Source organism: Streptomyces sp. NPDC107498 (assembly GCF_055582805.1).
This window is the reverse complement of the sequence record NZ_JBVJPE010000003.1, coordinates 439,736-548,344: the sequence shown is the minus strand read 5'-3', so window position 1 is coordinate 548,344 and position 108,609 is coordinate 439,736. Positions and strand designations below refer to the sequence as shown.

109 protein-coding genes and 2 pseudogenes (1 of these 111 running past the window's edge) are annotated in these 108,609 nt (G+C 73.0%); 50 read left to right on the top strand and 61 right to left on the bottom strand.

All coding sequences use genetic code 11. The annotated features are described in order from the left end of the window. Window positions 1-640, bottom strand: the 5' portion of a protein-coding gene (locus ACZ66Z_RS08250) for a GNAT family N-acetyltransferase (RefSeq protein ID WP_469933169.1). It extends 140 nt beyond the left edge of the window; only the first 640 of its 780 coding nucleotides appear in the window; it begins with the start codon at window positions 638-640; its stop codon lies beyond the left edge, outside the window. A gap of 92 nt (window positions 641-732) precedes the next feature. Between ACZ66Z_RS08250 and ACZ66Z_RS08245 the strand changes: the two genes are divergently transcribed. Both ACZ66Z_RS08245 and ACZ66Z_RS08240 read left to right on the top strand, forming a co-directional pair. After that, window positions 733-1,887, top strand: a complete 1,155-nt coding sequence (locus ACZ66Z_RS08245; RefSeq protein ID WP_469933168.1) for an adenosine deaminase — start codon at window positions 733-735, stop codon at window positions 1,885-1,887. A 171-nt stretch (window positions 1,888-2,058) separates the two neighbouring features. Further along, on the top strand, window positions 2,059-2,424 hold the full coding sequence (locus tag ACZ66Z_RS08240; protein ID WP_389308450.1) for a hypothetical protein: 366 nt from the start codon (window positions 2,059-2,061) through the stop codon (window positions 2,422-2,424). A 77-nt stretch (window positions 2,425-2,501) separates the two neighbouring features. Here ACZ66Z_RS08240 and ACZ66Z_RS08235 read toward each other — a convergent pair whose 3' ends face one another. From ACZ66Z_RS08235 to afsQ1, 5 genes are all read right to left on the bottom strand, one after another. After that, window positions 2,502-2,702, bottom strand: coding sequence for a PspC domain-containing protein (locus ACZ66Z_RS08235; RefSeq protein ID WP_469933167.1), 201 nt, complete (start codon window positions 2,700-2,702; stop codon window positions 2,502-2,504). A 90-nt stretch (window positions 2,703-2,792) separates the two neighbouring features. After that, window positions 2,793-3,374 carry a VanZ family protein gene (locus ACZ66Z_RS08230; RefSeq protein WP_469933166.1) on the bottom strand — a complete coding sequence of 194 codons (582 nt, stop codon included), beginning with the start codon at window positions 3,372-3,374 and terminating at the stop codon, window positions 2,793-2,795. A 131-nt stretch (window positions 3,375-3,505) separates the two neighbouring features. Next, entirely contained in the window at window positions 3,506-4,114 is a 609-nt protein-coding gene (locus ACZ66Z_RS08225; protein ID WP_469933165.1) for a hypothetical protein, read from the bottom strand. Next, the gene (locus ACZ66Z_RS08220; RefSeq protein ID WP_469933164.1) at window positions 4,111-5,643 is read right to left on the bottom strand and encodes an ATP-binding protein; all 1,533 of its coding nucleotides are present in this window, start codon (window positions 5,641-5,643) and stop codon (window positions 4,111-4,113) included. Before ACZ66Z_RS08220 ends, ACZ66Z_RS08225 begins: the two co-directional genes overlap by 4 nt. Further along, on the bottom strand, window positions 5,640-6,317 hold the full coding sequence (gene afsQ1 / locus ACZ66Z_RS08215) for a two-component system response regulator AfsQ1 (RefSeq protein ID WP_017239746.1): 678 nt from the start codon (window positions 6,315-6,317) through the stop codon (window positions 5,640-5,642). The genes ACZ66Z_RS08220 and afsQ1 overlap by 4 nt, the downstream gene beginning before the upstream one ends. Window positions 6,318-6,485: 168 nt before the next feature. Here afsQ1 and ACZ66Z_RS08210 point away from each other — a divergent pair, with 168 nt between their 5' ends. Next, a complete protein-coding gene (locus tag ACZ66Z_RS08210) occupies window positions 6,486-7,211 on the top strand; it encodes a SigE family RNA polymerase sigma factor (protein ID WP_469933163.1) in 726 nt (241 codons plus the stop codon). Between the two features lie 155 nt (window positions 7,212-7,366). Here the strand turns inward: ACZ66Z_RS08210 and ACZ66Z_RS08205 are convergent, their stop codons facing one another. Next, the gene (locus ACZ66Z_RS08205; RefSeq protein ID WP_469933162.1) at window positions 7,367-8,062 is read right to left on the bottom strand and encodes an ATP-binding protein; all 696 of its coding nucleotides are present in this window, start codon (window positions 8,060-8,062) and stop codon (window positions 7,367-7,369) included. A 52-nt stretch (window positions 8,063-8,114) separates the two neighbouring features. On the opposite strand from ACZ66Z_RS08205, the gene ACZ66Z_RS08200 reads away from it, so the two are divergent. Then, window positions 8,115-8,513 (top strand): hypothetical protein, encoded by a 399-nt coding sequence (locus tag ACZ66Z_RS08200; protein WP_469933161.1) that lies wholly within the window; start codon window positions 8,115-8,117, stop codon window positions 8,511-8,513. 271 nt (window positions 8,514-8,784) lie between these two features. On the opposite strand, the gene ACZ66Z_RS08195 is transcribed toward ACZ66Z_RS08200, so the two are convergent. The 3 genes from ACZ66Z_RS08195 to deoC are packed head-to-tail and all read right to left on the bottom strand — an operon-like array spanning window position 8,785 to window position 12,072. Further along, complete coding sequence (locus ACZ66Z_RS08195) at window positions 8,785-9,678, bottom strand: aldehyde dehydrogenase family protein (protein ID WP_469933160.1); 894 nt, start codon at window positions 9,676-9,678, stop codon at window positions 8,785-8,787. Further along, a complete protein-coding gene (locus ACZ66Z_RS08190; RefSeq protein ID WP_469933159.1) occupies window positions 9,671-11,107 on the bottom strand; it encodes an aldehyde dehydrogenase family protein in 1,437 nt (478 codons plus the stop codon). Before ACZ66Z_RS08190 ends, ACZ66Z_RS08195 begins: the two co-directional genes overlap by 8 nt. 5 nt (window positions 11,108-11,112) lie before the next feature. After that, a complete protein-coding gene (gene deoC, locus ACZ66Z_RS08185) occupies window positions 11,113-12,072 on the bottom strand; it encodes a deoxyribose-phosphate aldolase (protein ID WP_030687418.1) in 960 nt (319 codons plus the stop codon). 253 nt (window positions 12,073-12,325) lie between these two features. On the opposite strand from deoC, the gene ACZ66Z_RS08180 reads away from it, so the two are divergent. From ACZ66Z_RS08180 to ACZ66Z_RS08170, 3 genes are all read left to right on the top strand, one after another. Then, window positions 12,326-13,633, top strand: a complete 1,308-nt coding sequence (locus tag ACZ66Z_RS08180) for a hypothetical protein (RefSeq protein ID WP_469933158.1) — start codon at window positions 12,326-12,328, stop codon at window positions 13,631-13,633. A gap of 117 nt (window positions 13,634-13,750) precedes the next feature. Continuing rightward, complete coding sequence (locus tag ACZ66Z_RS08175; protein WP_469933157.1) at window positions 13,751-14,383, top strand: class F sortase; 633 nt, start codon at window positions 13,751-13,753, stop codon at window positions 14,381-14,383. A 35-nt stretch (window positions 14,384-14,418) separates the two neighbouring features. Next, window positions 14,419-15,150: a PH domain-containing protein gene (locus tag ACZ66Z_RS08170; RefSeq protein WP_469933156.1), complete on the top strand. Its 732-nt coding sequence runs from the start codon at window positions 14,419-14,421 to the stop codon at window positions 15,148-15,150. Window positions 15,151-15,236: 86 nt separating this feature from the next. Here the strand turns inward: ACZ66Z_RS08170 and ACZ66Z_RS08165 are convergent, their stop codons facing one another. The 3 genes from ACZ66Z_RS08165 to ACZ66Z_RS08155 form a co-directional block, all read right to left on the bottom strand. After that, window positions 15,237-16,889 (bottom strand): phospho-sugar mutase, encoded by a 1,653-nt coding sequence (locus tag ACZ66Z_RS08165; RefSeq protein ID WP_469933155.1) that lies wholly within the window; start codon window positions 16,887-16,889, stop codon window positions 15,237-15,239. A gap of 368 nt (window positions 16,890-17,257) precedes the next feature. Further along, on the bottom strand, window positions 17,258-18,061 hold the full coding sequence (locus tag ACZ66Z_RS08160) for a purine-nucleoside phosphorylase (RefSeq protein WP_468879591.1): 804 nt from the start codon (window positions 18,059-18,061) through the stop codon (window positions 17,258-17,260). A gap of 216 nt (window positions 18,062-18,277) precedes the next feature. After that, entirely contained in the window at window positions 18,278-18,715 is a 438-nt protein-coding gene (locus ACZ66Z_RS08155; protein ID WP_017239758.1) for a gamma-glutamylcyclotransferase family protein, read from the bottom strand. A gap of 373 nt (window positions 18,716-19,088) precedes the next feature. Here ACZ66Z_RS08155 and ACZ66Z_RS08150 point away from each other — a divergent pair, with 373 nt between their 5' ends. Continuing rightward, on the top strand, window positions 19,089-20,528 hold the full coding sequence (locus ACZ66Z_RS08150) for an NAD(P)H-quinone dehydrogenase (RefSeq protein WP_469933154.1): 1,440 nt from the start codon (window positions 19,089-19,091) through the stop codon (window positions 20,526-20,528). Between the two features lie 225 nt (window positions 20,529-20,753). Beyond that, a complete protein-coding gene (locus tag ACZ66Z_RS08145) occupies window positions 20,754-21,677 on the top strand; it encodes a DeoR/GlpR family DNA-binding transcription regulator (RefSeq protein WP_469933153.1) in 924 nt (307 codons plus the stop codon). A gap of 52 nt (window positions 21,678-21,729) precedes the next feature. On the opposite strand, the gene ACZ66Z_RS08140 is transcribed toward ACZ66Z_RS08145, so the two are convergent. Together ACZ66Z_RS08140 and ACZ66Z_RS08135 are read right to left on the bottom strand one after the other, a co-directional pair. Continuing rightward, complete coding sequence (locus tag ACZ66Z_RS08140; protein WP_469933152.1) at window positions 21,730-22,275, bottom strand: TetR/AcrR family transcriptional regulator; 546 nt, start codon at window positions 22,273-22,275, stop codon at window positions 21,730-21,732. A gap of 91 nt (window positions 22,276-22,366) precedes the next feature. Continuing rightward, window positions 22,367-24,121 (bottom strand): acetyl/propionyl/methylcrotonyl-CoA carboxylase subunit alpha, encoded by a 1,755-nt coding sequence (locus ACZ66Z_RS08135; RefSeq protein ID WP_469933151.1) that lies wholly within the window; start codon window positions 24,119-24,121, stop codon window positions 22,367-22,369. A 384-nt stretch (window positions 24,122-24,505) separates the two neighbouring features. On the opposite strand from ACZ66Z_RS08135, the gene ACZ66Z_RS08130 reads away from it, so the two are divergent. Then, the gene (locus ACZ66Z_RS08130; protein WP_469933150.1) at window positions 24,506-24,943 is read left to right on the top strand and encodes a hypothetical protein; all 438 of its coding nucleotides are present in this window, start codon (window positions 24,506-24,508) and stop codon (window positions 24,941-24,943) included. 174 nt (window positions 24,944-25,117) lie between these two features. Here the strand turns inward: ACZ66Z_RS08130 and ACZ66Z_RS08125 are convergent, their stop codons facing one another. The 3 genes from ACZ66Z_RS08125 to ACZ66Z_RS08115 form a co-directional block, all read right to left on the bottom strand. After that, complete coding sequence (locus ACZ66Z_RS08125; protein WP_469933149.1) at window positions 25,118-25,723, bottom strand: nucleoside triphosphate pyrophosphatase; 606 nt, start codon at window positions 25,721-25,723, stop codon at window positions 25,118-25,120. A gap of 73 nt (window positions 25,724-25,796) precedes the next feature. Continuing rightward, window positions 25,797-25,925 (bottom strand): morphogenic membrane protein MmpB, encoded by a 129-nt coding sequence (gene mmpB / locus ACZ66Z_RS08120; protein WP_093874383.1) that lies wholly within the window; start codon window positions 25,923-25,925, stop codon window positions 25,797-25,799. 91 nt (window positions 25,926-26,016) lie between these two features. Continuing rightward, window positions 26,017-26,685, bottom strand: coding sequence for a TetR/AcrR family transcriptional regulator (locus ACZ66Z_RS08115; protein WP_469933148.1), 669 nt, complete (start codon window positions 26,683-26,685; stop codon window positions 26,017-26,019). A gap of 37 nt (window positions 26,686-26,722) precedes the next feature. On the opposite strand from ACZ66Z_RS08115, the gene ACZ66Z_RS08110 reads away from it, so the two are divergent. Then, window positions 26,723-28,117: an MFS transporter gene (locus ACZ66Z_RS08110; RefSeq protein WP_469933147.1), complete on the top strand. Its 1,395-nt coding sequence runs from the start codon at window positions 26,723-26,725 to the stop codon at window positions 28,115-28,117. Between the two features lie 67 nt (window positions 28,118-28,184). Here ACZ66Z_RS08110 and ACZ66Z_RS08105 read toward each other — a convergent pair whose 3' ends face one another. Both ACZ66Z_RS08105 and ACZ66Z_RS08100 read right to left on the bottom strand, forming a co-directional pair. After that, window positions 28,185-28,397: an acyl-CoA carboxylase epsilon subunit gene (locus ACZ66Z_RS08105; RefSeq protein ID WP_030687388.1), complete on the bottom strand. Its 213-nt coding sequence runs from the start codon at window positions 28,395-28,397 to the stop codon at window positions 28,185-28,187. A 26-nt stretch (window positions 28,398-28,423) separates the two neighbouring features. After that, window positions 28,424-30,022, bottom strand: coding sequence for an acyl-CoA carboxylase subunit beta (locus ACZ66Z_RS08100; protein WP_469933146.1), 1,599 nt, complete (start codon window positions 30,020-30,022; stop codon window positions 28,424-28,426). Between the two features lie 134 nt (window positions 30,023-30,156). Here ACZ66Z_RS08100 and ACZ66Z_RS08095 point away from each other — a divergent pair, with 134 nt between their 5' ends. From ACZ66Z_RS08095 to hutH, 5 genes are all read left to right on the top strand, one after another. Then, window positions 30,157-31,002: a biotin--[acetyl-CoA-carboxylase] ligase gene (locus tag ACZ66Z_RS08095; protein ID WP_469933145.1), complete on the top strand. Its 846-nt coding sequence runs from the start codon at window positions 30,157-30,159 to the stop codon at window positions 31,000-31,002. 266 nt (window positions 31,003-31,268) lie between these two features. Continuing rightward, on the top strand, window positions 31,269-32,414 hold the full coding sequence (locus ACZ66Z_RS08090; RefSeq protein WP_469933144.1) for an adenylate/guanylate cyclase domain-containing protein: 1,146 nt from the start codon (window positions 31,269-31,271) through the stop codon (window positions 32,412-32,414). Between the two features lie 62 nt (window positions 32,415-32,476). Continuing rightward, a complete protein-coding gene (locus tag ACZ66Z_RS08085; RefSeq protein ID WP_469933143.1) occupies window positions 32,477-33,265 on the top strand; it encodes an enoyl-CoA hydratase/isomerase family protein in 789 nt (262 codons plus the stop codon). Between the two features lie 81 nt (window positions 33,266-33,346). Further along, window positions 33,347-34,507 carry a GGDEF domain-containing protein gene (locus ACZ66Z_RS08080; RefSeq protein ID WP_469933142.1) on the top strand — a complete coding sequence of 387 codons (1,161 nt, stop codon included), beginning with the start codon at window positions 33,347-33,349 and terminating at the stop codon, window positions 34,505-34,507. A gap of 186 nt (window positions 34,508-34,693) precedes the next feature. Further along, on the top strand, window positions 34,694-36,235 hold the full coding sequence (gene hutH, locus ACZ66Z_RS08075) for a histidine ammonia-lyase (RefSeq protein ID WP_469933204.1): 1,542 nt from the start codon (window positions 34,694-34,696) through the stop codon (window positions 36,233-36,235). A gap of 139 nt (window positions 36,236-36,374) precedes the next feature. Here hutH and ACZ66Z_RS08070 read toward each other — a convergent pair whose 3' ends face one another. Beyond that, window positions 36,375-36,644: a hypothetical protein gene (locus tag ACZ66Z_RS08070; RefSeq protein WP_469933141.1), complete on the bottom strand. Its 270-nt coding sequence runs from the start codon at window positions 36,642-36,644 to the stop codon at window positions 36,375-36,377. A gap of 111 nt (window positions 36,645-36,755) precedes the next feature. On the opposite strand from ACZ66Z_RS08070, the gene ACZ66Z_RS08065 reads away from it, so the two are divergent. Together ACZ66Z_RS08065 and ACZ66Z_RS08060 are read left to right on the top strand one after the other, a co-directional pair. After that, entirely contained in the window at window positions 36,756-37,091 is a 336-nt protein-coding gene (locus ACZ66Z_RS08065) for a hypothetical protein (protein ID WP_469933140.1), read from the top strand. Window positions 37,092-37,294: 203 nt separating this feature from the next. After that, a complete protein-coding gene (locus ACZ66Z_RS08060) occupies window positions 37,295-38,563 on the top strand; it encodes a L,D-transpeptidase (RefSeq protein ID WP_469933139.1) in 1,269 nt (422 codons plus the stop codon). Window positions 38,564-38,661: 98 nt separating this feature from the next. Here the strand turns inward: ACZ66Z_RS08060 and ACZ66Z_RS08055 are convergent, their stop codons facing one another. Beyond that, window positions 38,662-39,528, bottom strand: coding sequence for a helix-turn-helix domain-containing protein (locus ACZ66Z_RS08055; RefSeq protein WP_469933138.1), 867 nt, complete (start codon window positions 39,526-39,528; stop codon window positions 38,662-38,664). 128 nt (window positions 39,529-39,656) lie between these two features. Here ACZ66Z_RS08055 and ACZ66Z_RS08050 point away from each other — a divergent pair, with 128 nt between their 5' ends. Both ACZ66Z_RS08050 and ACZ66Z_RS08045 read left to right on the top strand, forming a co-directional pair. Beyond that, entirely contained in the window at window positions 39,657-40,709 is a 1,053-nt protein-coding gene (locus tag ACZ66Z_RS08050) for an NAD(P)-dependent alcohol dehydrogenase (RefSeq protein WP_469933137.1), read from the top strand. A 68-nt stretch (window positions 40,710-40,777) separates the two neighbouring features. Beyond that, window positions 40,778-41,125 (top strand): DUF1330 domain-containing protein, encoded by a 348-nt coding sequence (locus ACZ66Z_RS08045; RefSeq protein WP_469933136.1) that lies wholly within the window; start codon window positions 40,778-40,780, stop codon window positions 41,123-41,125. 83 nt (window positions 41,126-41,208) lie between these two features. Here the strand turns inward: ACZ66Z_RS08045 and ACZ66Z_RS08040 are convergent, their stop codons facing one another. The 4 genes from ACZ66Z_RS08040 to ACZ66Z_RS08025 form a co-directional block, all read right to left on the bottom strand. Beyond that, window positions 41,209-43,443, bottom strand: a complete 2,235-nt coding sequence (locus tag ACZ66Z_RS08040; RefSeq protein WP_469933135.1) for a protein kinase domain-containing protein — start codon at window positions 43,441-43,443, stop codon at window positions 41,209-41,211. Window positions 43,444-43,549: 106 nt separating this feature from the next. Further along, window positions 43,550-43,741, bottom strand: coding sequence for a hypothetical protein (locus tag ACZ66Z_RS08035; RefSeq protein ID WP_469933134.1), 192 nt, complete (start codon window positions 43,739-43,741; stop codon window positions 43,550-43,552). Next, window positions 43,734-44,399, bottom strand: a complete 666-nt coding sequence (msrA, locus tag ACZ66Z_RS08030; protein WP_469933133.1) for a peptide-methionine (S)-S-oxide reductase MsrA — start codon at window positions 44,397-44,399, stop codon at window positions 43,734-43,736. Before msrA ends, ACZ66Z_RS08035 begins: the two co-directional genes overlap by 8 nt. A gap of 95 nt (window positions 44,400-44,494) precedes the next feature. Continuing rightward, entirely contained in the window at window positions 44,495-45,604 is a 1,110-nt protein-coding gene (locus ACZ66Z_RS08025; protein ID WP_469933132.1) for a hypothetical protein, read from the bottom strand. A 72-nt stretch (window positions 45,605-45,676) separates the two neighbouring features. Between ACZ66Z_RS08025 and ACZ66Z_RS08020 the strand changes: the two genes are divergently transcribed. Beyond that, window positions 45,677-46,831: a cystathionine gamma-synthase gene (locus ACZ66Z_RS08020; protein ID WP_469933131.1), complete on the top strand. Its 1,155-nt coding sequence runs from the start codon at window positions 45,677-45,679 to the stop codon at window positions 46,829-46,831. A 34-nt stretch (window positions 46,832-46,865) separates the two neighbouring features. Here ACZ66Z_RS08020 and ACZ66Z_RS08015 read toward each other — a convergent pair whose 3' ends face one another. The 3 genes from ACZ66Z_RS08015 to ACZ66Z_RS08005 are packed head-to-tail and all read right to left on the bottom strand — an operon-like array spanning window position 46,866 to window position 48,125. Further along, on the bottom strand, window positions 46,866-47,117 hold the full coding sequence (locus ACZ66Z_RS08015) for a hypothetical protein (protein ID WP_469933130.1): 252 nt from the start codon (window positions 47,115-47,117) through the stop codon (window positions 46,866-46,868). Then, entirely contained in the window at window positions 47,114-47,572 is a 459-nt protein-coding gene (locus tag ACZ66Z_RS08010; RefSeq protein ID WP_469933129.1) for a sigma factor-like helix-turn-helix DNA-binding protein, read from the bottom strand. Before ACZ66Z_RS08010 ends, ACZ66Z_RS08015 begins: the two co-directional genes overlap by 4 nt. Before the next feature lie 31 nt (window positions 47,573-47,603). Then, entirely contained in the window at window positions 47,604-48,125 is a 522-nt protein-coding gene (locus tag ACZ66Z_RS08005) for a MarR family winged helix-turn-helix transcriptional regulator (RefSeq protein ID WP_469933128.1), read from the bottom strand. Between the two features lie 149 nt (window positions 48,126-48,274). Here ACZ66Z_RS08005 and ilvA point away from each other — a divergent pair, with 149 nt between their 5' ends. The 3 genes from ilvA to ACZ66Z_RS07990 all read left to right on the top strand — a co-directional run bounded on the left by ilvA (window position 48,275) and on the right by ACZ66Z_RS07990 (window position 51,547). Continuing rightward, window positions 48,275-49,504: a threonine ammonia-lyase gene (gene ilvA, locus ACZ66Z_RS08000; protein ID WP_469933127.1), complete on the top strand. Its 1,230-nt coding sequence runs from the start codon at window positions 48,275-48,277 to the stop codon at window positions 49,502-49,504. A 175-nt stretch (window positions 49,505-49,679) separates the two neighbouring features. Next, complete coding sequence (locus tag ACZ66Z_RS07995) at window positions 49,680-50,696, top strand: ATP-binding cassette domain-containing protein (RefSeq protein ID WP_469933126.1); 1,017 nt, start codon at window positions 49,680-49,682, stop codon at window positions 50,694-50,696. Between the two features lie 26 nt (window positions 50,697-50,722). Beyond that, entirely contained in the window at window positions 50,723-51,547 is an 825-nt protein-coding gene (locus ACZ66Z_RS07990; RefSeq protein WP_469933203.1) for an ABC transporter permease, read from the top strand. Window positions 51,548-51,625: 78 nt separating this feature from the next. Here the strand turns inward: ACZ66Z_RS07990 and greA are convergent, their stop codons facing one another. Together greA and ACZ66Z_RS07980 are read right to left on the bottom strand one after the other, a co-directional pair. Next, window positions 51,626-52,123: a transcription elongation factor GreA gene (gene greA, locus ACZ66Z_RS07985; protein ID WP_352023790.1), complete on the bottom strand. Its 498-nt coding sequence runs from the start codon at window positions 52,121-52,123 to the stop codon at window positions 51,626-51,628. A gap of 190 nt (window positions 52,124-52,313) precedes the next feature. After that, window positions 52,314-52,715 carry a DUF4307 domain-containing protein gene (locus ACZ66Z_RS07980; protein WP_469933125.1) on the bottom strand — a complete coding sequence of 134 codons (402 nt, stop codon included), beginning with the start codon at window positions 52,713-52,715 and terminating at the stop codon, window positions 52,314-52,316. Window positions 52,716-52,813: 98 nt separating this feature from the next. Here ACZ66Z_RS07980 and mca point away from each other — a divergent pair, with 98 nt between their 5' ends. From mca to ACZ66Z_RS07960, 4 genes and pseudogenes are all read left to right on the top strand, one after another. Next, entirely contained in the window at window positions 52,814-53,695 is an 882-nt protein-coding gene (mca, locus tag ACZ66Z_RS07975; RefSeq protein WP_469933124.1) for a mycothiol conjugate amidase Mca, read from the top strand. A gap of 1 nt (window position 53,696) precedes the next feature. Beyond that, window positions 53,697-53,933, top strand: coding sequence for a hypothetical protein (locus ACZ66Z_RS07970; RefSeq protein WP_469933123.1), 237 nt, complete (start codon window positions 53,697-53,699; stop codon window positions 53,931-53,933). 164 nt (window positions 53,934-54,097) lie between these two features. Beyond that, window positions 54,098-54,250: pseudogene (locus tag ACZ66Z_RS07965) on the top strand (DUF255 domain-containing protein); the annotation flags it as partial. A gap of 20 nt (window positions 54,251-54,270) precedes the next feature. Further along, window positions 54,271-54,479, top strand: a pseudogene (locus tag ACZ66Z_RS07960) (transposase family protein); the annotation flags it as partial. A gap of 101 nt (window positions 54,480-54,580) precedes the next feature. On the opposite strand, the gene ACZ66Z_RS07955 reads toward ACZ66Z_RS07960, so the two are convergent. Next, a complete protein-coding gene (locus tag ACZ66Z_RS07955) occupies window positions 54,581-55,186 on the bottom strand; it encodes a Uma2 family endonuclease (protein WP_469933122.1) in 606 nt (201 codons plus the stop codon). 197 nt (window positions 55,187-55,383) lie between these two features. On the opposite strand from ACZ66Z_RS07955, the gene ACZ66Z_RS07950 reads away from it, so the two are divergent. Continuing rightward, window positions 55,384-57,402 carry a thioredoxin domain-containing protein gene (locus tag ACZ66Z_RS07950; RefSeq protein WP_469933121.1) on the top strand — a complete coding sequence of 673 codons (2,019 nt, stop codon included), beginning with the start codon at window positions 55,384-55,386 and terminating at the stop codon, window positions 57,400-57,402. Window positions 57,403-57,490: 88 nt separating this feature from the next. On the opposite strand, the gene ACZ66Z_RS07945 is transcribed toward ACZ66Z_RS07950, so the two are convergent. Further along, complete coding sequence (locus tag ACZ66Z_RS07945) at window positions 57,491-57,898, bottom strand: rodlin (RefSeq protein ID WP_469933120.1); 408 nt, start codon at window positions 57,896-57,898, stop codon at window positions 57,491-57,493. A 94-nt stretch (window positions 57,899-57,992) separates the two neighbouring features. After that, the gene (locus tag ACZ66Z_RS07940; protein WP_469933119.1) at window positions 57,993-59,033 is read right to left on the bottom strand and encodes an LCP family protein; all 1,041 of its coding nucleotides are present in this window, start codon (window positions 59,031-59,033) and stop codon (window positions 57,993-57,995) included. 117 nt (window positions 59,034-59,150) lie between these two features. Here ACZ66Z_RS07940 and ACZ66Z_RS07935 point away from each other — a divergent pair, with 117 nt between their 5' ends. Next, window positions 59,151-59,357, top strand: coding sequence for a hypothetical protein (locus ACZ66Z_RS07935; RefSeq protein ID WP_469933118.1), 207 nt, complete (start codon window positions 59,151-59,153; stop codon window positions 59,355-59,357). Between the two features lie 64 nt (window positions 59,358-59,421). Here ACZ66Z_RS07935 and ACZ66Z_RS07930 read toward each other — a convergent pair whose 3' ends face one another. Next, window positions 59,422-59,832, bottom strand: a complete 411-nt coding sequence (locus tag ACZ66Z_RS07930) for a rodlin (RefSeq protein ID WP_469933117.1) — start codon at window positions 59,830-59,832, stop codon at window positions 59,422-59,424. A 219-nt stretch (window positions 59,833-60,051) separates the two neighbouring features. On the opposite strand from ACZ66Z_RS07930, the gene ACZ66Z_RS07925 reads away from it, so the two are divergent. Both ACZ66Z_RS07925 and ACZ66Z_RS07920 read left to right on the top strand, forming a co-directional pair. Further along, window positions 60,052-60,465 carry a rodlin gene (locus ACZ66Z_RS07925; protein WP_469933116.1) on the top strand — a complete coding sequence of 138 codons (414 nt, stop codon included), beginning with the start codon at window positions 60,052-60,054 and terminating at the stop codon, window positions 60,463-60,465. 176 nt (window positions 60,466-60,641) lie between these two features. Beyond that, on the top strand, window positions 60,642-60,875 hold the full coding sequence (locus ACZ66Z_RS07920) for a chaplin (RefSeq protein WP_469933115.1): 234 nt from the start codon (window positions 60,642-60,644) through the stop codon (window positions 60,873-60,875). 115 nt (window positions 60,876-60,990) lie between these two features. On the opposite strand, the gene ACZ66Z_RS07915 is transcribed toward ACZ66Z_RS07920, so the two are convergent. Together ACZ66Z_RS07915 and ACZ66Z_RS07910 are read right to left on the bottom strand one after the other, a co-directional pair. Continuing rightward, the gene (locus ACZ66Z_RS07915; RefSeq protein WP_469933202.1) at window positions 60,991-62,241 is read right to left on the bottom strand and encodes a SidA/IucD/PvdA family monooxygenase; all 1,251 of its coding nucleotides are present in this window, start codon (window positions 62,239-62,241) and stop codon (window positions 60,991-60,993) included. Window positions 62,242-62,267: 26 nt separating this feature from the next. Further along, window positions 62,268-63,578, bottom strand: coding sequence for a carboxylate--amine ligase (locus ACZ66Z_RS07910; RefSeq protein WP_469933114.1), 1,311 nt, complete (start codon window positions 63,576-63,578; stop codon window positions 62,268-62,270). 156 nt (window positions 63,579-63,734) lie between these two features. On the opposite strand from ACZ66Z_RS07910, the gene ACZ66Z_RS07905 reads away from it, so the two are divergent. Then, entirely contained in the window at window positions 63,735-65,249 is a 1,515-nt protein-coding gene (locus ACZ66Z_RS07905; RefSeq protein WP_469933113.1) for a glycoside hydrolase family 26 protein, read from the top strand. A gap of 27 nt (window positions 65,250-65,276) precedes the next feature. Here the strand turns inward: ACZ66Z_RS07905 and ACZ66Z_RS07900 are convergent, their stop codons facing one another. The 9 genes from ACZ66Z_RS07900 to ACZ66Z_RS07860 form a co-directional block, all read right to left on the bottom strand. Continuing rightward, window positions 65,277-66,419, bottom strand: a complete 1,143-nt coding sequence (locus ACZ66Z_RS07900; RefSeq protein WP_469933112.1) for a GNAT family N-acetyltransferase — start codon at window positions 66,417-66,419, stop codon at window positions 65,277-65,279. Further along, on the bottom strand, window positions 66,416-67,093 hold the full coding sequence (locus ACZ66Z_RS07895) for a YveK family protein (protein WP_469933111.1): 678 nt from the start codon (window positions 67,091-67,093) through the stop codon (window positions 66,416-66,418). The genes ACZ66Z_RS07900 and ACZ66Z_RS07895 overlap by 4 nt, the downstream gene beginning before the upstream one ends. Before the next feature lie 13 nt (window positions 67,094-67,106). Then, complete coding sequence (locus tag ACZ66Z_RS07890) at window positions 67,107-68,240, bottom strand: glycosyltransferase (RefSeq protein ID WP_469933110.1); 1,134 nt, start codon at window positions 68,238-68,240, stop codon at window positions 67,107-67,109. Further along, window positions 68,237-69,037, bottom strand: a complete 801-nt coding sequence (locus tag ACZ66Z_RS07885) for a polysaccharide deacetylase family protein (protein ID WP_469933109.1) — start codon at window positions 69,035-69,037, stop codon at window positions 68,237-68,239. Before ACZ66Z_RS07885 ends, ACZ66Z_RS07890 begins: the two co-directional genes overlap by 4 nt. After that, a complete protein-coding gene (murJ, locus tag ACZ66Z_RS07880; protein ID WP_469933201.1) occupies window positions 68,937-70,715 on the bottom strand; it encodes a murein biosynthesis integral membrane protein MurJ in 1,779 nt (592 codons plus the stop codon). The genes ACZ66Z_RS07885 and murJ overlap by 101 nt, the downstream gene beginning before the upstream one ends. A 232-nt stretch (window positions 70,716-70,947) precedes the next feature. Beyond that, complete coding sequence (locus ACZ66Z_RS07875; protein WP_469933108.1) at window positions 70,948-72,276, bottom strand: O-antigen ligase family protein; 1,329 nt, start codon at window positions 72,274-72,276, stop codon at window positions 70,948-70,950. A gap of 2 nt (window positions 72,277-72,278) precedes the next feature. Then, entirely contained in the window at window positions 72,279-73,730 is a 1,452-nt protein-coding gene (locus tag ACZ66Z_RS07870; protein ID WP_469933107.1) for a sugar transferase, read from the bottom strand. Next, the gene (locus ACZ66Z_RS07865; protein WP_469933106.1) at window positions 73,727-74,863 is read right to left on the bottom strand and encodes a glycosyltransferase family 4 protein; all 1,137 of its coding nucleotides are present in this window, start codon (window positions 74,861-74,863) and stop codon (window positions 73,727-73,729) included. The genes ACZ66Z_RS07870 and ACZ66Z_RS07865 overlap by 4 nt, the downstream gene beginning before the upstream one ends. 1 nt (window position 74,864) lies before the next feature. After that, on the bottom strand, window positions 74,865-75,923 hold the full coding sequence (locus ACZ66Z_RS07860) for a DUF3344 domain-containing protein (protein WP_469933105.1): 1,059 nt from the start codon (window positions 75,921-75,923) through the stop codon (window positions 74,865-74,867). Between the two features lie 382 nt (window positions 75,924-76,305). On the opposite strand from ACZ66Z_RS07860, the gene ACZ66Z_RS07855 reads away from it, so the two are divergent. From ACZ66Z_RS07855 to ACZ66Z_RS07830, 6 genes are all read left to right on the top strand, one after another. Next, window positions 76,306-76,545, top strand: coding sequence for a chaplin (locus ACZ66Z_RS07855; RefSeq protein ID WP_469933104.1), 240 nt, complete (start codon window positions 76,306-76,308; stop codon window positions 76,543-76,545). 274 nt (window positions 76,546-76,819) lie between these two features. Next, on the top strand, window positions 76,820-77,485 hold the full coding sequence (locus ACZ66Z_RS07850; RefSeq protein ID WP_469933103.1) for a hypothetical protein: 666 nt from the start codon (window positions 76,820-76,822) through the stop codon (window positions 77,483-77,485). 222 nt (window positions 77,486-77,707) lie between these two features. Beyond that, complete coding sequence (locus ACZ66Z_RS07845) at window positions 77,708-77,971, top strand: hypothetical protein (protein ID WP_190155047.1); 264 nt, start codon at window positions 77,708-77,710, stop codon at window positions 77,969-77,971. A gap of 232 nt (window positions 77,972-78,203) precedes the next feature. Next, window positions 78,204-79,088: a hypothetical protein gene (locus ACZ66Z_RS07840; RefSeq protein WP_469933102.1), complete on the top strand. Its 885-nt coding sequence runs from the start codon at window positions 78,204-78,206 to the stop codon at window positions 79,086-79,088. Window positions 79,089-79,205: 117 nt separating this feature from the next. After that, window positions 79,206-79,718: a hypothetical protein gene (locus tag ACZ66Z_RS07835; RefSeq protein WP_469933101.1), complete on the top strand. Its 513-nt coding sequence runs from the start codon at window positions 79,206-79,208 to the stop codon at window positions 79,716-79,718. A 298-nt stretch (window positions 79,719-80,016) separates the two neighbouring features. Beyond that, entirely contained in the window at window positions 80,017-80,304 is a 288-nt protein-coding gene (locus tag ACZ66Z_RS07830; RefSeq protein ID WP_469933100.1) for a chaplin, read from the top strand. A gap of 62 nt (window positions 80,305-80,366) precedes the next feature. Here the strand turns inward: ACZ66Z_RS07830 and ACZ66Z_RS07825 are convergent, their stop codons facing one another. Beyond that, on the bottom strand, window positions 80,367-81,233 hold the full coding sequence (locus ACZ66Z_RS07825; protein WP_469933099.1) for a tyrosinase family protein: 867 nt from the start codon (window positions 81,231-81,233) through the stop codon (window positions 80,367-80,369). After that, the gene (locus ACZ66Z_RS07820) at window positions 81,217-81,618 is read right to left on the bottom strand and encodes a tyrosinase family oxidase copper chaperone (RefSeq protein WP_469933098.1); all 402 of its coding nucleotides are present in this window, start codon (window positions 81,616-81,618) and stop codon (window positions 81,217-81,219) included. The genes ACZ66Z_RS07825 and ACZ66Z_RS07820 overlap by 17 nt, the downstream gene beginning before the upstream one ends. 150 nt (window positions 81,619-81,768) lie before the next feature. Here ACZ66Z_RS07820 and ACZ66Z_RS07815 point away from each other — a divergent pair, with 150 nt between their 5' ends. Genes ACZ66Z_RS07815 through ACZ66Z_RS07805 form a run of 3 tightly spaced genes read left to right on the top strand, consistent with a single transcriptional unit; the run spans window position 81,769 to window position 83,959 of the window. After that, on the top strand, window positions 81,769-82,272 hold the full coding sequence (locus ACZ66Z_RS07815; protein WP_469933097.1) for a DUF5949 family protein: 504 nt from the start codon (window positions 81,769-81,771) through the stop codon (window positions 82,270-82,272). 18 nt (window positions 82,273-82,290) lie between these two features. After that, window positions 82,291-82,938 (top strand): vitamin K epoxide reductase family protein, encoded by a 648-nt coding sequence (locus ACZ66Z_RS07810; protein ID WP_469933096.1) that lies wholly within the window; start codon window positions 82,291-82,293, stop codon window positions 82,936-82,938. Between the two features lies 1 nt (window position 82,939). Then, a complete protein-coding gene (locus ACZ66Z_RS07805) occupies window positions 82,940-83,959 on the top strand; it encodes a glycoside hydrolase family 26 protein (RefSeq protein WP_469933095.1) in 1,020 nt (339 codons plus the stop codon). Here ACZ66Z_RS07805 and ACZ66Z_RS07800 read toward each other — a convergent pair. Both ACZ66Z_RS07800 and trhA read right to left on the bottom strand, forming a co-directional pair. After that, on the bottom strand, window positions 83,942-84,535 hold the full coding sequence (locus ACZ66Z_RS07800) for an acyl-CoA-like ligand-binding transcription factor (protein WP_469933094.1): 594 nt from the start codon (window positions 84,533-84,535) through the stop codon (window positions 83,942-83,944). The two genes, ACZ66Z_RS07805 and ACZ66Z_RS07800, sit on opposite strands and share 18 nt — an antisense overlap. A gap of 56 nt (window positions 84,536-84,591) precedes the next feature. After that, window positions 84,592-85,278: a PAQR family membrane homeostasis protein TrhA gene (gene trhA, locus ACZ66Z_RS07795; protein ID WP_469933093.1), complete on the bottom strand. Its 687-nt coding sequence runs from the start codon at window positions 85,276-85,278 to the stop codon at window positions 84,592-84,594. Window positions 85,279-85,519: 241 nt separating this feature from the next. On the opposite strand from trhA, the gene ACZ66Z_RS07790 reads away from it, so the two are divergent. Then, a complete protein-coding gene (locus tag ACZ66Z_RS07790) occupies window positions 85,520-87,355 on the top strand; it encodes a phosphoenolpyruvate carboxykinase (GTP) (RefSeq protein ID WP_469933092.1) in 1,836 nt (611 codons plus the stop codon). Window positions 87,356-87,479: 124 nt separating this feature from the next. Here the strand turns inward: ACZ66Z_RS07790 and ACZ66Z_RS07785 are convergent, their stop codons facing one another. From ACZ66Z_RS07785 to ACZ66Z_RS07755, 7 genes are all read right to left on the bottom strand, one after another. Then, on the bottom strand, window positions 87,480-88,376 hold the full coding sequence (locus ACZ66Z_RS07785; protein WP_469933091.1) for a poly-gamma-glutamate hydrolase family protein: 897 nt from the start codon (window positions 88,374-88,376) through the stop codon (window positions 87,480-87,482). A gap of 17 nt (window positions 88,377-88,393) precedes the next feature. Continuing rightward, window positions 88,394-88,984: a hypothetical protein gene (locus ACZ66Z_RS07780; RefSeq protein ID WP_469933090.1), complete on the bottom strand. Its 591-nt coding sequence runs from the start codon at window positions 88,982-88,984 to the stop codon at window positions 88,394-88,396. Further along, the gene (locus ACZ66Z_RS07775; protein ID WP_469933089.1) at window positions 88,971-90,647 is read right to left on the bottom strand and encodes a substrate-binding and vWA domain-containing protein; all 1,677 of its coding nucleotides are present in this window, start codon (window positions 90,645-90,647) and stop codon (window positions 88,971-88,973) included. Before ACZ66Z_RS07775 ends, ACZ66Z_RS07780 begins: the two co-directional genes overlap by 14 nt. Next, complete coding sequence (locus tag ACZ66Z_RS07770; RefSeq protein WP_469933088.1) at window positions 90,644-91,861, bottom strand: toxic anion resistance protein; 1,218 nt, start codon at window positions 91,859-91,861, stop codon at window positions 90,644-90,646. Before ACZ66Z_RS07770 ends, ACZ66Z_RS07775 begins: the two co-directional genes overlap by 4 nt. Further along, complete coding sequence (locus ACZ66Z_RS07765) at window positions 91,858-92,994, bottom strand: hypothetical protein (RefSeq protein WP_469933087.1); 1,137 nt, start codon at window positions 92,992-92,994, stop codon at window positions 91,858-91,860. The genes ACZ66Z_RS07770 and ACZ66Z_RS07765 overlap by 4 nt, the downstream gene beginning before the upstream one ends. A 157-nt stretch (window positions 92,995-93,151) precedes the next feature. Next, window positions 93,152-93,544: an SCO4983 family protein gene (locus ACZ66Z_RS07760; RefSeq protein ID WP_469933086.1), complete on the bottom strand. Its 393-nt coding sequence runs from the start codon at window positions 93,542-93,544 to the stop codon at window positions 93,152-93,154. Between the two features lie 80 nt (window positions 93,545-93,624). Further along, window positions 93,625-94,836 carry a pyridoxal phosphate-dependent aminotransferase gene (locus ACZ66Z_RS07755; RefSeq protein WP_469933085.1) on the bottom strand — a complete coding sequence of 404 codons (1,212 nt, stop codon included), beginning with the start codon at window positions 94,834-94,836 and terminating at the stop codon, window positions 93,625-93,627. 127 nt (window positions 94,837-94,963) lie between these two features. Here ACZ66Z_RS07755 and ACZ66Z_RS07750 point away from each other — a divergent pair, with 127 nt between their 5' ends. Further along, the gene (locus ACZ66Z_RS07750) at window positions 94,964-95,476 is read left to right on the top strand and encodes a hypothetical protein (RefSeq protein ID WP_469933084.1); all 513 of its coding nucleotides are present in this window, start codon (window positions 94,964-94,966) and stop codon (window positions 95,474-95,476) included. Between the two features lie 68 nt (window positions 95,477-95,544). Then, window positions 95,545-96,951 (top strand): polyprenol phosphomannose-dependent alpha 1,6 mannosyltransferase MptB, encoded by a 1,407-nt coding sequence (gene mptB / locus ACZ66Z_RS07745; RefSeq protein WP_469933083.1) that lies wholly within the window; start codon window positions 95,545-95,547, stop codon window positions 96,949-96,951. A 57-nt stretch (window positions 96,952-97,008) separates the two neighbouring features. On the opposite strand, the gene ACZ66Z_RS07740 is transcribed toward mptB, so the two are convergent. Continuing rightward, on the bottom strand, window positions 97,009-98,598 hold the full coding sequence (locus ACZ66Z_RS07740; RefSeq protein ID WP_469933082.1) for an N-acyl-D-amino-acid deacylase family protein: 1,590 nt from the start codon (window positions 98,596-98,598) through the stop codon (window positions 97,009-97,011). Between the two features lie 18 nt (window positions 98,599-98,616). Continuing rightward, on the bottom strand, window positions 98,617-99,882 hold the full coding sequence (locus ACZ66Z_RS07735; RefSeq protein WP_469933081.1) for an alanine racemase: 1,266 nt from the start codon (window positions 99,880-99,882) through the stop codon (window positions 98,617-98,619). A gap of 354 nt (window positions 99,883-100,236) precedes the next feature. Between ACZ66Z_RS07735 and ACZ66Z_RS07730 the strand changes: the two genes are divergently transcribed. The 3 genes from ACZ66Z_RS07730 to ACZ66Z_RS07720 are packed head-to-tail and all read left to right on the top strand — an operon-like array spanning window position 100,237 to window position 102,403. After that, window positions 100,237-101,238 (top strand): sugar kinase, encoded by a 1,002-nt coding sequence (locus ACZ66Z_RS07730; RefSeq protein ID WP_469933200.1) that lies wholly within the window; start codon window positions 100,237-100,239, stop codon window positions 101,236-101,238. Beyond that, window positions 101,235-101,996, top strand: coding sequence for an IclR family transcriptional regulator (locus ACZ66Z_RS07725; RefSeq protein WP_469933080.1), 762 nt, complete (start codon window positions 101,235-101,237; stop codon window positions 101,994-101,996). Before ACZ66Z_RS07730 ends, ACZ66Z_RS07725 begins: the two co-directional genes overlap by 4 nt. Beyond that, entirely contained in the window at window positions 101,993-102,403 is a 411-nt protein-coding gene (locus tag ACZ66Z_RS07720) for a RidA family protein (RefSeq protein WP_469933079.1), read from the top strand. The genes ACZ66Z_RS07725 and ACZ66Z_RS07720 overlap by 4 nt, the downstream gene beginning before the upstream one ends. Window positions 102,404-102,467: 64 nt before the next feature. Here the strand turns inward: ACZ66Z_RS07720 and ACZ66Z_RS07715 are convergent, their stop codons facing one another. Beyond that, window positions 102,468-103,820, bottom strand: a complete 1,353-nt coding sequence (locus tag ACZ66Z_RS07715; RefSeq protein ID WP_469933078.1) for a M14 family metallopeptidase — start codon at window positions 103,818-103,820, stop codon at window positions 102,468-102,470. Between the two features lie 149 nt (window positions 103,821-103,969). Between ACZ66Z_RS07715 and ACZ66Z_RS07710 the strand changes: the two genes are divergently transcribed. Next, window positions 103,970-105,358, top strand: a complete 1,389-nt coding sequence (locus tag ACZ66Z_RS07710) for a serine/threonine-protein kinase (protein ID WP_469933077.1) — start codon at window positions 103,970-103,972, stop codon at window positions 105,356-105,358. A gap of 57 nt (window positions 105,359-105,415) precedes the next feature. Here ACZ66Z_RS07710 and ACZ66Z_RS07705 read toward each other — a convergent pair whose 3' ends face one another. Further along, window positions 105,416-107,137 (bottom strand): chitinase, encoded by a 1,722-nt coding sequence (locus ACZ66Z_RS07705; protein WP_469933076.1) that lies wholly within the window; start codon window positions 107,135-107,137, stop codon window positions 105,416-105,418. Window positions 107,138-107,465: 328 nt separating this feature from the next. Between ACZ66Z_RS07705 and ACZ66Z_RS07700 the strand changes: the two genes are divergently transcribed. Then, a complete protein-coding gene (locus tag ACZ66Z_RS07700; RefSeq protein WP_469933075.1) occupies window positions 107,466-108,437 on the top strand; it encodes a hypothetical protein in 972 nt (323 codons plus the stop codon). Window positions 108,438-108,609: the final 172 nt, after the last annotated feature.

Below are 108,609 nucleotides of genomic sequence, written 5' to 3'. Positions count from 1 at the left end.
CCAGCACCCTCCCGGCGTACCCCCGCCCGAGGTGGGCCTCCGCGGTGACCAGGTCCTCGATCTGCGCGATCCCGGTCGCCGGGTCCATGTACAGGTCGGCCCACGCGGCCACCTCGCCCGCCGGGGTGTGCGCGGCGAGGAACCGCACGTCGTCGGCGCCGCGCCGGCGCGCCGGCCGCCGCTCCACCAGGTCGCGGACGTGCTCCGGCGGTGCCTCCGGGGCGAACCGGGGCCAGGAGTCGGCCACCGGCCCGCGCAGCTCGTCGAAGTCGACCTCCCGCGCCCCGCCGTGCTCCGGCACCGGGCCGGTGTGCGCCATGACCAGCGTGGTGGCGTGCCGGTACCCGGCCCGCTCCATCGGCGTCCGACAGGCGGCGGCGACCGTCTCGTCGAGGACGTACGCGGAGCGGTGCGGGAGGTGGGCGAGCGCCTCCTCCACGTACCCGGGCAGCGCCTCGGGGTCCACGGCCCCGTCGACGAGCAGGTGGTTGTTGCCCCGGGAGTTCCGGTAGGCGTCGTCGAGCACCGCGAAGGCGCCCGGGAACTCGACGGTACGGGCCGCCTGGCGGCGGTGGAAGTCGGACAGGAAGCGGTGCACGCGCGGGAGTTCGGACGCGGCCGCGGGCGAGGTCGAGGTCATGCGGGCAGGCTAGGAGGACGGCCCTTCGCCCCGCCACGAGAAATCCGGCGCCACGCGAGGTGTTCTACGCGCGTAGGGGCTAGAGTGCGGAGATGACGAGCCAGACCCCCAACGTCCCCACCGCGGACCAGATCCGCCGTGCCCCGAAGGTGCTGCTCCACGACCACCTCGACGGCGGACTGCGCCCCGGCACGATCATCGAACTCGCCCGGGAGCAGGGCTACGAGCAGCTCCCCGAGACGGAGCCCGACAAGCTCGGCATCTGGTTCCGCGAAGCCGCCGACTCCGGCTCCCTGGAGCGGTACCTGGAGACCTTCGCGCACACCTGCGCCGTCATGCAGACCCGGGACGCCCTCTTCCGCGTCGCCGCCGAATGCGCCGTCGACCTCGCCGAGGACGGCGTCGTGTACGCCGAGGTGCGGTACGCCCCCGAGCAGCACCTGGAGGGCGGACTCACCCTCGAAGAGGTCGTGGAGGCCGTCAACGAGGGCTTCCGCGAGGGCGAGCGGCGGGCCAGGGCCGCCGGCCACCGCATCCGGATCGGCGCCCTCCTGACCGCCATGCGGCACGCCGCCCGCGCCCTGGAGATCGCCGAACTCGCCAACCGCTACCGCGACTCCGGCGTCGTCGGCTTCGACATCGCGGGCGCCGAGGCCGGCTACCCGCCCACCCGGCACCTCGACGCCTTCGAGTACCTCAAGCGGGAGAACAACCACTTCACGATCCACGCCGGCGAGGCCTTCGGGCTGCCCTCGATCTGGCAGGCGCTCCAGTGGTGCGGTGCCGACCGGCTCGGCCACGGCGTGCGGATCATCGACGACATCGAGGTCGCCGACGACGGCTCGGTGAGCCTCGGCCGGCTCGCCGCGTACGTCCGGGACAAGCGCGTCCCGCTGGAGATGTGCCCCTCCTCCAACCTCCAGACCGGGGCCGCCGCCTCGTTCGCCGAGCACCCCATCGGACTGCTCCGCAAGCTCCACTTCCGGGCCACGGTCAACACCGACAACCGGCTGATGAGCGGGACGAGCATGAGCCGGGAATTCGAGCTGCTGATCGAGGCATTCGACTACACGCTCGACGACATGCAGTGGTTCACGGTCAATGCGATGAAATCAGCGTTCATTCCTTTCGATGAACGCCTCGCCATGATCAATGAGGTCATCAAGCCCGGATATGCCGAGCTGAAGTCCGAATGGCTGTTCCGGCAGACCGCCGCGACCAGCGATTCTTCCCGTACGGCGGGCTGAGGAGCGTCCCGTGAAGGGGGCGGGGGCGGCCGGGTCGATGCGACACCCGGCCGCTTTCCGGTGTTTGCGAAGGCGACGTTCGCTGGTTAGGTTGCAGAGCCGCTCTCGATTCCCAGGATTTCCCCTCCCGGCTTTCCCCGAAGCCCCCGGATTCCCCAAGGAAGATTTTTGATGAAGCAGTCTGCCGCCAAGAAGCTCGGTGTCGCCGCCCTCGGTGCCGCTTTCGCCGCTGCCGCCGCCGGCACGGCCTCCGCAGCGCCGTCCCTGCCGCTCGACGCCGACGCGCTGGGCACGGTGACCCAGGCCGTCCCGCTCGGTGACGGCCTCACCACGCTCCCCGACGGCGCCGCCGAGTCCCTCGGCGCCGGCCAGGGCGCCCTCGGCCAGGGAGTCGACCAGGGCGTGAAGACCCTCCCGGCCGCCGCGGGCCAGGCCACCCAGAACCTCCCGCTCGACGCCGCCGCCGGCGGCCTCGGCGCCACCCCGCTCGGCGGCCTCCTCGGCGGCCTCCCGCTCAACGGCCTCCCGCTCGGCTGACCCCGGCCCCACACGCCGAAGGGGCGCGCACCCGGACCTCTCCGGGTGCGCGCCCCTTCGGCGTGCTCGTACGACGACTACCAGGCCGTGCGCGCGGTCTTCTCCGCCGGCAGGAAGATCCACAGGCCCAGGTAGATCAGGAACTGCGGCCCCGGCAGCAGACACGAGACCAGGAAGATCAGACGCATCGTCGTCGCGGAGGTGCCGAAGCGCCGGGCCAGCGCCGCGCACACTCCGCCGAGCACGCGTCCGTCACGGGGGCGGGTCAGTGCGGCCATGGTGGGCTCCTTCGGAGTCGGTCCGGGAGCCGCTCCTGCGGGCTCCCGATGACTCCATACTGCTGCCGGACGGGGGGACGAAGCGTCGGTCTACGGGGCGATCGGGACCCTGGAAATCGTCGGGGTCGCACCCTGAGGAGCCTCGTCCCGCAGCAGGGCGGCGCCGCCGTCCGGCGTGCTCCCCGCGGAGGAGGACGGCCTCCCCGCCTCCCACCTGCGGCGCAGCCGGGTCCGGCCGACCGGGACCACCAGGAGGTGCGCGAGCGCGACCCCCACGGTGTTCAGGAGCACCGAGTCCACGTCCACCACCTGGCCCGGCACCGCGGTCTGCAGGAGCTCCACGGCCAGCGACACCAGCGCGCCCGCGGCGGTCGTGCGGGCCAGGGAGGCCCACCCGGAGACGTGGAGCCGTCCGTCGGCCATCGGGAGCAGCACCCCGAGCGGGGCCAGGAGCAGCAGGCCCTCGCCGATCAGCCGGGCCGCCTCGGCGCCCCCGAGCGCGAGCACGGTCCGCAGGCCGTGCAGCGGGACCGTGTTCGGCGCGGTCACCCAGGCCACGTCCCGTGGGCGCAGACCGACCCAGGCGACGAGCAGCAGATGCGCGAGGAGGAGGACGAACCCCGCCACGCGGACGACCACGGCGGCACTGCCGCCCGAACCTTGACGCTGCACGCCTCCCAAGACGCCCCCGGCAGCGGAATCGGTTCCGCCGCCCCCGCCGCCCCACCGGGGGGTGCCCCCTCGGACCCCGTTGCGGGCGGTCGTTCCGCCGGGGCGGTGCCCTCCCCACGGGGGGGGCGCGGTCAGGGTGGCGGTGGGCTCGTGGGCGGGGCCGTCGGTGGGGGAGAGTCCGGGCGCTCGCGGAGCTCCGTCGTGCAGCGGTACCGCTTCGGCGGATACGCCCCCGGCCCGCCCAGCAGCACCGTGTGCCCGCCCGCGCCCGCCGAGCTCTCCGCGAAGGTGCAGACGAGCTGCGACAGCGCCGTCGGCGCCAGGTCCTCCGGCTGGCGGCTCAGCCGCAGCGTGCCCGTCGGGTCGCCCCGGTGTGCGCCGCCCACGGTCAGCGGCCCGCGCACCTCGGTCGTGAAGCCGGCCTGCCGCTCGCTCTCCGAGGGCTCGGCGAGCAGTTGCGCGAGCAGCCGCCCGGCGGTCCGCACCGGATCTCCGCCCGCCTTCTCCTCCGGCAGCGGCGACCGGCGGTCCACCGTCTCCAGCTGGGAGCCGCAGACCAGGAACACCCGGACCGGCACGCCCTGGGCCGCCGCCTCCGTCGTACCGTCCTCGGTCACGGTGCACGGGACCCGGGACGGGGCCGCGCCCGCGTCCACCGGGACCGACGTGGTCCGGATCCCGCAGCCCGCGACGAGGACCGTGAGCGCGGCCCCCGTCAGGGCGAGTACGCGACGCCTCACGCTTCCTCCACCTCGCCCTGGCTGCTGCGGGTCTGCACCTCGCGCGTGATGCCCGAGGCGTCCAGCGGCAGCCGCAGCACGAACACCGCGCCGTCGACCTTCCCGTCCTCGCCGATCGAGTTCGACGCCGTGATCGAACCGCCGTGGATCAGCGCGTTCTCCATGGCGATCGACAGGCCGAGCCCGCTGCCCTCGGACCGCGGCCGGGAGGCGCTCGCCTTGTAGAAGCGGTCGAAGACGTGCGGCAGCACCTCCTCGGGGATGCCCGGGCCGTGGTCGCGCACCGCGATGACCAGCTCGTCGTCGTCCGTGCGCACCGAGACCCGCACCGGCGACCCGCCGTGCTTGAGCGCGTTCCCGATGAGGTTCGCCAGGATCACGTCCAGGCGCCGCGGGTCGAGCGGCGCCACGATCCCGCGCTCCGCGTCGAGGTCGACCGCGTCCAGCCAGGCCCGCGCGTCGATGCACGCGGTGATCTGGTCCGCGATGTCCACGTCGTCGAGGACGAGCCGCGCGGTGCCCGCGTCGAAGCGGGTCACCTCCATCAGGTTCTCCACCAGGTCGTTGAGGCGCCGGGTCTCGCTCACCACGAGGGCCACCGCCGGGGCGATCATCGGGTCCAGGGAGTCCTGCTCGTCCTCCAGGACCTCGGTGACGGCCGTCAGCGCGGTCAGCGGGGTCCGCAGCTCGTGCGACATGTCGGCCACGAACCGCCGGGAGGACTCCTCCCGCGCGCTCATGTCCGCGACCTTCTTCTGCAACGACTCGGCCGCGCTGTTGAACGTACGGGAGAGGTCGGCCAGTTCGTCCGCGCCGGTGACCCGCAGCCGGGTGTCGAGCTTGCCCTCGCCGAGCTGCCGGGCCGCCTCGCCCAGCCGGTGCACCGGGCGCAGCACGGTCGTCGCCGCGACCTGCGCGAGCAGCACGGAGCCGGCCACCGCGAGCGCGGTGGCGATCCCCAACGACCAGGCGAGCGAGTTCAGATCGGCCTTCTCCGCGGCCAGCGACTTGAACATGTACCCGGCGGGCCCGCCGCCGTCGATCCGCGTCCCGCCGACCAGGTACGGCGTCCCGTTCCGCTCCGTGCGCTGCCAGAACAGGTGGTACGGATACGGATTGGCGTCCGTCACCGGCCGCTTCGTGTCCACGGCCTCCCGCAGCGGGCGCGGCACGTCGGCCAGGGTGAAGTCGTCCGGGTCCGAGGCGCCCACGATCGGCTTGCCCGCGTCCCGCTCGCCGAGCAGCAGCACCTGGTAGTTCGCGGCGCTGCCGGACGCCATCTGCTCGGCGGTCCGCCGCAGGTCGTCCTGGGTGGGCCGGAGCGGCAGCGTCGCCGTCCGGTTCTGCATCTCCTGCCGGAAGTCGTTGAGCGCCCCGTCCTGGGTGCGGGTCAGCACCGCCTCGCGGTTGAGCCAGTACGCGATGCCGGAGGCGGCGACGGCCGCGGTGAGCGCGACGAGGGCGAAGACGACGACGAGCCGCAGCCGCAGGCTCGAGAGCCGCAGCCGTGCGTAGATCCCCTTGCTCACGCAGGGACGTCCAGCCGGTAGCCGACCCCGCGCACGGTACGGATCAGCGTCGGCGAGGACGGCACGTCCTCCACCTTGGCGCGCAGCCGCTGCACACAGGCGTCGACGAGCCGCGAGTCGCCCAGGTAGTCGTGCTCCCACACGAGCCGCAGCAACTGCTGGCGGGACAGCGCCTGCCCGGGCCGTCGGCTCAGTTCCAGGAGCAGCCGCAGCTCGGTCGGGGTGAGCTGGAGGTCCTCGCCGTTCTTGGTGACCGTCATCGCCGAACGGTCGATCACCAGGGAGCCGTACGTCGCCGAGTCCGTCGACTCGCGCTCGCCGCGCCGCAGCACGGCCCGGATGCGGGCGTCCAGGACCCGCCCCTGCACCGGCTTCACGACGTAGTCGTCGGCGCCGGACTCCAGTCCGACGACCACGTCGATGTCGTCGCTGCGCGCGGTCAGCAGGATGATCGGCAGCTGGTCGGTCCGGCGGATCCGCCGGCAGACCTCGAAGCCGTCGATGCCGGGCAGCATGACGTCGAGCACGACCAGGTCCGGCCGCTGCTCACGCAGCAGCTGGAGCCCGTCCTCGCCCGTCGCGGCGGTGGCCACCCGGTGGCCCTGCCGGGACAGGGAGAGTTCGAGGGCCGTGCGGATGGCGTCGTCGTCCTCGATCAGCAGCAGAAAAGGCACGGCGTCATTCTGTCGCATGGGCCGTCCGAGATCGACCGCTCGTGGACTCGCTTCCGTCCCGTTCCCTGTGACACGCCTGTGACAGTCGGCGGACAACGCCATGAAGTCCGAACGGCAAGCTTCTTGGCACACGGACCGAAACACACTCCAACCGACGGGGGGCGCGAGATGAACGCACTGCACAGCACCACCTCAAGCGCAGTTGTCACGCGTCTCCACGACGTCGTGCGGAGCACGGAGAAGTCCGGCGCTGTCACGAACGGACGGGGGTGCGTTCGCAGCGTCGGGCGTCAGCGCAAGGCGCCGTACATGGTGGCCGTCGCTGACGGGGGAGCGGCGTACGGGGAGGTCACGGGGGAGCGCTCCGGCTGTTCGGAAGCCGAGTTCACGGCTTACGTCCAGGAGCGTCGTGCCTCCCTGTACGCCACCGCCTACCACCTCACCGGAGACCGCTTCGAGGCCGAGGACCTGCTCCAGAGCGCGCTGTTCTCCACGTACCGCGCCTGGGACCGGATCAGCGACAAGGCCGCCGTCGGCGGGTACCTGCGTCGCACCATGACCAACCTGCACATCAGCGCCTGGCGCCGGCGCAAGCTCAACGAGTACCCGACCGAGGAACTGCCGGAGACGGTCGGCGAGACGGACGCGATGCGGGGCACGGAGCTGCGCGCGGTCCTGTGGCAGGCCCTGGCCCGCCTGCCCGAGCTCCAGCGGACGATGCTGGTGCTGCGCTACTACGAGGGCCGGACCGACCCGGAGATCGCGGAGATCCTGGGCATCAGCGTCGGCACGGTGAAGTCGAGCATCTGGCGCTCGCTGCGGCGACTGCGCGAGGACGAGGTGCTGAGCTTCGGCCGTGACGAGGAGGAGTCCTTCGGCGAGCTGGTGGCCTGAAGGCGGGGGGAACCTCGGGCCGACGGGGGACACGGCGGACTGGGGGCGTACGGGGGTACGGGGGGAACGGGGGAAAACGACGCGGGCCGCACAAGCCGGGGGGCTTGTACGGCCCGCGTCGTTCCGTCTGCGTCCCGCCCGCGCGGGCGGTCGGGTCAGCTCGGGGCCGGTGCGCGGTGCCGCCCCGCCGCCGCTGCCGCCAACCGCCCCAGCGCCTCCGGCTTCGCGCAGGGGTGCGCGCCCAGCGCGGCCTGGCGGGCGACGATCGCGCGTTCGGCGCGCATCAGGCGCCAGCCGCGGCGCAGCAGGAACGGGACGGACTTGCGGCCCTCGCGGAGGTCCCGCAGGAGCCGGCGGCGGAAGGTCGTCGAGGGGCGGCCGCGCAGGCACAGCGCGTCCGCGAGGACGTCCAGTTCGCGGCAACGGGTCACGATCTCGGCCGCGAAGATGCCCTCCGCCACGAAGAGCGGGGTCCGCGCGATGTCGAGCAGCTCGTGGCCCGTGCGGGAGCTGGTGGCGATGTCGTACACGGGGACGTCGGTCCGTCCCGTACGGCACAGCTCGACGATCGCGGCGACGGCGGCGTCCGCGTCCCAGGACCGCGGGGAGTCCCAGTCGATGTCCGTGCTGCCGTCGACGAGCGGGAGCGACGGGTCGTCGGCCTCCTTGTAGAAGTCGTCGAGGCGCAGGACCGGAAGGCCGGCGAGGGCGGCGAGGGACGACTTGCCGGAGCCGGAGGGGCCCGCGAGCAGGACGACCCGGGTCGGGATCGGTTGGGAACTCACGGAACACCAGTGTGAGGCATTCCCCCGTCCAGGGGACCACCGAGGAGCACCGTTGGTATCGAGCATCACACCTCGACTACTGTCGGTGCCCGCCCGCTCACCCCTCGGAAGGATCTCCATGGCGCGTCACGCAGCCTCCCGGACCCCCCGCCGCAGCGCCCTGCTCAAGGCCGGTCTCACCGTCACGGCGGCGGGTGCCGCGATGATCGGCGCGGGTGCCGGGGCGCAGGCCGCCGCCCCGGTTCCGCTGCCGCTCGACTCGCTGAGCCGGACGGACGCCGGCGCGGCCGGGGCGGGCGCGCTGGACGGTGTCACCCACGGCGTGGGCCCGTTGACCCGGCTTCAGCTCGACCCGCTGGCCAACACCGGCGTGGACCCGCTCGACAACGGCCTCGGCACGCAGGTCGCCGACTTCAAGCCGGTCGGCACGGCCCTGGTCACCGACCACGTCACGAAGGGCGGCGCGGTGGCCGACCTGCCGGTGGCCGGTCCGCTGACGCGGGGGCTGCTTCCGTAGCGGTCCGCAGGGGGACCTCCCGTACGAGCCAGGCCGCCGCGAACGCCAGGGCGGCGAGCACGGACGTGCCGAGCAGCACCCCGTGCACCCCGCTCGTCACCGCCGCCCGCGAGGACGACGCGGGGTGATGTTCCGGACGGGGCTCGACTGCGTCCTCGACGGCGTCGCGGGCCTGATCGAGCGCGGCGGCGCGTGACGAACGGCCCCCGGGTGCACCCGGGGGCCGTTCGTCACGGGGGTCCCGGCCCGTCCCGGGACGCCTTCGGGCGTCCTAGTACGAGGAGCCGCTCGCGCCCAGCGAACCCGTGGGGTGCCAGACCGTCTTCGTCTCCAGGAAGGCGGTCATGCGGTCCGTGCCGGGGGCCTCGGCGAAGTCCTCGGCACGGGGGCGCAGGACGCGCTTCAGGTTGTCCGCCGCCGCGATCTCCAGGTCGCGGGCGAGGTCCGCGTCGGCCGCGCCCGACAGGTCGATCGCGTTGACGTCCTGGTGGGCCGCGAGGTGCGGGCCCATCTCGGAGGCCTTGCCGGAGAGGATGTTGACCACGCCGCCGGGGAGGTCGGAGGTGGCCAGGACCTCGCCCAGCGAGAGCGCCGGGAGGGGGGCCTTCTCGCTGGCGATGACGACGGCCGTGTTGCCCGTCGCGATCACCGGGGCGATCACCGAGACCAGGCCCAGGAAGGACGAGTCCTGCGGGGCCACGACCGTCACGACGCCCGTCGGCTCCGGGGTCGACAGGTTGAAGTACGGGCCCGCGACCGGGTTGGCGCCGCCCACGACCTGGGCGATCTTGTCGGTCCAGCCCGCGTACCAGACCCAGCGGTCGATGGCCGCCTCGACGACCTCGGCCGCCTTGTTCTTGGACAGGCCCTCCGCGTGCGCGACCTCGTGCACGAACTGGCCCTTGCGCCCCTCCAGCATCTCGGCGACGCGGTAGAGGATCTGGCCGCGGTTGTACGCGGTGGCGCCCGCCCAGCCGCCGAAGGCCTTGCGCGCGGCCACGACCGCGTCACGGGCGTCCTTGCGGGAGGAGAGCGGCGCGTTCGCCAGCCACTTGCCCTTGGAGTCCGTCACCTCGTACACCCGGCCGCTCTCGGAGCGGGGGAACTTGCCCCCGACGTACAGCTTGTAGGTCTTGAAGACGCTCAGACGGGTCTGATCAGACATCGAGGTAGGCCTCCAGACCGTGGCGGCCGCCCTCGCGGCCGAAGCCCGACTCCTTGTAGCCGCCGAAGGGCGAGGTCGGGTCGAACTTGTTGAACGTGTTGGCCCAGACGACACCGGCCCGGAGCTTGTTGGCGACCGCGAGGATGCGGGAGCCCTTCTCCGTCCAGATGCCGGCCGACAGGCCGTACTGGCTGTTGTTGGCCTTCGCGACGGCCTCGTCGGGCGTACGGAAGGACAGCACCGACAGGACCGGGCCGAAGATCTCGTCGCGGGCGATCCGGTGCGCCTGCGTGACGTTCGTGAAGAGCGTCGGGGCGAACCAGTAACCGGCCGACGGGAGCTCGCACGCGGCGGTCCAGCGCTCGGCGCCCTCCGCCTCGCCCTCGTCCACCAGCGAGGTGATGCGGGCCAGCTGCTCGGACGAGTTGATCGCGCCGATGTCGGTGTTCTTGTCGAGCGGGTCGCCGAGGCGGAGCGTCGAGAGGCGGCGCTTGAGGCCGTCGAGCAGCTCGTCCTGGATCGACTCCTGGACCAGGAGGCGCGAACCCGCGCAGCAGACCTGGCCCTGGTTGAAGAAGATGCCGTTGACGATGCCCTCGACGGCCTGGTCGATCGGCGCGTCGTCGAAGACGATGTTGGCGCCCTTGCCGCCCAGCTCCAGGGTCACCTTCTTGTCCGTGCCGGCGACCGAGCGCGCGATGGCCTTGCCGACGGCGGTCGAGCCGGTGAAGGCGACCTTGTTCACGTCCGGGTGCCCGACGAGGGCCGCGCCCGTCTCCCCGTACCCGGGAAGGATGTTGACGACGCCCTTCGGCAGACCGGCCTGGCGGCAGACGTCCGCGAAGAACAGGGCGGAGAGCGGGGTCGTCTCGGCCGGCTTGAGCACGACCGTGTTGCCGGTCGCGAGCGCCGGGGCGATCTTCCACGCCAGCATCAGCAGCGGGAAGTTCCACGGGATGACCTGGCCGGCCACGCCCAGCGGGCGCGGGTTCGCGCCGTAGCCCGCGTGGTCGAGCTTGTCGGCCCAGCCCGCGTAGTAGAAGAAGTGCGCGGCGACCAGCGGGAGGTCCGCGTCGCGGGTCTCCTTGATCGGCTTGCCGTTGTCCAGGGTCTCCAGGACGGCCAGCTCACGGCTGCGCTCCTGGATGATCCGGGCGATCCGGAAGAGGTACTTGGCGCGCTCGGAACCGGGCAGCGCCGACCACTTCTCGAAGGCCCTCCGCGCCGCCTTCACCGCGCGGTCCACGTCCTCGGCGCCCGCCCGGGCGACCTCGGAGAGCACCTCCTCGGTGGAGGGGGAGACGGTCTTGAAGACCTTGCCGTCGGCGGCCTCGACGAACTCGCCGTCGATGAACAGGCCGTAGCTCGGCGCGATGTCGACGACCGAGCGCGACTCCGGTGCCGGCGCGTACTCGAATGCAGATGCCATGTTGATCAGTCCACCGTCACGTAATCGGGGCCGGAGTAACGGCCGGTCGCCAGCTTCTGGCGCTGCATCAGCAGGTCGTTGAGCAGGCTGGAAGCGCCGAAGCGGAACCAGTGGTTGTCCAGCCAGTCCTCGCCCACGGTCTCGTTGACGAGAACCAGGAACTTGATCGCTTCCTTGGTGTTGCGGATGCCGCCGGCCGGCTTCACGCCGATCTGCACGCCGGTCTGGGCGCGGAAGTCGCGCACCGCCTCCAGCATGAGGAGGGTGTTCGCCGGGGTGGCGTTGACCGCGACCTTGCCGGTCGAGGTCTTGATGAAGTCCGCGCCGGCCATCATGCCGAGCCAGGAGGCGCGGCGGATGTTGTCGTACGTGGACAGCTCGCCGGTCTCGAAGATCACCTTGAGCCGGGCGCGGTCGCCGCACTCGGCCTTGATGGCGGCGATCTGCTCGTACACCTCCATGTACCGGCCGGCGAGGAAGGCACCACGGTCGATGACCATGTCGATCTCGTCGGCGCCGGCGGCGATGGCGTCGGCGGTGTCGGCCAGCTTCACGGGGAGCGCGGCGCGTCCGGCCGGGAAGGCGGTGGCGACCGAGGCGACCTTGACGCCCGAGCCCGCGACGGCGGCCTTGGCGGTGGCCACCATGTCGGGGTAGACGCAGACGGCGGCGGTCTTCGGGGTCGTGCGGTCGGTCGGATCGGGGTTGACGGCCTTGGCGGCGAGCGCCCGGACCTTGCCCGGGGTGTCCGCGCCTTCGAGCGTCGTCAGGTCGATCATGGAGATGGCCAGGTCGATGGCGTACGCCTTGGCCGTGGTCTTGATCGAGCGGGTGCCGAGGGACGCGGCGCGCGCCTCCAGGCCGACGGCGTCGACGCCGGGCAGCCCGTGGAGGAAGCGGCGCAGCGCACTGTCGGACGCGGTCACGTCGGCGAATGCGAGAGCTGCGGGTGCAGTGGTGGGCATGGTCACCAGTCGAGCATATCTACGCGCGTAGCGACCTGTACAGGGGAGCGCGTTCCGCAGAGCGCGAGGTCACACAGGAGCGAAAGGTCGAGTGACGGCTGTCACACGCCTGTGACGTGGAGCGAACGGCTCCCCCATACGAGATCTTTAGGTTTTTGTCAGCAGCCAGCGAGAACTCACCGGCCCTCCCCGAGGAGACGTCAGCGGCATGCGGCTCTTCTCCATCAGCCACCGAACCTCTTCGGGAGTCGTTATGCGCACCGCCCTTCGCACTGCCCTCGCCACCGCGCTCGTCGTCGGCGTCGCCGCCACTCCGGTCCTCGCGGCCGAGGCTTCGGAGGGCACCCCCGTCCGCACCGTCCAGCTCGCGGGCGGGCTGTCGGCGAAGGTGTACGCCCGGGGCGACCAGCACCCGTACCACACCGCCACCGTCCTCAAGGGCGGCCGGGAGCTCGGTGAGCTGAAGGCCGGCGCCGGCCACCCGCCGAAGGAGACCGTGGTCTTCGCCGGGTACGCGGTGACCCTGGACTCCGAGGGCGCGGTGACCGCCGTCGCCACCGCGACCGACACCGCGAGGGGCACGCTCGTCCGCACCGAGACCCTGCTCACCGGGACCGTCGCCAAGATCTACAAGGTCAAGGAGCAGAACCACCGCGCCGAGCTCTTCCGCGAGGGCCACCCGGTCGGCGTCCTGGAGGCCGTCACCCGCTCCGCCGCCGGCCAGGACAACGGCGAGTTCTTCGTCCTCGACCCGGACGGCACCACCCACAACTGGATCGGCAACACCGCCCCCGGCGCCCCCGGCACCTACCGCCTCGTCGACGGCACCGTCCTCCAGCTCGCCAAGAAGGACGGCCGCTTCGGGCTCCAGCTGCTGGAGGACGGCAAGGGCCGCGGCTACACGTACGTGACCGGCTCCCGCTCCGTCTGGACCTTCGGCAGGGCCGTCGTCGTCCTGGAGCAGGACGGCCAGTTCTCCGCCTACGTCCCCGGCTCGGCGAAGCAGGCCGCCCCGAAGCCCGTCGGGACCCCGGCGTCCGGACCCGTCCCCGGACCCGTCGTCACCCTCGGCGCGTGCTCCGTCCAGCAGGACGTCCCGTCGGTCTTCGCGCGGCTGACCGTGACGCTCACCAACGACCTGGAGAAGGGCCCCGAGGCCGTCGTCGAGGACGAGGCCGGCAAGCCGATCCTCACCCTCGACCGCGCCCACGCGGCCGACCTGGGCGCGGGCTTCACGATCAAGGGGGCGAACACCACCACCCCGCAGCTCGGCCAGCGCACCCAGGGCGGCGGCGTGCCGTTCCGGTGGACCGCCTTCCCGAAGCTGCCCGAGGGCTGCGGGAAGGACTCCGCCGCGCCCGCCCCGGCGCCCGCGGGCGACACCGCCACCGGCGGGCAGACCTCCGTCGTCCCGCAGGGCGGCGTCGCGGCCGGCGCCGAGTTCACCGCCGAGGGCGACTCCACGGCCCTGGTCGCGGCCGGTGCGGGCGCGGCCTCGCTCGCCGCCGCGGGCCTCGGCCTCGTCGTCCTGCGCCGCCGGGGCGCGGGCACCCGCGGCTGACCCGCACCGCCTCCCGTTCTTCCTGCCCCTGACCCGAGCAGGCACCACCCCACCCCACCCCAGGCCGGTCGCCGCGTCCCGCGCGGCGACCGGCCGCGCCCCGTCCGGAGCCGTTCCGTGCGTCGTCGTCCCGCCGTTCCCCTCCTCATCGCCTCGCTCGCCGGTCTCACCGCTCTCGCCGGTCTCACCGGCTGCTCCGCCGGTGGTGAGCCCGCCGCCACCCCGCCCGCCCGCATCTCGCCGGCCGGCGCCGTCCCGCCCGCCCCGAAGGCGGCCGTCCGGCCGCTCGCGCGCTCCCTGCCCGTCCGGGTCCGGGTGCCCGCCGCCGGGGTCGACGCCGGCTCCGTCCTCTCCCTCGGGCTGAACGCGGACGGCACCGTCGAGGTGCCCCCGGTCGCGGACGCCGACCGGATCGGCTGGTACGACAAGGGCGTCACGCCCGGGGAGACCGGCCCCGCCGTCCTCATCGGCCACTTCGACACCGCGCGCGGCCCGGCCGTCCTCCAGAACGTCTCCCGGGTCCGGGTCGGCGACGGGATCACCGTGACCCGCGCCGACGGCACGACCGCCGTCTTCCGGGTCCGGGAGCTGGAGCAGGTCGCCAAGGACGCCTTCCCGACGGCCAAGGTGTACGGGAACACCACCCGCCCCGAGCTGCGCCTCGTCACCTGCGGCGGGGAGCTGGTCGACGGCCACCGGCCCGACAACATCATCGTGTACGCGGATCTGGTGGCCGCGCGGGCCGCCTGAGCCCCCACCCGGCCCGCTGAGGCACAATCGGCGGCATGACGACCCCCGAGCCGACCCCCGAGCCCAGCCACGAGCCGAGCCGCGAGTCGACCCCCGAGCAGCCGTCCGCGGGGCAGACCCCCGGCGGGCAGGCCTCCGCCGCGCCCGCTCCCGCCGCCCCCGCTTCCGCGGACAAGGTCTTCCGGTCGCCCCTCGGCATCGCGAGCGGGGTCTTCCTGCTGCTCCTCGCGGCCCTGTTCGCCGCGGACGCGATGGCCCGGGGCGAGGGACGCACGCCCTGGTTCGCGCTCGCGGGCCTCGTCCTCGCCGTCCCGCTGATCGTCGCCTTCACGATCCGGCCCGCCGTGTACGCCGACGAGGACCGGCTCCGCATCCGCAACCCGTTCCGGTCGATCGTGCTGCCCTGGGCCGCGGTCGCCGACGTCCGCGCCGGCTACTCCAGCGAGGTCTTCACGCAGGAGGGCGCCAAGTACCAGCTGTGGGCGATCCCCGTCTCGCTGCGCCAGCGGAAGAGGGCCGCCCGCACCGCCGCCCGCGCCTCCCAGGACGACCCGCACGGCCGCACCTCCGTCACCGCCGACGTACGGGACAGCGCCTCCCGGATCGCGCCGAGCGACAAGACCGTCGCCGAACTGCGCGAACTCGCCGAGCTGCGCGCCACGTCCCCGGGCGCCCAGGGCGAGCCGCGCGTGCGCTGGGCGTACGAGATCGTCGGCCCCGCGCTGGCCGGGCTGCTGCTGCTCGTGATCCTGCTCGCCACGGGCTGAGCCGGGAGTCCGGTCTTCCGGATCCACGCACGCCGGAGGGCCGGTGCGGAATCGCTTCCGCACCGGCCCTCCCGCGTGTCCGCGCCCTACAGCCCGGCAGCCCCGGACAGGTCCCGCTTGATCGCGGCGAGCAGCTCCGCGGCCGTCGTGCGGGCCGCCGTCAGCTCGCTCGCGCCGGCGACCGGGACGACGACCTCCAGGTAGCACTTGAGCTTGGGCTCGGTGCCGGACGGGCGGACGATCACCCGGGCCTTGTAGTCGCCCTCCAGGTGGTAGCGCAGCCCGTCCGTCGGCGGCAGCGACTCCGTGCCCTTCGTCAGGTCCTCGGCCGAGACGACCGTCAGACCGGCGAGGGAGACCGGCGGCCGCTCGCGCAGCGCGGCCATCGCGTTGGCGATGATCCCCAGGTCCTCGACCCGCACCGACAGCTGGTCCGTGGCGTGCAGGCCGTGGGCGACCGCCAGGTCGTCGAGCAGGTCGGTCAGCGTCCGGCCCTGCTCCTTGAGCACCGAGGCCAGCTCCGTGACGAGCAGCGCCGCCGTGATGCCGTCCTTGTCGCGGACGCCCTCCGGGTCGACGCAGTAGCCGAGCGCCTCCTCGTACCCGTACCGCAGGTCGTCGACGCGGGCGATCCACTTGAAGCCGGTCAGCGTCTCCTCGTAACCGACGCCCGCCGCCTCCGCGATGCGGCCGAGCAGCGAGGACGACACGATCGACTCGGCGAACACGCCGGTGGCGCCCTTGTGCACCAGGTGCGCGGCGAGCAGCGCGCCCACCTCGTCGCCGCGGAGCATCCGCCAGCCGCCCTCGACCTCGGGGGCGGGCACGGCCACGGCGCAGCGGTCGGCGTCCGGGTCGTTCGCGATGACGAGGTCGGGGTCCACGGCCCGGGCGGCCTCGAAGGCCAGGTCCATGGCGCCCGGCTCCTCCGGGTTCGGGAAGGCGACCGTCGGGAAGGCCGGGTCCGGGTCGGCCTGCTCGGCGACGAGCGCGGGCGGCGGGAAGCCGGCCCGGCCGAACGCGGCCGTCAGGACCTCCTTGCCGACGCCGTGCATGGCCGTGTAGACGGTCCGCGCGGTACGGGGGGAGCCGGGGGTCAGGACGGCGTCCGTGCGCTCCAGGTAGGCGTTCAGGACCTCGTCGCCCAGCGTCTCCCAGCCCTCGGCGGGGCGCGGCACGTCGTTCAGCGAGCGGACCGCGGCGATCTCGGCGGCGATCTCCGCGTCGGCCGGCGGCACGATCTGCGAGCCGTCGCCCAGGTAGACCTTGTAGCCGTTGTCGCGCGGCGGGTTGTGGCTCGCGGTCACCTCGACGCCGGCGACGGCGCCCAGGTGCCTTATGGCGTACGCGAGGACGGGCGTCGGCAGCGGGCGGGGGAGCAGCGCGGCGCGCAGCCCGGCGCCCGTCATCACGGCGGCGGTGTCCCGGGCGAAGTCGGCCGACTTGTAGCGGGCGTCGTAGCCGATGACGACGAGACCGCCGGTCTCGCCCTTCGCCTTCAGGTACGCGGCGAGGCCGGCGGCGGCCCGGATGACCACCGAGCGGTTCATCCGCATGGGCCCGGCGCCGAGCTCACCGCGGAGGCCGGCGGTGCCGAACTGCAGGGTGCCGCCGAAACGGACGGTGAGCTCGTCGGTGGCGTTGCGGTCGAGGAGCGCGGCGAGTTCGTCGCGGGTCTCCTGGTCGGGGTCCTCGGCGAGCCACGCCTGGGCCCGGGCGAGGAGGTCGTCCTGCGTCACGGTGGTGTGCCTTTCGGGGGTGTGGGCGGGAGGGGGAGCGGTGCGGGCCGCGGTGGGTGCCGGTGCGGGCGCGGGGTGTGGGCCGCTGCGCGGAGCCTTCCCCCACCCCGCCCCTTCCCGAAACAGGGGGCAGGCCCCCGGACCCCGTACGGCCTTCGGCCGTGACCTCGAACTCCCCCGTGCCCGGTGGCGCGGGGGTCCGGGGCGGAGCTGCGATTTCGGGAAGGGAAAGGGAAGGGACGGGGCGGGGGAGAAGGCTCCGCGCGGCGGCCCCGGCGCACCGGACGGCCCGGCGGGCGGGGCCGCCGCCGCGCTCCGAAGCACGGCGGGCCTCCCGGGGCCGACCGGTGCGAAGAGGGCCGGGAGGCTCAGATCCGGTCGAGGACCCGCGTCAGGAGCTCGCCCATCCGCGCCGCCGAGTCGCGCCCCGCCTGGAGCACCTCCTCGTGGTTCAGGGGCTCGCCCGAGAGTCCCGCGGCCAGGTTGGTGACGAGGGAGATGCCGAGGACCTCGGCACCGGCCTCGCGGGCCGCGATGGCCTCCAGGACGGTGGACATGCCGACGAGGTCGCCGCCCATGACGCGGACCATGTTGATCTCGGCCGGGGTCTCGTAGTGCGGGCCGGGGAACTGGACGTACACGCCCTCCTCCAGCGTCTCGTCGACCTCCTTGCACAGCGCGCGCAGGCGCGGCGAGTACAGGTCGGTGAGGTCGACGAAGTTCGCGCCGACGATCGGGGAGGCGGCCGTCAGGTTGATGTGGTCGCTGATGAGGACCGGCTGGCCGGGGCGCATGCCCTCGCGGAGGCCGCCGCAGCCGTTGGTCAGGACGACGGTCTTGCAGCCGGCGGCGACGGCGGTGCGGACGCCGTGGGCGACGGAGGCGACGCCCCGGCCCTCGTAGAAGTGGGTGCGGCCGAGGAAGACCAGCGCGCGCTTCTCACCGATCTTGTACGAGCGGACCTTGCCGCCGTGGCCCTCGACGACCGGCGGCGGGAAGCCGGGGAGCTCGGTCACCGGGAACTCGGCCTCGGGGGCGCCGAGGGCGTCGACGGCGGGCGCCCAGCCGGAGCCCATGACCAGGGCGACGTCGTGGTTCTCGACACCGGTCAGCTCGCGAAGACGTGCGGCAGCGGCCTCGGCGGCCTCGTACGGGGTGGCAGTTGCGTTCACTGACTCTCTCGCCTCGGGGAGGGGGGTCCGAGGGGAACCCCGGACGGATTTGGTACGCGAAGCAGCGTAGCCGGAGAATTCCTACGCGCGTAGATGACGATGCTGACGGACATGCGATCGTTGTCTTGTCGTTTCCGACGAACGGCGGGAATCGGCCACCCGGACGGAGCGACAGGCCCGCCGGGGCCGGCCCGGACCGTTCCGGGGCCGCCCGGCTCAGCAGGGCCGCTTGCGCAACTCCATCACGTAGTCGTGCGGCGCGCCCGCCGACTCGGCCGCGTCGGCGACCTCGCCCAGGTAGCGCGCGGAGGGCAGCCCGCCCTCGTAGGCGTTGAGGACGTACACCCAGGCGGGCTCCTCGCCGTCCAGGGTGTGCACCCGCACCCGCATCCGCCGGTAGATGTCGAGGCCCACGCCCTCCCACCGGTCCATGGAGTCCTCGTCCATCGGCGCGATGTCGTACAGCGCCACGAAGACCTGGGAGCGCGGGGCCTCCACGATCGTGGCCAGCGCGCCCTCCCAGCCCATCTGCTCGCCGCCGAAGGTGAGCCGCCAGCCGTTCAGCCAGCCGGTGCCGCGCAGCGGGGAGTGCGGTGCGCGGCGGCTCATCAGCCGCGCGTCGAGGTTGCCGGCGAAAGCGGCGTAGAGCGACATGGGACCGAGAGTACGGGAGGGGGCGGGGTGCCCGGCGAAATCCGGGGCGGGGACCGTACGGACCCGGGAGCGCGGCCCCGCGGAGCCCGGGGCGGGACGTCGCGGAACCCCGGGGCGGGACGGCCGCCGAACCCCGAGCGGGACCCCGCGGGACTCCGGCCGGAACCCCGCGGAACCCCGACCGGGACCCCGTGGAGCCCGGAGCGGGGCCGTCCGGGCGGCCCTGCGCCCCTTCGGCAGGCCCCGGCGCGAGGCCGCGCCGGGAGTGCGGGAGAATGGGCTACGCACTTGAAGCGTGCGGGACAATGGCGTACGCACTGCACCCCAGCGGGGGGACCCCCCGGCAGAACGAGAGCGCGAGGCGTAGATCCCAGTGACCCGGATCGTGATCATCGGCGGCGGACCCGGCGGATACGAGGCGGCCCTGGTGGGCGCCCAACTCGGCGCGGAGGTGACCGTCGTCGACACCGACGGCCTCGGTGGCGCCTCCGTCCTGACCGACTGCGTCCCCTCCAAGACCCTGATCGCCACCGCCGAGGTGATGACCACCTTCGACTCCTCCTACGAGGAGCTGGGCATCATCGTCGCGGACGACACCCCGCACATCGAGCAGGCCGCCCGGGTCGTCGGCGTGGACCTCGGCAAGGTGAACCGACGGGTGAAGCGCCTCGCGCTCGCCCAGTCCCACGACATCGCCGCCTCCGTCACCCGGGCCGGCGCCCGGGTCCTGCGCGGCCGCGGCCGGCTGGACGGCCGGCAGGCGGTGGACGGCTCCCGCCAGGTCGTCGTCACCGCCGCCGACGGCACCGAGGAGACGCTGACCGCCGACGCGGTGCTGATCGCCACCGGCGCCCACCCGCGCGAGGTGCCCGACGCCAAGCCCGACGGCGAGCGCATCCTGAACTGGACCCAGGTCTACGACCTGAAGGAGCTCCCCGAGGAGCTCATCGTGGTCGGCTCCGGCGTCACCGGCGCCGAGTTCGCCGGCGCCTACCAGGCGCTCGGCTCCCGGGTCACCCTCGTCTCCTCCCGCGACCGCGTCCTGCCGGGTGAGGACCCGGACGCCGCCGCCGTCCTGGAGGACGTCTTCCGGCGCCGCGGCATGAACGTCATGGCCCGCTCCCGCGCCGAGTCCGCGAAGCGGGTCGGCGACCGGGTGGAGGTCACCCTCGCGGACGGCCGGGTCATCTCCGGCACCCACTGCCTGATGGCGGTCGGCGCGATCCCGAACTCGGCCGGAATGGGCCTGGAGGAGGCGGGGGTCCGGCTGAAGGACTCCGGTCACATCTGGACCGACCGGGTCTCCCGTACGAGCGCCCCCGGCGTCTACGCGGCCGGCGACGTCACGGGCGTCTTCGCGCTCGCCTCGGTCGCCGCCATGCAGGGCCGGATCGCGATGTACCACTTCCTCGGCGACGCGGTGGCCCCGCTCAACCTGAAGACGGTCTCCTCGAACGTCTTCACCGACCCCGAGATCGCCACCGTCGGCTACACCCAGGCCGACGTGGACGCGGGCAAGATCGACGCCAAGGTCGTCAAGCTGCCGCTGCTGCGCAACCCCCGCGCGAAGATGCAGGGCATCCGGGACGGCTTCGTGAAGATCTTCTGCCGCCCGGGCACCGGCATCGTGGTCGGCGGCTGCGTCGTCGCGCCGAAGGCGAGCGAGCTGATCCATCCGATCTCGATCGCGGTCGACAACAATCTGACGGTCGAACAGATCGCAAATGCTTTCACCGTGTACCCCTCCCTGTCGGGCTCGATCGCGGAAGTGGCACGGCAGTTGCACACCCGAAAGGTGACCGGCGAGGCCTGAGGCCCCGGCCCGCCCGGGCCCCCGCCTGCGGGAACGGTTCGCCGACTCGGACAACCCCCGGCAAGGCGGGGCATACGATGATCAGCGACGGGACCTCCCTTACCACGTGGAGGTCCCGTCCGTGCGCATCTTCTGCAATTCGGCGCATACTGCTGAAAACTATCGGCCGCTCACGTTACTGTCAGTTTCGTGTTCGCTGCAGAACGTCGCCAGTTGATCCTCGAAATGGTGCGAGCCAATGGGGCCGTGTCGCTCCGCGAGCTCGCCCGCGTCGTCCAGACCTCTGAAGTGACCGTACGGAGAGACGTACGGGCCCTCGAGGCAGAAGGACTCCTCGACCGCCGCCACGGCGGTGCGGTGTTGCCGGGCGGATTCACGCGAGAATCCGGCTTCCCGCAGAAATCCCATCTCGCCACGGCGGAGAAGACGGCCATCGCCGACGTCGCCGCGAGCCTCGTCGAAGAGGGCGAGGCCATCGTCGTCGGCGCCGGGACGACCACGCAGGAGCTGGCCCGCCGGCTCGCCCGCGTGCCCGGCCTGACCGTGGTCACCAACTCCCTGCTCGTCGCCCAGGCCCTCGCCCACGCCAACCGGGTCGAGGTCGTCATGACCGGCGGCACCCTGCGCGGCTCCAACTACGCCCTCGTGGGCAGCGGGGCCGAGCAGTCGCTCCAGGGGCTCCGGGTCTCCCGGGCCTTCCTCTCCGGCAGCGGTCTGACCGCCGAGCGCGGCCTGTCCACGTCCAACATGCTCTCCGCGAGCGTGGACCGGGCGCTCGTACAGGCGGCGGCCGAGGTCGTGGTCCTCGCCGACCACACCAAGCTCGGCTCCGACACCATGTTCCAGACGGTGCCGACGGACGTCATCACCCGCCTGGTGACCGACGAGCCCCCCGCCCACGACGAGCGGGCCGCCACCGAGCTCCAGGCCCTCGCCGACCAGGGCGTGCAGATCGCCGTCGCCGGCACGGGCGCCGCCGGCCCCGCGGGCGGTGAGCAGCTCCCCCCGGGCGCCCGGCCCCGCCGTGACGTTCCGCTCCCCGTCCAGCGCGGGCGGATGGCGGCCGGTCAGTTCCGGGGGCCGGGCGGCGCGATGGCCGCGGAGACGCTGGAGCGCACGGCCCGGGTCGCGGACATGCGCCGCCGCTGAAGCCGCCCGAGGGACCCTCCCCCAGGGGTCCCACGCCGTTCGGCCCCGCCGTTCAGTCCTTGAGCCCCCGAAGCGTCAGCGCGAGCAGGCGGTCCGCCAGGAGCGCGTCCTCCGGGCACTGCTCCGCCGCCAGCGCGATCGCGTTGGTCAGCTGCATCAGGTCGCCGATCGACACGTCGGCGCGCACCTGCCCCGCCTTCCGGGCCCGTTCGAGCAGCCGCTCGCCCGCCGCGCGCAGCGGATCGCTGCACCGCGCCAGGGCCGAACTCCGGTCGTGCGAGGCGGACATCAGCGCGTGCGCCAGCCCCCGGTACTCGCCCGCGTGGGCGATGAGCGCCCGCAGCCACTCCACCAGCGCCCGGCACGGCGCATCCGCCTCCGCGAGCTCCCGCGAGCGGTCGAGCAGTTCGGCCAGCGCCTCCTGGAAGACCGCGTTCAAGAGGTCGGCACGGGTGGGGAAGTGCCGGTAGAGGGTGCCGATCCCGACGCCCGCGCGGCGCGCGACCTCCTCCAGGGGTGCGTCCGCGCCCTGTTCCGCGAAGGCGGCGCGGGCTTCGACGAGCAGTCGCTCGTGGTTGCGGCGTGCGTCGGCGCGCATGGGCGATGGCTCCCCTCGACGGAGGGCCCGCAGGCGGCTGCCTGCGGGCCCTCCGTACCGTACTGGTCGCGACGGATCAGTCCTCGGCGGATCAGTCCTTGATGTCGCAGATGGTGGCGCCGGAGGTGACCGAGGCGCCGACCTCGGCGCTCAGGCCCTTGACGGTGCCGGAGCGGTGGGCGTTGAGGGGCTGCTCCATCTTCATGGCCTCCAGGACGACGATCAGGTCGCCCTCCTTGACCTCCTGGCCCTCCTCGACCGCGACCTTCACGATCGTGCCCTGCATCGGGGAGGCGAGGGTGTCGCCCGAGGCGGTCGGGCCGGACTTCTTCGCCGCGCGGCGCTTCGGCTTCGCACCGGCCGCCAGGCCCGTGCGCGCCAGCGTCATGCCGAGCGAGGACGGCAGGGAGACCTCGAGGCGCTTGCCGCCGACCTCGACGACGATCGTCTCGCGGCCCGTCTCGTCCTCGTCCGTCTCCGAGCCGGCCGGGGCGAACGGCTTGATCTCGTTGACGAACTCCGTCTCGATCCAGCGGGTGTGGACGCGGAACGGGTCGGCGGTGAAGGCGGGGTCGACCACGACGGCCCGGTGGAACGGGATCGCCGTCGCCATGCCCTCGACCTTGAACTCCGCCAGGGCGCGGGCGGCGCGCTGGAGAGCCTGCTCACGGGTGGCGCCGGTGATGACCAGCTTGGCCAGGAGCGAGTCCCAGGCCGGGCCGATCACCGAGCCGGACTCCACGCCCGCGTCGAGACGGACGCCCGGGCCCGTCGGCGGGTCGAAGAGGGTGACCGTGCCGGGCGCGGGCAGGAAGTTGCGGCCCGGGTCCTCGCCGTTGATGCGGAACTCGAAGGAGTGACCCCGGATCTCCGGGTCGCCGTAACCGAGCTCCTCGCCGTCGGCGATCCGGAACATCTCGCGCACCAGGTCGAGGCCCGTGACCTCCTCGGTCACCGGGTGCTCGACCTGCAGGCGCGTGTTGACCTCCAGGAAGGAGATCGTGCCGTCGAGGCCGACGAGGAACTCGACCGTGCCGGCGCCGACGTAGCCGGCCTCCTTCAGGATCGCCTTCGACGCCGAGTACAGCTGCTCGTTCTGCTCCCGCGTCAGGAACGGCGCGGGCGCCTCTTCGACCAGCTTCTGGTGGCGGCGCTGCAGCGAGCAGTCGCGGGTGGAGACGACGACCACGTTGCCGTGGGTGTCGGCCAGGCACTGCGTCTCGACGTGGCGGGGCTTGTCGAGGTAGCGCTCGACGAAGCACTCGCCCCGGCCGAAGGCCGCGACGGCCTCGCGGACGGCGGAGTCGTACAGTTCCGGCACCTCTTCGAGCGTGCGGGCGACCTTCAGGCCGCGGCCGCCGCCGCCGAACGCCGCCTTGATCGCGATCGGCAGGCCGTGCTCCTCGGCGAACGCCACGACCTCCTCGGCGCCCGACACCGGGTCCGGCGTGCCCGCGACGAGCGGGGCGCCGGCGCGCTGCGCGATGTGACGGGCGGCGACCTTGTCGCCCAGGTCCCGGATCGCCTGCGGCGGCGGGCCGATCCACGTCAGACCGGCGTCCAGCACGGCCTGCGCGAACTCCGCGTTCTCGGAGAGGAACCCGTAGCCCGGGTGGACCGCGTCCGCGCCCGAGTCCTTCGCGGCCTGCAGGACCTTCGCCATGTCCAGATAACTGGTCGCCGGAGTGTCACCGCCCAGAGCGAACGCCTCGTCGGCCGCCCGGACGTGCAGGGCGTCCCGGTCCGGCTCGGCGTACACGGCCACGCTGTCGATACCCGCGTCCCGGCACGCCCGGGCCACACGGACAGCGATTTCGCCACGGTTGGCGATGAGCACCTTGCGCACGATGGCTCCCTCCTTGAAACAAGCTGAGTTTAGGGACTGCCGACACGGCCTTTCGACCCGTCCCCAGTGGTGAGCTTGCCCACACGGAGCGTGACCCCGGGCCCGCTCGGGTCGTGAATTCCCTTGTCGCACCACGGTACGCAGGGTTCCTTTACGGCACAGTAGCTCCGAGGTGTGGCGCAGGTCTCTGTTCGTGGGGCCAGGGGCCGTTCGGGTTTCTTTGTGGAGTCCCTACGAATGGCTCAACGATTCTTTGCCGGACCGGCCCTCGTTCCCCCGTCGTCGCCCGCCGTGCGGAAACCCTTGTCCAGGGATTTACCGGCCAGTAGCCTTCGCGCTGTCGAACGTACTGTCGGTAACAGGCGAATCCAGGGGGTGGCCGAGGTGGCCCGCAGACCGATAGCGCTCGTGACGGCCGTGGTGCTCCTGCTCGAAGCGCCCGGCATCGTCGCGATCAACGCCGTCATGGCGGGCTTCCTGGAGGCCCAGTCGATGTCCCTCGCCGGCATGGACCCCGACGCGATGGTCACCGGCACCTGGGGGCTCGGCATCGGTTCCGGCGCCGCCCTCCTCCTCTGCGCCCTCGTCGCCCTCCTCGCGGGCGTCCGCGACCGCCGCCCCGGCCGCTTCGGCCGGGCGCTCCTCATCGGCTGCGCGATCGTCCACGGCGTCCTCGGCGCGGTCGCCGTGGGCCTGCTCGGCTGGGGCGCCTTCGCCTTCCTCGTGGCCGTGCTCGGTCTGGTCGTCCTCACCCTGGTGGCGTACGGCAAGGGGTACGAGAAGGACACCGACGCCCCCGAGGAGGCGCCGGCGCCCGCGTAGCGGCCTTCGAGGGCCCGTCGGGTGCGAAGGGCCCGGTCGGGTTCCTTGTCGGCCCCGGGGGGCGTCTCGCGGCCCGTCAGGCCCCTCACGGCCCGTCAGGCCCCTTGCCGGGTCGTCGGGCTCCGCGCGGGGCCCGGCGGACGGCTCGCGGCCCGCAAGGCCCCTTGCGACCCGTCAGGCCCAGAGGTCGGTGATCTCGACGCCCAGCTTGCGCAGGAGCCGGCGCAGGAGCGGCAGGGACAGGCCGATCACGTTGCCCGGGTCGCCGTCGATGCCGTCGATGAACGGCGCCGAGCGGCCGTCCAGGGTGAACGCGCCCGCCACGTGGAGCGGTTCGCCGCTCGCCACGTACGCGGCGATCTCCTCGTCCGTCGGCTCGCCGAAGCGGACCACGGTGGAGGCCGTCGCCGACTCGAAGCGCTTGGCGGCCGTGTCGTAGACGCAGTGGCCGGTCTGGAGGATGCCGACCCGGCCGCGCATCGCCTTCCAGCGTGCGGTGGCCTCCTCGGCGTCGGCCGGCTTGCCGAGGGCCTGCTTGTCGAGCTCCAGGACCGAGTCGCAGCCGATGACGAGCGCGCCGAACGCCTCGGGCCGGGCGGCGACATGAGCGGCCTTCGCCTCCGCGAGGGTGAGCGCGAGTTCGGCCGGCGTCGGGGCGTGGACCTTGTCCTCGTCGACGCCGCTCACGATCACCTCGGGGGCGAGTCCGGCCTGCCGGAGCAGGCCGAGCCGGGCGGGGGAGGCGGAGGCGAGCACGACACGGCGCGGATCAGCAGTCATGGGGGCAGCGTAGCCAGTGGCGGGGTGCGCACGCGCGCGTGGCCCGACGCGCGCCCGGGCCGTGCGCGCGCGGTCAGCGGGCGCTGGCCACGAACATCGCCACCACCATCGCCAGCGCCAGCAGCACGCCCGTGCGGCGGAGCATCGCCTGCATGTCGCGCAGGAACTTCGGCGGCTGGTTCTTCGGGTCGGACCACAGCATGCCTCCGATCCTGCGGGCGCGGCGCGCGGGGCGCCTGAGTACGGATACTCAGGCGCCCCGGTGCGGAAGGACTCATTCGTGTCCGTCCGAGTCACGTCCGCACGAACACCCCGTCCCGCGCGGCCGCGAGCGCCGCCTTCACCGCCCGTTCCGCGACGGCCGCGTCGAGCTCCTCGCGGGTGACCGTGAAGCGGTAGTAGAGCGGCGCGGAGACGGCGCGGAGCAGTTCCACGGGGTCCGTCCCCGCCGGGACCTCGCCGCGCGCCACGCCCTTGGTGACGACGGGGGCCCATTCGGCGAGCCGGACCCGGTAGAAGCCGGCGAGGGCGCGGGCGCACTCCTCGTCGCAGGCCGCGGCGGCGATGACCGCGCGGAAGACGGCGCCCATCCGGGGGTCGACGAGGGTGGCCCGGACGAGTTCGACGTTGGCCCGCAGGTCGCCCGTGAGGCTGCCGGTGTCGGAGGCGGGGAGCGACTGCTCGGCCATGTCGTGCAGGAGGTCGGCGACCAGGCCGACGGGGGAGCCCCAGCGGCGGTAGACGGTGGTCTTGCCGACGCCGGCGCCCGCGGCGATCCGGTCCATGTTCAGGGCGTGGAAGCCGGTGTCGGCGAGGGCGTCCAGGGTGGCGTCGAGGACCGCCCTGCGGACCTTCGCGGTGCGGCCGCCGGGCCGCGTGGTGCCGGGCGTGGCCGGTCGGCTCTCAGTCAAATGGGTCTCCTGTTCCATTAACGCCGTCGACTCTGCTACGGTACGGGACATCCTAACGGAACTAAACTCCCATTAAGGGGTGGTACGCATGGTCGCCCTCGATGTCCCCGCACCCACGGACCGCGCCGAGGCCCGGATGACCGGCCGGATGCGGCTCGTCCTCGTCGTCCTCCTGCTCGCCCAGTTCATGCTGGCCGTCGACTTCTCGATCCTGAACGTCGCCCTGCCGGTCATCGGCGAGGGACTCGGCTTCACCCTGGGCGGCCTCCAGTGGATCGCCACCGCCTTCGCCCTCGCCGCCGCCGGCTTCACCCTCCTCTTCGGGCGCGTCGCCGACCTGATCGGCCGCCGCCGCCTCTTCCTCGGCGGCATGGCCGTCCTCGGTGCCTCCTCCCTCCTGGGAGGCCTCGCCACCGGCCCCGAGACGCTCATGGCCGCCCGCGTCGCCCAGGGCCTCGCGACCGCCGCCGTCACCCCCGCCGGCCTCTCCCTGCTCACCTCCTCCTTCCCCGAGGGACCGCTGCGGGCCAAGGCCCTGGGGCTGAACGGCGCCCTCATGTCCGCGGGCTTCACCACCGGCGCGATCCTCGGCGGCGTCCTCACCGACCTGTTCTCCTGGCGCTGGGCCTTCCTCGTCAACGTCCCGGTGGCCCTCGCCGTGCTCCTCGTCGCCCCCGCCGTCCTGAAGGAGAGCCGCCCCGCCGTCCGGCCCCGCCTCGACGTGCCCGGCGCCGTCACCGTCACCGGCGGACTCCTCGCCCTCGTCTACGGCCTGACCCGCACCGGCGAGCACGGCTGGACCGACCCCGCGGCGCTCACCGCCCTCGCCGCCGGCGCCGCGCTCCTCACCGCCTTCGTCCTCGTCGAACGGCGCGCCGCCTCGCCCCTCGTCCCGATCCACGTCCTGAGGCGCCGCACGGTCGTCTGGGGCAACCTCGCCGGGCTCGTCGCCTTCGTCACCGAGACCTCCCTGGTCTTCCTGATGACCCTGTACCTCCAGGACGTCCTGGGCTTCTCCCCGCTCGCCGCCGGGCTCTCCTTCGGCGTCCTCGGCGCCGGCACGGTCCTCGGCGGAGTGACCGCCTCCCGCTTCATCGGCCGCTTCGGCGCCCGCGCCGCCCTCGTCACCGGCGGACTCCTCCAGGCCGCCGCCACGCTCGCCCTCCACGGCCTCGGCGACGACCGCGGCGGCCTCGCGCTGCTGCTCGCCGCGACCTTCGCCGGCGGCGTCGGCAACATGCTCGCGATCGTCGGCTTCATGGTCACCGCCACCTCCGGCATCCCCGACGGCGAGCAGGGCATGGCGACCGGACTCGCCACCATGACCCAGCAGATCGGCATCACCATGGGCACGCCGGTCATGAGCGCCGTCATCGTCACCGCGCCCGTGCTCCTCGACGGCATCGGCCGCGCGGTCCTCGTCAACGCCGCGATCGTCGCCGCCGGAGCCGTGCTCTCCGGCCTCTTCCTGCGCCGTACGTGACCGGCGCCGGGCATGCGAAAGGCCGGACCTCCCGCACAAGGGGTCCGGCCTTTCCGTACCGCGACGGCTACACGGGCCAGTACGAACGCGCCCAGGCCCGCGGGCCGGGCCGCTGCCGCACCGCCCGCGCGATGCGGGAGGGGTCCGACCACCCCTCCGGCACCGCCGGGCCGCCCGCCTCGGCGGACGCCGCCGCCGTGGCCGCGGCCCGGGCCTGGACGACCGCCAGTGCGGCGGCCAACTCCTCCGGAGTCGGGTTGCCTCGTACGACCTTGATCATGTCGGCTCCTTGAGGGTCCGGAAGGGCTAGAGCGGGATGTTGCCGTGCTTCTTCGGAGGGAGGGATTCCCGCTTCGTACGGAGCTGACGCAGGCCCTTCACGATCTGCGGGCGCGTGTCCGACGGCATGATCACCCCGTCGATGTAGCCGCGCTCGGCCGCCGTGTACGGGTTGAGCAGGGTGTCCTCGTACTCCCGGACGAGCCGGGCGCGGACCGCCTCCACGTCCTCGCCGCTCGCCTCCGCGATCGTCCGGCGGTGCAGGATGTTCACCGCGCCCTGCGCGCCCATGACCGCGATCTGCGCCGTCGGCCACGCCAGGTTCAGGTCGGCGCCCAGGTGCTTGGAGCCCATGACGTCGTACGCGCCGCCGAAGGCCTTCCGCGTGATGACCGTGATCAGCGGGACCGTCGCCTCCGCGTACGCGTAGATCAGCTTCGCGCCGCGCCGGATGATGCCGCCGTACTCCTGGTCCACGCCCGGCAGGAAGCCCGGCACGTCCACGAAGGTCAGGACCGGGATGTTGAAGGCGTCGCACGTCCGGACGAACCGCGCGGCCTTCTCCGAGGCGTCGATGTCCAGGCAGCCGGCGAACTGCATCGGCTGGTTGGCGACCACGCCCACCGGGAAGCCCTCGACCCGGCCGAAGCCGGTCACGATGTTCGGCGCGAACAGCGCCTGCGTCTCCAGGAACTCGCCGTCGTCGAGGACGTGCTCGATGACCCCGTGCATGTCGTACGGCTGGTTCGCCGAGTCCGGGATCAGCGCGTCGAGCTCGCGGTCCTCGTCCGTCGCCTCGGTCTGCGCGACCTCCGGGAAGGCCGGCGGCTCCGAGAGGTTGTTCGACGGGAGGTACGAGAGCAGGGACTTGACGTACTCGATCGCGTCCTTCTCGTCCTCGGCCATGTGGTGCGCCACGCCCGAGGTCGAGTTGTGCGTCCGGGCGCCGCCCAGCTCCTCGAAGCCCACGTCCTCGCCGGTCACCGTCTTGATGACGTCCGGACCGGTGATGAACATGTGCGAGGTCTGGTCCACCATCACCGTGAAGTCGGTGATCGCGGGGGAGTACACCGCGCCGCCCGCGCACGGGCCGACGACCAGGGAGATCTGCGGGATCACCCCGGAGGCATGGGTGTTGCGGCGGAAGATCTCGCCGTACATGCCGAGCGCGCCCACGCCCTCCTGGATGCGGGCGCCGCCGGAGTCGTTGATGCCGATGACGGGGCAGCCCGTCTTCAGCGCGAAGTCCATCACCTTGATGATCTTCTGGCCGTACGTCTCGCCCAGCGCGCCGCCGAAGACCGTGAAGTCCTGCGAGAACACGGCGACCGGGCGGCCGTCCACCGTGCCGTAGCCGGTGACGACGCCGTCTCCGTACGGCCGGTTGTGCTCCAGGCCGAAGTTGGTCGAGCGGTGCCGGGCCAGTTCGTCCAGCTCCACGAACGAACCTTCGTCCAGGAGGAGGGCGATCCGCTCGCGCGCGGTCAGCTTGCCCTTGGCGTGCTGCTTCTCCACCGCGCGCTCCGAGCCGGCGTGCGTGGCCTCGTCGATACGGCGCTTGAGGTCCGCGATCTTGCCCGCGGTCGTGTGAATGTCGATCTCGTACTGCTCTGCCGGCTCGGACATCGGGATGCGGCTCCCTGCCTGGTCACGGGGGGTTCGTTGACTACGAATGGGCTACTGCTGGCCTACTGACCCGTAGCGTATCGACGGCGATACGGTTCGGCACTGCGGTCTTTGCCACACCTAGTCTGGCTTGCATGACGACCTCCCAAGGCTCCGGCGGACGCTGGTCCGACCTCGACCGGCCCCCGCTGAACGCCCAGGCGCTGCGCCGCGCGCTCGTCCTGCCAGACGGACTGTGGACCTCCCTCGACGTGGTCGGCAGCACCGGCTCCACCAACAGCGACCTCGCCGCCCGGGCCGACGAACTGCCCGAAGGCGCGGTGCTCGTGGCCGAGGAGCAGACCTCGGGACGCGGCCGGCTCGACCGCACCTGGACCGCGCCCGCCCGCTCCGGGCTCTTCCTCTCCGTCCTCCTCAAGCCCGCCGTGCCCGTCCACCGCTGGGGCTGGCTCCCGCTGCTCACCGGCGTGGCCGCCGCCACCGGCCTCGCGAAGGCGGCCGGCGTCGACACCTCCCTCAAGTGGCCCAACGACCTCCTGGTTTCCGTCGCGGGCGAGGAGCGCAAGGCCGGCGGCATCCTCGCCGAGCGGGCCGGCGCCGACGCCGTCGTCGTCGGCCTGGGCATCAACGTCACCCTCCGCGAGGACGAGCTGCCCGTCCCGGCGGCCGGCTCCCTCCTCCTCGCCGACGCGGTCTCCACCGACCGCGACACCCTCCTGCGGGCCGTCCTGCGCTCCCTCGACCGGTACTACGGCGACTGGGTGCGGGCCGACGGCGACCCCGCCGCATCCGGCCTCCAGGCGGCCTACGCGGCCGGCTGCGCCACCCTCGGCCGCCGCGTGCGCGCCGAGCTGCCCGGTGAGCGCATGCTGGAGGGAGAGGCCGTCGCCCTGGACGGCGACGGCCGCCTGGTCGTCGCCACGGAAGGCGGCGGCACGGAAGCGGTGGGAGCGGGCGACATCGTCCACCTGCGGACGTGATCCCAGGTGGGGGGCATGCGCTCCGCGCCGTGCGGGCAGTCGTTCCGCACGGGGTCCCCCGAGGACGGAGTTCCGGGGAGAGCGACGGGCGGGCACACCTCCGACGCGCGCCGTGCCCTCCGGCTCCTTCTCCCGGGGCCCGCGCGGCGTGAGCCGGGCGGCCGCCGTGCGCGCGTGACCCAGCGCACAGCTGCCGTATCGTTGACCGCGATCGATGGCGACAGATCGGCAGGGCAAGTGGGCAGGGAACGGGCAGGAGGCGGCCGGTGACCGTCGACGACGCGAACACGGGCGGCGGCGCCCCGTCGGAACCGCCGACGTACCCCACCCCCCACCACGAGGTCGACCACACGGTCGAGCCGACCCACGACCCCCTCGCCATCCGCCTCGAACAGCTCATCCTCGGCGCCGACCGCCGCTACACCCCCTTCCAGGCCGCCCGCACCGCCGGCGTCTCCATGGAGCTCGCCTCCCGCTTCTGGCGGGCCATGGGCTTCGCCGACATCGGCCAGGCCAAGGCGCTCACCGAGGCCGACGTCCTCGCCCTGCGGCGGCTCGCCGGCCTCGTCGAGGCCGGGCTGCTCAGCGAGCCGATGGCCGTGCAGGTCGCCCGCTCCACCGGACAGACCACCGCGCGCCTCGCCGAGTGGCAGATCGACTCCTTCCTGGAGGGCCTCACCGAGCCGCCCGAGCCCGGCATGACCCGCACCGAGGTCACGTACCCGCTGGTCGAGCTGCTCCTGCCCGAGCTGGAGGAGTTCCTCATCTACGTGTGGCGCCGGCAGCTCGCCGCCGCCACCGGCCGGGTCGTCCAGGCCGCCGACGACGAGGAGATGGTCGACCGTCGGCTCGCCGTCGGCTTCGCGGACCTCGTCGGCTTCACCCGGCTCACCCGCCGCCTGGAGGAGGAGGAGCTCGGCGAGCTCGTCGAGGCCTTCGAGACCACCTGCGCCGACCTCGTCGCCGCGCACGGCGGCCGGCTCATCAAGACCCTCGGCGACGAGGTGCTGTACGCCGCCGACGACGCCGGCATCGCCGCCGAGATCGCGCTGCGGCTGATCGAGACCCTCAGCCACGACGAGACCATGCCGGCGCTCCGGGTCGGCATCGCCTTCGGCACGGTGACCACCCGCATGGGCGACGTCTTCGGCACCACCGTGAACCTGGCCAGCCGCCTCACCTCGATAGCCCCGAAGGACGCCGTCCTCGTCGACGGCGCCCTCGCGGAGGAGCTGACCAGGACCGGCGAGGCGCCCGCCTCGGAGACGGAGGCGGCCGAGGAGGCGGCGCGCGCGGAGAAGGAGGGCCGCCGGGCCGCCGCGTACCGCTTCGCGCTCCAGCCCATGTGGCAGCGCCCGGTCAGGGGCCTCGGCGTCGTCGAACCCTGGCTCCTGAGCCGCCGCCCGTCCTAGGATCTCCCGGTGAACGTCCGTTAACACCTGTTGACGGGCCCGAACCGGGAGGGTGTGCGGTCATGTCCGAGCAGCGCTTTGGTGAGTTCGTGGTGGTCCGGAAGGACGGTCACGTCGCGGAGCTGGTCCTCGACCGGCCCAAGGCCATGAACGCCGTCTCCTCCGAGATGGCCCGCTCCATCGGCGCCGCCTGCGACGCCCTCGCCGCCGACCCCGAGGTCCGCGTCACCGTCCTGACCTCCTCGAACGACCGCGCCTTCTGCGTCGGTGCCGACCTCAAGGAGCGCAACTCCTTCACCGACGCCGAGCTCGTCCGCCAGCGTCCGACCGCCCGCGCCGCCTACACCGGCGTCCTGGAGCTGCCGATGCCGACCGTCGCCGCCGTGCACGGCTACGCCCTCGGCGGCGGCTTCGAGCTGGCGCTCTCCTGCGACGTCATCGTGGCCGACGCGACCGCCGTCGTCGGCCTCCCCGAGGTCTCCGTGGGCGTGATCCCCGGCGGCGGCGGTACGCAGCTGCTCCCGCGCCGGGTGGGCGCGGCGCGCGCCGCCGAGCTGGTCTTCACGGCCCGCCGGGTGGAGGCGGCCGAGGCCCGCGAGCTCGGTCTGGTCGACCTCCTGGAGGAGGACGCGCGGACGGCGGCCCTGGAGCTCGCCGGGCGGATCGCGGCGAACTCGCCGGTCGGCCTGCGCGCGGCGAAGAGGGCGATGCGGCTCGGTCAGGGCCTGGACCTGCGGGCGGGGCTGGAGGTCGAGGACGCGGCCTGGCGTTCGGTGGCGTTCTCGGGCGACCGGGCGGAGGGCGTGGCGGCCTTCAACGAGAAGCGGAAGCCGAACTGGCCGGGGCAGTAAGTCCTTACCGTTTTGTATCAAATGTGACTTACGGTGACGTCTCGGTGGGGAAAACGGATCAAACCTCCCTAAGCTGGAGGAATGGGTGAGGACGGACGGCTGCGGGCCGTAGTGGCGCTGGCGCAGGCGATGGCGGCGGCGCACACCCCGCGCGAGTTCTGGCGGGCGGCGGCGCTCGGGGCCCGCGCGGGGCTCGACGGGAGCTTCGCCGCCCTGTCCGTCTGGGAGCGGGACCGCGGCCGCCTCAAGGTCCTGGTGAACGCCGGGGACCGGGCCGCGGGGGAGGAGGAGTTCCCGGACTCGGAGACGTACCCGGTGTACCAGTTCCCCGAGATCACCGAGTTCCTGCACGAGCAGTGGGCGGGCGGCGGCGAACCCGACGCCTGGGTGGAGACCGCCGCCGACCCCGTGCCGACCGGTCGGGTGACGGGCCTGCGGCGGCGGGGGCGCGGCTGCTGCGTGGTCGCCCCGATCGTGCTGCACGGGCGCGCGTGGGGGGAGCTGTACGTGGCCCGCCCGCCGGAGGAGAAACCTTTCAGCCGTGCGGACGCCGACTTCGCGACCGTCCTCGCGGCGGTCGTCGCCGCCGGCATCGCCCAGGCCGAACGCCTGGAGGAGGTCCGCAAGCTGGCCTTCACCGACCCCCTGACGGGTCTCGCCAACCGGCGGGCCGTCGACACCCGTCTGGACGAGGCCATCGAGCGCTACCGGGCGGACGGCTCCGTCGTGAGCCTCGTGGTCTGCGACCTGAACGGCCTCAAGCACGTCAACGACACCCACGGCCACGCCGTCGGCGACCGCCTCCTCGAACGCTTCGGCTCGGTCCTCTCGCGCTGCGGCGCCATGCTCCCCGGCGCCCTCGCGGCCCGCCTGGGCGGCGACGAGTTCTGCCTCCTCACCGTCGGCCCGACGGCGGACGAGGTCGTCGCGGTCGCCGAGGAGCTGTGCGTGCGGGCGGCGGAGCTGGAGCTCGGCGAGGGCGTGGCCTGCGGGGTGGCGTCCACCGGGGATCCCATCGGTCCGCTCAAGTCGGCCCGCCGCCTCTTCCGGCTCGCCGACGCCGCCCAGTACCAGGCCAAGGCCGACCGCTCGACGAAGCCCGTCGTGGCGGGCCGCGACGGCACGGTCATCCGGCTCGCCGACGCTCCCCCCGGCGCCCGCGACCGCCGCCGCTTCCGTGACGCCCCGGCGGGCGGCCCGCGCCGGGCGGAGCCGGACGCCCCGGACGAGGGGCATCCGTAGGGGCGCCCCAGGGCGTCCCGGGGCGCCCCGGGGGGCGGTTCCGGCGCCCTCCGGGCCGCCGTCCGGACGCGGACCGGGGGCCCGTCGGCGAGGTGCGATCCGGTAAGGGGCCCTCCCCTGTGGGGACGGTGACGAAATCGGCTAGTGACATATTGGTCTTCATTCCTTAGGGTGCTGAATATGGATATGCAGACAGTCGTCCTCGGCACGTCCGGCACGACCCCGCAGGACGTCATCGACGTCGCCCGCCACGGCGCCCGCGTCGAGCTGTCGACCGAGGCCGTGGCCGCCCTGGCCGCCGCCCGGGACATCGTCGACGCGCTCGCCGCCAAGCCCGAGCCCGTCTACGGGGTCTCCACCGGTTTCGGCGCACTCGCCACCCGGCACATCGGCCACGAGCTCCGCGCCCAGCTCCAGCGCAACATCGTCCGCTCGCACGCCGCCGGCATGGGCCCGCGCGTCGAGCGCGAGGTCGTGCGCGCCCTGATGTTCCTCCGCCTCAAGACCGTGGCCTCCGGACACACCGGCGTCCGCCCCGAGGTCGCCCAGACCATGGCCGACGTCCTCAACGCCGGCATCACCCCCGTCGTCCACGAGTACGGCTCCCTCGGCTGCTCCGGCGACCTCGCCCCGCTCTCCCACTGCGCCCTCGCGCTCATGGGCGAGGGCGACGCCGAGGGCCCCGACGGCGTGGTGAAGCCCGCCGGCGAGCTCCTCGCCGCCGCCGGCATCGCCCCCGTCGAGCTCAAGGAGAAGGAGGGCCTCGCCCTCCTCAACGGCACCGACGGCATGCTCGGCATGCTGGTCATGGCCCTCGCCGACCTCGACACGCTCTACAAGTCGGCCGACATCACCGCCGCCCTCTCCCTCGAAGCCCTCCTCGGCACCGAGAAGGTCCTCGAACCCGAGCTGCACGCCATCCGCCCGCACCCGGGCCAGGCCGCCTCCGCCGCCAACATGCTGGCCGTGCTCAAGGGCTCCGGCCTCACCGGCCACGCCCAGGCGGGCGAGGCCCCCCGCGTCCAGGACGCCTACTCGGTGCGCTGCGCCCCGCAGGTCGCCGGCGCCGGCCGCGACACCCTGGCCCACGCCCGGCTCGTCGCCGAGCGGGAGCTCGCCGCCGCCGTCGACAACCCGGTCGTGCTGCCCGGTGGCGAGGTCCGCTCCAACGGCAACTTCCACGGCGCTCCCGTCGCGTACGTCCTCGACTTCCTCGCGATCGCCGCCGCCGACCTCGGCTCCATCGCCGAGCGCCGCACCGACCGGCTCCTCGACAAGAACCGCTCCCACGGCCTCCCGCCGTTCCTCGCGGACGACGCCGGCGTCGACTCGGGCCTGATGATCGCCCAGTACACGCAGGCCGCCCTGGTCAGCGAGATGAAGCGGCTCGCCGTCCCGGCCTCCGCCGACTCCATCCCGTCCTCCGCGATGCAGGAGGACCACGTCTCCATGGGCTGGTCCGCCGCCCGCAAGCTGCGCACCGCGATCGGCAACCTCAACCGGATCATCGCGGTCGAGCTGTACGCCGCCACCCGCGGCATCGAGCTCCGCGCGGGCCTCACCCCGGCGCCCGCCTCGCAGGCCGCCATCGAGGCCCTGCGCGCGGCCGGCGTCGAGGGCCCCGGCCCGGACCGGTTCCTCGCCCCCGACCTGGCGGGCGCGGACGCCTTCGTGCGCGAAGGGAAGCTGGTCGCGGCCGTGGAGCCGGTCACCGGCCCGCTGGCGTAACGACAGGCCGTAGGGCGGGCCGTACGGCGGTCCGTGCGGCCGGCGCGACGACAGGGCCGTACGAAAGAGCCGTACGAAAGAGCCGTACGAAAGGGTCGCCCCTCCCCGGGGGCGGCCCTTCACGCGTACGGGAGGACCCTCAGAAGGCGCGGCCCCGGCGCTGCATCGCGAGCGCCACGAAACCCGCCCCGACCCCCAGGAAGCCCGTCCCGCCGAGCAGGTACGCCGTGGTCTTCCGTCCCCCGGTCTCGGCCAGGGGCCCGTCGTCCATGAGGGAACCGTCCTGGGTCACCCCGATCCGCGCCCCGCCCTGCCGGTCGGAGGCGTTCGCGGTCGGCACGAACCACAGGGCGCACAGCAGCGTCCCCGCGGCGACGGCGGTCAGCAGCAGGTGGCGGGCGGCGGACACGGAAATTTCGATCCCCCTTGCGGAAACCGCGAATTGGTCGACGTGCCGATGCTACGGAACACAGCGGGTCGCGGGAAAGCCGAGGGCCTCCGGGCCCCTACGCTCCGACTCATGAACACACCTGAGTCCACACGCTATGTCCGCCTTCGCGTCGATGTCGTCCTGGAGATCGACGGTCCCGCCGAGCTGACCGAGGCCGCCGAAGCCCGGATCGACGGCGACGAGTTCATGCCCGAGGAGGAGCGGGCGCACGCGCGCGAGGCCGCGCGCGAGGACAGCGCCGAGGCGCTCGCCCACCTCGTCGAGCCCTTCGACCTGATCCGCGACGTCCCCGGAATCGAGATGGTCCAGGCCTCCTGGAGCAGCGAGGAGATCGATTACGACCCCGATGCGCTGGAGTGGGACCTGGGCGAGGAGGATGGGGCCGGGGAAGACGACGACCGCTGAGGCGGAAACCCGCACGAAGCGCGGGCCCCGGGACGCCGTCCCGGGGCCCTTTCGCGGCGCCGGGAACCGGCGACCGGGCTCCGCGCGTGTGGAGCAGTGGTGTTCCCCGTGGATCAGTGGCGTTGCCCACAAACCCTCCGGTCACGGAACCGTACGGGGTGTCATGGGCGTTCATAGAAGAAGTTGGCAGGGAACCGGCGACGATGGAGAAGCGTGTGATGACGGTCGGCAAGCGCCGCAGGAGCCTGGCGGCGGCCGCCGCGGTGCTCAGCGGCGTACTCGTGCTCTCGGCGTGCAACGACGGGGAGAAGGACGGCGGCGCCTCCGGATCCGCGACACAGCAGTCACAGGCCCAGGTCGACGAGGCGGCCGCGCAGAAGACCTCCAAGGCGCAGATCACCATCTCGCCGAAGAACGGCGCGCAGGACGCCTCCATCAACAACGACGCCAAGGTCACCGTGGCCGAGGGCAAGCTCACCGAGGTCACCATGACCTCCGCCGAGGGCGCCGAGGTCAAGGGCGAGATAGCGGCCGACGGACTCAGCTGGAAGCCGAGCGAGCAGCTCAAGCGGGCCACGGTCTACAAGATCGCCGCCACCGCCACCGACGCGGAGGGCCTGAAGGCCCACGAGAACTCCTCGTTCACCACCGTCTCGCAGGCCAACAGCTTCATCGGCAACTTCACGCCCGAGGACGGTTCGACCGTCGGCGTCGGCATGCCGGTCTCGATCAACTTCAACAAGGCGATCACCGACAAGAAGGCCGTCCAGGGCGGCATCACGGTCTCCTCCAGCTCCGGCCAGGAGGTCGTCGGGCACTGGTTCAGCCCGACGCGTCTCGACTTCCGCCCCGACGCGTACTGGACCGAGGGCTCGACCGTCACGCTGAAGCTGGACCTCGACGGGGTCGAGGGCGCGGACGGCGTCTTCGGCGTCCAGCAGAAGACGGTCACCTTCAAGATCGGCCGCAACCAGGTCTCCACCGTCGACGTCGCCACCAAGACCATGACGGTCACGCAGGACGGCAAGACGATCAAGACCATCCCGATCTCCGCCGGCTCCCCGGAGAACACCACCTACAACGGTCAGATGGTGATCTCCGAGAAGTTCAAGGAGACCCGGATGAACGGCGCCACCGTCGGCTTCACCGACGACGACGGCAAGGGCGAGTACGACATCAAGGACGTGCCGCACGCCATGCGCCTGTCCACCTCCGGCACCTTCATCCACGGCAACTACTGGGGCGCGCGGTCGATCTTCGGCAACGTGAACACCAGCCACGGCTGCGTCGGCCTCGCCGACGTCAAGGGCGCCGGCGACCCGAACCAGACGGCCGCCTGGCTCTTCGACCACTCGATGGTCGGTGACGTCGTCGTCGTCAAGAACTCCAACGACAAGACGATCAAGCCCGACAACGGCCTCAACGGCTGGAACATGAGCTGGTCGGAGTGGAAGGCCGGCTCGGCCGTCTGACCCGCACGCGCACGACGAAGGCCCCCTCCCGCGCCGGGAGGGGGCCTTCGCGTCGCTTCCCCACGCTCACGGGCGTCGTTCCCGTACGTCCACGGGCGTCATTCCCGTACGTCCACGGGCTCGTCCACGCCCCACTGCGCGAGCAGCCGCAGCGCCTCCGCAGAGGGCGTCCCCGGCTCGGCGTGGTACGTCAGGAGCACCAGGTCCGGATCGGCGCCGGACACCTTCAGCGACTCGTACGCCAGCGTCATCTCGCCGACCAGCGGATGCCGCAGCCGCTTCGTCCCGTGCCCCTTGTCGGCCACCGTGTGCGCCGCCCACAGCGAGCGGAACTCCTCGCTCTTCACCGACAGCTCGCCCACCAGCGCGAGCAGCTGCGGATCGTCCGGGTAGCAGCCCGCGTACAGCCGCAGCACGCTCACGACCTCGGTCGCCTTGCACTCCCAGTCGAGGTAGAGGGCCCGCGCGTTCGGGTCGAGGAAGACCATCCGGGCCATGTTCCGCTCGTGCGGCTCCCAGGCGGCGAAGTCGCCGAGCAGCGCCCGCGCCATCCGGTTCCAGGCCAGCAGGTCCAGACGGCGGCCCAGGACCACGGCCGGCACGCCGTCCATCGAGTCGATGAGGTGCCTGAGCCCCGGCCGCACCTGCTGCGGGCGGGCGATCGCCGCCCGCTGCCGCTTCTTCACCGTCGGCTTCGCCAGATGCGTCAGATGCGCCCGCTCGGTGTCGCTCAGCCGCAGCGCCCGCGCGATGGAGTCGAGCACCTCCATGGACACGTTCCGTCCGTTGCCCTGCTCCAGGCGCGTGTAGTACGCCACGGACACCCCGGCCAGTTGCGCCAGCTCCTCGCGGCGCAGGCCCGGCACCCGCCGGTGCCGCCCGAACTCGGGCAGCCCCACGTCCTGCGGCTTCAGCCGGGCCCTGCGGGAGCGCAGGAATTCGCTGAGTTCGGCACTGAGGTCCATACCGACCCATTATCGCCGCCGGGTCGCGCGGACGGACGTACGTTCCTGACCCTGCCAGTGGTAGGCACGTCGGACGTAGGCAGAACAGGTGGCTGGGTGGCGCCGCCGCCGCGAGGCAGGCTGGACCCATGACCACGAACGCGACCACCGTCCCCGCGTACGCCGCACCCGTCGCCGACGCCCCGCTGGAGCGCACCACCGTGCCGCGCCGGCCCGTCGGCGAGCACGACGTCCTCATCGAGATCAAGTACGCCGGGATCTGCCACTCCGACATCCACCAGGCCACCAACGGCTGGGGCGAGGGCATCTTCCCGATGGTCCCCGGCCACGAGATCGCCGGAATCGTCGCCGAGGTCGGCCCCGGCGTGACGAAGTTCCGGGTCGGCGACCGGGTCGGCGTCGGCTGCTTCGTCGACTCCTGCCGCACGTGCGAGTACTGCCTGCGCGGTCTGGAGCAGTACTGCGTCACCGGCGGCACCGGCACGTACAACTCCCGTGACAAGAACGGCGAGCCGACCTACGGCGGCTACTCGACCCACATCGTCGTCGACGAGAACTACACCCTGCGCATCCCCGAGGGCATCGGCCTCGACGAGGCCGCCCCGCTGCTCTGCGCCGGCATCACCCTCTACTCCCCGCTGGCTCACTGGCAGGCCGGCCCCGGCAAGAAGGTCGCGATCGTCGGACTCGGCGGCCTCGGCCACATGGGCGTCAAGATCGCCCACGCGCTCGGCGCCGAGGTGACGGTCCTCAGCCAGTCGCTCAAGAAGCGGGAGGACGCCCTGAAGCTGGGCGCCGACCACTACTACGCGACGAGCGACCCGGAGACCTTCGCCACCCTCCGGGGCGCCTTCGACCTGGTGATCTCCACGGTCTCCGCGCCCCTCGACTTCAACGCCTACCTGGGCCTCGTCAAGACGGACGGCGCCCTGGTGAACGTCGGCGCCCCCGAGGAGCCCGTCTCCGTCGGCCTCTTCTCCCTCATCGGCGGCCGCAAGACCCTCGCCGGCTCGATGATCGGCGGCATCGCCGAGACCCAGGAGATGCTGGACTTCTGCGCCGAGCACGGTCTGGGCGCCGAGATCGAACTGATCCGCGCCGACCAGATCAACGAGGCGTACGAGCGCGTCCTGAAGAGCGACGTCCGCTACCGCTTCGTGATCGACACGGCCACGATCTGAGCCACCGCCGCCGGGGCATGACGTCCGGGGTAATCGACCCCGGCGCCGTGCCCCGGCACGCTTGCGTCATGACCGCATACGCCATCGGAAACCTGCACCCGAAGCCCGTCCTCGACGAGGAGGTCTTCGTCTACATGGAGCGCATCCAGGCCACCCTCGACCCCTTCGGCGGCCGCTTCCTCGTCCACGGCGCCCCGGCCCGCGAGGTCCGCGAGGGCACCTGGCCCGGCGCCCTCGTGATCATCGGCTTCCCCACGTACGAGGACGCCCGCGCCTGGTACGACTCCGAGCCCTACCAGGCCCTGGTCCCCCTCCGCACCCGCCACATGGCCGGCGACGTCCTCCTGATCGAAGGGGTCCCGGAGGGGTACGAGGCAGCGGGGACGGCGGCCCGGCTCCGCGCGGGCGTCGACTGATCTCGGCGCGGAGCGGGCCCGTCATCGGCGATCGCCCGGGCGGCCCGTCGCGAGCGGGCGCGCTCCGGCTCAGAACCCCTGCGTCACCAGCTCTCGATGCCGCTGACCGTCGTGCCGATGATGTCGCACACGCGCGTGACACCGCTGACGTCGAACTTCACGTCGGGAATCGTCACGAAGACCTGGTACGCGCCCTTGCTTCCGGGATGACGCTGGACCGTGTGGCCGTGCCGCTTCGCCAGCATCTTGTCGAGGCGGTTGTTTATCGTCTCCCGGGCGGACTTTCCGGACTTGAACGAACCCACCGGGATGTTCCCGTTCACCGAGCACTCGATCTCCACGACCGCGGACCTGGCCGTGCCGAGCGACTTGACGCGGGCGACGATCTCCACCTGACCCGACTGGCTGGGCATGCGTACTTGACCGTCGCCGGCCTCGTACTTGCCCATCCCGACGTAGAGCTGGCCGATGCGGCGGCAGAGGTCTTCCTCGGGGACGTCGTCGGAACCGCTGGCGACCTGGATGATCGCCTCGGCCGAGCGCAGCGGCGAGACGAAGTCGATCACCGTCTGGGGCCGCTCGGCCGGCACCTTCGCCGTGGCGCTCTTGTACAGCTCCAGAAGCTGCTCGGACGCGCGGTCGTCGACCCAGTTGGACAGTTCGTGGGCGAGGGTCTCGTGGTTCTTCGCGAAGTTCTCCGGGTTGGGGTCCCGACCCGTGACCAGGAAGAACATCAGCTGAGCGAGGCTGAAGACGTCCACGGTCTCGCTGCGGGCCGTCTTCGCGTTGGGCTCGTACAGCTGCTCGGGAGCGGCATAGCTCAGCACTCCGCCGACGCCGAAGTTGGCCGTCATCGTGCGGTTCGTCTCGTGGTACGCCAGGTCGAAGTCGGTCAGATAGGGCTCCAGGTGTCCGTCCGCGCCGTAGGAGATGATGATGTTCTCCGGCTTGATGTCACGGTGACGCACCTTCTGGGCGTGGGCGTGCTGGACCGTCTCGCAGACGTCGATCATGAGGCGCACGATGGCCTCGGCGTTCCCGTTCCGCTCTATGTAGAACTTGCGCATGTTGTCGCCCTGAATGGAGTCCATGCTGAACCCGTAGGGCGCGGCGGTGATCTTGTGCACGCGCACGATCCGGGGGTGGTGCAGATCGCGCATGTTGCGGTAGCCGTTGCCGAAGCGCTGTACCTTGACGGCGTCGTCGAGCTCGTTTCCGTGGAAGAGTTTCACGGCGAAGCGCTCGCCCCGCTCGTTCTCGGCCTCCCACACGTGCCCGTAGCCGCCGTGCCCGATATGGCGGACGATCTTGCCGAACCGGGTCTCCTCGCCCACGCTGACCTCGGACAGGTGCTTGCGGAACTCCCTGAGCCGGCGGGTCAGGTCGTCCCAGTCCGGGTGGCGGCGTACGTCGGGCAGATCCTGCTCGGTCTCCTCGAACCACTCCACGACCCGCTCGAGTTCGGTCGCGCACCTCCTGGAGCCCCCGGAGAGCCGCACGGTGCGTTCGGTCAGTTCCGCGAGCTGCAGGTAGTAGTACTGGTCGATCAGGTTCTGGGCCTTCGAGAGGACCTGGTTCAACTCGCTCTTGTCGATCTGGCGGCCCTGGCGCGGCTCGAAACCACGACCGATCACGACCGTGCCCGCCACATCTCCCTTGAAGACGGGAGTCTGGATCCTCTCGGGCATGGCGTTGGCGACGTACTCGTAGATGCTCATCAGCGTGACGTCGCCATCCCAGTTCACCGCGGCGCCGAGGAGGGCGTCCGTCAGCATGTCGGTGAACACGCCCCGCCCGTTCACCTCCTGCGCGCCCTCCTCCGGCCGACAGGCGGCGAGCACGCAGCGACTCTCGTTGACGGCCCGGACCTCGCGCTCCACGTCGGCGGGGCTGAGCGGGCGGCTGTTCGACCAGGTGAAGGCGGAGCCGGAGTGACAGCAGTCCAGGATGGACACCACGTGATCGAATTTGAGGCTGGCGGACTCCATGAGCTGGGCCAGTTGGGCCAGCGCGATCCCCGGGTCGAAGTTCTCCGCGTCATGCGTCACCAGGTGCCCCGCCTGGCCGAGTACCTGCCCGTGTCCGGCGAAGTAGAAGAGGAGAACGCTCCCCTTCCCGTGGTGTTCCTCGCTGTAGGCGATCTGGTTCAGTTCCCTGAGGATGTTGGCCCGCGTGGCACGGCCGTTCAGCAGGACCAGGCTGTCGAAGTCGTACTGTTCTAAGGAGAGGCACGAGGCGACGTCCTTGGCATCGTTGACGCACCCGAAGAGGGGCGCGCCGGCATACGTGTCGATGCCGACGATGACGGCTTTGTTCATGTGATTCCCACCGGCTGGATCCTTCGTGGGAGGACGGCTGGCCTCCCGCAGAGGCATGACCATAGGGCGTCCGGGACGGCGGCACCAGAAGCGTGCGAGGCCGTACTCAGCCGATTTCTGCGCCGCCGGAGCAGGCCGCTCGGTCCAGTGCCAGGTCGGCCGTCGCACAGCCGCAACCGCGCCGGTTCGTCACTCCCGCATGCGGGATCTGAGCGCGCAGTGCGCTGCCCACCGGGTCGGAACCGGCGAGCAGCGCGTTCAGCGTCTCCGGGGCGTCCGGCGTGAGGGGCTCAGCCATCGGCCTGCGCGACCCCGATCGGGCAGGACAGGCCCGTGCCGCCGATGCCGCAGTAGCCCGCCGGGTTCTTGTCCAGGTACTGCTGGTGGTGGGCCTCCGCCGGGTAGAAGGGGCGGGTCCCGTCGGCCGGGAGGACGGTGGTGGTGATCCCGCCGCGGCCGGAGGCCGTCAGGACCTTCTGGTAGGCCTCGCGGGACGCCTCGGCCGCGGCCGCCTGCCCGGGGGAGTGGGTGTAGACCGCCGAGCGGTACTGGGTGCCGACGTCGTTGCCCTGGCGGAAGCCCTGGGTGGGGTCGTGGGACTCCCAGAAGAGCTTCAGGAGCGCCCCGTACGACACCTTCGACGGGTCGAAGACGACGCGGACGACCTCGGCGTGTCCGGTCAGGCCGGAGCAGACCTCCTCGTACGCCGGGTTCGGCGTGTGGCCGCCCTGGTAGCCCACGAGGGTCGTCCAGACGCCCCCGGTCCGCCAGAACGTGCGCTCGGCCCCCCAGAAGCAGCCCAGCGCGAAGTCGGCGACCTCCAGGCCCTCCGGGTAGGGGCCGAGGAGCGGGTTGCCGAGGACGGTGTGGCGCTCGGGCACGGAGAACTCCGGCTCGGGGCGGCCGCGCAGGGCCTGCTCGGGAGTGGGGAGGACGGGGGTGCGGGAAGGGAACACGCGGCATCTCTCCTCGACGGTCGGCAGCAGTGCCAACCTCGACGGTCGGCAGCAGTGCCAACAGCCCGGGCCCGGGGCCTGATTCCCCGGGTCCGTCAGCCCGGCAGCGTCGCCGGACTGCCGCCGTTCGCCTCGTAGCCCGCGACCGCCAGGTTCCGGAAGACCGTGAACTCCGCTGCCGGATCGCCGCTCAGCGTCCACGGGACCGCGCCCACGTGCCCGTCGACCCGCACCAGCTGGTGCATGGCCTCCGCCCAGCGCTCCGAGCGGACGAGGAACCAGACCAGCAGATGGCGGACGTGCGCGAGCATCGGGTCGTCGGGGTGGGCCGAGTGGACCGCGTACAGCGCGCCGTCCATCGCCTTGGACACCACCGCCGTGCGCCAGAAGTCCTGCACGAGCACCACCTCCGGCACGTGCTCGAACACCGCGAACAGCGGCAGCGCGGCGAGCAGCGACCCCCGGGGCGCGCGCGCCGCGGCCGTCGTCGCGAAGTGGTCGGCCTCCTCGCGCGAACCGTGCCACTTCTCGCACCAGTAGTGCAGGGCCGCCAGGTGCGCCCCCATGTGCTGCGGCGCGCGGTCGATCACCTTCGCCCACACCTGGTCGAACTGCTCGTGCCCGTAACCGAGTCCGCGCGCCACCGCGAGCCGCGTGACGTACGGCACCGGGTCGGCGGGGGCGAGCAGCGCCGCCTCCTCGGTGACCTTCAGCGCCTCCTCCAGGATGATCCGGAAGTCGTCCGTACCGGCCGTCGAGGAGCGCCAGGCCTGCTGCACCAGGAACTCGCCGTGCACGGCCGCGCCGCCCGCGTCCTCCGGCGCCTCCGCCCGCCAGGTCCGCAGCCACGCGCCGCCGACGCCGGGCCGCTCCCGGAGCTCCAGGGAGGCCGCGCCCGCGAAGGCCTGCACGCGCTGCCAGCGCACCTCGCCCTCCGCGCCGGTGGCGGCGAGCAGCCGCGAGGCCGGCCGCCAGTCCTGGGTGGCCTGGACGACGTCGAGGACGTGCAGGAGCTCCTCGTCGGCGCCCGGCAGCCGCACGTCCTGCTCCTCCTGCCGCACGAAGCCGTACGCCTCCGGGTCCGCCGCGTCCGGCGCCCCCGGTGCGACCTGCCGGATCCCTCCGCCGCCCCGGCGGCGCAGCACGTAGGGACCGAGGACGCCGAACAGCAGCCCGAGCGCGATCAGGAACCAGAGAATGTCCATGTGTCCATTGTCCAGGACACCCGGTGAGACGATCTGAGCGGTGGGAGGCGTACGGGACTACGCTCCTGACCCATGAGCGACCAGCACTCCCATCAGAGCTTCGAGACCCGCGCGATCCACGCGGGCAACACCGCAGACCCGCTGACCGGCGCGGTCGTCCCGCCCATCTACCAGGTGTCCACCTACAAGCAGGACGGCGTGGGCGGGCTGCGCGGCGGTTACGAGTACAGCCGCAGCGCCAACCCCACGCGCACCGCCCTGGAGGAGAACCTCGCGGCCCTGGAAGGCGGCCGCCGCGGCCTCGCCTTCGCCTCGGGCCTCGCCGCCGAGGACTGCCTGCTGCGCGCGCTCCTCGCGCCCGGCGACCACGTGGTCATCCCGAACGACGCCTACGGCGGCACCTTCCGGCTCTTCGCCAAGGTCGTGCAGCGCTGGGGCGTGGACTTCTCCGTCGCGAACACCTCCGACATCGAGTCGGTGCGCGGTGCGGTCAACGACCGCACGAAGCTGATCTGGGTCGAGACCCCGTCGAACCCGCTCCTCGGCATCACCGACATCGAGGCCGTCGCCGGCGTCGCCCGCCAGGCCGGCGTGAAGCTCGTCGTCGACAACACCTTCGCCTCGCCGTACCTCCAGCAGCCGCTGGCGCTCGGCGCGGACGTCGTCGTGCACTCGCTCACCAAGTACATGGGCGGCCACTCCGACGTCGTCGGCGGCGCCCTGGTGACCGCGGACGAGGCGCTGGGCGAGGAGCTCGCCTACCACCAGAACGCGATGGGTGCGGTCGCCGGTCCCTTCGACTCGTGGATCGTGCTGCGCGGCATCAAGACCCTCGCCGTGCGCATGGACCGCCACAGCGAGAACGCGACGAAGATCGCCGAGATGCTGACCCAGCACCCGAAGGTCACCCAGGTCCTCTACCCGGGGCTCCCGGAGCACCCGGGGCACGAGGTCGCGGCCAAGCAGATGCGGGCCTTCGGCGGCATGATCTCCTTCCGCGTGGAGGGCGGCGAGGACGCGGCCGTCGAGGTCTGCAACCGCGCGCAGCTCTTCACCCTCGGTGAGTCGCTGGGCGGCGTCGAGTCCCTCATCGAGCACCCGGGCCGCATGACCCACGCCTCCGTCGCGGGCTCCCTCCTGGAGGTCCCGGCCGACCTGGTCCGCATCTCGGTGGGCATCGAGAACGTCGACGACCTGCTCGCCGACCTGCGTCAGGCGCTGGGCTAGCGGGACCCGTGGTGACGGCCGGGGCGCCCGGCCGTCACCAGCCCTCCAGCGGCGGTGTCGTCTCCGCCGGCGGGACCTCCCAGGGGTGGGCCGCCGACGCCCACACGACGAGGACGAGCACGGCGACCGCCCCCAGGGCCCACAGCACGCGCCGGACCCGCCGGGCGTGGTGGAGCCGCCGGGCCCCGCGCGCGGCGGCCCGCAGCGCGAGGTCGCCGGGGACCGGCGGGTGCGCCGTGTCGAGCAGCCGCCGCACCGCCGCCTCCCTGTCCTCGTACCGGCTCATGCCGCGGCCCGGGCGGCGGCTCCGAGCGCGGCGACCGAGCGGGCGCACACCGCGCGGACACGGGCCTCTGAGAGGCCCAGGAGGGCCGCGACCTGCTCCTCCGCGACCCCCTCGTACAGCCGCAGGACGACGACGAGCCGCTCCTGCGGGGAGAGCGCGGCGAGCACCCCGCCCCGCCCGCCGTGGTGGCGCCGGGCGGTGCGGGCGAAGCGGGCGGCGAGCTCGCGGCGCGCGAGGTCGTACGGGTCCTCGTCCCGCAGCCGGTCCCACACCGCGTACACCTGCGCGAGGGCGGCGGTCAGCAGGGCCTGGGCGTACGGGTTGCGGGCGCGGGTCTCGGCGGTGAGCAGCGTCGCGGCGTGCAGCAGCCGCCCCGCCGCCCCGGCCACGAACGACTCGAACTCCCGTGTGCGGTGGGCGTGTTCGGCGCCCCGTCCGCGCTGCTGCTCTCGCACCTCCTCATCTGAGGACAGCGCGGGTGCGGGGTCAAGAGGTCTGCGCGGACTCGGTCCCGGCGGGCGCGTGGCCCGCGTGCGCCGACTGCCGTGCGGACAGGGCGGTGTTGAAGCGGGTGAGCAGGGTGCAGAAGGACTCCCGCTCGTCCGGGGTCCAGCCCTCCGTGACCTCGACCATCAGCTGCCGGCGCGAGGAGCGGACCTCCTCCAGGCGCGCGAGGCCGCGCGGCGAGAGCTGGAGGACGACCGCCCGCCCGTCCTCCGGGTGCGAGGTCCGCTTCACCAGGCCGGTGTCGACGAGCGGGGCGACCTGGCGGGTCACGGTGGACGAGTCGATCCCCATGCCCGCCGCGAGTGCCTTCACCCCCATCGGACCTTCCTGGTCGAGGCGGTTGAGGAGCAGGTAGGCCGCGCGGTCCATGGAGTTGCGGAGCTGGCCGGTGCCGCCGAGGCGGGTCTGCTCGGCACGGCGGGCGAAGACGGCCACCTGGTGCTGGAGGGCATCGAGGAGACCGGGGTCGAGCGCAGTCGTCATGTCCTGAGAATTGGGCATGGCCGTGGGTCTCTCTCGTGCGGGGGTGGTCGGTCGGTGGGGGACAGAGTACGCGGCCCCACCGGGGTCCGTACCGGCGCTGCGCAAACCCGTTCGGAGACCCGGCCGCCGGGCGGCCACGGGGGTCGTGAGCTGCGAGACTTGCTGTCATGAGCTTCCGTACGCCAGACCCCTTGCACCGGCTGATGCTCGACGACGTGCGAGGGGCGCAGAAGATGCTGGCCGGGGTGGCCAGGATGACGGCGATGGAGGGCAGCCGACACCTGTCCTCGCTGGTGGGAGCCCCGGTCCACCTCAAGTGCGAGAACCTCCAGCGGACCGGCTCCTTCAAACTGCGCGGGGCGTACGTGCGGATCGCCGGGCTGCGGCCCGAGGAGCGGGCGGCCGGGGTGGTCGCGGCCTCCGCGGGCAACCACGCGCAGGGCGTCGCGCTCGCCTCGAAACTGCTCGGGGTGCACGCCACCGTCTTCATGCCGGTCGGCGCCCCGCTGCCGAAGGTCGCGGCGACCCGGGAGTACGGCGCCGAGGTACGGATGCACGGCCACGTCGTCGACGAGACGCTCGCGGCGGCGGAGGAGTACGCCCGCGAGACCGGCGCGGTCTTCATCCACCCCTTCGACCACCCCGACGTCATCGCCGGGCAGGGCACGGTCGGCCTGGAGGTCCTGGAGCAGTGCCCCGAGGTGCGGACGGTCCTCGTCGGCATCGGCGGCGGCGGGCTCGCGGCCGGCATCGGCCTCGCGGTGAAGTCGGTGCGCCCGGACGTGAAGGTGATCGGCGTCCAGGCGGAGGGCGCCGCCGCCTATCCGCCCTCGCTGGCCGCCGGGTACCCCGTGGTGGTCGACTCGCCGGTGACGATGGCGGACGGGATCAAGGTCGGACGCCCGGGCGACGTGCCGTTCGCCCTGGTCCGGGAGTACGTGGACGAGGTCCGCACGGTCTCCGAGGACGCGCTCTCCTCGGCGCTGCTGCTCTGCCTGGAGCGGGCGAAGCTCGTGGTCGAACCGGCCGGCGCGAGCCCGGTGGCGGCCCTGCTCACCGACCCGGAGTCCTTCCGGGGGCCGGTCGTCGCGGTCCTCTCCGGCGGGAACGTCGACCCCCTGCTGCTCCAGCGGATCCTGCGGCACGGCATGGCCGCCGGCGGCCGCTACCTGAGCCTGCGGCTGCGCGTCACCGACCGGCCGGGGGCGCTCGCGACCCTCCTCGCCGTCCTGACGGTGGTCGACGCGAACGTCCTGGACGTGAGCCACGTACGGACCGATCCGCGCCTCGGACTGACGGAGGCGGAGGTCGAGCTGCACCTGGAGACGAAGGGCCCGGCGCACTGCCGGGAGGTGGAGGAGGCGCTGCGGGAGGCCGGGTACACGGTGCTCGGCTGACGTCCGCGCGCACGCCCCCTCCGGAGCCCGTCCCGGAGACCCCCGCGTCCCGGCCCCGCCGACCGCCCCGCGCCCCGCCGGTCCGTGTGGCCCGGGTCACGGACTCACCGGGCGAGGGCCTGCCCGGAAACCTAGGATCGGTAGGGAATGCCCGAATCTCCCTGGGAGAATCCACATGCCAGGCGCGATATACGCCGAGGGTCTGGTGAAGGCCTTCGGGGACGTACGAGCTCTGGACGGGGTGGACCTCGACGTGCCGGAGGGCACGGTCCTCGGTCTGCTCGGCCCGAACGGCGCGGGGAAGACGACCGCCGTGCGGATCCTGACGACCCTGATCAGACCCGACAGGGGAAGAGCCGTCGTCGCCGGGATCGACGTCCTCAAACACCCCAACGAGGTCCGCCGCTCGATCGGGCTCTCCGGCCAGTTCGCAGCCGTCGACGAGTACCTCACCGGCCGTGAGAACCTCCAGATGGTCGGGCAGCTCTACCAGATGAAGGCGAAGGCGGCGAAGGCGCGGGCCGCCGAGCTGCTCGAACGGTTCCACCTCGCCGACGCCGCCGACCGGCAGGCCAAGACGTACTCCGGCGGCATGCGCCGCCGCCTCGACCTCGCGGCGGCCCTCGTCGTCTCCCCGCCGGTCATGTTCATGGACGAGCCGACCACCGGCCTCGACCCGCGCAACCGGCAGGAGCTCTGGGACGTCATCAAGGAGCTCGTCGCCGGCGGTACGACCCTGCTCCTCACCACCCAGTACCTGGAGGAGGCCGACCACCTCGCCCACGACATCTGCGTCGTCGACCACGGCCGGGCCATCGCCCGCGGCACCTCCGACCAGCTCAAGGCCCAGACCGGCGGCGAGCGCGTCGAGGTCGTCGTGCACGAGCCGGAGATGATCGCCGACGCCCGGGACGTCCTCGCCCGCTACGGCGTCGCGGGGATCGGCCACGGCGAGGTGTCCGTCGAGGACCACGTCCGCAAGCTCACCGTCCCCGTCACCGGCGGCGCCAAGCTGCTCGCCGAGGTCATCCGCGACCTGGACGCCGTCGGCGTCGAGATCGACGACATCGGGCTGCGCCGCCCGACCCTCGACGACGTCTTCATCTCCCTCACCGGCCACGCCGCCGACCGGGACGCGGAGGAGGGCGGGCACGAGCCGGCGGCCGAAGGCCGGAAGGAGGCCGTGAAGTGACCACCGCCCCGGGGTCGGCCGACGGGCTGACCGCCCCGCGCCCGCGCGGGGGGATCGTCCAGTCCGTCGGCGACTCGCTCGTGATCGCGCGCCGCAACCTGATCAGGATGTCCCGGATCCCCGAGATGGTCGTCTTCGGGCTCATCCAGCCGATCATGTTCGTGGTGCTGTTCAGCTACGTCTTCGGCGGCTCGATGCAGATCGGCGACTCGACCTCCCCGGCCGTCTACCGCGAGTTCCTGATGGCCGGCATCTTCGCCCAGACCGTCACCTTCGCCACGGCCGGAGCGGGCGCGGGCATCGCCGACGACATGCACAAGGGCCTGATCGACCGCTTCCGCTCCCTGCCGATGGCCCGCGGCGCGGTCCTCACCGGCCGCACGCTCGCCGACCTGGTCCAGACGACGCTCACCCTCGTCGTCCTCGCGATCGTCGCCCTGCTGGTCGGCTGGCGCATCCACGAGGGCGTCCCCAAGGCACTGGGCGCCTTCGTCCTCCTGCTGCTCCTCGGCTACGCCTTCTCCTGGATCGGGGCGCTGATCGGCCTCTCGGTCCGCACCCCGGAAGCGGCGACCTCGGGCGGGCTGATCTGGCTCTTCCCGGTCACGTTCATCTCGAACGCGTTCGTGGACTCCGACAACATGCCCTCCTGGCTGCAGCCCATCGCCGAGTGGAACCCGTTCAGCGCGACCGTCCAGGCCTGCCGCGAGCTCTTCGGCAACCCCGGCGTTTCGACCTCCGACGCGTGGCCGATGCAACACGCGGTGTGGGCGTCGCTCCTCTGGTCGGTCCTGATCATCGCGGTCTTCCGGACGCTCTCGGTCCGCAAGTACCGCTCGGCGACGGCGTGACCCCCGCGGCCCCCGGCCGCCGGGCACGACGAAGGGCCGGCCCCCGCGGGGGCCGGCCCTTCGCTCACGGAGTGCGGCTCAGCCGGTGTACGGCTTCGCGCTGAGGATCTTCACCGTGGCCTTCTTGCCGTTCGGCAGCTCGTACTCCGCGTCGTCGCCGGCCTTCTTGCCGTTGACGCCGACGCCGAGCGGCGACTGCGGCGAGTAGGTCTCGATGTCACCGCTCGCGTACTCGCGGGAGGCGAGCAGGAAGGTCATCGTGTCGTCCTCGTCGCCGTCGAAGGCGATCGTGACGACCATGCCGGGCTCGACGACGCCGTCGTCCGCCGGCGCCTCGCCGACCTTGGCGTGCTGGAGCAGCTGGGTGAGCTGGCGGACCCGGAGCTCCTGCTTGCCCTGCTCCTCCTTGGCCGCGTGGTACCCGCCGTTCTCGCGCAGGTCGCCCTCTTCGCGCGCCGCGGCGATCTTGGCGGCGATCTCGGTACGCGCGGGACCAGACAGGTACTCAAGCTCGTCCTTGAGCTTGTTGTACGCCTCCTGGGTGAGCCAGGTGACGTTGTCGCTGGTCTGGGTCACAGGTGCTCCTCGTAGGTACTGGGAATACAAAGCATCGCCCTACACGGAAAAGCGGTGCTGTCCCGGGTGGGCGAAACCACGAGCCTAACAATGAGTGGCGAAAAGCGGGAGGACATAAACCACAAGGATGGTGTCTGCCCAGGTCACCGCGGTGACTCGCCGGGACTCGTCACCCCGTCCCTACCCACCGCTACCGCGCCGTACACCCGATGAGTTCGGCGCTCGTCGCGCGGGCGGTCGTACGGAGCGAGAAGACGCGGTCGACCCGGCTCGCGGCGTCGTCGATCCGGACGTCCTTGCGGGCCACCTCGGCCCCGTCCTCGGAGCGCGAGCGCAGCGTGCAGACGCCCTTGACGCCCTCGTCCTTGCGGATCTCCAGGTGCACCTGGACCTCGCCGGCGCTCACCACGTCGAACTTGATCAACTCGGCGCTGATCTTGTTGTCCACGACGTAGTGCCAGCCGAACCAGCCCATCATGCCGAGGAAGAGGACCCCGAGCACCGCCCCGGTGACCCTGAGCCCGCGGTCGGCCCGCTCGTCCGCGGAGCGCCCGTAGCGTCCCTCGGGCAGCTGCTCTCGCACCGCGCTCATGGGTGATCCTCTCGAAGCCGGGGGTGGCGGAATTTTCACTCCCCCGATTCCGTCACTATAGAGACCACGCTCCGCGTCGAATCACTGAGGATCGAGTCTTGACTGAGCAGCTGCGACTGATGGCCGTTCACGCCCACCCCGACGACGAGTCGAGCAAGGGTGCGGCCACGATGGCCAAGTACGTGTCCGAGGGGGTGGACGTCCTGGTGGTGACGTGCACGGGCGGCGAGCGCGGCTCGGTCCTGAACCCCAAGCTTCAGGACGACCCCTACATCGAGGCGAACATCCACGAGGTGCGCCGCAAGGAGATGGACGAGGCCCGCGAGATCCTCGGCGTCTCCCAGGAATGGCTCGGATTCGTCGACTCGGGCCTCCCCGAGGGAGACCCGCTGCCCCCGCTCCCCGAGGGCTGCTTCGCCCTGGAGGACGTCGACACGGCGGCCGGGGAACTGGTCCGCAAGATCCGCTCCTTCCGTCCGCAGGTCGTCACGACCTACGACGAGAACGGCGGATACCCGCACCCCGACCACATCATGACCCACAAGATCACGATGGTGGCCTTCGACGGCGCGGCCGACGCGGAGAAGTACCCCGAGGACGAGTTCGGTCCGGTCTGGCAGCCCCTGAAGCTCTACTACAACCAGGGCTTCAACCGCCCCCGCACCGAGGCCCTGCACGAGGCCCTCCTGGCGCGCGGCCTGGAGTCGCCGTACGGGGACTGGCTGAAGCGCTGGGACGAGTTCGGCGGCAAGGCGCGCAACCTCACCACGTACGTCCCCTGCGCGGACTTCTTCGAGACCCGCGACAAGGCCCTGATCGCCCACCGCACCCAGATCGACCCCGACGGCGGCTGGTTCCGGGTCCCGATGGAGATCCAGAAGGAGGTCTGGCCGACGGAGGAGTACGAGCTCAGCAAGGCGCTGGTCCCGACCTCCCTCCCCGAGGAAGATCTCTTCGCGGGCATCCGCGACAATGCCTGACATGAGCGCACACCTGGCACTGACCCAGCTTGTCCCCTTCGCCGCCGAAGAGCTGGACAAGAACAAGGTGACCCCCGGCGTCCTCGGCTTCGTCGTCTTCGCGGTCCTGGCCCTCGCGGTCTGGCTGCTGATGAAGTCGATGAACCGCCACATGGGCAAGATCTCCTTCGAGGAGACCCCGGACCCGGCGACGGCCGGGAAGACCCCGGCGAAGCAGACCGCCACCCGGGGCGAGTGACCACCCGCCCCCGGGCCGTACCGCCGAGGTACGGCCCGGGGGCGGCCCCGCCCCGAGGGGCCGCGCCGCGCCGCGCCGCCGTCCCGGGCCGCGGCGCGGCGGCGTCGCGCGCATCGGCGCGGGGGAGCGGGGAAAGCGGGAGACCGCTGCGGCAGGACGGATCCATGGCGAACCGACTGGCCCATGAGACCTCCCCGTACCTCCTGCAGCACGCCGACAACCCGGTCGACTGGTGGCCGCGGTCGGCCGGGGCCTTCGAGGAGGCCCGGCGCCGCGACGTCCCCGTCCTGCTCGGCGTCGGGTACTCCAGCTGCCACTGATGTCAGTGAACTCGGGCGGCGGCTCCATCCGGGTACCCTTCCCCGGCCGCCGCCTCAAGGGGGGGCAGCGCCGGCACAACAGCACGCACGCCAAGGTGCGCTGCCTCGGCGAGCGGGCCTGGCCACCCTGAAGGGCCGGCGCCTCCTGCGAAAGCTCCGCTGCAGCACCAACCGCATCACCGCGATCGTCCAGGCCGTCCCCGTCCTTCATCACGCCTCAGCGTGAGGTGGGAAAAGGCTCACTGTCGTGGAGGCGTCTCCAACAGCAGGCCCGGGACCGTCGCGAGCCTGGGAACGATCGGCTCATGAAGAATCGCGATGCGGCCGTTAACGGTCGGGCGTTGGAAACGGCGCGGCTTCTCCGTCCTCCAGGACAGCGAGATCGACCGTGAGGGAGAAAGGTACGGCGGCCTTCACCGTGCCCGTGAACATCTCGCCGTCCCTGTAAGCCCCGGTGGCGGGATCGAGAACGTACGTGTAGACGATCGGGACCCCGGTGGCGGCCTGCTCGGCCCGCCAGTAGAAGGGGATGCCGGCCTTGGCGTACTGGTCCACCTTCACGATCCGGTCCGTGGTCTCCGAGCCGGGCGACACGACCTCGACGGCCAGGAGCACGTGCTCGGGGCGGGTGGGCGTGAGGTCGATGGTTTCCGCCCGGTAGACGATGACGTCCGGACGGCGGTTGGTGAGCGGAACGTCCTGCAGGCGGACGTCGAAGCCCGTGTCGGCGTTCCAGTCCGGGCCCGCGGCGGCGTCCAGGGCGTTGGCCAGGATGCGGGCCAGCCGGTTGTGCCGCTTCGAGGCGCTCGGGCTCACGACGACCATCCCGTCCACGATCTCGATGCCGGCGCACTGCTCCTCGGACCAGGAGTCGTACTGCTCCGCGCTGATCTGCGAATGCATCCACGCGGGCGCCACCATCTCGGCGGACACGGTGCACCTCCTTCGAGGAGCCTCGGAAGGTCCGGCGCTGCTGCGCCCAGCCTACTGTTCCGAGATGCCGGGTCCCCCGACACCGCGGGAGGAGGAGTCGCCCACCATGCGATGGCTCACCCGTGCAATTCGGCCACGTGAGGTGGGCGCGTCAGGGTTTCACCGGCCGCGCCAGGTGCTGTGAGAGGCTGGGTCGTATGAACCGGTTGGCTGGTACGACCTCGCCTTATCTGCTTCAGCACGCCGACAATCCGGTCGACTGGTGGCCGTGGGGACCCGAGGCGTTCGAGGAAGCGAAACGGCGCGACGTCCCCGTTCTGCTGTCGGTCGGATACTCCGCGTGCCACTGGTGCCACGTCATGGCGCACGAGTCCTTCGAGGACGACACCACCGCCGCCCTGGTCAACGACAACTTCGTCGCCGTCAAGGTCGACCGGGAGGAGCGGCCCGACGTCGACGCCGTCTACATGGAGGCCGTGCAGGCCGCGACCGGCCAGGGCGGCTGGCCGATGACCGTCTTCCTCACCCCGGACGCCGCTCCCTTCTACTTCGGTACGTACTTCCCGCCCGAGCCCCGCCACGGCATGCCCTCCTTCCCGGAGGTCCTCGACGGCGTCCGGGCCGCCTGGGCCGACCGCCGCGGCGAGGTCGACGAGGTCGCGGACCGCATCGTGAAGGACCTCGCGGGCCGCTCCCTCGCCTACGGCGGCGACGGCGTCCCCGGCGAGGAGGAGCTGGCGGGGGCCCTCCTCGCCCTCACCCGCGAGTACGACGCGGCCCGCGGCGGCTTCGGCGGCGCCCCCAAGTTCCCCCCGTCGATGGTCCTGGAGTTCCTGCTCCGCCACCACGCCCGCACGGGCTCCGAGGGCGCCCTCCAGATGGCCGCCGACACCTGCGAGGCGATGGCCCGCGGCGGCATCTACGACCAGCTCGGCGGCGGCTTCGCCCGCTACGCCGTGGACCGCGCCTGGGTGGTCCCGCACTTCGAGAAGATGCTCTACGACAACGCCCTGCTGTGCCGGGTGTACGCACACCTGTGGAAGTCCACGGGCAGCGACCTGGCCCGCCGGGTCGCCCTGGAGACCGCCGACTTCATGGTCCGGGAGCTGCGCACCCCCGAGGGCGGCTTCGCCTCCGCGCTCGACGCCGACTCCGACGACGGCACCGGCAGGCACGTCGAGGGCGCCTACTACGTCTGGACCCCCGAGCAGCTCACCGAGGTCCTCGGCGCGGAGGACGCCGCCCTCGCCGCCGCCCACTACGGCGTCACCGAGGACGGCACCTTCGAGCACGGCAGCTCCGTCCTCCAACTTCCGCGGGAGGCGGGCCCGGCCGACGCCGACCGGACCGCCTCGATCGCGGCCCGGCTCCTCGCCGCCCGCGAGGAGCGCGAGCGCCCCGGCCGCGACGACAAGGTCGTCGCCGCCTGGAACGGCCTGGCGATCGCCGCCCTCGCCGAGACCGGTGCCCTCTTCGACCGCCCCGACCTGGTCGAGCGCGCCACCGAGGCCGCCGACCTCCTCGTCCGCGTCCACATGGACGAGACCGCCCGGCTCACCCGGACGTCCAAGGACGGCCGGGCCGGCACGAACGCGGGGGTCCTGGAGGACTACGCCGACGTCGCCGAGGGCTTCCTCGCCCTCGCCGCCGTCACCGGCGAGGGCACCTGGCTGGAGTTCGCCGGCTTCCTCCTGGACCTCGTCCTCGACCGCTTCACCGCCGAGGGCGGCGCGCTGTACGACACGGCCCACGACGCCGAGGCCCTCATCCGGCGCCCCCAGGACCCCACCGACAACGCCGCCCCGTCGGGTTGGACCGCCGCCGCCGGGGCGCTCCTCTCGTACGCCGCGCACACCGGCTCCGAGGCCCACCGCGCCGCCGCCGCGGACGCCCTCGGCGTGGTCAAGGCCCTCGGTCCGCGCGCGCCCCGGTTCATCGGCTGGGGCCTGGCCGTCGCCGAGGCCCTCCTCGACGGGCCCCGCGAGATCGCCGTCGTCGGCGACCCCGCCGACCCGGCCTTCCGGGAGCTGCGGCGCACCGCGCTGCTGGCCCCCACGCCCGGCGCGGTCCTCGCCACCGGAGCCCCCGGCGGCGAGGAGTTCCCGCTCCTGGCGGACCGGCCCCTGGTGGGCGGGGCGGCCGCCGCGTACGTCTGCCGCCACTTCACCTGCGACGCCCCGGTCACCGACCCGGACGCCCTGCGCGCGAAGCTCTGACCCCCGCGGTCCCGGCCCGGAACGGGAACGGCCCCGCGACCCCTCCGAGGAGGGGCGGCGGGGCCGCACCGCGTACCGGCGTCGGGGCTCAGTGGTTGCCGGCGCCGTTCCCGGACAGGACCGGGATGTCCTCCAGGATGTGCGACAGCGGCTCGTCGCCCTTGGCCTGGGTGGAGTTCTCGGTGCACTGCTGGTTCTGCGGGGACGACAGGACGTTGACGTCCTGGACGGCGATCGGGATGGCGCCGACGAGCGAACCGGCGTTGACCTTGGCCGGCAGGCCGACGCACGGCTTGTTCAGGGAGCCCTGGACGAGCGCGAACTGCGGGCTCATGTTGCCGTGGGTGGAGGAGTTGCCGAACTCCTGGTGCGCGCCGTTGCCCGACAGCGAGGTGGTGCCGCCGTCGTTGGCGATCGCGAGAGCCTGTCCGGCACCCGCCGCCGTCGCGCCGAGGACGGACGCGGCCACGGCAGCCGTCGCCAAGAGCTTCTTCATTGTTCAGGCCTTTCGGGTCTCGGCCCGCTGAGTGGCGGGCCGCGCTGATCAACTGGTCAGCAGCCCGGAGGTTCCGGGAAGTCCACCGGACGGACTACGGGCAGATGAGCGAGGACCCCGGGGCCGGCCGGTACGCGGCCGCCGGGATCGCGCTCGGCGCGACGGCCCCGGCGCCGGGCAGCGACCGGTCCTCGGCCAGCCGTCCGAAGACCTCCGCGGCCCCCTCCTCGTCCCAGGCGACCGTGGACCCGACGCCCGCGATGTCCGGGTTGAAGCCCCGTACGGGCACGGTCGCGAACTCCATGCGCTCCGGGGGCAGGTCCCGCAGGTGCGCGGCGAGCGTCAGAAGCTCCGCCGCGGAGATCCCCCGCTCGGCCGCCGCCGTCCCGCGCAGGGTCGCCGCGAAGGCCCCCAGCAGCTCGCGGTCGTCGAGGATGCCGTCGTGGAGCCGGTGCAGGGTGTTCATCACGAACTGCTGCTGCTTCCGGATGCGGCCGAAGTCCATCTGCCCGTCGGCCTTCCGGGACCGTACGTACTGGAGGGCCTCGCCGCCCGCGACCCGCTTGGTCCCGGGCTGGAGGTCGATGCCGGTGGACGGGTCCGTGAGCGGCTGCTCCGTACAGACCGGGACGCCGCCGTCGACGCGGTCCACGGTGTCCATGAAGCGCCGGAAGTCGATCTCCAGGTAGCGGTGGACGGGCAGTCCGGTCATCGACTCGACGGTCTCCACGGCGAACGCGGAACCGCCCTCCGCCCAGGCGCTGTTGATCTTCGCCTGGTGGGCGGCGTGCGTCCTCCCGGTGCGCCGGTCGCGGTGCCCCTCGGGGAAGGAGGCGAGGGAGTCGCGCGGCAGGCTCACGACCTCGACCCGGTCGTTCGCCGCCGAGACGTGCACGAGCATCATCACGTCCGTGCAGTCGCACTCCTTTCCGCCGAGGTGGAAACGTTCCTTCTCCTCCTCGGTGACGCCCTTGCGGCTGTCGACGCCGACGACGAGCAGGTTCAGCCCCTTCTCGGGGGCCGGGAGGCCGGTGGGGGCGGCGGCGAGGGCGCCGGGGGCGAGGACGGAGAGGGTGGCGAGGGCCGCTGCGGCGAACAACGGACGCCGGGACAGCCGTGGACGCGGGAATTTCATGCCCGCACCGTATTTCGACCCGCTCGCACACAGGTACACGACGCGACATGAACAGGACGAATCACTCTCCTGCGGCGCCTGTGTAATGATGCGGGAATCGCAGCGGAAGGAGCGAAAATGGCGCCGGGCCCCGGAAAATGGGAACGGATGGCCTTCATTCCGAAGAGCCGATATGTGAGCGACCCGCCTCCGGCGGACGACAATCCGGTCCCCGTCTATTCCGCACTGGTCGCGCAGTGGGTGCAGGCGGGGCGGACGGTGCCGGGGATGCCCGACCGGGAGTGGGAGCGCCTGATGGCGACGCCGGTCTGGCCGAACTGGTAGACGAAAGGGGCCGCCCCGGAGGACGGCCCCTGACGTGTGAACGTCGTCGCGCTCAGGCGGTGCGTCAGTGGTTGCCGACGCCGTTGCCCGAGAGGACCGGGATGTCGTCCAGGATGTGCGACAGAGCCTCGTCACCCTTGGCCTGGGTGGAGTTCTCGGTGCACTGCTGGTTCTGCGGGGACGACAGGACGTTGATGTCCTGGACGGCGATCGGGATCAGGCCGACGAGCGAACCGGCGTTGACCTTGGCCGGCAGGCCGACGCACGGCTTGTTCAGGGAGCCCTGGACGAGCGCGAACTGCGGGCTCATGTTGCCGTAGGTGGCGGAGTTGCCAAACTCCTGGTGCGCGCCGTTGCCCGACAGCGAGGTCGTGCCGCCGTCGTCGGCGATGGCGAGGGCGGGGGAGGCCACGGCGGCGGTGGCGCCGACGATGGAGACGGCTGCGGCCGCGGTGGCCATAACCTTCTTGATCACGGGAGTTCCCTTCTAGAACCGGCTCCGTGCAGGGAGCGATCTGATCAACAGGCCCTCGGGCGCGGGGGTTCCGCTGTGTCACCCCCTTGGCGGAGCGTGCGCGGCAGCGCGAAGCACGGACACAGTCGAACGAGTGAAGCGCCGGAACCTAAGCCCGCGACCGCAGTTGATCCCGTCGCATCAATCAGGTCGATTGGTGGGAACAGGAACGGAATCACCGTGATCAAGAAGATTATGGCGGCTGCGGCTGTGACGGCCTCTGTCGTCGGCGCTTCTGCTGCTGCGGCCACCCCGGCGCTCGCCACCGCCGACGACGGCGGCACGACCTCGCTGTCGGGCAACGGCGCGCACCAGTCGTTCGGCAACTCGAAGACCACCGGCGACATGAGCCCGCAGTTCTCGGCCGTCCAGGGCTCGCTGAACAAGCTCTGCCTCGGCGTCCCGGTGAAGGGCAACGTCGGTTCCGTCGTGGGCGTCCTGGTTCCGGTCGCCGTCCAGGACATCAACGTCCTGTCGTCCCCGCAGAACCAGCAGTGCACCGAGAACTCCACCCAGGCCAAGGGCGACGAGCCGCTGTCGCACCTCGTCGACGACATCCCGGTCCTCTCCGGGAACGGCGTCGGCAACAGCTGATCCGTCTCGCGCCCGACGGGGCCGGAGGGGACGAACGCGTTCCCTCCGGCCCCGCCCCGTGCGGGCAATGGAGTGAAACAGAAGGTGTCGGTGTTATTCCGGTTTCCTTTGTGCGGCATGTTCGTTGTGTCGTGTGCAGCGGAAATTCATTCCGCCGAGGAAAGGATCCAGACGAAATGAACTGCAAGAAGGCTGCGGCCGTCGTCGCCGGAATCATCATGGCCATGGGCGTGGCGTCCCCCGCCTTCGCCGACGCGGACGCGACCGGTATCGCCGCCGGCTCGCCGGGCGTCCTCTCCGGGAACGTCGTCCAGGTCCCGATCCACGTCCCGATCAACGTCTGCGGCAACAGCGTGAACGTCATCGCCCTGCTGAACCCGGCCTTCGGCAACACCTGCATCAACGCCTGAGTCCCGGCGCCCGCGTGCACGGAGGGCCGGTCCCGGAGAGCATCCGCTCCCGGGGCCGGTCCTCCGCCATGCCGGGAGCCGTGCCGGGAGCCCACGCCGACGGTCACGCCGCCCGTCACGCCGAGACCGGCGCCCTCCCGCCCGTACGCGGTCGGCCCGGGCTGCCGGTGCCCGCCCGCAGCCGCTGCCGGACCCCCTTCACCAGCCGCCCCGCCGTGTACTCGACGCCGAGGACGAACCGCATCGACGGCCCGTACGAAGGCGCCGTGAGCAGACCGGTGAGGAAGAGGCCCGGCCAGGAGGACTCGAAGAGGCCGCCGACCTCCGGGGCGCCGCCCGCGCCGACCCGGCGCAGCGCCCCGCGCAGTACGGGGGAGAGGACCCCGGCCCGGTCGAGGTTCGGGGCGAAGCCGGTGGCCGCGATCACGTGGTCCGTCTTGAGGACGGTCGTCCCGTCGGGCCCCGCCACGTCGAGCCGGAGCCGCTCGTCCCCGGTCGCCCTCGCCGAGGTGATCCGGTGCCCCAGACGGACGTCGTCGACCGCCGCGAACCGCTCGCGGAGCCACCAGGCGCCCGCCGGACCGAGCGCCCGGTCGAAGATCCGCTCCCGGGTGGCGGCCGGCAGGCGCCGGAAGATCCCGGGAGCGTCCGCGTACAGCTTGTTCCGCCAGCCGCAGCCGAGGCCCGTGTGCGGGGCGCGCAGCGAGGGCCACGGGCCGCGGTCGAGGGCCGGCGGCGGGGCGTTCCAGTCCAGCCGGCCGGCCCGGGCCACGATCCGCACGGCGGCGGCTCCCCGCTCGGCGAGGAGCGCGGCGGTCTCCAGCGCCGCCTGGCCGGCCCCGACGACGGTGACGTCCCGGCCGGCGAAGCCGTCGAGCTCGCCGTGGTGGCTGGAGTGGGTGACGTACCGCCGGGGCAGGCCCCGCAGGGGTTCGGGGAGCTCGACGAACGGCAGGACGCCGACGGCCAGGGCCACCGTCCGGGCGCGCAGCGACTCGCCGTCCTCGGTGCGCAGCTCGAAGCCCCCGGCGGCGGGCGCGACCGAGCCGACGAGCCGCTCGTCGAGGACGGGCACGGCCCGCCGGGCGAACCAGTCGCCGTACGCGGCGAAGAAGCCCACCGGGAGGGGCACGCCGTGCTCGGCGCGGACGCCCCTGGCCGCCGCGTAGGCGTCGAGGCCGTACGTCCCCTCCGGGTCGGAGAGGTGGGAGGCCCAGGGCTCCGACTTCAGGAACATCCCGGAGGGCATGGCGTGCCAGGACTCCATCGAACGGCCGAAGGTCCGCAGGCGCAGTCCGTGGACGGCGGCGTGGGCGGCCACGGACAGGCCGTAGGGCCCGGCCCCGACCACCACCAGGTCGTACATCGACTTCGACATCGTGCCTTCCGCGTTCATCGGTGGGTGAGCTGGTCGACGGAGGTGCGGGCCGCGGGCGCGGTGGCGGTGCCGACCGGGGGCGTGCGGCGGGCCGCGAGCGCCCGGCGCAGCGCGGCGAATGCCTTGCGCAGCAGGTGCGCGAGCCAGGCGCGGCCCATCGCGAGCGCGGGCGCCGGATCGTCGGCCGCGAACCAGGCGCACTCGGTCCGGCCCCGGGCCGCGCCGGGCTCGGGGGCGTACCGGCGGCGCGGGGAGGCGAACAGCGAGAGCGCCGCGTAGTTCTCGACCAGGAACCGGCGGCCGTGCACGGGGGAGAGCGGCGGCACGGGGCGGCCGGTGAGGTCCAGGTGCAGCGCCCGGACCACGTCCAGGCCGTCCGGATCGGTGAAGAGCCGGAACTGGGCGCCGGGCCGGGGGTTGAAGTCGAGCAGGTGGTACGCGCCGGTCGCCCCGTTCACCCGGAAGTCCAGGTCGCACACGCCCCGGTAGCCCAGCGCGGCCAGGAGGTCGCGGGCCGTCCGCTCGACGGTCGGGTTCACCGTCCAGCGGCCGGAGGCCGTGAGCCCCGCCCCGTCCGGCCAGGAGCGCTCCTTGCGCCCGGTCGCCCCCGTCGAGCAGCGGCCCGTGGAGTCCACGTACCCGTGGAAGAACCAGTCGAGGTCCCGGCCCGCCGGCAGCAGCTCCTGGAGCAGCAGCCGGCTGCCGGCCTCCGGGGTGCGGGCGTACAGCTCCCGCACCTCGGCCGGTGAGCGCACGATCGAGGTGCTCCGCAGCCCGCCGCCGGCCGGGAGCAGCCACGGACGGCTCCACTTGGCGACGACCGGAAGGCCGAGCGACCAGGCCATGGCGGCGGCCTCGTCGGCGCCGTCGGGGAGTTCGGTACGGGGGTGGGGCAGGCCCAGGCCCGCGCAGGTCTCGGCGAGCTCCGCCTTGTCCGCGACCCTCAGCAGCTGCTCCTCGGTCTGTTCGGGCAGCAGGAAGCGCGGGACGAGCGCGGAGCGGCGGCGGGCCAGGGCGAGGGCGCTGACGTCGTCCAGCGGCACGGCGAGGACGGGACGTGACGGGTCATCGGTGATCTCGTCCGCGATGCGGGCCAGGAGCTCGGCGAGCTCGGCGGCGGAGTCGGAACCGGGGCGCACGCGGACCGAGCGGAGGTGACGGGAGCGGGCGACCGGACTGGAGCCCGATTCGATGACCGCGTGGACCGGAATTCCCGCCCGCCCCAGCGAACGGGCGGCGCCGAGGGTGCCGTGATGGAAGGGATTCCGGTCGAGCCGCACAAGGACGGCGGGGACGCTGGTGTCGAAACGCTGACGGCGCGGCACGGCATGCCCTTCATCTCGGGTGCCCCAACTGGGCGATGAAATCCTCTAATGGACTACTGATCAAGGGAAGCCGAGCTCACGGTCGGCCTATTAGGAATACTTTCGGAACATCGGATTGACGGATCATCAAATGGCGTACGACGTGAAGGAGTGGCCATGGCATCTGCATACCGGAGAAGATCGAGAACATGGCTGGGGGTGTTCACCGCCGGTCTCCTCGCTTCGGGCCCCGTCGTCCTCTCCTCTCCCGCCCAGGCCGTCGAATCCGTGACGACGACGGAATCCGGACCGTCCCCCACCGGCGCCATGGGCGCCTTCCTCGACTCGGGCAGCCTCGGCGTCAGCCGCATCAGACAGCTCGAACGGTGGCTCGGCGGCCGTGAGCTCCGCGTCGGCCACACCTACCTGCCGGGCGACCTCTGGTCGAACATCGAGGGACCCCCCGGCTTCCTCGAGGCCTGGGCCGACTGGCGCAACGAGCGCGTCAACCGCATGTTCGTCCTCAACGTGCCCATGCTGGAGCGCAACGAGGCCCGTCTCTCCGACCGCGAGGTCCGCCGCCAGCTCCAGCTCGGCGCCGCCGGGTACTACGACCACCACTTCACGACCCTCGCCGAACGCCTCGTCGAGCAGGGAGCCAGGGACACCGTCGTCGTCCTCGGCTGGGAGATGAACGGCACCACCTACAGCCACCGGTGCGCTCCCGATCCCACGGCGTGGAAGAAGTACTGGAACCGGATCGTCACGACGATGCGTTCCGTACCGGGCCAGAAGTTCCGTTTCGACTTCAACCCGAGCCGCGGCCTCGACGCGATTCCGTGGACCGAGTGCTACCCGGGCGACGACGTCGTCGACGTCATCGGCATGGATTCGTACGACCAGCCGTCCGGAAGCAGTTTCGACCGGCACGTCAGCGAGCCGTACGGGCTCCAGAAGCAGGTCGATTTCGCCGCCGAGCACGGGAAGCAGATCTCCTATCCCGAATGGGGGCTCTTCCGGAACGGCGACAACCCGGAATACATGCGGCGCATGCTGGAATGGCTCAAGCAGCACAAGCCGCTGTACCACACGATCACCGACTACTGCCCGCACGGCGTCTGGCAGTGCGACGACAACCCGCGGTCGTCGTCGGTGTTCCGCCAGATGCTGTACGGCACGGAACCGCAATTCCCGACGGACCCGGTCGACCCGACGATCCCCGAGCCGAAGCCGGAACCCAAGCCGGAACCGAAGCCTGAGCCCAAGCCTGAGCCGAAGCCGAAGCCGGAACCGAAGCCTGAGCCCAAGCCCGAGCCGAAGCCGGAACCCAAGCCTGAGCCGAAGCCTGAGCCCAAGCCCGAGCCGAAGCCGGAACCCAAGCCTGAGCCGAAGCCGGAACCCAAGCCTGAGCCGAAGCCTGAGCCGAAGCCGGAACCGAAGCCGGAACCCAAGCCCGAGCCGAAGCCCGAGCCCAAGCCTGAGCCGAAGCCGGAACCCAAGCCCGAGCCGAAGCCCGAGCCCAAGCCGGAACCCAAGCCCGAGCCGGAGCCCAAGCCCGACTGCTGGACCGTGGACCTCGGTTCGTGGGTGGAGAGCTGGATCGGCGGGCCCGTCTGCGTCCCGAAGGACGACTGGAAGGACGAGATCGACCTCGACTGGAAGGACGCCCTGAAGGAGGTCTGGCCCTTCTGACGTCCCTCACGGTGGCGGTGGCGGAGCTCATCCGCCGCCGCCACCACGGCCGAGCACCCGCCCCACCCAGGCCCGCTCCCGCGCCTGCCGGGCCGCCCAGCGGCGGGCGCCGACCGCGCCCGCGCGCAGCCACAGGAGCGGGGCCGTACCGCGCGCGGTGAGGAGCAGACGCCGGTTGCGCACCGGTTCGGGCCGCCAGTGCTGCTTGTACGGCTCGCTGCCCCGCAGCATGCTGAGCGTGGCCCGACCGCCCGCACTGGTCTCGCGGGCCCCGTGCCGCAGCAGCATCGTCGCCACGTCGACCTTGCGGGCGCGCAGCGCCGGGTCGGCGCCGTACAGGTAGCCGCCCGCGAGCCGGGGGGACATCAGGGTCAGGTCGGCGGCGACCACGTCCCCGGCGAGCCGGAACTCGGTGACCATCGCGTCGCCGCGCTCGACCATGGGCCGTACGGCACGGGTGAGGTGCTGGGCGAACCGCTCGCTGGTGTGTTCGGCGGTCACGCCCCGCCCCTGCCACTGGAGCCGATGCAGCGTCAGGAGCCGGTCGAGGGCGGCGGGGACCTCCTCGCCGGGCACCACGCGCGCGTCGATGCCGAGCGCGTCCAGTTTCCGCAGCTTGGCGCGGACCCGCTGGGCCTTCCCCGACGGGATCCGTTCGAGGAGCCCCTCCATGGGGACGGCGGGCAGCTCCAGGCAGAGCGAGTCGGGCAGCCGGCGGCGCGGGCCGCGCCAGTGGGCGAACACGCGTTCGCTGGCCGCCCCGGGCCGGACCTCCCGCAGGTCGACGACGGCACCCCGGGCGGCCCCCGCGAGGGCCCCGGCGAGGGCGGCCGCCGCCTCCGGACAGGCGTCGTCGAGGAGGACGTCCGTGAAGTCGGTGATGCTGCCGCCGAGCTGGGTGAGGACGGGCAGCGGCCCGGGGGCCCGCATCAGGGGTGCGGCGGCGACGAGTTCGCCGCCGTCCCGCCGTACGAGCACCACCCGCAGCGCACCGGACCGGCCGTACGAGAGCCACCAGGAGTGCAGCCAGGAGTGGGACTGGAAGGGGGTGGCGGAGGAGCAGCGCCCGTACAGCGCCGTCCACTCGGCCGAAAGCCGCCCGAACTCCTCCTCGTCACGGCAGACCTCGCTCCACAGGGCTCGCCGGTCGTTCGGGGTCCTCGTGCTCACACCGCCTCCGCCTGGTGCGTGGCGACCGCCGGGGCGGGCACCGCGGCGGACGCGGCCGGGGCGGTCGCCTGCCGGGAGTGCCGGGCCTCGCCGCGCGCGGCGGGACGCTTCGGGCGGACCAGGAGGACCAGGCCGCCGAGGAGGCCGCCCGCGCAGCCGCCGACGAGGGCGGAGAGCGGCGCGGAGGGCGAGACGGGCGCGGCGGGCCTGGTCGCGCGGGAGAACTGGACGACCTTCACGCCCGTGCTGCCCGCCACGTGCGAGCTGTTCAGGATGAGCGCGCGGGCCACCCCGTCGGCCATCGACACCGCCTGGGCGGGCTTCGCCGCCCGCGCGGTGATCGCGATCATCGGCGCGTCCGGGGAGGTCGCGGCCTGCACGTTCTTCCGCAGGGTGTCGGCGGTGACCCCCGCCCACACCTGGGCGTCGCCGGTCACCGCGATGTCGGTGGCGACCCGCCCGTACGCCTGGGCGAAGCCGACCGCCACCCCCGGGTCGGCCTTCTCGGCCGGCACGACGATGACGTAGCTGGTCGCCGCGTACTCCGGCGTCCTCACGGCTCCGTAGCCGCCGCCGAGGACCGCCCCGGCGAGGACGGCGGCGGGCAGCACCGTCCAGCGGCCGGGGGCCCGCAGGCCGGCGGGGAGGAGGGCACGGGATGGGGTGGTCTTCATGGGAGGGGTTCTCTCACTTCGCGGAGGAGGGGACGCCGTGGACGGCCTGGTCGTAGAGGGACATCAACTGCCCTGCGCTGTGCGCGATGTCGTAGCGGCGGGCCGCCGCCGGCAGCGGGAACCGGGCGAGCCGGGCGTCCCGGACGCCGCGCAGCGCGGAGGCCAGCTCGGGCACGGACCCGTCGATCCGGCGCGCGCCCGGTGCCGCGTCCGGGGGCAGGTCCTCGATCGCCGGGCAGGCCACGTACAGCACGGGGAGGCCCGCGGCGAGCGCTTCGACGATCGCGAGCCCGAAGGCCTCGTCGGGCGAGGTGGACACGAACACGTCCATGGCGGAGAGGAGTTCGGGCAGCGAGGGCCCGAGCGCGGCGACGCCCGGCGGGTCCTCGCAGGCCCCGAAGAGGAGGATCCGGCCGGCGGCCCCGCACTCCCGGGCGATCCGCAGCAGCTCCTCGCGGTGCTCGCCCTCGCCGACGAGGAGCAGCCGGGCCTCCGGCACCGAGGCCACCGCCCGGACCAGCCGGTCGAACCGCTTCCCGGGCGTGAGCCGCCCCACGCCGCCGACGACGTACGCGTCCTCGGGGATGCCGAGCACGCCCCGGGCGAGGCGCCGGGCGCGCGCGTCGAAGGCGAACCGGGCGGACTCGATGCCGTTCGGCACCACCCGGACGCGGTCCGGCGGCACGCCCCAGTCCACGAGCCGGCGGGCGACGCTGGGCGAGACGGCGACCGTGGACGTGCCGAGCCGCTCGGACGCCAGATAGAGCGCGCGGGTGCCCGCGGAGAGCGGCCGGCCCTCGATCTGGGTCTCGCCCAGCGAGTGCTCGGTGGCGATGACCCGGCGCACGCCGGCGAGCCGGGCCGCCGCCCTGCCGTACACGCACGCCCGGTAGAGGTGCGTGTGGACGAGGTCGTAGCGGCCCTGCCGGACGATCCGGGCGAGCCGGGGCAGCGCCCCGAGGTCGCGGTTCCCGGCCATGCCGAGGTGGACGACGGGCGTGCCGTCGGCCACGATGCCCGCGGCGACCGCGCCCGGGTTGGTGAGCGTGACCACCCCGCCGCCCGCCGGGAGGTGCCGGAGCAGCAGCCGGAGCTGCTGCTCGGCGCCGCCGATGCCGAGCCCGGTGATGACGTGCAGGACCTTCACGGCGCACCGACCGGGGTCGGGCCGTACGGGACGGGGAGCAGGTCGGCGGGGTGGCGCCGGCGCAGCGGGTGCAGGACGCGTTTGGCGGCGAGTCGCCAGGGGGTGTCGCTCTCGCCGATGTGGACGCGGGGCAGGGCGTACGTGCCGGTGTGCGGGCCCGGGTCGATCGCGCAGCCGTAGCGGTAGCCGGCCTTGCGCACGGCGCGGATCGCGCGCGGGTCGACCCGCCCGTACGGATAGCAGAAGCCGTCCACCGGCCGGCCGGTCATCTCCTCCAGGAGCTCACGGCTGTGCCGGGTCTCGGCCGTGAGCGTCGTGTCGTCGGCCTCGGTCAGCGGGACGTGCCGCAGGCCGTGCGAGCCGACCTCCATGCCGGCGTCGGCGATCCGCCGGATCCCGCCCTCGTCGAGCAGCGGCTTGCGCGGCCCGTCCGCGTCCCAGCCGTTCTCGCCGCCGAGACGGCCCGGCAGGACGTACACCGTCGCCGTGAACCCGTGGTGCAGCAGCAGCGGCAGCGCCGAGTCGAGGAAGTCCGCGTACCCGTCGTCGAAGGTCAGGCCCACCAGCCCCTTGGCGCGCCCCTCGCCGGCGGCGGTGAGCAGCTCCCGCACCGAGACCCCGCGCAGCCCCCGGTCGCCGAGCCAGTGCAGCTGCCGGGCGAAGCGCACGGGGGAGACGGTCACCCGGTACGGATCGTCAGCGGTGTCCGTGATCGAGTGGTACATCGCCACCCACAGGGGAGGCTTCCACAGGGGCGGCTTCGGCAGCGGACGGCGCAGCGCGGTGGCGGCGGGCATGGGGGGTCCTCCGGAAGGCGGAGCGGGGCAGGGGCGGGATCTCCGGCGCCTTGGCGGCGCAGACGATGAAGAGCAGGAAGACGCCGGCGACGACCAGCGCGGCGACGGCGACGGCGAGGACGGCGGAGTCGATCGCCAGCTGGCAGAGCCAGCCGGCGCCGGTGGCCCACGCGCCCGCGGTGGCGAGCCGGAGCAGTCCCTCGCCGAGCCGGTCGGCGCGGACCGGGACGGCCTGGCGGTGCGCGCCCCGCAGCAGCAGCACGGCGCTGAGGGTGATGCCGAGGGCGTTGGCACCGGCGATGCCGACGGCGCCCCAGTAGTGGGCGCCGGGGACGCCGGCGGCGGCGGTCGTGACGAGCCCGGCGGCCATGGCGGCGGCCGGGTACCAGAGCGGGCGGGCGGCGGAGAAGTAGCAGCGGACGAGGGCGCCGACCATGGTCTGGCCCAGCAGGCCGAGCGCGTACACCCGCATGACGGCGGCGGTGGCGACGGTGTCGGCACCGGTGAACTCGCCCCGTTGGAAGAGCAGTTCCACGATCCGGGGGGCGGCGGCGACGACCGTCGAGGCGCCGACGAGCACGACGACCGCGGCGAGCAGCAGATCCCGCTCGACCCGGCGGCGGGCCGCCTCCGGGTCGCCGGCGGCGAGCGCGCGTGCCACCACCGGGAAGCTGACCGTGCACAGCATCAGGGAGAGGATCATCGGCATCTGCGCGACCTTCTGCGCGTAGTTCAGGTGCGAGATGGCGCCGGCGGGCAGCGGCGAGGCGAGGAACCGCTCGATCAGGGTCTGGGACTGGCGGCACAGCGAGAACGCGACGACGGGCGCGATCAGCCCGAGGGCCAGGACGCGTCCCTCGCCGGCGGAGGCGGGCGCCGCCGGTTCCCGCCGAGGGGGCGTGCGCAGCGCGCGCAGGAGCGAGGGGGTCTGCACGAGGACCATCAGGACCCCGCCGACGGCGACCCCCGCGGCGGCGGACCGCACCCCCCACGGCTCGCGCAGCACCAGGATCGTCCCGATGATCCCCGTGTTGTACGCCACGTAGATCGCCGCCGGCGGCAGGAACCGGCCGTGCGCCCGCAGCGCCGCCGAGCAGTACCCCACCAGGGCGAAGGACAGCACGCAGGTCCCGGTGAGCCGCGTGCAGTCGACGGCGAGCCCCGGGTCGGGCAGCCCCGGCGCGAGCGCGGCCACGAGCAGCGGCGCCGCGACGATCAGGACGACGGCGGCGAGTCCGAGGGCGAGGACGATCCGGGGGAGCGTCCCGCGCACCAGCTCGCGCACCGGGTCGCCGGGCAGGTCGGCCGAACGCCGGGCCAGGGCACGGGAGAAGGCGGGCACCAGGATCAGCGCCATCGCGTCCTCGATGAGCAGCGTCGAGGCGAACTCGGGCACCGTCCACGCCACCAGGAACGCGTCGGTCCCGGCCCCGGCCCCGAAGTATCCGGCCATGATCTGGTCCCGCACGAGTCCGAGGACCGCCCCGGCCGCGGTCAGCCCCGCCGTCACGGCCGCCGCCCTCGCCAGGAACCCGCCGCCCCCGGGCGCGCCGGCGCGAGGCCCCCGCACGCGGGCGTGCGCCCGGCGCCCGGTGGGCGGGACGGCGGTCCGCGGGGCCGTCGCGGGCGCGGCGGCCCGGGAGCCGGCGGCCCGGGGGCCGGCGGGACGGCGCGCCACGCGCCGCGCCCCGGCGAGCAGCCCGGTGGAGACGGCCGCCCCCGCGACCGCGGCCGCCGCGGCTCCCGCCCCCGGCAGCACGACCGCCCCCGGGGCCCACGGGGAGTCCGTGGGGCCCGGAGGCGAGGCCTGCCAGGGGTCGGTCAGCGGGGTGCCGCAGGGCGGCCGGGGCGCGGGGCGCGGCCCGCCGGCCCGCGGCGCGTCCGTGGGCTCCGGTTCCCCGGCCCACGGGTCACGCACGCCTCACCTCCGCGAGCGACCACCAGGCCGCCAGACCGAACACGACCGACATCAGGACCGTCGAGGGGCCGCCGATGTCCGCGTAGAAGAAGTCGACGAGCTGCCAGGCGAGCAGGCCCGTCGCGACGAGCGCGCAGTCCGCGCCGAGCCGCTGCCGCCGCAGCGCGCCGACGAGCAGCGCCACCCAGCTCCCGGCCAGGGCGAGGAACCCCACCAGGCCCTGCTCGCTCAGCACCAGGAGGTACATGTTGTGCGGCGAGAGCAGCGGCTGGCGCGCGAAGGCGGCGCCCGCGCCGGCCGTGTCGCTGCCGGAGGAGAGCGCGAGCGAGGCGTTCGAGTCGCGGTACTGGGGGAAGCCCTTGAGGCCGACGCCCGTGACCGGCTCCGCGCGCCACATCCGCCCCGCCGCCGCCCACATCGTGTACCGGTCCGTCACCGACCGGTCCGGCGCCGCCGTCACCTGCGTGATGCTGGCGACCCGCTCCTCCACCATCTCCGAACCGATCCCGAAACCGCCGACCAGCACCACCCCGAGCGCGGCCGCCGCGAGCGCCACCCGCACCGCCCGCCGGACCCCCGCCAGCAGCAGCTGGACCGCGCAGGTGAGCACGGTCGCGATCCACGCGCCCCGGCTGAACGACAGCACCAGCGGGACGAAGAGGAGGCCCGCGCAGACCGTCGCGACCGTGCGGACGCGGCCGGGGCCGCTGCCGAGCGCGATTCCGGTGACGACGACGAGCCCGTACGCCACGACCGTCGCCATGCCCATCACGTCGGTGGCCCCGAAGGTGCCGACGGCCCGGATGTCCTCGCCCTGGTACGAGGCGCCCGTGCCCGTCAGGTACTGGGCGACGCCGACCGCGCCCTGGAGCAGCGCGAACGCGACCAGGCCCCAGGCGATCACGGCGAAGTCCCGCCGGTCGCGGACCGTCAGGAGCACGGCCGCCGGCACGAGGACGAAGACCTGCAGGTAACGGGCGACTCCCGGCAGGCTCGCCGCCGGGTCGTTCGAGGTGATCGCGGCCAGGCAGATCCCGAGCACCGGCAGGCCGAGGACGACGGCCGTCGCCCGGGTCAGCGGCCGGGCCCCGCCGCGCAGCACCCGCACCAGGCAGATCAGGACGAGGAGGCCGGAGGCCGCGTCCGCGACCGTCCCCGTCCCCCCGGTGCCGCCCTGCGCGCCGCCGTCGCCCGGGACGAGCAGCAACGCGATCACGGCGAGGACCGGGGACAGCGTCCCGGCCCGGCGGAGCAGGTCCCGTACGCCCCCGGCCTCCGGCGCGGCCGGGACCGCCGGCGCCGTCGTCACGGCCGTGGCCATCCTCAGCTCCCCGTGGGTCGGACGAGCCCGGCCGCCGTGCGCAGCAGGATGCAGACGTCCTGCCAGAGCGACCAGTGGTCGATGTAGTGGTTGTCGAAGCGGCAGCGGTCCTCGATCGAGGTGTCGCCGCGCAGCCCGTGCACCTGCGCCAGGCCCGTGAGCCCCACGGGCATCCGGTGCCGGGCCGCGTACCCGGCGTGGATCTTGCTGAACTGGGCGACGAAGTAAGGGCGTTCGGGCCGGGGGCCGACCAGGCTCATGTCCCCGCGCAGCACGTTCCACAGCTGCGGCAGCTCGTCCAGGGAGGTCTTCCGCAGGAAGCTCCCGGCCGCGCTCATCCGCCGGTCACCCGCCACGTTCCACCGGGTCGCCGACTCGGCGTCGTCGGAGGGGCGCAGCGTACGGAACTTGAGCAGCGTGAAGTGCCGGCCGTGCTGGCCCACCCGCTCCTGCCGGAAGAGCACCCCGGGGCCGTCCGAGAGCCGCACGGCCAGCGCGCACAGCAGCAGCACCGGCAGGGCGACCGCGAGCGCGGGGGCGGCGAACACGATGTCGAGGGCCCGCTTCGCGGCCCGCCCGCGGCGCTCGCGCAGCGGGACGATCCGCTGCCAGGCGTACCCCCACACGTGCGCGCCCATCGGCCCGTCCTGGTGCCGGCCGCCGACCCGCCAGGTGGCGCAGCCGTACTGCTGGAAGAGCATCACCAGACCCGGGTCGTCGTCGAGGAACACGGCGTCGCGCACGGCGTTCTGGATGACCGCCCGGTGGATCTCCTCGGTCGTGGTGAGCACCGGGAGCCCGGCCTCCCCGGTCGCCCGGGACGCACCGCCCTGCTCCGGCACGCCCACGATCCCGACCGGCCGCACCCCGTACTCGGGGTGCTGGACGGCCGCCGCGGCGAACCGGCGCGCGGCCACCGCCCCGCCGATGACGAGCGCCGACCGCGGACGCTCCCGCGCGATCCGGCGCCGCCGCCCGAGCAGCAGGGCGCGGACCAGGCACACCAGAGCGACGTGCGTGCCGTAGGCGGCGCAGAGCCGCAGCGGTCCGATCGCCAGGGCGGGGGAGTACGCGGCGACCGCGGCCGCCGCCAGACACCAGGCGAACCCGGCGCGGGAGCCCAGGGCGGGCAGCTCGTCGAGGGCCCGGGTGTGCGCGGCCGGCCGGTGGAGCCCCGCGTGCCCGTCGAGGACGAGGACGACCGCCACGACCGGCAGCACGAGCCGCACGTCGTGGTGCGCCGCGCTCAGCACCGACGCGGCGGCGAGGACGGCCAGGACGTCGACCGCCACGAGCGCCGCCACGCCGGACCGCGGCCGCTCGCGCCGGTGGCGCGGCAGCACGAGCCGGCCGGGGGCGCCGCGGCGCGGCGCGAGGGAGACACGGCCGAAGGCCTGGCCCGCCGTGGGCCAGGGGCCCGGTGAGGAGGGAACGCTGGTACTTTCCGTGGTCACTGCGCAATCGGCTCTCTGTGCTCGGCCCCCCGCACTCCGGCCAGCTCGCGGTACACGTCCGCGACGGCCGCGCCGGTGCGCCGGACATCGAATCTGCTGAGTACGTGCTCGTGGGCCTCGCGGCCCAGGCGGTGCCGCAGCTCCGGCCTGCCGAGGAGGCGGCCCAGAGCGGTGGCGAGCGCGGCCGGGTCCTCGGGCGGGACCAGGCACGGGGGTTCGTGGGCGGGCGGCAGGCTCTCGCGCGCGCCGTCCACGTCGCTGACGACGACCGGCCGGCCGGCGGCCATGGCCTCCAGGGGCGCGAGGGCCATGCCCTCCCAGCGGGACGGCAGGACGACCACGTCGGCGGCCCGGTACCAGGGCACGGGGTCCTCGACGGCCCCCGTGAACCGCACCGACGGGCCGGCCGCGGCCCGCAGCGCCTCCGCGTCCGGGCCGTCGCCGACCAGGACGAGCCGGGCCGCGGGCACCTCCGCGAGGACGGCGGGCCAGGCGGCGAGCAGGACGTCCTGCCCCTTCTGCCGGCAGAGCCGGCCCACGCAGACGACCGTGGGCACCGGATTGCGGGGAGGCCCGTCGGTGGCGAACCGGGCCGTGTCCACGCCGTTGTGGACGACCGACCAGTCCGCCACGACCCCGGCCGCCTCGCCGGTACGCCGCTCGGCCTCGCTCACGCACAGGACGCGGTCCGTCCACCGGGCGCCGAACCGCTCCCAGCTCCGGGCGACCGCGGCGGTCCTCCCCCCGACCGCCTCGAAGGACCAGGCGTGCGGCTGGTACACCGTCGGGATCCGCCCCCGCACGGCGAGCCGGGCGCACAGACCGGCCTTGGCGCTGTGCGCGTGGACGAGCCCGGGCCGGACCGTACGGACCAGCCGGGCCAGCTCCCGCGTCTCGCGCAGGACGGCGGGCCCGGGGTCGCGGCCGGCCCGCCAGTCGTGGGTCTCGGCGCCCTCGGCGCGGACGGCGGCGGAGAGCCGGGTGCCGGGCGGGCAGGCGACCGCGACCCGCAGGCCGGCGGCGCGCTGGGCGCGGACCAGGTCGACGACGACACGGGCGACCCCGCCGTCACCGGGCTGGACCGCGTGCAGGACGGTGACGGACCCGAGGTCCGTGGAGAATGGTGACAGCACGTCAGCGCCGGACGTCCGCCTGGAGGAAGACCGCGCCGAGCCAGACGGTGTCCTTCCGGCTGCCGATCCGGACGTGGACCCGGTCGCCCCCGGAGCGCAGCGCGCCCCGCAGGTCGAACACGTCGGAGTCGTACCCGAGGGTGTTCGCACGATCCGGTCGGCGCACGGTACGACCGGCGCCGAATTCGGTGACGGTGGAGTTCAGGACGTCGTCCGCGGAATTGGCGGAATCGGAGAGACGGGTGCTCTTCGAACGGCTCGTCTCCACCGACAGGTAATCCCCGGAAGTCCCGCGGTCGCCGTCGTAGGCGATCAGCCCGAGACGCCCCGGGACGCCCCGGGGGAAACGGTTTCCGTCGACCGGGACGCGCAGCTCGCCGGCGCGCGGACCGACCGTTTCGAAACCGTCCCAGACGCTGATCCTGCGCAGCGGTTCCGAGGCCTTCTCGTACGCGGCGACGAGCGTCCAGCCGCCCCAGCCGCCCACCGGGGAGCGGCCCATCGCCACGTTGACCTGCGCGACGGTCCACTGCCCCGGATGCGACCGGCGGACCAGCTCCGTGACGTCGGCGGACGCCTGGAAGGCGTCGGCCCCGTCGGCCGTGCGGTGACCGATCACGGAGTCGGCGAACAGCGCCTTGTACCGCCCCCCGGGCTCGGCGATCAGGACGCGGCCGTCGTCCTTCGGCGGCTTCTGCTCGCCCACCCGCAGGTTCCCGCCCCAGTAGAGCCGGGCCCAGGTGACCCGGGCACCCGCCGGCACCGCGAGCGCGGCGCGGCTGGAGTTGTACGTGTGGGGGTCGTCGTCCACGTCGACGTACCTGATCGAGGCGCCGTCGTTGACCGACTCGGTGCCCCCTGCACCCTTCACCGAGGTGTTGGCGGCGCGCACGATCCCACCGTGCTGGACGGCCTGGTGGCGGGCGGTGAACGGGACGCGGGCCGCCTCCCGTGGCCTGGGCGCGGCTGCGGAGGCGCCGGGCAGCGCGGCGGCCAGGGCCGCACACGACACGGCGCACAACACGCTGCGACGCACCGCAAGAACCGCTGAATTCCGCATACAGGTTCTCCGCTTTGCTGAGAGAAGGGAGGGAAGACCCGAGCAGGCCGGGGAAGATGAAGGTGTCGTCCGCACGAAATGAGTGAACGCGCGGCGGGCCCGGAAGCAACGTTCGGGAACGTTATAACCCCGATGCGGGGCGATAGTAAGCATTAGATGCCCGGAAACGCTAACTCCCGTATCCGGGCGCCCGGTTCCTCGTTGAGCGTGTTGCGCCATTCCGCGCCCAGTCCCTCCAATGGCCCTCTTATGGCCCAAAGATCGGTTGAACGTCACCCGTTCGGGAGAGCAACCGATGAAAAGCCGGAGCGTTGTTGAGAGAGCCGGGCCGAACAGTCCGCGCAGTCCGAGTTGGATGAATTCGATCGAGGAGCACCTCCCCATGTCCCGTATCGCCAAGGCCGTTGCCCTGACCGCCACCGCCGCCGCCGCCGTCGCCGGTGCCGCGGGTGTCGCCGCCGCCGACGCCGGCGCCGAGGCCGCGGCCGTGAAGTCCCCCGGTGTCCTCTCCGGCAACGTCGTCCAGGTCCCGGTCCACATCCCGGTCAACCTCTGCGGCAACACCGTCAACGTCATCGGCGCGCTGAACCCGGCCTTCGGCAACACCTGCGTCAACGCCTGATCTCGCACGCCTGATCGGTCCTTCCGAAGCCGGTGCGCCCACCCGCCGGGGTGGGCGCACCGGCTTTTTCCTCGCCGTCACTGGTTCGGTACTCGTTCGGACGCACCCTCGTGCGCCGTCCGGTGCAACGGCGTACGCCCCTTCGAGGGCAGGGCCCGGGGGCGGATTCACCCGAACGGAGGCGTGGCGCTCCGTAGTCCCGCGGTTGCGGACGGCCATACCCGCAGGCACCGTGAGAGGGCAGTTGTCCGACGCATAAGGAAAAGGAACACATATGCGTCCCCTGGCCACACGCCACCTCACCGCCCTGGCGATATCCGCCGCCCTCACCCTCGGCACGGCGGGATCCGCCTTCGCCGACGAACACCACCCGTCCTCCACGGTCGACCGGGCCGTGCGCGAGCCCCTTCCGGACACCGCCGCCCTGCTGGACCAGGCCGAAGCGCTCGGCGAGCTCGGCCCGGTGACGGCCCCCGTGGCCGAACTCGTCACGGCCGCCCTCGAGGCCGACTCCGGCCGGCTGTCCACGACCGACGTCGAGGCCTTCAAGGCCGAGATCGCCGCAGCGGTCGACCAGGCGAAGGCCACCGCCCCCGACCTTCCGGTCACGCCCCCGGCCGCCGGACTCCCGGCGAAGCCGCCCGTGACCCTGCCCGTCGCGACCGACACGGCGGCGTCCGGCGGGGCCGCCCCGGCGGACCTCGTGTCCGACGCCCTCTCGGGCGTCGAGAAGGCGGTCGCCGCCCTGCTCGCCACCGTCACCTCCGGCGGCACCGGCGGTCTCGTACCGCAGGTCACCTCCACGCTGACCTCGCTGGTCAACCTGGTCGTCTCCACCGTGCTCGGCGGCGGGCTGCCCGCGCCGGACCCGGCCGGAGCGCCCGCGCTCCCGGCCACCGCGCCCGAACTGCCGGTCAAGCCCCCGCTGCCCGTCCGGTAGCGCCCCGCGCCCCGTACCGGCCCGGCCTCCGCCGGGCCGGTACGGGCGTGTGCGATCGGCAAATAGCACCGGCCGCATCGATCGGGTGCAGTACCGAGAAATCCTTCCTCCCGGAGTTTCCGGCGCGCCCACTCCTCGTTACAGAAGCAGAACGATGTACAGGATTCCGCCAAGAGCCCTGTACGGAACGTGACTTGAAAGCACAGAGGAAGGATTCACTCCATGAAGCCCACCAAGGTCGCCGCGGTCGTCGCCGGTTCGCTGATGGCCCTGGGCGCCGCCGCGCCCGCCATGGCCACGGAGGCGCTGACCCCCACCAGCCTGAACGGCGGCCTCGAAGCGATCGCCGCCAACGGGCTCAAGAGCGACATGCTGAGCAGCACCACGGACGGCTCCCCGGTCCAGACCGTGACGAAGGCGGCGGAGCAGTTGAACACCGCCACCAAGGGCGCCTCGCTGCTCGGCGGCCTCCCCCTGGGCGGCTGACGTCACCTCGGTGACGCCTGCCCCGCGGGCATTTACGGCGGACCTCCGGGCCGCCGTTCCTCACGGTCGGCTGATCGAATGATTTTCTGATCAGCTGCCGTGTGGCCCCGGCTGTGCGCCGGGCGCCGACCCATACCCTCTGGCCGATCCCACGTGAACGTCGGTGCGGATCAGACCGGTCGGAGCGAGGGGGGATCCTCGCCGGTCTCCCTTTCTCCAGAGGAAGAGCGGTATGCGGTCCATCATCAGCAGGAAAGTACTCACCGCGGCGGCAGCGACCGGCATCCTGTCGCTGAGCGGGGGCTTCGCCCTGGCCGCGAACTCCCACTCCGGCACGGGCGACGGGCCCGGCGCCGGCAGGGCCGGCCATGTCCGGGCCACCCTTCCGGCGGACGTCTGCGGCAAGTCCATGGAGCTCGGCGGGGCCGTCGCGGCAGCCGTCGGAGACCTCTGCGACCAGGCGGAGGACCCCGACGGCTACGGCGAGGAGCCGGGCGGCTACGGCGAGGGGCCGGGGCCGACGGGCCACCCCACGGGACATCCGACCGAGCACCCGACGGGCCATCCGACTGATCACCCGACCGAGCACCCGACGGGCCACCCGACCGAGCACCCGACTGGTCACCCGACCGGGCACCCGACTGGTCACCCGACCGGGCACCCGACTGGTCACCCGACCGGGCACCCGACTGGTCACCCGACCGGCCACCCCACCGGTCACCCGACCGAGCACCCGACCGGTCACCCGACTGGTCACCCGACGGGCCACCCCACCGGTCACCCGACTGATCACCCGACCGAGCACCCCACCGGTCACCCGACTGGTCACCCCACCGGTCACCCGACTGATCACCCGACCGAGCACCCCACCGGTCACCCGACTGATCACCCGACCGAGCACCCGACCGAGCACCCGACCGAGCACCCGACCGAGCACCCGACCGAGCACCCCACCGGTCACCCCACTTGTGAGCAGGGTCCGCATCACGATTGCGGGGAGCTGCCCGGGACCGGTATGGACCCCGCGCTCATGGGTGCCGCCGCGATCAGTGCCGCGCTGGTCATCGGCGGTGGCGTCGTCTACCTCCGCGGCGGACGGCTCGCCCGCCGGCACTGAGCCCACCTGCCGGAACCGCGTCAACCGGGGCCCCCGCCTTCACCGGTGAGGGCCCCGCGCGTTGCTGCACACGGGTTAGTCCCGCGACGTTTCGGCCGAGGGACTCGTTCTCCTCACATGACTCTGCGTTCTCACGCCGGCATGGGGCTCCTCATGACCGCACTCGCCTCCGCCGCCCTGGCCTCTCCCGCCGCCGCCGTCGAGGCTCCGGTGATCGTCCCGCTCCAGGGCCTGGAACCGGTCCTGCCGATGGACGCGCCGACCGTGGCGACCGGCGTTCCCGTTCCGATGCCCGGCGCGCCCACCGGTTTCCAGAAGGGCGTCGGCGCGCTCCCGGACGTCGCCCTGCCCAGCGTTCCGCTGACCGGCACCCTGCCGGAGACCGTCGTCGACGCGCCGCTGCCCGAGCTCCTCAAGGGCAGCGAGCCCGGTCGCGCCCTGCTCAGCAACCCGCACTCGGAGATGCAGGCGGCCACCCCGGGCGCCGTCGTCGGCAACCCGGTGGAAGCCCCGCGCGGCAACGGGCTCGCCGGACTCCCGGACCTGGCGAAGCCCCAGCTCGGCCTCCTCACCCCGGTGCTCAGCGGGGCCCTCGACCCCCAGTTGGGTCTGGTGCCGGACGCGGGCTGACGCCTTCGCGTCCCCGTTCATGCGTACGACCGGTGACCGGGCGGGTGAAGGCACGATTCTTCCCCGCCACCCCAAGGGCCGTCGGTCGTTGCAAGAGAAGGCTTGTCGCATGGCCGCGGCCCGCGGGCCGAAGGCGTCCCGTCGTATCCGACGGCGGACGGCATTCGGGTCGCGGGCCATTTTTCGGTTTTCCTCCGTCCCGTTCGGCCCAATGGCCGTGACCCGTCACGGTGACCGGCGTTGAACGGAAGTGACGGCCGTGATTCCTGCGGTCGCTTTCCAGCCCAAGGAGTTCTTGATGTCTCGCATCGCGAAGGCTGCCGCCGTTCTCGCCGGCACGGGTGCCGTTGCCCTCAGCGGAGCCGGCCTGGCCGTCGCCGACGCCGGCGCCGGGGCCGTCGCCGCCCACTCGCCCGGTGTCGCCTCCGGCAACGCCGTCCAGGTTCCGATCCACGTCCCGATCAACCTCTGCGGCAACACCGTCAACGTCATCGGTCTGCTGAACCCGGCGTTCGGCAACACCTGCATCAACGCCGACGGCAACGGCGGTGGCCACAGCAACGGTGACGGCGGCTACGGCGGCTGATCCCCCGTTTCACGCGAATGTCCCCCCGGCCGCCCGGCCGGGGGGACATTCGCGTGCGGGGCTCACGCGTACCGGTAGATCCGGCTGTGGTCGAACATCGACGCCGGGGTCACGCCCCAGGGCGCCATCGGCTCGTGCCGGGCGACGACCTTGCGGTGCTGCGCGTCGCCCAGGGGCGGCGGCTCCGCCGGCAGATAGGCGGCGCCGGGGTTCCGCTGCTGCCAGCGCGACCAGACCAGGTCGACGAAGGAGTGGTGCAGCCAGAAGACCGGGTCGTTCACGGAGCCGCCGCCGAGCATCAGGCCGCCCACCCAGCGGTGCACCCGGTTGTGGATCCGGAACCGCTCGTTGCCCCGGCCGGGCGCCCAGCCCTCCAGGGTGTTGCGGAAGCCGGTGGCGCTCGTCGAGTTCCAGGGCGCGGCGTCGTACACCCGCTCGCGCATCACCTCGTCGAGTTGAGCCGCGGTGGGGAGCGTGATCGGGTCGCGGGGGCGGCCGAAGTCCCTGGTCAGATAACGGGTGTCGGTCATCGACTGGGTGATCGCCCACCGGCCGGCGGAGTGCGCGAACGGGCCGGTCATCACCTGGAGGTCGGCCCGGCGCCCGTTGCCGCCCATGAAGTCCTCGCGCCAGATCGAGGAGGCGGGGGAGTTGTCCCGGGTCCAGTCCCAGTACGGGACGGAGACCGTCGGGTCGATCCGGCGCAGGGCCGTCTCGAACTCCAGCAGGAACTTGCGGTGCCAGGGCAGGAAGCTCGGCGTCATGTGGGCGGTCCGGAGCCGGCCCTCCCCGTCGGCCGTGTAGTGGTCGATGTGGGTGCGGACGAAGCGGTCGTACGCACCGGTGCGCTTGAGCTCCAGGACGGCGGCGACGAACCTGCGGCGCTCGGCGCCGGTCAGGTCGCGCTGGTTCTTACGCGTGTACACCACGCGGGCTCCCTCCCGTCGGGTCGGTGGGGACGCCGTGGGCACCCGCGAGGGGGGAGAGCCGGGCGGTGCCCAGTTCGTCCACGGCCGCGCGGGTGGCCGCCAGGGGCGTCGGGCAGGACTCGTAGTGGTCGATCGGAGTGACGTAGCCGCCGTCGGCGCAGCGCATCAGGTGCAGCGGCCGGCCGTCGACGAGGGCCGTCGGCTCGCCGCCGGGGCCGGAGAAGCCCAGGATGCGCCGGCCCCGGTACGTCTCGTCGAAGGCGTGCGGATCGCGCGTGCCCCCCGGTTCCGGTCGGCTCGCGACACGGCCGAGCACACCGCCCGTGAAGGCGGTGACGGCAAGGGCGAACAAGGACCGCAGTGCGACGCGGCGCGGGACGATCATCAGTGATCTCCTGGTGGTCGGCTTATGCCCTCAGGGCACAACGATGAAAACCCGGGTTCGTTGCGGCGGAAATGCCAGTGGGGTGAATGTCGGCCGTTCGGGTGAAAGCGGAGCGGGAAAAGGACGGTTGGAGCATTAGCATCCGGTTGCATGACCACTTCCGACGTCGTTTCCTCGGCGCGCAGCGCCTCTCCGCTGGGAACTCTCACGGTGATTCCGTGGGCCAGCGAGCCCTCCGCCGACTCGGCGGGAACGCCGTTCCTGATGGCGTATTCGCTCGGTGACGGCCGGGACGGCCCGGAAGCCGGCCGGCAGGCGATGCGCGCGGCCCTGGAGTCGATGAACCTCTCGGTCGGCGACCGGCTCTTCGACCTGGAGAAGGACGCCGGGATCAACGCCTCGCTGCTCGTCGAGGGCGGTTCCGCCGTGCTCACGCTGCCCTTCCTGAAGGTCCAGTGCCCGGTGCCGGACGAGTGGGAGGCGGCCGCCCGCGCCGAGGGCAAGGTCTACTTCCTCTGCTCCGTACGGCCCTGGTCCGAGGGCGTGCCCGGAGAGCCCGTCGACGAGGCGCGGCTGCGGGCCTTCGTCGCGGACGAGGAGATGCTCGCCGACTGCGCCCACGTCCTGCTGCCGGTCCGCCGCGTCCAGGGCTGAGCGGGAGGGGGGCGCGTCATGGCGACGGTGGACGTACGGAGCGGGGCGCCGGGGCGGCGGCGGGACGGGACCGAGCGGGAGACCGGCGGGCCGATCGGCGCGAGCCGGGCCCTGGCCTGGCTGCTGCTCGTCACCGGGGCCGCGGGCGTGCTCGCCGGCTGGGTGATCACGATCGACAAGTTCAAGCTCCTGGAGGACCCCGGTTTCCAGCCCGGGTGCAGCCTGAACCCGGTCGTGTCCTGCGGCAACATCATGAAGAGCGAGCAGGCGGCGGTGTTCGGCTTCCCGAACCCGATGCTCGGGCTCGTCACGTACGCCGTCGTCGTCGCCGTCGGTGCCGGGCTGCTCGCCGGGGCCCGCTACCGGGGCTGGTTCTGGCTCGGCCTCAACGCCGGGATGCTCTTCGGGGTCGGCTTCTGCACCTGGCTGATGTACCAGTCGCTGTACGAGATCAACGCGCTCTGCCTGTGGTGCTGTCTGGCCTGGACCGCCACCCTCACCATGTTCTGGTACGTCACCGCGCACAACGTCCGGGAGCGCCTGCTGCCCGCGCCGGCGGGGCTGCGGACCTTCCTCGGCGAGTTCGCCTTCGCCCTGCCCGTCCTGCACGCCGGGATCATCGGGATGCTGATCCTGACCCGCTGGTGGGACTTCTGGACGAGCTGACGTGAACCGCCTCCCCGCCTGGTTCACCTGGCCGCGGGCCGCACTGACCGTGCTGCTCGCGGCCGTTGTCGTCCTCCTCCTGCTGCCCGACCGGCTCGTGCCGGGCGGTCGGCACGCCGGGACGGGGACCGCACCCGGGCAACGGCCGCTGCCGGGCGTCCCCTCGGGTTTCTTCACCGGCTCCGACGAGGCCGGGGTGCGCCGGATCGCACAGGTGCAGGCCTGGCTCGGCGGCGACTCCCTGACCGTCGGCCACACCTACCTGCCGGGCGACCGCTGGTCCAACATCGAGGGGCATCCGGCCCTGTTCGGGCCCTGGGCGCGCTGGAAGGCCGAGCGGCCGGGGCGCCTCTTCGTGCTGAACGTGCCGATGCTCGACCGCAACGAGGCCGGTCTTCCGGACGCCGAGGTGCGGGCCGGGCTGCGCCGGGGCGCGGACGGGGCGTACGACGGGCACTTCCGGACCCTGGGGGAGCGGCTCGTGGGGCACGGACTCGGCGACGCGGTCCTGGTGCTCGGCTGGGAGATGAACGGCACCACGTACGGCCACCGCTGCGCACCGGACCCGACGGCCTGGAAGGCGTACTGGCGGCGGGTGGTGGGGGTGCTGCGGGACGTGCCGGGGCAGCGGTTCCGCTTCGACTTCACGCCGAGCCGGGGGCGCGACGCGATCCCCTGGCCGCACTGCTACCCGGGCGACGACGTCGTCGACGTCCTCGGGATGGACGCGTACGACCAGCCGGCCGGGCTCTCCTTCGAGGAGCAGGTGGACGAGGAGTACGGGCTCGCGCACCACGTGCGCTTCGCGGCGGCGCACGGCAAGCCCGTCTCGTACCCGGAGTGGGGGCTCTTCAGGAACGGCGACAACCCGGCGTACGTACGGGGGATGCTGGACTGGTTCGCGGCGCACCGGCCCGTGTACCAGACCGTCACCGACTACTGCCCGCACGGGGTGTGGGAGTGCGCCGACAATCCCGAGTCGGCGCGGATCGTGCGGGCCGCGCTAGGCGGGCGGCCCTGAGGGCGTCAGGCCGTTCCCGAGGGTGTCGACCGTCCGGTCGAGGAGGGCGACGAGGTCGTCGGTGCCGCCGTGCTCGGCCCAGTACAGGGTCGCCTCGCGCAGGGCGCCGAGGGCCGCCGCCGTGAAGACCCGCACCTCCAGGTCGTCCGCGTCCCGGCCGGTGCGGTCGGCGATCGCGCGGGCGAGGCGGCGGCCGGTGACCGCGGTGGTCTCGGCGAGCCGGGCGCGCACGGCGGGGATCTCCACCATGAGCCGGGCGCGCAGCCGGGTCTCCTCGGGTTCCTCGTCGAGGGCGGTGCGGACGGCTTCGAGGACGACCGCCCGGAGCGACGCGAGGGGGTCCTCGGCGGCGGGGCGGGCGCGCAGCCGGGCTTCGAGTTCCGCGTCGTTCTCGGCGGTGAGGAGGATGTCCTCCCGGGCCGGGAAGTAGCGCACGACGGTGGAGGGGGAGACCTCGGCGGCCGCGGCGATGCGCTCGGTGGTGGCGGCGTCCCAGCCCTGCTCGGCGGCGAGCCGGTAGGTGGCCTTCCGGATCGCCGCGCGGGTCTTCGCCTTCTTCCGTTCGCGCAGGCTCATGACCGTCATTGTCCCAGGTCAGGAGGGTCGGACGAGCGGCCGACCGGGCGTGTCGGTCAGGCGTGCCGGTAGGCGACCAGCGAGATGCCGACGTAGTGGACGACGAAGGCCGCCAGGGTCAGCGAGTGGAAGACCTCGTGGAAGCCGAACCAGCGCGGTGAGGGGTTCGGGCGCTTGATGCCGTAGATGACGCCGCCCGCGCTGTAGAGCAGGCCGCCGACGACGACGAGGACGAGGACGGCGATGCCGCCCGCGCGCATGAAGTCGGGCAGGAAGAAGACGGCGGCCCAGCCCATCGCGATGTAGCAGGGCGTGTACAGCCAGCGAGGGGCGCCGACCCAGAAGACGCGGAAGGCGATGCCGGCGGCGGCCGCGGCCCAGACCGCCCACATGAGCGGCTTCGCCGTGGAGTCGGGGAGCAGCAGCAGGGTGAGCGGGGTGTAGGTGCCCGCGATGATCAGGAAGATGTTGGCGTGGTCGAGGCGCCGGAGCACGGCCTCGCCGCGCGGGCCCCAGTCGCCGCGGTGGTACAGCGCGCTGATGCCGAAGAGGAGGCAGGCGGTGAGGGCGTAGATCCCGCAGGCGATGCGGGCGCGGGGCGAGTCGGAGAGGGCGACGAGGGCGAGGCCCGCGACGATCACGGCGGGGAACATGCCCGCGTGCAGCCAGCCTCTGAGCCGGGGCTTCGTCGGGAGCGGCAGGGCGCGCTCGGTCGGTGTCACTTCCGGCGTGGCTGCAGTCATGACACCGAATCCTAGGCGGTGTCCCGTCGCCCGGGGCGGATCGGGCGGGACACCCCTCGGTCATGCGTCCGCGGGTACCGGACATGAGTGGCGATGCTCACATGTGCACCCCCCTGGACATATGGGCGTAACCATCGGATGATCAAATGAGTGCGGTCGGCACCGGATGAGCAGCTACGAAGCATCCGGGTCGCGGCCCCCACGGGGCATACATCTGAAAACCCCTCTTCAAGGAGCAATCGTGGCGCGCGACAACGCGGCTCCCACCGACGTCCCCACCCAGCACCAGGAGCTCGTCTCCTGGGTGAACGAGATCGCCGAGATCACTCAGCCGGACGACATCGTCTGGTGCGACGGATCCGAGGCCGAGTACGAGCGCCTGTGCGAGGAGCTCGTCGCCAAGGGGACGTTCAAGAAGCTCGACCCGGTCAAGCGCCCGAACTCGTACTACGCCGCCTCCGACCCGTCCGACGTCGCGCGCGTCGAGGACCGGACCTTCATCTGCTCCGAGAAGGAGGAGGACGCGGGCCCGACCAACCACTGGAAGGCCCCGGCGGAGATGAAGGAGATCTTCGCGGGCGAGAAGGGCATCTTCCGCGGCTCCATGCGCGGCCGCACCATGTACGTCGTGCCCTTCTGCATGGGCCCGGTCGGCTCCCCGCTCTCCGCCATCGGCGTCGAGATCACCGACTCCGCGTACGTCGCCGTCTCCATGCGCACCATGACCCGCATGGGACGGGCCGTCCTCGACGAGCTCGGCACCGACGGCTTCTTCGTCAAGGCCGTCCACACCCTCGGCGCCCCCTTGGAGGAGGGCCAGGAGGACGTGCCGTGGCCCTGCAACACCACCAAGTACATCTCGCACTTCCCCGAGTCCCGCGAGATCTGGTCGTACGGCTCGGGCTACGGCGGCAACGCCCTGCTCGGCAAGAAGTGCTACGCGCTCCGCATCGCCTCCGTCATGGCGCGTGACGAGGGCTGGCTCGCCGAGCACATGCTCATCCTCAAGCTGACCCCGCCGCAGGGCGAGGCCAAGTACGTCGCCGCCGCCTTCCCGTCGGCCTGCGGCAAGACCAACCTCGCGATGCTGGAGCCCACGATCTCCGGCTGGACGGTCGAGACCATCGGCGACGACATCGCCTGGATGCGCTTCGGCGAGGACGGCCGCCTCTACGCGATCAACCCCGAGGCCGGCTTCTTCGGCGTCGCGCCCGGCACCGGCGAGCACACCAACGCCAACGCCATGAAGACCCTCTGGGGCAACTCCGTCTTCACGAACGTCGCGCTCACCGACGACGGCGACGTGTGGTGGGAGGGGATGACCGAGACGGCCCCCGCGCACCTCACGGACTGGAAGGGCAACGACTGGACGCCGGAGTCCGAGACCCCGGCCGCCCACCCCAACGCCCGCTTCACCGTCCCGGCCGGCCAGTGCCCGACGATCGCCCCCGAGTGGGAGGACACCAAGGGCGTCCCGATCTCCGCGATCCTCTTCGGCGGCCGCCGCGCCTCCGCCGTCCCGCTGGTCACCGAGTCCTTCGACTGGAACCACGGTGTCTTCCTCGGCGCGAACGTCGCCTCCGAGAAGACCGCCGCCGCCGAGGGCAAGGTCGGCGAGCTGCGCCGCGACCCCTTCGCCATGCTGCCGTTCTGCGGCTACAACATGGGCGACTACATGGCCCACTGGGTCAAGGTGGGCCAGACCGCCGCGGCGAAGGGGGACGCGTCGAAGCTCCCGAAGATCTACTACGTGAACTGGTTCCGCAAGAACGACGCCGGCAAGTTCGTCTGGCCCGGCTTCGGCGAGAACAGCCGCGTCCTGAAGTGGATCGTCGAGCGCCTCGACGGCAAGGCCGAGGGCGTCGAGACCCCGATCGGCATCCTGCCGACCGCCGAGTCCCTCGACACCGACGGCCTGGACCTGCCGGCCGAGGACCTGGAGTTCCTCCTCAAGGTCGACCGCGACGTGTGGCGCGAGGAGGCCGCCCTCGTCCCCGACCACCTGAACACCTTCGGCGACCACACGCCGAAGGAGCTGTGGGACGAGCACCGCGCCCTCGTGGAGCGCCTCGGCTAGTTCCCCCGAGACTCGTGGTGGGTTGCCCCGAAACACCGCCCTGACCAGTGGGGTCACGACGGCCCACCACGACGCAACCGGCCCCCGGAGCCCCCTCAGGCCCCGGGGGCCGGCGCACGTCCGGCTACAGGATCGGCTGGTCGGCCTCGACGGTCGCGATGGCGCGACGGCAGGCGTCGCGGAACTTCACGAACTCGCCGTTCCAGGTGGCCGCACGGGCGGACCGGGACGAGGGGTCGTCGAAGAGGCTCTGGCGCAGCTCCGTGGTCATCTCGATCTGGGCGCCCTTGCCGAGCATCGTGAGGTTGCACGGGTTGGTGACGTGGCTGCCGTTGAAGTCGTCGAGCCTCGTGCCGTACCGGGGGTCGAAGGCGTCGATCGCCGGGAAGCCCGCCTTGGTGAGTTCGTTCACCAGGGCCGTGCGGAACGCCGGGTTGAGACCGCCGACGACGGCCAGCCGGGGATCGGTGCTCGGCGGCCAGACCATGGGCTCGGGCATGCCCAGCTGGTCGTACTTGCAGCCGTGCAGCGACAGCACGTTGAGGTGGCTCCTGGCCATGGACAGGGCGACGTGGTCGTCACAGTTCTTCGAGGTGACGTGCAGCGCCGAGTTGCCGCCGGAGAGCAGGCCCTCGAACATCCAGTAGTCGTACGTGGTCGGCAGGACCGGGGCGCCGGCGGCGTCGCCCGGGCTGTAGCCGGCGATGCCCAGGGCGAGCTCGCTGGTGCCGATCTCGATGCCGCCGCCGTGCAGGGCGAGGATCGCGGTGCGCGGGAAGTCGTACTTCTCGCTCTGCTTCAGGTCGAACTTCTCGTGGCGGCGGTAGCGACGGCTGTACGCGGTGCCCTCGACCAGCTTCGGGTCCCTGTACAGGGCGGTGTTGTGGGCGTACTCGACGTCCTCGGCGAACGCCGGCGCGGCGGTGGCCAGTTGGCCCAGGAGGGGGGTGCCCGCCGCAGCGGCGGCGGCGAAGGCCGTCAGGACCGTGCGGCGGGACGCGGTGCGCTCGGAAAGTGTCATGTGCGGAACATAACTGATCATGGTCCGCGCTCCTCCAGGTACCGGGTGTGAATCTCCTGGCGGATCGCCTCCGCCTGCCGGAGCGCGGTGGCGACGTCGGACATCTCCTCGCGCAGCAGCGACAACTGGCGTTCCAGGTGCCGCTCCGGCGGCTCCGCGCCCGGGGCGACCCGCGACCACCACCGCGTCCGCACGAAGGCGTCGACGGCCTCCGGGACGTCCTGCCGCACCGCGCGGGCGAGGACGTGGAGGTGGTCCGGGTCGCTCACCCGGCCCGGTGCGAGCAGGGCCTCGACCAGGGCGTCGAGCTCGGTGAGCCGGTCGCGGGAGGACGGCGGCAGCTCCACCTCGGTGAGGTACGCGCGCAGCTTCGTGAAGTCGGCCCGCAGGGCGCCGAGTTGCTCGTCGGCGTCCGGGAAGTGCGGGGTGTCGGGGCGCTCGGGCGGGGCGATCAGGGCCCCCGCCGCGTACAGCCCCGCCACCACCAGCGGCCAGAGGCCGCCCGCCGCGCCGGTGAGGGCGATCCCGACCCCGGCCAGGCCGCAGGCGCTGCCGGTCAGGTTCTTCCGGGACTCGACGTACCCGAGCAGGCGGCTACTGGTACCCACGGATCTCCTCGAAGGCGCCGTCGAGCGAACCCCGGGTCGCGTCGAAGAGCTTGCCGCCGGTCAGGCCCGCGACGTGGTCGAGCTCGCCGCGGTCGGAGTCTCCGAAGAGGATCGGGAAGACCGGGGTGCGCTGCTGCTCAGCCGGGAGCGAGCGGTAGAAGGCGTCGAAGGCGGACGCCGGGTCGCCGTCGGTGTTCTCCCCGTCCGTCATCAGGACGACCGAGGTGAAGCTGTCGGACGGCGCCCTGCCCAGGAAGCGGTACGCCTCCTGGAGGCTGGAGTAGACGGCCGTGCCGCCGGAGGCCGAGAGCTTCCGCGAGTCGGCGCGGATCGCGTCGAGCGCCGCCTTCGGCGAGGCCGGGTCGACCGTGTGCGTACGGACCTCGCCCTGCTTCACCGAGGAGCCGAAGGGCATCAGGGTGACCTCCTCCCGGTCCCGGAAGTCGCCGGTCAGCTCGGTGAGCGCCGACTTCAGCCGGTCGAGCCGCTCGCCGCCCATGGAGCCCGAGGTGTCGAGCACGTAGACCGTGCGGGACGGCCGGCGCAGGCTGTTGTCGTACGCGTCGAGCAGGCCGTCGGCGACCGCCCGGCTGCCCGGGAACGGCAGCTCGCGGCGCTGGTCCCGGGCGAGTGCCGAGGCCGGGCGGACCCCGGCGACCACCGGGCGGCGCAGGGTCGTCTCGGTGATCCGCCGCTGGGCGCCCGGGGTCCGCAGGTACGTGGTGAGCCGGTCCGCCGCCTCCTTCGCCTCGGGGCGGGCGGAGGTGAGCAGGGTGAACGGGTAGTCGGCGGTCACGACCCCGTCGGACGGCCGGATCACGGTCAGCTTCTCGGGCGCGGACAGCAGCACGGACTCGTAGTTCACGAGGGCGTCGACGTCGGTGCGGCGGGCGTAGGCCGTGGCCAGCCAGCCGGAGGAGCCCGAGGTCAGCTTCTGGCCCGTGAAGAACTCCTTCAGGCGCGGGGTGGCCCGGGTGACGTCCTGCCCGGTCAGCGCGGACTGGGCGCCGGAGAGCCCGGAGGCGACCGAGACGAGTGCGGAGAAGCCGGAGTTGGAGCGCTTCGGGTCCGTCATGCCGTACGTCAGCTTCCCGTCGGCGACGGCCCGGTGCAGCTGCGACCAGGTCACCTTCGCCGGGTCCCAGCCGAGCCGGGTGACGGTGGCGGGCCGCACCCCGAGCGCCACCGGCGAGGTCATGACCGGGGTCTCGTCGGTGATCTTCCTCGCCGTGTCCGGGCGCAGCCGGAGGTAGTCGTTGGAGGAGAGCCACACCGCGTCGTAGCCCTTGTCCGCCTCGCCGGACGCGATGCGCTCGACGGCGTCCAGGGTGCCGGCGTAGGTGGGGCGGACGGTGACCCCGGTCGCCTCGGCGGCCTCGTCGAGGACCGGGCCCATGTCGGCCAGTTCGGAGGAGGCGAGGACCCGGAGGGTGCCGGCCTCGTACTCCGTGCCGTGCCCGTCGGGGCGGTCGCCGCCGCCGTCACCGCCGTCGCCGCCGGAGCAGGCGGTGGCGAGGAGCGCGAGCGCGAGGACGGCGGTCGCGGTGCGGACGGCCGTGCGGCGCAGCCGGACGGCGGTGCGGCGGGCCGCCCTCGGGGCGGTCGGGGGAGGGGCCGGGCGGGAGGTGTCGTGGGCGGCCGGGCGGGTGGCGTCGTGGTTCATCCGAGGCCGCCTTCGAGGGCGCCGGTGCGGCGGCTGCGGTCCAGGTGGGCGCTCGCCTCCTGGAGTTCGGCGGTCAGCGACTCGACCGTCGCCGCCATCGACTCCGTCGCCCGCGCCTTGTACGTGTCGATGGCGTCGAGCGTCCGGTAGATCTGCTGGAAGGCCGTGCGGAGCGTCTCGGCACCCACCGCCGGGTCCGCCGCGATCCGTTGGATCTCGCCCGCCTGACCGGCCAGCATCTCGGCATTGCCCCGGATCAGGTCCTCGGTCGTCGAGCGCAGCACGTTCACCTGCTCGGTGACCTTCCGCTGGTTCTCCAGCGCGGAGGCGAGCATCACCGCGATCCGCAGCGCCGACAGGGTCGTCGTCGCCGCCCGGTCCACGCCCTTGATCAGCTCGTCGTTGTTCCGGCGGACCACGTCCATCGCCAGGTACCCCTGGGCGCAGACGGCGAGTTGGGTGAGGAGGTCCTGGTGCTTCTGCCGGACCGGGAAGAGGACGTCGGCGCGCAGCGCGTCCGCCTGGGCCGGGTCCGCGGTGAGGGCGATGCGCTCCTCCACGGCCGCGTCGAGCGCGTCGGTGAGCACCGCGTACTCCTGGAGCTTGCCCATGGTCTCCCACAGCCGGGCCCGCTCCGTCTGCAACGCGGCGTTGTCGCGGCGCAGTTCGTCCTGGCCGCCGCGCAGCGAACCGACGATCCGGTTCAGCGTGGCCTGCGAGGAGGCGTACGCGGCGACGTGGTCGCGCAGCCTGTTGCCGCCAGGGAGCTTCGACAGCAGCCCCTTGAGGCCCTTGCCGGGGGTGGCGCGGGGGTCCAGGTCCTCGACCGTGCGCCGCAGTTCGACGAGGGAGGAGCCGACCCGGGTCTGCGCGTCGCCGCCGCCCGCGCCCTCGCCGAGGGAGCGGATCGTGCGGTCCAGCATCCGGTTCGACTGCTGCGCGGCGGAGCGCATCTCGCCCGCGCCGAGCGCCGCTATCTCGCCGATCCGGCCGGCGAACTCGGGTGAGCGCGGGTCGAGCCCGGACAGCGAGCCGACGTACTCCTCGGCCCGGCGGGCCATCTCCGTACGGGCCGACTCGTCCAGCGGCACCAGGCCGGAGGCCTGCTCGGCGCGGACGACGGGCACGGGCTCGGGCGGGGTGAGGACGAGCGGGGTGTCGTGCTCGGGCGGTGTCAGGGCCATCGTCCTTCTCGGATCGTCGGGCGTGCTCATGCGGTGTCCCCCTGGTCGCGGGCCCGCAGCGCCATCTCGTGCAGCACCTCGCTGGTGGGCACGGGCGCCTGGCGGACGCCGGTCAGCGTCTGGTTGAGGTACTCGGTGCGGCCTTCGGTCGCGGCGGTGAACTCGCTCGCCGCGCCCTGCGGACGGAAGCCGTGGCGGACCGCCAGCCTGCGCAACTCGGGTTCGTTCGAGAGGAGTTCGCCGAGCTTCCGGCCGTTCTCGGTGAGCGGCACGAGCGTGTGGTCACTGTTGACCGTGGTGTCCGGGTAGAGGACGACGAGGTCGCCCATGGGCCGTCCGGCGAGCAGCTGGGCGGCGACCTGCGACTCGTACACGAGGACGAGCGGGTTGCCGACGCCGCTGATGAAGTCCCGGAAGGGCGCGTCCGAGCCGGACTGCTGGGCGCCCTGCACCTGGACCAGCTTGCGCAGGAGCGGGGCCGTGCGGGTGACGGCGGCCTCGTCGCCGGCGACCCGCCCGCCGTCGGCGACGTAGCTCGCGGCGGCGAGGTAGAGGGCGCCGGAGTTGGAGGCGACCGGGTCGGTGGAGGTGATGAAGAGGGTGCCGCTCAGCTCGGCGTGCCCGGCGGAGCCCTTGAGCTGCTGCCAGGTCCGGTCGGCGCGGGCCGCCGCGAGGTAGGCGTCCATCCTCAGGGTGCCGTTCGTGCCGCGCGGGCCGAGGGTCGCCAGGCCGTTGCCGGCGAGGACTTGGGCGGCGGCGCTGTGCGCGACGACGACGAGGGGCGAGTAGAAGGGCCGCAGCGGGGCGCCCGCCGCCTTGTCCTTCGCCCGCTCCTGCGCCTTCGCGCGCAGTTCGTCGGCCGGTCCCTTGGAGGACGGGAAGGCGAAGTCGTAGCCGTCGAGGGGCAGTTCCTCCATGTCCCAGGACCCGGAGGTCTCGGTGCCCACGGTGAAGCCCTTGGCGGCCAGGGCCTTCACCACCTGTGGATCGGCGAAGAACTCGGCCTTCTCCGATCCGATGACTCCTCGCACGGTCTTCGTTGCCGTGCCCGTGTCCTTGTCGCCGCCCGTCACGAGGACGGCGGCCACGCCGCCGAGGAGCAGGACGGCCAGGACGATTCCCAGGATGCGTCTCACGCGGGCAGCGTGCTCGCGGAAACCCACGTTCCGGGGGGAGTCGGGTGTACGGGGGGTGAAGGAGCGATCCCGGTACCGAACCGGAGCGGGGGGCGCCGGATCCCGGGGAGTCTCCGGGGTGTTCGGCGTCGCGCCGGTGAGTGGCGCCCGGTCCGCGTGGTTCGTGCCACGCGGACCGGGGCCGTCAGGGGGCGGCGACCAGGGTGTCCCCGGCCAGCGCCGCGGTGTGCGCGTCCATGCGCTCGGCGGCGAGGATCGCGGCGGCCGTGTCGGCCCGGGAGGCGGCGACGACCAGTGCGCGGCCCGCGAGGGTGTGCGCCCTGCGGTGCAGGTCCTGCGCGGACGAACCGCTCAGTCCGGCGTTCCGCGCGGGCGGTGCGCCGCGCAGCCGCGCCACCTGCCGGGCGATCAGCTCGCCGGCCTCCTTGTCGCCCAGCTCGTCGGTGACGGCGAGCAGGGCGGCGAGGTGTCCGGCGAGCTGGATGTCCAGCTCCTCCTCGCGGGAGCGGTGCGGGTACGCGTCCTGGGCGTCGTCGGCCATCCGGTGGACCGACTTGGTGCGGATCGGTTCGTACATGGGGACGGCCTCCTGAGGTGCTCCGAAGGCCATCCTAGCTTAGATCGAATCTAAAGTTGAGCGTTGTCCGGAGTGCGGGATCAGGGCTGGCCGTACCCGTCCAGGAACCGGCCGATCCGCGTCACCGCGTCCGCCAGGTCCGCGGCCGCCGGCAGCGTGACGATCCGGAAGTGGTCGGGCTCGTGCCAGTTGAAGCCCGTCCCGTGCACGACCATGATCTTCTCGGCCCGCAGCAGGTCCAGGACCATCTGCCGGTCGTCCTTGATCTTGTAGACGTTCGGGTCGAGGCGCGGGAAGAGGTACAGCGCGCCCTTCGGCTTCACGCACGTCACGCCCGGGATCTGCGTCAGCAGCTCGTACGCCGTGTCCCGCTGCTCCAGGAGCCGCCCGCCCGGCAGCACCAGGTCCTCGATCGACTGCCGGCCCTGGAGCGCGGCGGCCACCGCGTGCTGCGCCGGCATGTTCGCGCAGAGGCGCATGTTGGCGAGGATCGTGAGGCCCTCGATGTACGAGGACGCGTGGTGCTTCGGGCCGCAGACCGCGAGCCAGCCGGAGCGGAAACCGGCCACCCGGTAGTTCTTGCTCATCCCGTTGAAGGTGAGCACGAGGAGGTCGGGGGCGACCGCGGCGGTCGGGGTGTGCGTGGTGCCGTCGTAGAGGATCTTGTCGTAGATCTCGTCCGAGCAGACGACCAGGTCGTGCCGGCGGGCGATCTCCGTCAGCGAGCGGAGCATCTCGTCGTCGTAGACGGCACCCGTCGGGTTGTTCGGGTTGATGATCACGATCGCCTTGGTGCGGTCGGTGATCTTCCGCTCGATGTCCGCGAGGTCCGGCATCCAGTCGGACTGCTCGTCGCAGCGGTAGTGCACCGCCGTACCGCCCGCGAGCGAGACCGAGGCGGTCCACAGCGGATAGTCCGGGGCCGGGACGAGGACCTCGTCGCCGTCGTCGAGCAGCGCCTGCATCGACATCTGGATCAGCTCCGAGACGCCGTTGCCCAGGTAGATGTCCTCGACGGAGAGCGGGATGCCCTTGGTCTCGTAGTGGCTCATCACCGCCCGGCGGGCCGAGAGCAGCCCCTTCGCGTCGCCGTAGCCGTGCGCCTCGGAGAGGTTGCGGAGCACGTCCTCCAGGATCGCGGGCGGACACTCGAAGCCGAAGGCGGCCGGATTGCCCGTGTTCAGCTTGAGGATGCGATGACCCGCGGCCTCAAGCCGCATCGCCTCTTCGAGCACCGGACCCCGGATTTCGTAACAGACGTTGGCGAGCTTCGTGGACTGGATCACCTGCATGACGAGAGCTTACGGCGGGCTCGACCGGGACGCCGAGTGTTTTGGGACACGTCGGACAACCGGACCGGGCGCGGCGGACTGTGACCCGCATCGCATCGGCGGTGTCGTGCTCCCTACAATCCGGGCCATGGACCACCTCGATCCCGGAGCCGCCGGGTCACGGCGCGCCCGGCGCCGTCACGCCTCCGCACGCCGGGGCCGCGGGGCGGTGTGGCTGCTCACCGGGGGCGGCGTCACCGTCCTCGGGCTCGCCGCCGCGCTGCTCGCCGGCGGTCTCGGCAAGAGCGGCGGCACGCGGTCCCCCGCCGACGGCGGGGCGGACGGACCGCCCGCGCTGATCCGGGCCGAACCGACCGACGGGTCGCCGACGACGCGGCGGACCCCGGCAGCCGTGGCCTCCGGCTCCTCGGGCGGCGGCGCCGCGTCCGTGCCCGGCGACCGTACGGACGGGCCCGCGTCCTCCGCGAGGACGACGGCCGCCACTGCTCCGTCCGGGGCGGCGACCACCGCTCCGGAGGCCCCGGGCGCCCCGACGGCGGCCGCGCCGACAGCCGGACCGACGGCCGGCGCCACGGCCTCGGACGGCGGTCGGCCGGAGAAGCCGGGCAAGGGGCGGGGAGGGAACAGGCACCCGAAGTAGGGCGGCCCGCGCGGCGGGGCCGCGACCCCGGTCCGGGACGTCGGGCAGCCGGGATAGGTTGGCACGTCATGTGGGTCTTCAGTGCCTCCGGATGCCGGTGGCTGGGTGCGGGCGGATCGCTCGCCGTCACCGTCGGCGGGTACGCGGCCGGCACCCTTCCGGTCCTCGGCGGCGGACCGCTGTGGCAGTCGCGCGGCTCCGCCCTCACCGTCGCCGGCGCCGTCCTCGCCCACCTCGGCCTGACCCTGCTCGTCGCCGCCTGGTGGCGCTACGGCGTGCTCCTCGCCCGGGGCCCGCGCGACGGGGTCCCCGCCACCCTCGCCTGCTGGGCCGCGCCGCTGCTCCTCGCCCCGCCGCTGCACAGCGCCGACGTCTACAGCTACGTCGCCCAGGGCGGCATGGTCCTGTCGGGCCACGACGTGTACGGGGCCGGGCCCTCCGTCCTCGGCCCCGGCGACCTCGGGGCCGACGCGGCCGCCAGCGTCGGCGGGAACTGGACCGACACCCCCGCGCCCTACGGGCCCGCCTTCCTGCTCCTCGCCGCGGCCGTCGTGAAGGCGACCGGCGGGGCGGTCGTGCCCGCCGTCCTCGGGATGCGGCTGATCGCCCTCGGCGCGCTCGTCCTGATCGTGTGGGCGGTGCGGGGGCTCGGGGGCGGCGGGGGCGGCCTCTGGCTCGCCGTGCTCAATCCGCTGCTCCTGATCCACGTCGTCGGCGGCATGCACAACGACGGGCTGATGATCGGCCTCATGCTCGGCGGCGTCCTGCTCGCCACGCGCGGGCGGTGGGTGCTCGGCTCCGTCCTCGTCGGCTTCGCCGTGATGGTGAAGTCCCCGGCGGCGGTGGCCCTGCTCTTCATCGGGGTGATGGTGGCGCGCGGGGGCGGCGCGCGGGGCCTGGTGAAGGGGCTCGTCCTGCCGGGAGCCGTCGCGGCGACGGTGGCGGCGGGGGCGTCGGTGCTGGCGGGGACCGGGTTCGGATGGGCACGGACGCAGGGCGTGGCCGCGGCCATCCACACGCCGCTGTCCGTGACGAGCGACCTGGGACTGGGGCTCGGGGCGCTCCTCGGCGACCCGGACCCGGTCAAGGCCGTCGTGCAGAAGCTGGGCCTCGCCCTCGCCCTCGCGCTCATCGCGGTGCTCGCGTGGCGGGCCCACCGGGGGCGTCTCGACCCCGTTCTCGGGCTCGGGCTGTCGCTGGTCGCGCTCGTCGCGCTCTCGCCGATGGTCCAGCCCTGGTACCTGCTGTGGGGGACGGTCGTCGTCGCGGCGGTCGCCTGGCGGGGGCGGGCGGGGCAGGTGCTGGCCGTGCTGTCGGCGGCGCTGGTGTACGAGACGCAGCCCTCGGGACACACGCCCTGGTACGGGTTCGTGCTGGCGGGGGTGGTGCTGGGAGCGGGGCTCCTGTGGGTCCGGAGGTCGTCGTGGGGGAGCGCCGCCCTGGAGGAGGCCGCTCCCGTGGCTGCCGGGCGGTAGGGGCGGAGGCGCCCGCGAAGGCGCCGTTCCGTCGTGGGCGGAACGATCGCCCACGCCTCATGCGGTGCGGCGGATCGACCTTCCCGCCAGGACGTCCGTTCTCCTGCCGTCCTCCATCACGAACCTGCCGTCGACCAGGACGTGGGGGATGCCCACCGGGAGGGTCCGGGGGTTCTCGTACGTCGCGCCCGACGCGACCGTTGTCGGGTCGAAGAGGACCAGGTCCGCCACGTGGCCCTCCTTCACCAGGCCCCGGTCCGGGAGGCGGAGGCGGGCGGCCGGGCGGGAGGTGAGGTGGGCGACGCACTCCTCCAGGGAGAGGACGCCGAGCTCGCGCACGTACCGCCCCAGGTACTCCGGGAACGTGCCGTACGCGCGCGGGTGCGGCTTGAGGCCGTGGAGGATGCCGTCCGAGCCGCCCGTGTGCACCCGGTGGCGCATGATCGTCCGGACGTTCTCCTCGTGACCCACGTGCTGGAGGATCGTCGTGCCCAGGCGGTCCTCGACGAGGAGCCGGCGGGCCGTCCGCCAGGTGTCGACGCGGGTGCCCACCAGGCCCGCCAGGGCCGGGTCGGAGACGCCCGCGATCTCGATCGTCGCCCAGTCGACGGGCACCCCGTGGCAGCCGTCCGAGCCGAGTTCCTCCAGGTGGTGCCGGATCCGTTCCGCCGTGGCTGCGTCGCGGAGGCGCTCCAGGGTCGCGTCGGGGCCGCCTTCGCCCGCCCAGCTCGGGAGCAGCGCGAGCAGGGTCGTGCTGCCGGGGGTGTACGGGTACGTGTCGAGACTGATGTCGGCGCCCGCGTCGAGGGCCTCGTCGAGGAGGGCGAGGAGTTCCGGGGCGCGGCCCTCGTTCACGTCGAAGTTCATGGTGGCGTGGGCCAGGTGGAGGGCGCAGCCGGCCCCGCGGGCGAGCGCCACCATCTCCCCGTACGCGCGCAGCGCCCCCGCGCCGTACGAGCGGTGGTGCGGGCAGTAGTAGCCGCCGTACTCCGCCACGACCCGGCACAGCTCGGTGAGCTCGGAGTCCGGCGCGTACATCCCGGGGGTGTAGGTGAGGCCGGAGGACATGCCGACCGCGCCCTGTTCGAGGCCCTCGGCGACCAGACGCCGCATCCGGTTCAGCTCGGCCTCCGTCGCCGGACGGTCCTCCCAGCCCATCGCGTACATCCGGACCGTGCCCTGGGGGACGAGGTACGCGGCGTTCACGGCGACCCCGGCGTCCAGCCGGTCCAGGTACTCGCCGACCGTGCGCCAGTCGAGGTCGACGCTGGTGTCCCCGGGCGCGCCGCCGTTCCAGCCGCTGATCGTCCGGCGCACCTCCGCGAGCGTGCGGTCGTCGACGGGGGCGTACGACAGTCCGTCCTGCCCCAGGACTTCGAGGGTCACGCCCTGCGCGGCCTTCGCGCTGTGGTCCGGGTCGCGGAGCAGCGCGAGGTCGCTGTGGGCGTGCATGTCGATGAAACCGGGCGCCAGGGCGAGGCCCTCGACGTCCAGGACGCGGCGGGCGGTCGGACGCTGGCAGCCGGCCGCCGCGGCCTCCTTGACGATCGAGACGATCCGGCCGCCCTCGATCCCGACGTCGGCCCGGTAGGAGTCGCCGCCGCTGCCGTCGACGACCTCCGCGTCGCGGAAGACGAGGTCCATCACCCCGGTGCCCCCTCGCTCCTAGAAGAACGTGCGGATGTGGTCGACCACCGTGCCGTCCGCCTCGACGAGCGGGATCAGCTGCCACTTGTCGAAGATCGTGCAGGGGTGCGACAGGCCCATCCCCACCCAGTCGCCGACCTCCAGGTCCGCGCCCGGTTCGGTGCGGAGCCAGGCGTGCTGGTCGGAGAGGCCCGTCACGGTGATGCCCTCCGCGGCGCGGATCTCACCCGTGCGGGCGTCACGGACCACCTGTGCCTCGGGGAGGTGCAGGTCGTGGGCGGCGTCCCGCTTGCCCGCGTTGGTGAAGGCCTGCTCGGCGGTGGGGCGGGAGACGACCTGCGACCAGAGCCGGAACGCGGGCCGCAGCGCGCCCTCCTCGGGGATCCGGTTGAACGGGGTGCGGTCGCGGTACTGGCCGTCGTCGTGCGAGACGTACGCGCCGGAGCGCAGCAGCTTCAGGACCGGGAGGGAGAGGTCGGGGACCTCCGCGAAGACCTCGGCGACCGTGTCGAACCACTCGCTGCCGCCCGCGCTCACCACGATCTCGCCGACGGCGGGGTCGAAGCGGCCGGCCTTGTCGAAGTCGACCGCGAGCCCGACGAGCCGGTGCAGCCACGCGCGCACCGAGTCGGCGTCGGCCCCGGGCATCGTGCCCTCGTACCCGGCGACGCCGACCAGCCGCAGGGCGGGGGCGGCCGCGACCGCGTCGGCGACGGCCGCGCACTCCGGATCCGTCCGCACGCCCGTGCGCCCGGTCGCCCCGGCGGCCAGCTCGACGACCACGTCCACGGGGCGGACCGCGCCGGCCGCGCGCAGGGCCTCGTCCATCAGCTCGACGCCCCGCACGGAGTCGACGTAGCAGACGAAGCGGAAGTCCGGGTCGGCGTCGAGCTCGGCGGCGAGCCAGCGCAGGGCGGCGGCGTCCACGAGCTCGTTGGCCAGGAAGATCCGGGCGACGCCGTGCGCGCGGTAGACGCGGGCCTGGTGCGGGACGGCGGCGGTGATGCCCCAGGCGCCGTGCTCCAGCTGCCGGTCGAAGAGCTGGGGGGCCATGGAGGTCTTGCCGTGCGGGGCGAAGGCGAGGCCGTGGCGCTCGGAGTAGGCCTCCAGGAGGCGCAGGTTGTGCTCGACGGACTCGGCGGAGAGGGCGAGGACGGGGGTGGTGAAGCCGCCGGTGAAGAGGTTGCGCCGCTGGGCGGAGAGCGCGCCGACGGTCAGGCCCTCGGCGTCCGGGGGCAGGGCCTTGAAGCGGTGGTCGACGCGCTCGTTCGCCAGGTCGGGCATGAGGTCTCCTCGTTGCGGGTGTTGCGCACTGTGCAACGCTCATTGCGCATGGTGCTCAAGGCTGTCTAACATCCGGGCCGAGGCCGGGTCAATGGACCCGCACGAGGCGGAGGGAACCCGATCGTGAGCGAATCCGCGTCCCCGTCCGCGGTCGCAGTCCCGTCCGCGGTCGAGGCCCCGGACGCCGTCGGCCCCGACACCCTCCACTCCGACGTCATCCGTCCCGACACCGTCGGCCCCGACACCCTCCACCCCGACGTCATCCGTCCCGACACCGTCGGCCCCGACACCCTCCGCCCCGACAGCGTCCGTCCTGACACCGTCCGCCCCGACGTCGTCTGCCTCGGCGAGTCCATGGTCGCCCTCCTGCCCTCCCGGCCCGGTCGCCTCGCCGACGTCCCCTCCTTCACCCGCGCGATCGGCGGCGCCGAGTCCAACGTCGCCTGCGCCCTCGCCGCCGCCGGGCACCGCGCCCGCTGGGTCGGCCGCGTCGGCCGCGACGGCTTCGGCGACCACCTCGTCGACACGATCGCGGGGTACGGGGTCGACGTCGGCGCCGTCGACCGCGACCCGCACCGGCCGACCGGCGTCTACTTCCGCACCGACGAGGACCGGGCCACCGACGCCCACGAGGTCCTCTACTACCGGGCGGGGTCCGCCGCCTCCGCCATGTCGCCCGCCACCGTCCCGTACGACTCCGTCGCCGGGGCCCGGATCCTCCACCTCACCGGCATCACCGCCGCCCTCTCCGCCGACTGCCTGGCGCTGATGCGGGAGCTCACCGCGCCACGGCCCGGGCGGCCGCTCGTCTCGTTCGACGTGAACCACCGGCCGGGACTGTGGCGGGACGGCGGCGCCTCCGCCGTACTGCTGGACCTCGCACGCCGGGCGGACGTCGTCTTCGTGGGCGCGGACGAGGCGGCGGCGCTGTGGGGCTGCGGGGACCCGGCCGCGATCCGTGCGGTGCTGGCGCGGCCGGCGGTGCTGGTGGTGAAGCGGGGCGGGGAGGGGGCGGTGGCGTTCGAGCGCCGCCCCGCCCCCGTTCCCGCCCCGCGCGAGCGCGACGCCGTCACCCCCGTCCCCGCCCCCCGCGTCACCGTCGTCTCCCCGATCGGCGCCGGGGACGCCTTCGCCGCCGGGTTCCTCTCCGGGACCCTCCGCGGGCTCGACATGACCGCGCGGCTGCGCCACGGGCACCTCGCGGCCGCCGCCGCGCTCACCGTGCCGGGCGATCTGGCGCGGCCGCCCCGCCGGGGCCGCGCCGACCGGCTGGCCGCGCTCGACGCCGAGGCCTGGGGCACACTTCACCTCGGCCCCGGCTGGACGGGGGACGACCAGGAGGTACGCACGCCATGAGCCAGACCGTCGACCGGGCGCTCAGCATCCTGCCGCTGCTCGCCCGGGGGCCCGCCGACCTCGGGCAGGTCGCCGAGCGGCTCGGCGTCCACAAGTCCACGGCCCTGCGGCTGCTGCGCACCCTCCACGAGCACGGTCTCGTCCACCGGCAGCAGGACCAGCGCTACCGCCTCGGCGCCCGCCTCTTCGCGCTCGCCCAGGAGGCCGTCGAGAACCTGGACGTCCGCGAGGTCGCCCATCCCTACCTCCTCGCCCTCAACGAGCGGATCGGGCACACGGTCCACCTCGCCGTGTACGAGGAGGGCGAGGTCGTCTACATCGACAAGGTCGAGAGCCGCTACCCGGTCCGCATGTACTCGCGCATCGGCAAGCCCGTCGCGATCACCGTCGCCGCCGTCGCCAAGCTGCTCCTCGCCGACCTGCCCGAGCCGGAGCGGCGCGCCGTCGCCGCGAAGCTCGACTACCCCCCGTACACGCCCCGTTCGACGCCGAACGCCGCCGCCCTGCTCAGGGAGCTGGCGACCGTGCGCGAACAGGGCTGGGCCACCGACCTCGGTGGCCACGAGGAGTCCATCAACTGCGTCGGCGCACCCGTCCGGGGCGCCGACGGGCGGGTCGTCGCGGCCCTGTCGGTCTCGGCGCCCAACGTGGTCGTCACCGCCGAGGAACTCCTCACCCTCCTCCCGGAGGTGCGCGGCACCGCGGACGCCATCAGCCGCGAGTACTCCGGCAAGCCCGCTACGAAGGACACCGCATGAACGAGAAGACCGCGATCATTCCCGCCACCCACACCGCCCCGCCCGCGAAGTTCTCGCACGGCGTGCGGAAGGGCAACATCCTCCAGGTCGCCGGCCAGGTCGGCTTCCTGCCCGCCGTCGAGGGACGGGCCCCGACGGTCGCGGGCCCGACCCTGCGCGAGCAGACCCTCCAGACCTTCGCCAACGTCAGGGCGGTCCTGGAGGAGGGCGGCGCGAGCTGGGAGGACGTGATGATGATGCGCGTCTACCTCACCGACGTGGACCACTTCGCGGAGATGAACGAGATCTACGACCGGTACTTCGAGGAGCAGGACCTCAAGGCGCCCGCCGCCGCCCGCACCACGGTCTACGTCGGCCTCCCGCCCGGCCTCCTCATCGAGATCGACGCCCTCGCCGTCCTGGACTGAGACGGGGGCGGGACGAAGGGGTGCCCCGGTCGGCGCGACCGGGGCACCCCTTTCCCACGGGCCGTCAGGCCGCGCAGTACTGCGCCTGCTTGCCGATCGAGCGATACATGCAGTCGGCGTTCTCCAGGAGCTGGAGGACGGCGTCGCGGTTGCGGCTCGTCTCCCGCTCGATGACCTCGTCGGGCGGGTAGAAGCCGCCGCCGCCGGACGACGGGTACATCTCGAAGGTGTACGCGAAGATCTTCTGCGTGCCCCACAGGTAGTCGTCGATCGAGCCGTCCGTGATGTACAGGTCGCTGGACTGCTCGGGCGTGTAGCCGTTGCTCGCGGCCATCCGGCCGCCGACGGTCGCGAAGGCGTCGCGGTCGTCCTGGGTCATGCCGGTGGTGGTGTTCGCCGTGGTCCAGCCGAAGGGCCAGAGGACCAGCTCGCTGTACGTGTGGAAGTCGATGGCCGCCGTGATCTGCTGCTTGCCGCCGACCACCCGGGAGCGGACGAAGTCGGCGACCACCTTCACCTCGGGAGCGGACTCGGGGGCCGCGCCCCGGTAGGTCTCGGAGCTCTTCGTGCCGGAGGAGCCGCCGCAGCAGCCCCACTTGTAGTCCCAGTTCCGGTTGAGGTCGGTGCCGATGTAGGAGGAGTTGGCGTTGGGCTGGCGGTTCTTGCGCCAGCTGCGGTAGGAGCCGCTCGCGATGTCGTACTCGCCGCCGTCCGGGTTGAGGTCCGGGACGATCCAGATCTCCCGGTTGTTCACCATGTTCGTGATGCGGGCGTCAGTGCCGTAGCCCGCGCCGAGTTCGCGCAGCAGGTAGAGCGCCATCTCGACGGTGAGGTGCTCGCGGGCGTGCTGGTGGTGGGTGAAGAGGACCTCGGGCTCGGCCTCGTCCGTGCCGACGTTGTCGCTGACCTTGATGGCGACGATGTCGCGGCCCTGGTACGTCTTGCCGATGACCCGCTTGCTCATGATCGAGGGGTGGGCGGCGAGGCGCTGGTCGATCTCCGCGTTCGTCTCCGCGTAGTTGTGGTACTTCGCGTCGGCGGAGGGGAAGTCGGCCGGGCCGAGCGTCTTGTCGGCCCCGGTGGCGCGGTCCGGCGGGCCGGGCAGGGCGACCGGCCGGTAGCCGAGGGCCTTGAGCCGGGCGAGTTGCTCGGTGTCGGCGCTGACGACGACCGAGCGGGCGTCGACCTCGTCGATCGAGACGCCGGTGGCGGCCAGGGCGGTGCGGGCGGCGACGGTGGACGGTCCGGCGATCTCGTACTGCCGGATCACCTCCTCCGCGCCGACGGCGATGCGGGCGGCGGTCGGCGCCGGGTCGGCCCCGGCGGGTGTGGTGAGCGCGGAGAGGGGCGCCGCGAGGGCGAACGCCGCGAGGGCCGCGAGGGTGGCGGACCTTCTGCCGCGGAGGGGACGTCGCATGCTGTCTCCTGGGTGGGGAGTGTGGGGGAGTGCGACCGAGCCGTGCGGGTGTCCGGGCACGTGGCGGCCCGGACGTGTACGTGTCCGGGCACATGGTCCGGCGATGTCATGAACGGGTCAAGGGAGGGAGTTCGGCCATACTGTCCCGCGTGGGGACCCTCATCGGTAGATACGTCATCGAGCACAAGCTGGGCGAAGGCGGCATGGGCACCGTCTACCTGGCCCGATCGCGCGGCGGGCGCGCCGTCGCCGTCAAGGTCGCACGGCCGGAACTCGCCTCCGACCCGTCCTTCCGCGCCCGCTTCCGCGCCGAGGTCGCCGCGGCCCGGCAGGTCGGCGGCTTCCACACCGCACAGGTCGTCGACGCTGACCCCGAGGCGGAGTCCCCCTGGCTCGCCACCGCCTACATCCCGGGGCCCACGCTCTCCGGACTCCTCACCGCCGAGGGCCCCATGGACGAGCCGCGGCTGCGCTCCCTCGGCGCCGCGCTCGCCGAGGCCCTGGAGGCGATCCACGCCTGCGGGCTCGTCCACCGCGACCTCAAGCCCGGCAACATCGTCATGGCCGCCGACGGGCCGCGCGTCCTCGACTTCGGGATCGCCCGCGCCCTGGAGTCCACCCGGCTCACCGCCACCGGCTCCGCCTTCGGCACCCCCGGCTACCTCGCCCCCGAACAGGCCCTCGGCGAGGAGGTGACCGGCGCCGCCGACGTCTTCGCGCTCGGCGCCGTCCTCGTCGCCGCGGCCGGCGGGCGGCCCTTCGGCGGGGGGACGCCGATGGGGCTCATGTACCGGTCGGTGCACGAGGCCCCCGACCTCGGCGCCGTGCCGGAGGCGCTGCGGCCGCTCGTGGGACGCTGCCTCGCCAAGAACCCCGCCGAACGGCCCACTCCGGACGCCCTCATGGACGAGCTGACGGAGGACCGGCCCGGGCCCGGGGCAGGGGGCGGGGCTGGGGCCGGGGCTGGGGTCGGGGCGTTCGGGCCGCCCGTGGCGCCCTCGATGCCGTCCATGGTGCCGGACCCCCGGGTGGCCGCGTCGACGCCCGTCGACGCGGTGCCGACGCCCGCGCCCCAGGGGCCGCCCGTCGACGCCGTGCCCGGGGCCTTCGGCGCCGTGCTGCCGCCCGGCCACGCGCTGCCGACGCCGGGTGCCGGTGTCCAGGACGCGGCCCCCGCCCCCGTACCGCACGCCGTCCCCGCCCCCGTACCGCATCCCGCCTATCACCACCTTCCGCCGCCGCCCCTCGCGCCGCCGCCGCCCGCGCCGGACTTCGCCGCCGCCGACCGGAACTCCGGCATCGCCGTCGACGGGGCCGGGGTGTCCCTGCACTTCTTCGGCGAGGAGGCCGACTTCCTCTGGAGCGAGATCGGCGCCGTACGGTACGAGCGCGTCCGGCGCGACCGGGTGCTGCGCGTCGCCGTCACGCTCTACGACGGCTCGGTCTACGACTGCGAGGTCGACGGCCGCCGCGCCGCCCGGGTCGACGAGTGGATCCTGCTGCTCGACCGGGTGCTGCGCCACTACCTGCCCGCGTGAGACGACGGCGCGGCGCCACCGGGGGAGCGGTGGCGCCGCGCCGTGGCCTCGGGACCGCTACGGCAGGTTGTGCACGTGCGGACCCACCGCGTTCGACCAGGCGTTGCCGGCCGTCGCGTCCCAGTTGGTCGACCAGGTCATGGCGCCGCGCAGCGACGGCCAGGTCTGGGTCGGCTTGAAGGTGCCGCAGCCGGTGCCCCTGGCCAGGCAGTCGAGCGCGTTCTTCACGACCTGCGGGTCGACGTAACCGCTGCCCGCGCCCCGCGTGGAGGCGGGGACGCCCAGGCCGACCTGCGACGGTGCGAGGCCGCCCTGGAGCTGGATGCAGGCGAGGGCGGTGAGGAAGTCCACCGAGCCCTGGCTGTAGACCTTGCCGTCGCAGCCCAGCATCGAACCGCTGTTGTAGTACTGGGTGTTGACCACCGTGAGGATGTCCTTCACGGCGAGCGCGGTCTTGAAGTACTCGGAGCCGGTGTTCTGCATGTCGATGGTCTGCGGGGCCATCGTCAGGACCATGGAGGAGCCCGCCTTGGCGGAGAGCTGCCGCAGCGCCTTGGTGAGGTACGTGGCGTTGACGCCGTGCTCCAGGTCGATGTCGATCCCGTTGAAGCCGTACTCCTGCATCAGGGCGTACGCGCTGTCGGCGAAGGCGGTCGCGGTGGCGTCACTGTTGATGGTGACGTTGCCCTTCTCGCCGCCGACGGAGAGGATCACGGACTTGCCGGCCGCCTTCTTGGCCGCGACGTCCGCCTTGAAGTCGGCGACCGAGGCGTAGCCGACGGCCGGGTCGAGGGTGAAGGCGATGTGGCCGGGCACGGCGGTGGAGTCCGCGAAGGAGACGGCGATGATGTCGTACGCCGCCTGGACGTCCCGCAGCTTCTGCTTGGCCGCGCCGTTGTCGAAGTTCTGCCAGTAGCCGGTGACGGCGTGCTTGGGCACGGCCGGGCCGGGGCCCGGGTCGGTGGCCTTGGCGGTGCGGGCCGTCACGGCGGCGGACTTCGCGGACTCGCCCGCGGCGTTCGTCGCGGAGACCTGGAACTGGTAGGCGGTGTCGGCGGTGAGCCCGGTGACGGTGGTGGACGTGCCGGTCACGGCCTGCGGGTTGCCGCCGTCCCGGTACACCTTGTAGCCCGTGGCGCCGGAGACCGCGTTCCAGCTCAGGGCGACGGAGCCGGTGGTGACCGCGCCGGCGGCGAGGCCGGCCGGGGTGGCCGGGGCGGTCGGGTCGGGGTCCTGGCCGCCGCCCCCGTCGGGCCCGAAGACGCTCACGTCGTCGACGAGGTAGGGCGAGGTGCCGTACCAGCCGTGGGTGTAGATCTCGACGGAGGTGGTGCTCGCCCCGGTGGTGAAGGTGGTGGTGAGCTGCTTCCAGGAGGGGCTGTCGGGCGTCCAGGTGGAGACGGTGCCGGTGCCGGTCCCGGTGTTGTTCGCGCCGAGGTAGGCGTAGCCGCCCTGGACCCAGGCGCTCAGCGTGTACGTCGAGTTGGGCTTCACGGCCACGGTCTGCACGCACTTGGCGTTGTCGAGACCGGCCGGGGTGGCGCGCAGGGCGCCGGCGCCGGTGCGGACCGGGGAGGAGACGGCGGCGCCGCTCCCGGCGGAACAGGACCAGCCGGTGAGGCCGTTCTCGAACCCGGCGTTCTTGGCGACGTTGACGTCCGCCGCCTGTGCGGTGCCGGCTCCGCCGACGAGGACGAGCCCGGAGCCGACGGCGAGCGCGAGGGCTCCGCTGAGCCGGCGCCTGCCGCGCGTGCGGGTGGTGGTGCGGTCCACGTGCATCCTCCGGTGGGGGAGTTGGGGATGTGGAGGTGCCGTACGTCGTCGTACGGAGGGGAGATGCGGGTACGGGGGTACCGGCGGCGGCCACCGCTGTCGGAACAAGTTGGTCCAGACCAATCGCATTGTCAATACCTCTGACGGCGAACGGTGTTCGGCGGGGTCCCGGGGGCCGCAACAAATGGAGGCAGCTTGGCGGATTGTGTGTTCACCACCCCGGGGGACGTGGATAAGGTGCAGAGACGGCGGCACCCTGCGGTGACGTCGCGAACGCGGTAAGTGATCCGCGGTCCCCGGGGCACCGGGGGCCGGAGGGGACGGGGGGTTCGACGTGCCGACAGCGATCGCCGTCACCAGCACCGACCTGGTGCTGCCGCCGACCGACCCCAGGACCCCGCAGGCCGCCGTGCTCCCGCCCCCCGGGACCCGCTCGCTCGACGCCTCCCTCGCCGACATGCAGCAGCTCCTCGCCCGGCACGGACACGTGGTCGTCGTCTGTCCCACCGCCGCGCCGACCGCCGTCGAGCACCGCCTGCACGCCGTCCGCGCCCTCCTGGAGAGCGACCGGATCGCACTGGTCAGGACCGACCTGCCGCCCCTCGGCGCGGCCGTCCTCGTCCGCCAGCTGCGCCAGCTCGCCGGCTGCGACTTCAGCCCCGGGGTCCTCGCCTCCGCCGCCCGGCTGCTCGCCCACTACATCTACGCCGGCGCCGTCCTCGGCTCCGTCTCCCGGCTCGACCGCGTCCCCGTGAGCCTCGGCTCCCACCTCAAGGGCTGGCTCCCCGGCGCCCACTTCGCCGTCCTCGCCGGGCCGACCCCGCAGATCGTCCGGGTCGGCTCGCGCTCCGGTTCCGGCCACGGTTCCGGCTCCGGCCACGGCTCCGGTCGCGGTTCCGGTTCCGGTTCCGGTTCCGGCGGGGACTCCCTCGCCGGACCGGAGTTCGCCACCGAACTCCTCCTCGCCCGCGGCCAGCTCCAGACCGACTGGCCCACCACCGCCCTCGTACCCCGGTGGCGGATCCCGGGGCCCGTGCACGAGGTGCCCCTGCCCGCGTCCTCGCCCGACTGGTGGGGCACCGGCAAGCTCGTCGAGTTCGCCGCGTACCTGCCCGACCCGTCCGTCCTCTACCAGCTCGTCTCCTCCGTACGCCGCGAGACCTGCCACTGGTGCGGGATGGAACTCATCGGCGACCGCTGCGGCTTCTGCGCCGCGCCGCTGCCCCCGGCCGCCCCGCCACCACCCGACCCGGGGACCCGCGCCCTCGGACCCGGCGCCCGTTCCGCCCGCGCCGCGCTGCCGTGAACGGACCCGCGCACCGCCGCCCGCCCCTGCCCGCCGGGACCCGTGCCCCGACCGTTCCGACGACCGTTCCGCCCGCTCCGCCCGCTCCGCCCGCTCCGACCGCTCCGACCGCTCCGAACGCTCCGACCGCTCCGACCGAGGAAGTACGGCCATGAACTCCCGCCAGCGCCGC

Coding starts and splice junctions, on each gene's coding strand:
- ACZ66Z_RS08245 (WP_469933168.1), top strand. CDS start 733: ATGACGAGCCAGACCCCCAACGTCCCCACCGCGGACCAGATCCGCCGT.
- ACZ66Z_RS08240 (WP_389308450.1), top strand. CDS start 2,059: ATGAAGCAGTCTGCCGCCAAGAAGCTCGGTGTCGCCGCCCTCGGTGCC.
- ACZ66Z_RS08235 (WP_469933167.1), bottom strand. CDS start 2,702: ATGGCCGCACTGACCCGCCCCCGTGACGGACGCGTGCTCGGCGGAGTG.
- ACZ66Z_RS08210 (WP_469933163.1), top strand. CDS start 6,486: ATGAACGCACTGCACAGCACCACCTCAAGCGCAGTTGTCACGCGTCTC.
- ACZ66Z_RS08205 (WP_469933162.1), bottom strand. CDS start 8,062: ATGCTCGATACCAACGGTGCTCCTCGGTGGTCCCCTGGACGGGGGAAT.
- ACZ66Z_RS08200 (WP_469933161.1), top strand. CDS start 8,115: ATGGCGCGTCACGCAGCCTCCCGGACCCCCCGCCGCAGCGCCCTGCTC.
- ACZ66Z_RS08195 (WP_469933160.1), bottom strand. CDS start 9,678: ATGTCTGATCAGACCCGTCTGAGCGTCTTCAAGACCTACAAGCTGTAC.
- ACZ66Z_RS08190 (WP_469933159.1), bottom strand. CDS start 11,107: ATGGCATCTGCATTCGAGTACGCGCCGGCACCGGAGTCGCGCTCGGTC.
- deoC (WP_030687418.1), bottom strand. CDS start 12,072: ATGCCCACCACTGCACCCGCAGCTCTCGCATTCGCCGACGTGACCGCG.
- ACZ66Z_RS08180 (WP_469933158.1), top strand. CDS start 12,326: ATGCGCACCGCCCTTCGCACTGCCCTCGCCACCGCGCTCGTCGTCGGC.
- ACZ66Z_RS08170 (WP_469933156.1), top strand. CDS start 14,419: ATGACGACCCCCGAGCCGACCCCCGAGCCCAGCCACGAGCCGAGCCGC.
- ACZ66Z_RS08155 (WP_017239758.1), bottom strand. CDS start 18,715: ATGTCGCTCTACGCCGCTTTCGCCGGCAACCTCGACGCGCGGCTGATG.
- ACZ66Z_RS08145 (WP_469933153.1), top strand. CDS start 20,754: ATGGTGCGAGCCAATGGGGCCGTGTCGCTCCGCGAGCTCGCCCGCGTC.
- ACZ66Z_RS08140 (WP_469933152.1), bottom strand. CDS start 22,275: ATGCGCGCCGACGCACGCCGCAACCACGAGCGACTGCTCGTCGAAGCC.
- ACZ66Z_RS08125 (WP_469933149.1), bottom strand. CDS start 25,723: ATGACTGCTGATCCGCGCCGTGTCGTGCTCGCCTCCGCCTCCCCCGCC.
- mmpB (WP_093874383.1), bottom strand. CDS start 25,925: ATGCTGTGGTCCGACCCGAAGAACCAGCCGCCGAAGTTCCTGCGCGAC.
- ACZ66Z_RS08115 (WP_469933148.1), bottom strand. CDS start 26,685: ATGTCCCGTACCGTAGCAGAGTCGACGGCGTTAATGGAACAGGAGACC.
- ACZ66Z_RS08110 (WP_469933147.1), top strand. CDS start 26,723: ATGGTCGCCCTCGATGTCCCCGCACCCACGGACCGCGCCGAGGCCCGG.
- ACZ66Z_RS08105 (WP_030687388.1), bottom strand. CDS start 28,397: ATGATCAAGGTCGTACGAGGCAACCCGACTCCGGAGGAGTTGGCCGCC.
- ACZ66Z_RS08100 (WP_469933146.1), bottom strand. CDS start 30,022: ATGTCCGAGCCGGCAGAGCAGTACGAGATCGACATTCACACGACCGCG.
- ACZ66Z_RS08095 (WP_469933145.1), top strand. CDS start 30,157: ATGACGACCTCCCAAGGCTCCGGCGGACGCTGGTCCGACCTCGACCGG.
- ACZ66Z_RS08085 (WP_469933143.1), top strand. CDS start 32,477: ATGTCCGAGCAGCGCTTTGGTGAGTTCGTGGTGGTCCGGAAGGACGGT.
- ACZ66Z_RS08080 (WP_469933142.1), top strand. CDS start 33,347: ATGGGTGAGGACGGACGGCTGCGGGCCGTAGTGGCGCTGGCGCAGGCG.
- hutH (WP_469933204.1), top strand. CDS start 34,694: ATGCAGACAGTCGTCCTCGGCACGTCCGGCACGACCCCGCAGGACGTC.
- ACZ66Z_RS08065 (WP_469933140.1), top strand. CDS start 36,756: ATGAACACACCTGAGTCCACACGCTATGTCCGCCTTCGCGTCGATGTC.
- ACZ66Z_RS08060 (WP_469933139.1), top strand. CDS start 37,295: ATGGAGAAGCGTGTGATGACGGTCGGCAAGCGCCGCAGGAGCCTGGCG.
- ACZ66Z_RS08055 (WP_469933138.1), bottom strand. CDS start 39,528: ATGGACCTCAGTGCCGAACTCAGCGAATTCCTGCGCTCCCGCAGGGCC.
- ACZ66Z_RS08050 (WP_469933137.1), top strand. CDS start 39,657: ATGACCACGAACGCGACCACCGTCCCCGCGTACGCCGCACCCGTCGCC.
- ACZ66Z_RS08045 (WP_469933136.1), top strand. CDS start 40,778: ATGACCGCATACGCCATCGGAAACCTGCACCCGAAGCCCGTCCTCGAC.
- ACZ66Z_RS08040 (WP_469933135.1), bottom strand. CDS start 43,443: ATGAACAAAGCCGTCATCGTCGGCATCGACACGTATGCCGGCGCGCCC.
- ACZ66Z_RS08035 (WP_469933134.1), bottom strand. CDS start 43,741: ATGGCTGAGCCCCTCACGCCGGACGCCCCGGAGACGCTGAACGCGCTG.
- ACZ66Z_RS08025 (WP_469933132.1), bottom strand. CDS start 45,604: ATGGACATTCTCTGGTTCCTGATCGCGCTCGGGCTGCTGTTCGGCGTC.
- ACZ66Z_RS08020 (WP_469933131.1), top strand. CDS start 45,677: ATGAGCGACCAGCACTCCCATCAGAGCTTCGAGACCCGCGCGATCCAC.
- ACZ66Z_RS08015 (WP_469933130.1), bottom strand. CDS start 47,117: ATGAGCCGGTACGAGGACAGGGAGGCGGCGGTGCGGCGGCTGCTCGAC.
- ACZ66Z_RS08005 (WP_469933128.1), bottom strand. CDS start 48,125: ATGCCCAATTCTCAGGACATGACGACTGCGCTCGACCCCGGTCTCCTC.
- ilvA (WP_469933127.1), top strand. CDS start 48,275: ATGAGCTTCCGTACGCCAGACCCCTTGCACCGGCTGATGCTCGACGAC.
- ACZ66Z_RS07995 (WP_469933126.1), top strand. CDS start 49,680: ATGCCAGGCGCGATATACGCCGAGGGTCTGGTGAAGGCCTTCGGGGAC.
- ACZ66Z_RS07980 (WP_469933125.1), bottom strand. CDS start 52,715: ATGAGCGCGGTGCGAGAGCAGCTGCCCGAGGGACGCTACGGGCGCTCC.
- ACZ66Z_RS07970 (WP_469933123.1), top strand. CDS start 53,697: ATGAGCGCACACCTGGCACTGACCCAGCTTGTCCCCTTCGCCGCCGAA.
- ACZ66Z_RS07950 (WP_469933121.1), top strand. CDS start 55,384: ATGAACCGGTTGGCTGGTACGACCTCGCCTTATCTGCTTCAGCACGCC.
- ACZ66Z_RS07945 (WP_469933120.1), bottom strand. CDS start 57,898: ATGAAGAAGCTCTTGGCGACGGCTGCCGTGGCCGCGTCCGTCCTCGGC.
- ACZ66Z_RS07940 (WP_469933119.1), bottom strand. CDS start 59,033: ATGAAATTCCCGCGTCCACGGCTGTCCCGGCGTCCGTTGTTCGCCGCA.
- ACZ66Z_RS07935 (WP_469933118.1), top strand. CDS start 59,151: ATGGCGCCGGGCCCCGGAAAATGGGAACGGATGGCCTTCATTCCGAAG.
- ACZ66Z_RS07920 (WP_469933115.1), top strand. CDS start 60,642: ATGAACTGCAAGAAGGCTGCGGCCGTCGTCGCCGGAATCATCATGGCC.
- ACZ66Z_RS07915 (WP_469933202.1), bottom strand. CDS start 62,241: ATGTACGACCTGGTGGTGGTCGGGGCCGGGCCCTACGGCCTGTCCGTG.
- ACZ66Z_RS07905 (WP_469933113.1), top strand. CDS start 63,735: ATGGCATCTGCATACCGGAGAAGATCGAGAACATGGCTGGGGGTGTTC.
- ACZ66Z_RS07895 (WP_469933111.1), bottom strand. CDS start 67,093: ATGAAGACCACCCCATCCCGTGCCCTCCTCCCCGCCGGCCTGCGGGCC.
- ACZ66Z_RS07885 (WP_469933109.1), bottom strand. CDS start 69,037: ATGCCCGCCGCCACCGCGCTGCGCCGTCCGCTGCCGAAGCCGCCCCTG.
- ACZ66Z_RS07875 (WP_469933108.1), bottom strand. CDS start 72,276: ATGGCCACGGCCGTGACGACGGCGCCGGCGGTCCCGGCCGCGCCGGAG.
- ACZ66Z_RS07860 (WP_469933105.1), bottom strand. CDS start 75,923: ATGCGGAATTCAGCGGTTCTTGCGGTGCGTCGCAGCGTGTTGTGCGCC.
- ACZ66Z_RS07855 (WP_469933104.1), top strand. CDS start 76,306: ATGTCCCGTATCGCCAAGGCCGTTGCCCTGACCGCCACCGCCGCCGCC.
- ACZ66Z_RS07850 (WP_469933103.1), top strand. CDS start 76,820: ATGCGTCCCCTGGCCACACGCCACCTCACCGCCCTGGCGATATCCGCC.
- ACZ66Z_RS07845 (WP_190155047.1), top strand. CDS start 77,708: ATGAAGCCCACCAAGGTCGCCGCGGTCGTCGCCGGTTCGCTGATGGCC.
- ACZ66Z_RS07840 (WP_469933102.1), top strand. CDS start 78,204: ATGCGGTCCATCATCAGCAGGAAAGTACTCACCGCGGCGGCAGCGACC.
- ACZ66Z_RS07835 (WP_469933101.1), top strand. CDS start 79,206: ATGACTCTGCGTTCTCACGCCGGCATGGGGCTCCTCATGACCGCACTC.
- ACZ66Z_RS07830 (WP_469933100.1), top strand. CDS start 80,017: ATGTCTCGCATCGCGAAGGCTGCCGCCGTTCTCGCCGGCACGGGTGCC.
- ACZ66Z_RS07820 (WP_469933098.1), bottom strand. CDS start 81,618: ATGATCGTCCCGCGCCGCGTCGCACTGCGGTCCTTGTTCGCCCTTGCC.
- ACZ66Z_RS07815 (WP_469933097.1), top strand. CDS start 81,769: ATGACCACTTCCGACGTCGTTTCCTCGGCGCGCAGCGCCTCTCCGCTG.
- ACZ66Z_RS07810 (WP_469933096.1), top strand. CDS start 82,291: ATGGCGACGGTGGACGTACGGAGCGGGGCGCCGGGGCGGCGGCGGGAC.
- ACZ66Z_RS07800 (WP_469933094.1), bottom strand. CDS start 84,535: ATGAGCCTGCGCGAACGGAAGAAGGCGAAGACCCGCGCGGCGATCCGG.
- trhA (WP_469933093.1), bottom strand. CDS start 85,278: ATGACTGCAGCCACGCCGGAAGTGACACCGACCGAGCGCGCCCTGCCG.
- ACZ66Z_RS07785 (WP_469933091.1), bottom strand. CDS start 88,376: ATGACACTTTCCGAGCGCACCGCGTCCCGCCGCACGGTCCTGACGGCC.
- ACZ66Z_RS07775 (WP_469933089.1), bottom strand. CDS start 90,647: ATGAACCACGACGCCACCCGCCCGGCCGCCCACGACACCTCCCGCCCG.
- ACZ66Z_RS07770 (WP_469933088.1), bottom strand. CDS start 91,861: ATGAGCACGCCCGACGATCCGAGAAGGACGATGGCCCTGACACCGCCC.
- ACZ66Z_RS07760 (WP_469933086.1), bottom strand. CDS start 93,544: ATGTACGAACCGATCCGCACCAAGTCGGTCCACCGGATGGCCGACGAC.
- ACZ66Z_RS07755 (WP_469933085.1), bottom strand. CDS start 94,836: ATGCAGGTGATCCAGTCCACGAAGCTCGCCAACGTCTGTTACGAAATC.
- ACZ66Z_RS07750 (WP_469933084.1), top strand. CDS start 94,964: ATGGACCACCTCGATCCCGGAGCCGCCGGGTCACGGCGCGCCCGGCGC.
- mptB (WP_469933083.1), top strand. CDS start 95,545: ATGTGGGTCTTCAGTGCCTCCGGATGCCGGTGGCTGGGTGCGGGCGGA.
- ACZ66Z_RS07735 (WP_469933081.1), bottom strand. CDS start 99,882: ATGCCCGACCTGGCGAACGAGCGCGTCGACCACCGCTTCAAGGCCCTG.
- ACZ66Z_RS07730 (WP_469933200.1), top strand. CDS start 100,237: ATGGTCGCCCTCCTGCCCTCCCGGCCCGGTCGCCTCGCCGACGTCCCC.
- ACZ66Z_RS07725 (WP_469933080.1), top strand. CDS start 101,235: ATGAGCCAGACCGTCGACCGGGCGCTCAGCATCCTGCCGCTGCTCGCC.
- ACZ66Z_RS07720 (WP_469933079.1), top strand. CDS start 101,993: ATGAACGAGAAGACCGCGATCATTCCCGCCACCCACACCGCCCCGCCC.
- ACZ66Z_RS07715 (WP_469933078.1), bottom strand. CDS start 103,820: ATGCGACGTCCCCTCCGCGGCAGAAGGTCCGCCACCCTCGCGGCCCTC.
- ACZ66Z_RS07705 (WP_469933076.1), bottom strand. CDS start 107,137: ATGCACGTGGACCGCACCACCACCCGCACGCGCGGCAGGCGCCGGCTC.